Genomic DNA, 113,254 nt, shown 5'->3' with positions numbered 1-113,254 from the left:
ATGGTGTTTTGCAGGTCGTCGCGGGTGACGCGCAGCTCGTCTTCCAGCTGGCGCACCAGCGCGCCTTCGGCGCTGCCGTTGCCCGGCACCATGGCGGGCTGGCGGGCGTGTTCAAACACCACCAGAAACAGGCGCCCCAAGTCGCCGCCGGGGGTGGGTGTGACGGTGAGCTGCACGGCATGGAAGCTGCTGCCGTGTTTCATGCGCGCGTCGAGCACCTGCACCGTGGTTTCCCCCTGCGCGGCTTCGCGCAGCGCGGAGCGCACGTGTGATCGCAGGCCGTCGCGCACCAGGGTCAGCAGGTCCAGCGTGGGTGCGCCGCGCGGGCGGACCAGAAATTCGTCGGTCGGGCCGCAGAAATACAGCACCTCAAAGTGGTTGTTCACCAGTACCGAGGCGGGCGAAAACCGGTCCAGGATCAGTTGTTGCGCAATGCCAGCGGCCTGACTCAGGCGCGGAATGCCGCGCACCGGCGCCGTGGTCGCACCCGTCTCACGCGACTCGCCCAGCACCGCCGGCAAAGCGGGCACGGGGCTGCGCACGCCGCTTTCGCGTCGGTAAATGCGCCACTTGGCCGACACCGGTTTGAACAGGTCTTCGCGCCCGCTGACCGACTCGGCCGTGCCCAGCAGCAGGTGGCCGCCAGGGCGCAGCGCAAAGTGAAACAGCCCAATGATGCGTTGCTGCACCTCGGGCTCCAGGTAAATCATGACGTTGCGGCAGCTGATGAGTTCTACCCGCGCAAACGGCGGGTCGGAAAACAGGTTTTGCACGCCAAACACCACCGCTTCGCGCAGCGCCTGGTTGACCTGGTAGCTCTGCTGCTCGGGCATTTCGGTGAAGTAGCGGCGCAGCCGGGCCGGGGCGATGTGCGTCGCAATGCCGGCCGGGTAGCGCCCGCGGCGGCCCACTTCCAGGGCTTCGGTGCTGGTGTCGGTGGCAAATATTTGCACCGGGCAGGTTTTTCGGGCCAGGCGCAGGCGGTCGAGCACCAGCATGGCCATGGTGTAGGCCTCTTCGCCGGTGGAGCTGCCGGGGACCCAGATGCGGATCGGCTCGTCGCCATGTTTGCTGGCCACCAGCGGTGCAACCACGTCAGCGTCCAGCGCAGCCCAGGCTTCGGGGTCGCGGAAGAACTCGGTCACGCCAATGAGCAGGTCGCGAAACAGGGCGTCCACTTCTTCGGGGTCGCGCTTGAGCAGGGCGGCGTAGTCGGCGTCGCGCAGCATGCCGTGCATGCTCATGCGCCGCTGGATGCGCCGGCGCAGCGTGCCGCGCTTGTAGCCGGCAAAGTCGTAGCCGCGCTGGGCCTTGATGGCCTTGAGCATGTCTTGCAGCGCTTTGTTCGGGACGCCTTCCAGCGCCACTTCCTCGGTGCTGCGGGCATAGGGGTGGCTGGCGTAGCTGGCCAACACGTTGGGCATGCGCTCGACCGGCAGCACGTAGTTGGTCACGCCCGAGGCCAGCGCGCTGTGGGGCATGCCGTCAAACTGGGCGCTGGCGGGGTCTTGCACCAGCACCACGCCGCCGTGGGCGGCAATGGTTTTCAGGCCCAGGGTGCCGTCACTGCCGGTGCCCGAGAGCACGATGCCAATGGCCTTGGCCTTGCGGTCTTCGCCCAGCGAATGGAAGAAGTGGTCGATCGGCAGGTGCAGGTGCTGCTGTTCGTTGCGCGGGGTCAGGCGCAGGTGGCCATTGACCACGGCCACCTCTTTGTCAGACGGCGCGGTGTACACATGGTTGGCTTCAATGCGCGTGCCGTCGGTGGCTTGCACCACCGGCATGCTGGTGCATTTGCCAAACAGCTCGGCGGCCAGACTGGTGTGCGAGGGGTCGAGGTGCTGAACGATGACGAAGCCAATGCCCGTGTCGTTGGGCATGGCCCGAAAGAGGTTGCGAATGGCGTCGTACCCGCCGGCGGACGCGCCGATGCCGGCCACGCAGGGCCCTGGATCGGCGCCGCTGGATGCGGGCTCTTCGGTGCTGGGCAGCGCAGGGGCCGCAGCGGCAGTGCTTTGGTCGGGGTGTTTCGGTGCGGGCTTGTTCGGCAAGGTACCGATCCTCTTGGTTGGGTCTATGCCGGATTGGGTTCAGAGAGCCTAAGCTTCAGCATGCGTTGGTACATATGGACACATTGTGGCGTCTGCGCAGCCGCTGTGGTCTGCGTTGGCTCAATGTGTTGCAGGTTTTGCGTCAGGGGCCGGTTCAGGCGGCGCGGTGGCGCCCCTTCAGGACGGGTTTTTGCGCACCAGCGCACCCTCGGCGGCCTGGGCGCCGTTTTCGTATGCGCCTTCCCCGTGGTCCCCGTTGGACCAGCGAAAACTGCCTTGGCCGTGGTGCTGGCCGCGCACCACATCGCCTTCAAAGCGGTTGCCGTTGGCAAAACCCAGCTGGCACTTGCCTTGCGGTTCGTCGTCCACCCAGCTGCCGTTGTAACCCTGGCCGCTGACCCACACAAACCCGCCCTGGCCCTGGCGGCGGCTGGCATGGTGGTGGTAACCCACGGCGTGCCGCGCTCGCGGGCTTGGGTCTGGTGGCGCAGCGCTGGCGACGGGCGCGGGGGCTGGGCCTGGCCTGCGCCCAGGGGCGACTGGGCGGGTGGCTCGGTGTCGGTGGCGCTGGTTTGGGCCCCGATGGCGGCGCATGCTGGCCAGAGCGGGGCGCCCAGCGCGGTGCGCGTGGCGGAACTCTGCGGGGTGCTGCTGGCGTTGTCAGCGGCCTGTCGGCCATGTCGGCCAGATCGAAGTTCAGCGTGTCGGGCCGTATGCCTTTCAAGATGGCCACGACCTCTTCGCTGTGGCTGTCTTGCGTGGCCAGGGCCTGCACCGAGGCCATGCGCTAGGAGTCTGCGCGGCAGAAGCGCATGGGCTGCAACGGATGGAGAAAAGGCCCACTTCGCCTCGGTTTTTCCGGCTGTGGCGACGGCCACCGTCCTCAAAAGCAGGGCCCAATGGGGCTCTTTTCCCATCCGTCTCGTTCTAAGGCAACACTGAACAAGTGCCTGATGTGTGGAAATGGCTCGCGTAAGTCATCGGTTTACAAAGGCTCAATTTTGGGCGTTTTCGACTGATTCAGCGTAGCCCTAAGGCCTTCTGCCGCGCAGCCTCCTAACTTTTCAGCCTACGGCCCAGGCCAGACGTTTGGTGCGGTGGGCGCGCTCTGCGGCGTGGCACGACCACAACTGAGACAATGCCCCCCGTGCTCAATATCCTGCTCGTCACCTTCCCCTTCTTTGCCCTTGTACTGGCCGGTTTCCTGGCGGCGCGGCGGCGCATGTTGCCGCTGGAGGCCATTCCGGGGCTGAACGGTTTTGTGCTGTTTTTTGCCTTGCCGGCCATGCTGTACCGCTTTGGCTCCACCACGCCCATAGCGCAGCTGCTCGACGCCTCGGTGGCCGGCGTGTATTTGCTGTGTGCGCTGGTGATGGTCGGTTTTGCCATCGCCATGACGATGAACAGCCGCATCCGCTGGAACGACGCTTCGCTGGGTGCGCTGGTGGCGGCGTTCCCCAACACGGGTTTCATGGGTGTGCCGCTGCTGGCCGCGCTGCTGGGGCCGCAGAGCGTGGGCCCGGTGATCGTGTTGATCGTGGTGGACATGGTGATCACGAGTTCGCTGTGCGTGGCGCTCTCGCGGCTGGACGAAGGCGAGGGCCACGGCGCTGCGGCCATGCTGGACGCCGGTAAAAAAGCCCTGCGCGGTGTGGTCACCAACCCCATGCCCTGGGCCATTTTGCTGGGTGCGGCGGCCTCGGCCGCCAGCTTCACGCTGCCGGGGCCGGTGGAAAAAACCGTGTGGCTGCTGGCCGACGCGGCTTCACCGGTGGCGCTGTTCACCATTGGCGCGGTGCTGGCGCGTTCGCAAATGCAGTCCAACCACCCCATGCCGCTGAGCGACTACTTGCCGGTGGCGCTGATGAAACTGCTGCTGCACCCGCTGCTGGTGCTGGTGGTGGGGCTGGCCGCCATTCAGCTCGGGGTGCCGCTGGACCGCTTTGCACTCACAGTGATGGTGCTGGTGTCGGCCCTGCCCAGCGCCAGCAACGTGTCGCTGCTGGCCGAGCGCCTGGGGGCTGACAACGGGCGCATCGCCCGCATCATCCTGGTGACCACTGCCGCCGCGTTTTTCACCTTTTCGGTCGCGGTCGCGCTGACGACCTGATTTCATAGGTTTTGGCTATTGATTGTCTAGTAACAATCGGTTTGTCAAATGCTCGGGGGGCGACTACAGTGAGGACTCGATCACTTGCCGGAGCCCTGCCATGCACACCAACGACACCCTCGCCGCTTTTGTGGCCGACTGCGTGGAACGTTTGGCGGCACTGGCGCTCGCAAGCTGACCGAGTCCGTTCAACCCACTGGAGACCCACCATGAGCAACCCCAACACCGAAGCCAAGTGCCCGTTTCACGCCGCTGCCGGCGCACGCGCCACACAAGGCGCGCAGTCCAACGCCGACTGGTGGCCCAACCAGCTGAACCTGGGTATCCTGCACCAGCACGCCCCGGCTTCCAACCCCATGGACCCGGACTTTGACTACGCCGAAGCCTTCAAAACGCTCGACTACCCCGCGCTCAAAGCCGACCTGGTGGCGCTGATGACCGACAGCCAGGACTGGTGGCCAGCCGACTGGGGTCACTACGGCGGCCTGTTTATTCGCATGGCCTGGCACAGCGCCGGCACCTACCGCACGGCCGACGGCCGAGGCGGCGCCGGCACCGGCAACCAGCGCTTCGCACCCATCAACAGCTGGCCCGACAACGGCAACCTCGACAAAGCGCGCCGCCTGCTCTGGCCCGTCAAGCAAAAATACGGCAACGCGATTTCGTGGGCCGACCTGTACATCCTGGCTGGCAACGTGGCCATGGAGTCCATGGGCTTCAAGACCTTCGGCTTCGCTGGCGGCCGTGCCGACATCTGGCAGCCTGAAGAAGACATTTACTGGGGCGCCGAAGCCGAATGGCTGGCCACCAGCGACAAGGCCAACAGCCGCTACAGCGGCGACCGTGACCTGGAAAACCCGCTGGCGGCTGTGCAGATGGGCCTGATCTACGTGAACCCTGAAGGCCCGGACGGCAACCCCGACCCCGTGCTGTCTGGTCACGACGTGCGCGAAACCTTCGCCCGCATGGCCATGAACGACTATGAGACCGTGGCCTTGGTGGCCGGTGGCCACACGTTTGGCAAGTCGCACGGCGCCGGTGACCCCAAACTGGTGGGCCCTGAGCCAGAGGCTGCACCCATGGAAGCAATGGGCTTTGGCTGGATCAACCAGCACGGCACCGGCCACGGCGCGGACACCACCACCAGCGGCATTGAAGGCGCCTGGAAACCCAACCCCACCACCTGGGACATGGGTTACTTCAAGGTGCTGCTCAAGTACGACTGGGAGCTGGTGAAAAGCCCGGCTGGCGCGCACCAATGGCTGGCCAAAGACGTGGCTGAGGAAGACATGGTGGTGGACGCCCATGACCCGTCGAAAAAGCACCGCCCCATGATGACCACGGCCGACCTGTCGCTCAAGTTCGACCCGGCCTACGAAAAGATCTCGCGCCACTTTGCGGCCAACCCCGACGAGTTCGCCGACGCCTATGCCCGCGCCTGGTTCAAGCTGACCCACCGCGACATGGGCCCGAAGAGCCTGTATCTGGGCCCTGAAGTGCCGGCCGAAGACCTGATTTGGCAAGACCCGGTGCCCGCTGCCGCCCACCCGCTGATCGACGCGCAGGACGTCGCCGCCCTCAAGGCGCAGGTGCTGGCCTCGGGCCTGTCGGTGGGCGAACTCGTGTCCACCGCCTGGGCTTCGGCGTCCAGCTTCCGTGGCAGCGACAAGCGCGGCGGCGCCAACGGCGCCCGCATTCGGCTGGCGCCGCAGAAAGACTGGGAAGCCAACCAGCCCGCGCAGCTCGCCAAGGTGTTGGCGGTGCTGGAAGGCATCCAGAACACCTTCAACGCTGCGCAAGTTGGCGGCAAGCAGGTGTCGCTGGCCGACCTGATCGTGCTGGCCGGTGGTACAGCGGTGGAAGCCGCCGCCCGGGCCGCAGGCCAGTCCGTGGACGTGCCGTTCACCCCGGGCCGCACCGACGCGAGCCAGGAGCAGACCGATGTGGAGTCTTTCAGCGTGATGGCGCCGGTGGCCGATGGTTTCCGCAACTACCGCAAGAAAGCCTACAGCGTGGCGCCTGAAGAAATGCTGCTCGACAAAGCGCAGCTGCTGACCCTGAGCGCACCCGAAATGACGGTGCTCGTGGGGGGCCTGCGTGTGCTGGGTGCCAACGTGGGCGGCTCGCAGCACGGCGTGTTCACCCAGCGTCCCGGCCAGTTGAGCAACGACTTCTTCGTCAACCTGGTGGACATGTCCACCGCCTGGAAGCCCAGCGGCGACAACGCCTACGAAGGCCGCGACCGCCAGACCGGCGCCATGAAGTGGACCGCCACCCGCGTTGATTTGGCCTTCGGCTCCAACTCGCAGCTGCGCGCACTGGCCGAGGTGTACGCCCAGAACGACGGGCAAGCCAAGTTCGTCCGCGACTTTGCCGCCGCCTGGACCAAGGTGATGAACCTGGACCGCTTTGATGTGAAGTAAAGCGAACGCTCCGCGCTGTGCGCGGTGGTCGGCCCGCAAGCCCCCGCAGTTTCGGCTCTGGGGGCTTTTTTTCGTCGTGCGCCGGGGAATACGTTGGCTGCGCCCCAAATGGAACGGCCACCCTTGGGTGGCCGTGGTGTGCCGCCTGTTATCTCGCAGGCGTTGGGCACAGGTGGATTGTGCGGGGCGCCTGTGACTGTGGCGTGACACCTGCGGCCTGAGCCATTTCAAATCGCCAGTGGGTCCACGTCCACGGCAAAGCGGATCAGCCCGCGCGCTTCGGGCAGGCTGCGGCAGTCCAGCAGCACCGCCTGCCAGGCCGACAAAAAGCGCTGCAGCGCGCCGCGCGAAGCGGCTTCCACCAACAGCTGGGCGCGTTCCACATTGGCCACGCGCTGAATGGTGAGCGGCACGGCGGGGTACAGGGTGATCTCGTCGCGGTAGGGCAGGCCCAGGCTCTGCTGGGCGGCGCCGTTCAAAAAAGCCTGCGCGGCCGCCTGCGTGCGGGCGTCGGCGCGCAGCAGGGCCTGAAAGCCGTAGGGCGGCATGCCGGCCTGCTCGCGTTCGGTCAGCTGTTCGGCGGCAAAGGCCGGGTAGTCGTGCTTTTTCAGGGTGGCAAACAGCGGGTGCTGCGGGTACCAGGTTTGCACCCACATTTCGCTGGCGCCGCTGTGTGCGGCATCGCGCCCGGCGCGGCCAGCGGCCTGCATGAGCAACGCAAACAGACGCTCGGGCGCGCGGTAGTCGCTGGCAAACAGGGCGCTGTCGGCGTTCACGCTGGCCACCAGCGTGATGCGGCGAAAGTCGTGTCCCTTGGCAATCATTTGCGTGCCCACCAACACATCCACAGCGCCGCTGTGCATGGTGGCGAGCTGCACTTCCAGGCTGCCTTTGAGCCGGGTGGAATCGGCGTCCATGCGGGCCACGCGGGCGGGGCTGCCGTCGGGGCGTTTGACATCGGCCAGCAGGGTGCTCAGGTGTTCTTCGATTTGCTCGGTACCGCGCCCTACCGGAGAAATGTCGAGGTTGCCGCAGTCGGGGCAGGCGCGGGGCACGCGTTCGGTAAAGCCGCAGTGGTGGCAGCGCAGGGTGCGGTCGAGTTTGTGGAACACGCGGTAGGCGCTGCAGTGGGCGCAGGCGCTTTTCCAGCCGCAGTCGTGGCAGGCCAGCACCGGGGCGTACCCGCGCCGGTTCAGCAGCACCATGCACTGCTCGCCCCGAGCAATGCGCTCGGCCATGGCGGCCACCAGCGGTGGTGCCAGCACGGCGCCTTTGGGCTGGTGGTTCATGTCCACCAGGCGCAGGCGCGGCAGCGCGCCGCCGCCAATGCGCCCTGGCATGGCCAGGCGCACATAGCGGCCTTGGTCGGCGGCGTACCAGCTTTCCAGCGACGGTGTGGCCGAGCCCAGCACCACATGGCAACGGGGTTGTTCTACTTCTCCCGCGGGCAGGAGAGGGCTGGGGTGAGCGGCCTTGGCCAACGCCTCCGTCTCCACCTTCGCCCGGTACACCGCCAGGTCGCGCGCCGAATACCGCGCGCCCTCCTGGCTTTTGTAGCTGGGGTCGTGTTCCTCGTCCACCACGATCAGCCGCAGCCCCGGCAGGCTGGCCAACACGGCCATGCGGGTGCCCAGCACAATGCGCGCGGCGCCGGTGTGTGCGGCCAGCCAGCTGCTCAGGCGCTGTGGGGGCGTCATGCCGCTGTGCAGGCACACCACCGCGTCCGTGCCGTACAGCGGCTCAAAGCGCTCTCGAAAGCGTGCCTCCAGCTGCGGTGTCAGGTTGATCTCGGGCACCATCACCAGCACCTGGGTGGGGCTGTCGCCTTCGGGCGTGGCGGTATCCAGCACCTGGCGGGTGGCGCGCAAATACACCTCGGTCTTGCCACTGCCGGTGGCGCCATACAGCAGCACCGGCGCCTGGGCGCTGTGCAGCGCGGCCAGCGCCTGGTGCTGCTCGTCGCTCAGGTCGTGGCCGTTGGCCGCGGTGCCAGGGGTGGTTGCGCCGGCCTCGGGCGCCGCAGAAGCGCTGGCCTTGGCGCGCCGCTTCAGCCGGCGCGCCAGTTGCTCGTTGCTCAGCTCACGCAGCTGCGGCGGCAGCGCGGCCATGGCCACCTCGCCCAGGCTGCGCTGGTAATACTGGGCCGCAAATTTCACCAGCTGGCGCCAGCGCGGGTTCAGCGGCGGCAGGCCTTCCAGCACGCTTGCCACCGCCTTGGTCTGCGCTTCGGTCAGGCCTTCGGGTGGCTCGGTGCTGCATTCCCACACCACACCCAGCACCTCGCGCTTGCCCAGCGGCACGCGCACCAGCGTGCCCGGCGCGAGCAACAGCTCACTTCGATAACTGAGGCTGGCACCCACACCGCTGTGGGCTGGGGTGGCCACGACCACGTTGGGCCAGAAAGTCATGTTTAGCGGTTCTTCTTCAGTCGAACTGTCGGAAAGCGGCGTAAGTCGTTGATTTGACAGTGCATCCCGACATATCCAGAGATTCTGTGGATAACTTTGTGGATAGCTTGTGTTGGAGCCCCTGGAGGCCTTGCAAATCAAGGGCTTACTTAAATTGCCTTTTTAAAGGGCAGAAAAGCAAAGCCTATATAAATCAACAACTTGTGTCATCTTATACCCCCCGGTGGGTGCGACTGGGGCAGGTACAGGACAAGTCAGAGGGGGTGCAAAAATTTGTGCATAACTGCAGCTTGTCAAGTCCGGGTTTGGCCTTTTTCTGTGCTAAGCGTTCGCCGACGAATGAAGTCCTTGGCATTAAAAACCCTACAGCGGTGCATTTTTACGGGCGGCACGGCGTTGGGCTGGTTCGATTTCACGTCTATGGAATTTTCCCGTGGCGCCAGACACGCCCCAGGGCAGGTGGCGCACCCCGCTTAGCGGCCTTTCCTCAGTCCAACTGTCGGAAAGCGGCGTAAGTCCTTGATTTGACAGTGCATCTGGACATATCCAGAGCTTCTGTGGATAACTTTGTTGATAGATTGTGTTTGGGCCGCTGGAGGCCTTACAAATCAAGGGTTTACTTAAACTGCCCTTTTAAAAAGCAACCTGGCAAACGCTATACGAATCAATGACTTAGCGGTGTGGCCGGGCTTGCCTTGGCGGGCCGTCTGGTACCGGCTGGTATGGCGCACCGCAACCAGAATTTTGTGCATAAGTGCGTCCTGTCAAGCCTGGTTTTTTGCTGATTTTGTGTTAAGCCGCTCTTTTGGGTTGTTTTCCGGTCTGTTGGCGGGTCGGTGTTCAGGGCCGCCAAGGTCTGGCGCAGTGCTGGGCAAGCCTTGCGCCCGCCCGCACCACCGCTCAGACCGCTTCAGCCCTGCACGCGCAGGCGTTTGGAATGGCTGTGCACCGCGTCCACCAGGGCCGACACGTGCTCGGGGGGCGTGAACTGGCTGATGCCGTGGCCGAGGTTGAAGATGTGCGTGGCGCCAACGCCGGGGCCCTGGTGTGGCTTGCCAAAGCTTTCCAGCACGGCGGCCACTTCGGCGTCAATTTGCGCGGGCTGGGCAAACAACACGTTGGGGTCAATGTTGCCCTGCAGCGCCTTGCCGTTGGCGCCTTCGCCCACCTGTGCGCGGGCGCGGGCCAGGTTCACCGTCCAGTCCAGGCCCAGCGCGTTGCAGTCCAGGTCTTTCATGTCGTCCAGCCAAAGGCCACCGCCCTTGGTGAACACAATGCGCGGAATGACCACGCCTGCGTGTTCGCGCTTGAGCTGCGCCAGCACGCGCTTGGTGTAGGCCAGGCTGAACTGCTGGAACTTGCCGTCGGCCAGCACACCGCCCCAGCTGTCAAACACCATCACGGCCTGCGCGCCGGCGTCAATCTGCGCGTTCAGGTAGGCGGCCACGGCGTCGGCGTTGATCGCCAGAATGCGGTGCATCAGGTCGGGGCGGCTGTACATGAGCGTCTTGACGGCGCGGTAGTCGTCCGAGCCGCCGCCTTCGACCATGTAGCAGGCCAGCGTCCAGGGGCTGCCCGAAAAACCGATCAGCGGCACGCGGCCGTTCAGGGCCTTGCGGATGCTGGTCACCGCGTCAAACACGTAGCGCAGCTTCTCCATGTCGGGCACGGCCAGCGCGTCCACGTCGGCTTCGGTGCGCACCGTCTTCTGGAATTTCGGGCCTTCGCCCAGGGCGAACGACAAGCCCAGGCCCATCGCGTCCGGCACGGTCAAGATGTCCGAAAACAAAATGGCGGCGTCCAGCGCATAGCGCTCCAGCGGCTGCAGCGTCACTTCGGTGGCGTAGTCCACGTTGGTCGCCAGCCCCATGAAGCTGCCGGCCTGCGCCCGCGTGGCGCGGTATTCGGGCAGGTAGCGCCCGGCCTGGCGCATCAGCCACACGGGCGTGTAGTCGGTGGCCTGGCGCAGGCAAGCGCGCAAAAAGGTGTCGTTCTGCAGGGGGGCAAAGCTCATGGGGGTATCCGGTTGCGGTCGAGGAGAAGCGCCGATTATCCCGCGAGGGGTCGGGCCTGCGGTTTGATGTGGCGCAGGGCACAGGCTGTGGCGTGGCCCATGGCGCGCGTATCAGAGGGCGGCGTGAGGCCGCCCCGCTTGCGCGCTCAAGACGTTGGCAGCCCAAACGGCTTGACCATGGGCCAGCCTTTCTGGGCCCAGTCGCTCATGCCGCCGTGCACGTAGCGCACGTTGGTCCAGCCGGCGTCTTTCATGGCTTGCACCACTTTGCTGGAACGGTTTTGCGTGTTGCAGATGATGAGCACGGGTTGCGCCGGGTCTTTGGGGATTTCGCCGGCGCGCTGGTTGAGCTGCGACATGGGCAGCAGCCGCGCGCCGTTGGCCACGCCGGTGGCGTGTTCGTCGGGTTCGCGGATGTCGAACATGACGACCTGTTTGCTTTCAAACAGTTGGCGGCCTTCTTCCAGGCTGACGCGCAGGGGGTCTGGGGTGGCTTCAGCCGAGCAGCCGGCGGCCAGGGCCAGCGCGGCCGCGCCCAGCAGGCCCAGGGTGCGGCGGGTGATGAGCGGTGGTTGGGTGGTGTGTTTCATGCAGCGGCGTTTTTGTATTTGATGCTGCAGCCATAGGCCTGGCTGGTGGGGGTGCTGACGGGCTTGCCTGATAGCAGTTCGTTCAGGCCCTGGCGCACGAAGTTGGTGGCTTTCTCAATGTCGGCCACGCGGGCCGACGGGATGCTGTCAATAGCGCCGGCGTACACCAGCAAGCCTTGCGCGTTAACGATATACATGTGCGGCGTGACGCGGGCGGCGTAGGCCTGGCCCACGGTGCCGGCTTCGTCCATCAGGGTGGCGGTGGGGCTGGCTTTTTGCTCGGTCATCCAGCGGGCCAGCTGGGCCGGGCTCATGTGGTCGGCGCTGTCGTCGCGGGTGGAGTTCACGGCGAGCCACACCACGCCTTGAGCGGTGAATGCTTTTTGCAGCGCCTGCATGTTGCCCTGGTAGTGCTTGCGCACAAAGGGGCAGCCGGGGTTGTTCCATTCCAGCACCACGGGCTTGCCCTTGTATTGCGACAGCTTCACGGGTTTGCCGGCGGTGTCGCTGAGCGTGAAGTCGGGCGCGGGCTGGCCCACACTGGCCGCAAGCGCCCGGCGCGGCAGCAGGCTGGCGGGCAGGGCAAGGGCGCCCAGGGCGGTCGCACTCAAGGTGAATTGGCGGCGTTGCAGCATGGTCTGACTCCTTGGAACAGCAGAAGAACGGTGGCTTGGCAAGTGTCCAGTGGGTTGGCGTTACAGCGCTTTCAGGGCCTCTCGGACCTCGTCCACACGCAACACCTCGGACAGCACGCTGGGCGCCCGGCCGTTGTTGTACAGGGCGTAGACCGGCACGCCGTTGCGGCCCAGGCTGGCCAGCGCGGCGGTCACGGTGGGGTCGCGGCGGGTCCAGTCGGCGCGCAGCAGGGCCACGTTTTTCGCGGCCATGTCGGCGAGCACGCTGGCGTCGGCCAGGGTGGTGCGTTTGTTGTACTGGCAGGTCACGCACCAGGCGGCGGTGAAGTCGACAAACACGGGGCGCCCTTCGGCCAGCAGGGCGGCCTGGCGTTCGGGGCTCCAGGCCTGCCAGCTCAGGCCCTCCACAGCGGTGGCCACGGCGGCACCGGGTGCGGCGTCGGCCATGCGGGTCACGTTGGGGCCCACAGCCCAGCCCAGCCAGAGCAGGCCCGCGAGCGACAAGCCCGCCAGCACGCTGCGGCCCTTGCCGCGCAGGCCCAGCGCCCACACCAGCAGCGCCAGCACCACCAGCAGCAGGAGCAGGGCGGCTGCACCGTCAATGCCGCTTTGCTGGCCCAGCACCCACAGCAGCCAGACCACGGTGGCAAACATGGGAAAGGCCATGAGCTGGCGGAAGGTGTTCATCCAGGCACCGGGGCGGGGCAGCGCACGGGCGATGGCCGGCCACCAGCTGGCGGCCAGGTAGGGCAAGGCCATGCCCAGGCCCAGCATGCCGAACACGGCCAGCGCCTGCACCGTGGGCAAGCCAATGGCCAGGCCCAGCGAGGCGCCCATGAACGGCGCGGTGCAGGGCGAGGCGATGGCGGTGGCGAGCACGCCGGTCAGGAACGCATCGGCGGTGGGGTTTTTCGCCTGCAGACTGGCCACGCGGCTGGGCAGCACGCTGCCAAATTCAAACAGGCCGGCGAGGTTCAGGCCGATCAAAGTAAACAGCACCGCCAGCGCGGCCACCACACCGGGGCTTTGCAGCTGAAAGCCCCAGCCCAGCTGCTCGCCAGCCGCGCGCAAGCCCAGCAACAGGCCGCCCAGCGCCAGAAACGACAGCACCACGCCGGCGGTGTACGCCAGGCCGTTGGCGCGGTGGGCAGCGCGGTCGTCGGCATGTTGGGCAAACGCCAGCACCTTGATGGCCAGCACCGGGAACACGCAGGGCATGAGGTTGAGGATGGCGCCGCCAATGAGTGCGCCGAGCAGCGCGGCCCAGATCGTGATGGGTGGGCCGCTGGGCGCTGCCGGCGCGGTGGCGGCGCGGGCGGCGTTGGCGTCGAGCGCCGCTTGCAGGGCGTCGGGCACGGCGGCGGGCAGCGGGGCAGCGGCAGGCCAGGCGCCTTGCACCGGCACATCCAGCCGCACACCGGGGCTGCCAGGGCCTGAGCCCGGCGGGTTGGCCAGCGCCACCACCAGCGGCACCTGGGCCGGGCTGTCGGCACGGTGCGGCGAGAGCGGTACCCGGGCGGTCCAGCGCTCGCCGGTCCAGGCTTGGGTCCAGGCGGCGCCGGGTTCAATGAGACCGGTGGTTTCAGGGAAAAACTCCAGCGGCTGGCCGCGCCAGGCGGCGGGCAGGCCGGCCAGCGACACGTTGAGCCAGCCGGCTTCGGGCGCGAGGGTGCTGCCGGCTGCCGGCTGGCTGGCGGGGGCGGCGGCCCACGCGGCTTCAAAGGCCAAACCGTGCAGCGCGGTGGAGCCCTGCACGGGAATACGCAGCGTGAAGTTGCCTTCTTCGGGAATGCATTCTTGCCGGCAGGCCAGCCAGGCGGCGTAGAGCTTCACGTCGACATGGGTGCCGGCAAAGCCCGGCTCGATGGTGAGGGGCACGGGCAGCAGCACGGTGCCATCAAAGCCGTAGTTGGCCAAGGTGCCGAGCGGGAATTTGCGGGGGGTGGGCCAGGCGATGTCGCCCGCGCGCACGCCGGCGGGCAGTGTCCACTGCAGTTCGGTGGGCAGGCCCGAGTCGCCCGAGTTTTTCCAGTAGGTGTGCCAATGCGGCTGGTGGGTGAGCTGCAGGCCGACCCACACCGTTTGGCCCGGTGCAGCGCCGTCGGGCGCGTGTGCCAGCAACTCGGCGCGCACCTGCTCGGTTTGCACCACCGTGGTGTTTGCCGTGGCCGACAGCAAACCCTGCGCTTGCGCGCTGGGCGCCAGCAGCACCGCCACCGTCCAGGCCAGCAAGCAGGCAGCGAGCCAGCCGCTGAACCGCCCGAATGCTGCGGGGTGGGTGGCGGCGGTTTTGAACGGGGTGGACAACATCACGGGTGGTCGGTTAGTAAGGCGTGGCGGTGTAGGAGCCGCCTGGGGTTGGCGAGTTCCTGTGAGTCCGCTGAATATAAGGCAGCGCTTACATGCTGTGCTGGCAGGGGCACCCATTGCAACCGCGTTGCGCCCGCTCAAGCGAGGCGGCGGCGCTGGGCGGCCCAGGGGTTCACAAACCGGGCGGGTTTCGTTAAAAAAGCGGTTCGTCAGATGCACGAGGAGCGGTACCGATGGGATCGATCTTGGAACATGCCTTGTTGCCCTGGGCCAAACGGGTCAAGACGCGGGTGAACCTGCCGGTGCGGCTGAGCTGGGGTGAGCGCGGTGCGTCTTCGCTGGTGCTCGGCGAGTTTGAACGGCCGCAGGTGGAAATACGGGTGCGTGACCCCGCGGCCCTGCCGCTGCTGATAGACCCCGGGCTGGACACGCTGGGCCAGGCCTATGTGGAGGGCCTGATCGACGTGGACGGCCCGCTGGCCGACATGCTGGCGGTGGCACACCGGCTGGCCGAAACGGCCGAGCCTGAAGGCATGCCCCACAGGCTGATGGGGCGCATCCGGCGCCGCTTTGGCCACACGCGCGAGAGCGACAGCGAGGCCATTCAGTACCACTATGACGTGTCCAACGCGTTTTACGCGCAGTGGCTGGGCGAGGGCATGGTGTATTCGTGCGGGTATTTCGAGCAGGGCGACGAGACGCTGGACGCTGCGCAAGCCAAGAAGATCGACCACATCCTGAACAAGATCCGGCTGCAGCCCGGCCAGCGGCTGCTGGACATTGGCTGCGGCTGGGGTGCGCTGGTGTTGCGCGCTGCGCAGCACTTTGGCGCGCAGTGCGTGGGCGTGACGCTGTCGCAAAACCAGTACGACTTGGCACGCGAGCGCGTGCGCGCCGCTGGGCTGCAAGACCGCATCGACATTCGGCTGCAGGACTACCGCGACGTGAGCGACGCGCCGTTTGACCGCATCACCAGCGTCGGCATGTTTGAACACGTGGGGCTGGACCACCTGACGCCGTACTTTGGGCACATGCGCCAGCTGCTCAAGCCCGACGGCTGGGCCATGAACCACGGCATCACCAGCACCGATGCCCTGGACGGCGAAACCCGCCATGGTGGCGGGCATTTCATTGACCGCTACGTGTTTCCGCGTGGTGAGCTGCCGCACATTGGCACCGTGCTGCGTTGCTTGCAAGAAGGCGGGCTGGAAGCGTTTGACGTGGAAAACCTGCGCCGCCATTACCAGCGCACCACCCAACTGTGGGCCGATGCGTTTGAGGCCCACACCGAGCGCATCAAGCCGCTGGTGGATGAGCGCCGCTGGCGCATCTGGCGCGTGTACCTGGCCGGCTGCGCCTGGGCTTTTGACAACGACGAGGTGTCGATCTACCAGGTGCTGTGCCGCCCGGCGGGTCAGCCGTCGCAAGGCCTGCCGTGGTCGCGGCAGTGGATGTACGCGGGGCGCTGAGCGCCAGCGCGCTCACTCGTGGCGCAGCGCGTCGATCGGGTTCAGCCGCGCCGCGCGCCGCGCCGGAAAGTAGCCAAACAGCACGCCAATGCCGGCTGAAAAAACGAAGCTCAGCAGGTTCACGCCGGGGTTGAACACATAGGGCACGTTCATCACCGCCGACAAGCCGATCGACGCCGCCGTGGCCAGCACGATGCCGATCAGCCCGCCCAGCGCGGCCAGCACCACCGCTTCTATGAGGAACTGCAGCAGCACCTCGCGCTCCAGCGCGCCAATGGCCAGGCGCAGGCCAATTTCTCGGGTGCGCTCGGTCACGCTCACCAGCATGATGTTCATGATGCCGATGCCGCCCACCAGCAGGCTCACGGCGGCCACGGCGCCCAGCAGCGTGGTCAGCACCTTGGTGGTGCCCGAGAGCGTTTCAGCCAGCTGCTTGGTGTCGAGCACGTTGAAGTTGTCTTCGTCGGTGTCGGCCAGTTTGCGGCGTTCGCGCAGCAGCTGGGTGATGCCGGCCTTCACGCGGTTGGCGTCGCTGCCGTCGGCCATGGACACCAGCAGCGTGTTCACGCGGGTGTTGCCGGTCAGGCGGCGCTGCAGGGTTTTCAGGGGCACCAGCACCATGTCGTCCTGGTCGTTGCCAAAAGCGCCTTGGCCTTTGGACGCCAGGATGCCGATGATTTCGCAGGAAATCTGTTTGACGCGCAGCTGGTCGCCCAGGGCGGGGCGCTGGCCATACAGCTCGCGCCGCACGGTTTCACCGACGATGCACACGGCCGAGCCGGCGCGCAGTTCGTCGTCGCTGAAGCCGCGGCCTTCGCTGAGTTTCCAGTTGCCGGTGATCAGCCATTCGTTGGTGCTGCCGATGATGCTGCTGGTCCAGTTGCGGCCGTTGGCCACCACGGTGGAGCCGGTGCGCGCTTCGGGCGCCACCGCCAGAATGCCGCCGATCTGGCTGGCAATGGCGTCGGCGTCGGTGTCTTTGAAGGCGGGCACGCTGGCGCCACTGCCGCCCGGGCCCATGCGCTGCCCGGGGCGCACCTGCAGCAGGTTGGTGCCCAGGCCCGAAATCTGGTTTTGTATGGCCAGCGTGGCGCCGTTGCCCAGCGTCACCATGGTGATCACCGCGCTCACGCCAATGACGATGCCCAGGATGGTGAGGAACGAACGCATGAGGTTGCGCCGAATGGAGCGCAGCGCCAGCAGCAAGGTGTTGAGCCACATGGTCAGTGCACCTCGGCGCTGGTTGGGGTTGTGGCTTCGTGCAGACCGGCGGGGTGCGGGTTGGGCGTGTCGCTGGCCACCACGCCGTCGACAAAACGCACGATGCGCTTGGCGTACGCCGCCATCTCGGCCTCGTGGGTGACCATGAGCACGGTGATGCCGTGGTCGGCGTTGAGGCGCCAGATCAGTTCCATGATTTCTTTGCTGCGCTGCGTGTCCAGGTTGCCGGTGGGCTCGTCCGCCAGCAGCACGGCGGGCTGCGTGACGATGGCGCGGGCAATGGCCACGCGCTGCTGTTGCCCGCCCGAGAGCTCGGCCGGCGTGTGGTGTTCCCAGCCTTTGAGGCCCACCGAGTCGAGCGCGCGGGCAGCGGCCGCGTGGCGTTCGGCGGCCGGCTCACCGCGGTAAATCAGCGGCAGTTCCACGTTTTCTTGGGCTGAGGTGCGCGCCAGCAGGTTGAAGCCCTGGAACACAAAGCCCAGGTAGCGCCGGCGCAGGCGGGCGCGCTGGTCGCGGCTGAGCGACTGCACTTGCACGCCCTGAAACTCGTAGGTGCCGGTGGTGGGCGTGTCCAGGCAGCCCAGCGTGTTCATGGCGGTGGATTTGCCCGAGCCGCTGGGGCCCATGATGGCCACAAAGTCACCGGCCTGAATGTCCAGGTCCACCCCTTTGAGCGCCTGAAACGCGGTGCTGCCTTCGCCGTACACCTTGGTGACGCCGCGCAGCCGGATCAGGGGTCGGTCGGCATCGCTCATGGCCTGACTCCATTGCGCTGGTCGGTGATGATGGCCATGCCTTCGCTCAAGCCCTCGCCGCTCACCTCGGTGTTGCGGCCATCGCTGATGCCGGTCTTCACGGCCTGCGCCACGGCCTGGCCGTCTTTGAGCACCCAGATCTGCCGCAGGCCCGGCGCGCCGCCGTTGGTTTCGGTGGCCCTGCGCGGGGTGGTGCTGCGGGGCATGCGCGGCATCATTTTGGACAAGATGCTGCTGCTCGGCGCCGCCGCGGCGCCGTTGTCCGTGGTGGTGGTGGGCGAGAAGCGCAGCGCCGTGTTGGGCACCAGCAGCACCCCATTGCGTTCGACGGCCACGATGGTGGCCGCTGCCGTCATGCCCGGACGCAGGCTCAGGTCGGTGTTGTCCACGTCGAGCGTGGTCACGTAGGTCACCACGTTGTCGGTCTTGGTGGAGCCAAAAGCCACGCGGTTGATGGTGGCCGGGTAGCGCCGCGACGGGTAGGCGCTCACGGTGAAGCTGGCTTTCTGGCCGGTTTTCACTGAGCCTACGTCGGCCTCGTCCACGTTCACGTCCAGCCGCAGTTGCGACAGGTTTTCGGCCACCGAAAACAGCGTGACGGCCTGCAGCGAAGCCGCCACGGCGTTGCCCGGGTCCACCGAGCGCGAGAGCACCACGCCGTCAATCGGCGAGCGGATCGAGGCTTTGGACCGGTTGGTTTCGTCGGTGGCGAGCGTGGCGCGCGCGCTGGCCACGTTGGCGCGTGCGCTGGCCTCAGAGGCCACGGCGCGTTCCACGGCAGCGCGGGCGGTGTCCAGCTCGGCAGCCGACGGCACCTTGCCGCCTGAGAGGCGCGCCACCTCTTCAAAACGCGCCAGGTTGGACTGGGCTTCTTTCACCGTGGCCTGGGCCTGGGCCAGCTGGGCCTGCGACGCCGCCAGCGCCGCGCTAGAGCGCAGCACCTGGTCGTTGAGCTTGGCGGTGTCCAGCTCCACCAGCACCTGGCCGGTTTTCACGCGGTCGTTGACGTCCACCAGCACGCGCTTGACCGTGCCCGACAGTTCGCTGCCAATGTTCACCGCACGCGTGGGCTGCAGCGTGCCGTTGGCCGACACGGTGAGCGTGAGGTTGCCCTTGCGCAGGGCTTCGGTCACGTAGACCGGTGCGGCGCTGGTCTGCTTTTGCGCCTGCCAGTAGTAGATGCCACCCGCCGCCACCAGCACGGCAGCCACGCCCAGCCAGAGCGACGGGCGTTGCCACCATGGCGCTGGCTTGTCGTCGCCCAGCAAGGTGTTGAGGTTGGCCGCCGCTTTGTTCGGAGCCGCCGGGGTGGGAGTGTTCGGGGTGGTCATGGGCAAGAAACGGTGTGGGGTTGGGCGGACTCAGCGGCTGGCGGCAGGGCGGGCCATGGGGCTGGTGGTGAGACCGTCAGAAGGGCTCGCATCGGCTGCGCGATCGGCCTTGGCGGGGCCGGCCCAGCCGCCGCCCAGGGCCTTGTACAGGCGCACCATGTCGGCGCTCAGGGTGGCCTGGGTGCTGGCCACGCTGTCCTGGGTGGACAGCAGCGTGCGCTGGGTGTCCAGCACGGCGCGGAAGTCGATCAGCCCGCTTTCGTAGCGCTGGCGCGCCAGCAGCTCGGCGTTGACCGCCGCTGCGCTGGCGGCCTGCAGCCGGGCCAGGCGCTCGCGGTTGCCTTGCAGCGAAACCAGCGCGTCTTCCACGTCTTTCAGCGCGGTCAGCACCGTGGTCTGGTAGCCCAGGCGGGCCTGCTCCAGTGCAGCCTCTTGCGAGCGCACCTGGGCGCGGGCCGCGCCACCGTCAAACAGCGGCACCGACACGCTGGCCAGCAACGAGTTGGCCACCGACGCGCCGTTGGTCAGCGCACCCAGCGTGAGCGCGCTCAGGCCCAGCGAGCCGCTGAGCCGAAAGCTGGGGTAGCGCGCCGCGTCGGCCTGCGCCACGCGCGCCAGGGCGGCGCTCACGCGGTACTCGGCGGTGCGCACATCGGGCCGCTGGCGCAGCGTTTCGGCCGGCAGGGCCAGGGCCAGCTCGGTCGGCGCTTGCGGCACCGGGGCGGCGGTGGCCAGCCGGCCTTGCAGTGCGCCCGGAGCCTGGCCGGTCAACACCGCCAGGCTGTTCAGCGCCTGGGTGATGCTGGTTTGCAGCGCCGGAATTTGCGCCGCCGTTTGTTCACTGGCGGCCACGGCCTGTTCCACGTCCAGCGACGACACCAGGCCCGCCTGGCCGCGCCAGCGCGTGATTTGCAGCGTTTCGGTTTGCGCCGCCAGGTTGCGGCGGGCAATGGCCAGCCGCGTCTGCAGGCTGCGCAGTTCAATGGTGGTCACCGCCACCTCGGCCGCCAACGACACCTGCACGTTGGCCAGGCTCGCGGCAGACGCTTGCACCTCGGCCTCGCTCGCGCTCAGCGCGGCGCGGTTGCCGCCAAACACATCGGGCTCCCAGCTGGCGTCAAACCCGGCCTGAAAGCTGTTGGTGGCGTCGTTGCCACCCGACTTGCCGCGCCGCGCCGAGCCCGAGGCCCCCACCGAAGGCCCCATGCCCGCTTGCTGCACATCGCGCTGCGCACGCGCTTGCAGCAGCGCCGCCTGCGCGCTGCGCGCGGTGGTGTTGGCTTGCAGGGCTTCGGTCACCAGCGTGGTGAGTGTGGGGTCGTTGAAGCGCTGCCACCAGAGCGCCAGATCGGTGGCGGCTTGCCCCGGAGCCGCTGGCGTGGCCGCGCCAGACCACGCGGCGGGCGTGGGGGTTTCAGGCAAGGCCGCGTCGGGCCGCGCCAGGCTGGCGCAGCCCGACAGCAGCACACCAGCCAGCAGGGCCACAGCCAGGCCCGGCCGCCGGTTCTGTGAGGGGGGAGTCAATAGGGAGTTCATGTTGTTCATTCAGCATACGTTGTATGCAGCGCCTCCATTGTGCGCAAGCGCACACAACAGAGCGTGAGCGTGGGGTGAAGTTCCGGTAAAGCACCGGGGGCGTCAAGCCGCCAGGGCGGTAGCCGTCTTCAAGGGGTTGCACGCGGTGGGGCCTCGGCATCGGGCCGAGGGTCTGCTGCGCTTCCAGCCAGGTGCAGCGTCTGGGTGGGAAAAGCAATTTCAGCGCCGTGTGCCGCCACGATGTGGCCGATGCGCAGCAGCACGTCTTGCTTGATGGCGTGGAATTCGACCCAGACGGTGGTCTTGGTGAAGCCGTAGATCATGATGTCGAGCGAGCTGGCGCCGAAGCCGTTGAAGTTCACGATCAGCGTTTGCGTGGTGTCGATACCCTCGTGGGCGAGCAGCATGGCCTTGATATCGGCCACCACGCCTTCCACCTGCGCGAAGTCGTCGTAGCGCAGGCCCAGGGTTTCTTTCAGGCGGCGGTGGCTCATGCGCGAGGGGTTTTCCACCACGATGGTGGTGAACACGGCGTTGGGCACGTAAATGGGGTTTTTGTTGAAGGCGCGGATGCGGGTGTGGCGCCAGCTGATGTATTCCACCGTGCCTTCCAGGCTCTTGTCGGGCGAGCGAATCCAGTCGCCCACGCTGAACGGGCGGTCGAGGTAGATGGTGAGGCCGCCGAAGAAATTGGCCAGCAGATCGCGTGCGGCCAGGCCCACGGCAATACCGCCCACACCGCCCAGGGCCAGCAGGCCGCCGATCTGAAAGCCCAGCGTGTGGGCGATGGTCATGACCGTGACCACAAACACCACCAGCCGCACCAGCTTGCTCAGGGCGGTGGCGGTGGTGACGTCGAAGTCGCCACCGTCTCGGGTGCCGCGCTGGATGCTGGTTTGCGTGACCTCGCCCACAAAATGCCAGAGCATCCAGGCCACGCAGACCACGATGCCGATGTTGCGCCATTGCAGTGCGTCGGCCAGCAGCTCGGGGTTGGGCCATTGGGTGTTGAGCACCCGGGCCATCCAGCCCAGGCTGATGAGCCACAAAATCAGCCGCAGCGGTTTGCTGGCGGCGGTCAGCAGCGCTTCGTCCCAGTGGTTGGCGGTGTGCTGGGTCCAGCGGGCGGCGTGCCTGAGCAACAGGCGCACGGCCTGGTTGGCCAGCAGCGTCAAGAAGCCAATGGCCAGCAACGTGACGAGCCAAAGCTCCAGGCCTGTGTCCTGCTGAAGTCGCAGCGCAATGTCGTTCATGGGTCTTCTGCCTTGCGGGGCTTATTGAAACGCGACTTCGGCAAAGCTGCGCAGCTTGCGGCTGTGCAACTGGCCCACGCCGCCTTGGCGCAGCAGTTCCACGGCGCGGATGCCGATGCGCAGGTGCTGGTCCACCCGCTCGCGGTAGAAGTGGTTGGCCATGCCGGGCAGCTTGATCTCGCCGTGCAGCGGTTTGTCGCTCACGCACAGCAGGGTGCCGTAGGGCACGCGAAACCGGAAGCCGTTGGCGGCGATGGTGGCGCTTTCCATGTCGAGCGCCACGGCGCGGCTCTGGCTGAAGCGGCGCTGGGGCTTGTTGTCGGGCAGCAGTTCCCAGTTGCGGTTGTCGGTGCTGGCCACGGTGCCGGTGCGCATGATGCGCTTGAGTTCGGCGGAGGCCACGCCGGTGACGTCGGCCACGGCGGCTTCCAGCGCCACCTGGATTTCGGCCAGCGCCGGAATGGGCACCCACAGCGGCAGTTCTTCGTCGAGCACATGGTCTTCGCGCACGTAGGCGTGGGCCAGCACGTAGTCGCCCAGTTGCTGGCTGTTGCGCAGGCCGGCGCAGTGGCCAAGCATGAGCCAGGCGTGCGGGCGCAGCACGGCGATGTGGTCGGTGATGGTTTTGGCGTTGGCCGGGCCCACGCCGATGTTGACCATGGTGATGCCGCTGCGGTCGGCGCGCATGAGGTGGTAGCCCGGCATTTGCGGCAGGCGTGGGGGTGGGGCGCCCAGGTCGTCGCCTGTTTCCTGGGGCAGATCGACGCGGCGTGTCACCACGTTGCCGGGCTCCACGAAGGCGATGTACTCGCTGTCGGGCTTGGCCATCTCGGCATGGCCGAGGCGGATGAACTCGTCGATGTAGAACTGGTAGTTGGTGAACAGCACGAAATTTTGAAACCACTCGGGCGCGGTGCCGGTGTAGTGGCGCAGGCGCTGCAACGAATAGTCGACCCGCGGCGCGGTGAACAGGGCCAGCGGCTGGGCCTCACCGGGGCGCGGCTCGTGCGTGCCGTTGGCAATGCCGTCGTCCATGGCGGCCAGGTCGGGCAGGTCAAACACGTCGCGCATGAGGGCGCGGCGCTGCGCGCTCAGGCTGCCTTCCACATGGTCGTGTTCGGCAAACGAGAAGTGAATGGGAATGGGCTGGGTGCTGGTGCCCACTTCAAGCTCGCCCCCGTGGTTGGCCAGCAGCAGTTCAAACTGCCTGAGCAGGTAGTGGGCGTACAGGTCGGGCCGGGTGAGGGTGGTTTCAAACCGGCCAGGGCCAGCCACAAAACCGTAGCTCAGGCGACTCTGTGGCCCCGTGCCCTGGTGCGACACGCTGTGGGTGTGCAGCCGCACAAACGGGTAGCAGGCGCGCACGCGCGCACTGCTGAAATCTTCTCCCGCCACAAAGCCGCGCATGGCACTGCGCAGAAATTCGACGTTGTCACGGTAGATGCGTTGCACCTGCGCGAGCGCAGCGGCGGGTTCGCGAAAGAAAACCGGGGCGGTAAAGTCGGGGGTCTTGTGCATGGCGCTATTGTGGCGCCGCCACATGACAACCCGCCTATGAGCGCCCGCAACGGCCCACAACCCGATGTTCAATTCCGAAACCGCCGCCATGGGCTTGCCCGCCGATCCGGCCGGTGCGGTGGCCGTGCTGGCCGCGGCGCTGGGCTGCGGTTTGCTGATCGGCGTTGAGCGGGAACGGCGCAAGGGCAGCGGTCCCCACCGAGCGTTTGCCGGTTTGCGCACCTTTGCGCTGACCTGTGTGGTCGGCGCCCTGGCCGCGCTCACCCAGCTGGCCGGGCTGGTGGTGACGGGTGCGGCGCTGGTGGCAGCTCTGGCGGCCATGGCCTACTGGCGCGACCGCTCGGACGACCCCGGCGCGACCACCGAAGTGGCGCTGCTGCTGACCTACCTGATCGGGGTGCTTTGCGCTTGGAGCCTGCCGCTGGCGGCGGCCACGGCGGTGGGCCTGACGGGTTTGCTGGCGGGCCGCCAGCGGCTGCACCACTTTGCCAGCCAGTGGCTCAGCCCGGGCGAGGTGCGCGACGGCATCATCCTGGCGGCGCTGGTGCTGATGGCGCTGCCGCTGGTGCCCAACCGGCCGCTGTGGGGGCCGGTGCTCAACCCGCAGGGAATAGTGCAGCTGGTGGCCTTGCTGCTGGGTGTGCAGTCGCTGGCCCACCTGAGCCGCCGCTTGCTGCAGGCGCGGCACGCGGTGGCGTTTTCGGCGCTCGCTTCGGGCTTTGTTTCCAGCACGGCCACCATTGCCACGCTGGGACTGGCGGTGCGCGAGCGACCTGCCGACGTGCGGTTGCTGGCCGGTGGTGGCCTGCTGTCTTGTGTGTCCACCCAGCTGCAGGTGCTGCTGGTGGCCGCTGCGGTGCAACCGGCCTGGCTGCCGGTTTTGTGGCTGCCATCGCTGGCCGCCGCTGTGTTGGCGCTGGCCTGGGGCGGGTGGATGGTGCATGGCGCGCCCCGTGCCGCCGACGTCCTGACAGAGCCAGACGAAGACCGCCTGTTCAGCCTCTGGGCAGCGGCAGGCGTGGCCGCGTTGCTCAGTGGCATCCAGGCCGGCGTGTACGCGCTGACGCTTTGGCTGGGCTCGACAGGGCTGTTGTTGGGCTCGGCCCTGGCGTCGCTGGCCGACCTGCACGCTGCGGTGGCGGCGGTGTTCGCGTCGGGCGAGCCGCTGCCGGGTGGTGCCGCAGTGTGGGCGGTGGTGCTGGCGCTGCTGGCGCACGCCGGAGGCAAAAGCGTGTCTGCCGGGCTTGCTGGCGGCTGGCGCTACCTGGCCTGGCTGGCGCCCGGCCTGTGGGGGCACATGGCGTTGGGCGCAGCCGGCATTTACTGGCTGGCGCGCGCTTAGTTCCGGGTCGGTTCGCGCATCGTTACAAACTCTTCGGCCGCGGTGGGGTGGATGCCGATGGTGCTGTCAAACACGGCCTTGGTGGCGCCGGCTTTCAGGGCCACGGCGAAGCCCTGCACGATTTCGCCCGCATCGGCGCCTACCATGTGCAGGCCCACCACGCGGTCGGTCGCGGTGTCCACCACCAGCTTCATGAGCGTGCGCTCGCTGCTGCCCGAGAGCGTGTGCTTGAGCGCCTTGAACTCGCTGCGGAAGATGGTGACCTGGCCAAACTGTTCACGCGCTGCGGCTTCGCTGAAACCCACGGTGCCGATGTTGGGGTGGGTGAACACGGCGGTGGGGATGAAGTCGTAGCTCATGTCGCGCGGGGGCTTGCCTGCAGCGGGGCCAAACAGCTGGTCCACCACCACCATGGCTTCGCCCAGCGCCACCGGGGTGAGCTGCACGCGGTTGGTCACGTCGCCCACGGCGTAGATGCTGGGCACATTGGTCTGGTAGTACGCGTTCACCAGTACCTCGTTTTGGCCGCCTTGGGCCACGCCCACGGTGTCCAGCCCAAGGCCTTGCACGTTGGGCACGCGGCCGGTGGCATACAGCACCGCGTCGGCCATCACCACGTTGCCGTCTTCCAGCTCCACACGCAGGCCTTCGTCCGTCTTCTGGATGTCCACCACGCCGGCGTTCAGACGCAGGTCCACGCCCGACTTCAGCATTTCCGCGGCCACGAAGTGGCGAATCTCGTCGTCAAAACCGCGCAATATCTGTTCGCCCCGGTACAGCTGTGTTACCTGGGCGCCCAGGCCGTTGAAGATGGACGCAAATTCGCAGGCAATGTAGCCGCCGCCCACCACCAGCAGGCGCTGCGGGAAAGGCTCCAGGTCAAAAATCTCGTTGGAGGTGATGACGTGTTCGCGCCCTACAAAGTGCGGCACATGCGGCGTGCCGCCGGTGGCAATCAGGATGTTTTTGGCGGTGAAATGCTGGTGGCCGGGGCTGCCGTCGGCGTGCAGCGTGGCCAGTGTGATGGCGTGCTCGCCGTCAATGCGGGCAAAGCCGTTGAACACGGTCACGCCCGAGCCGCGCAGCAAGTTGCCGTAAACCCCGTTGAGGCGGCTGATCTCTTTGGCGCGGTTGGCTTTGAGGGTGGACCAGTTCAGGCGCGGTGCGCTGTCTTGTTCCCAGCCATAGCCGCGTGCTTCTTCAAAGCCATCGTGGTAGTGCGCTGCGTAGCTGTAGAGCTTTTTCGGGATGCAGCCCACGTTCACACAGGTGCCGCCCAGGCCGTCTTGCCCCAGGGTCTCGGCCAGGGCCACGCGGGCGCCGCGCTGGGCAGCCATGCGGGCAGCGCGCACGCCACCGCTGCCGCCGCCAATCACAAAGAGGTCGAAGTCAAACGTGCTCATCTCAAATCCTTGGCAAAACAGGCCTCACGGCAACCGGTGAGGGGCTTCATGTTAAGCGGCCATCGGTGCCGCTGCATTGAGGCCTGTCATGGCCGGCTGTCGGCAGGGGCCTTGGGTGTGCGGGCCAACGCGCGCTGACGCTGTCTGCCCATAATGCGCCCATGAACCCGACCCCTGCCTCCGCGCCCACCGATCAGGCGACCCCACAACCCGGCCTGAGTGTGGTGCTGGGAGGCACCGGCGGCATTGGTGCGGCCCTGGTGGCGCAGCTGCGCGCGCAGGGCAGCACGGTGCTGGCCTTGGGGCGGCAAACCCAGCCTGCGCTGGACTACGCCGCCGAGGCCACGGTGGCTGCTTGTGCGCAGCATGTGGCGGCGCAGCTGAGCCCAACCGGTTTGGCGCTCACCCGGCTGGTCGTGGCCACCGGGTTTTTGCACGGCACCACCGCCAGCGGCCAGCGCGCCGAGCCCGAGCGTTCGTGGCAGCACCTGAACGCCGACGCCCTGGCGCACAGCTTTGCCGTCAACGCCATCGGACCGGCGCTGGTGATGAAACACTTTTTGCCGTTGCTGCCGCGCCAGGGGCGCTGTGTGGCGGCGTTTTTGTCGGCGCGGGTGGGCAGCATTGGCGACAACGCGCTGGGCGGCTGGTATGCCTACCGAGCATCCAAAGCCGCGCTCAATCAGCTGGTGCACACGGCGGCCATTGAACTGGCGCGGCGCAACCGAGACGCGCTGTGCGTGGCGCTGCACCCGGGCACGGTGGACACGGCGCTGTCTCAACCCTTTGCCAAGTCCGGGCTGCAGGTGCGCCCGCCGGACGTGGCGGCGGTCGAGCTGCTGGGCGTGCTGGACGGCTTGCCGCCGGGCAGCTCGGGCGGGTTTTTTGACCACCGGGGGGTGGAGGTGCCTTGGTGAGCTGAGCGCGCGCGGGTCAGACGGGCAACGGCATGTTTTTGAGTGCCCGGCGTTTGGCCATTTCACGGCCCATGCCCACCGTGTCCAAGCTGGCCAGACGCTGTTTGGCGGCCGGGTAGGCGATCAATTCTTCCAGCACGATGTGGTCGAGGTAAAGGGCTTCAAACACCTCCAGCGCGTGGCGCAGTTCCACGGTGTCAAACCACAGGTTGCCGTGGGTGGCGGCTTCCAGGCTGGGCGCAATCTGAATCCAGTTTTCTTCCAGCCAGCCGTGGTCTTGCACCAGGTGTTCGGTGGCCTGCACCAGCTCGGCGTTTTGGCTGTTCAGCAGTGCGGGAAAGATGTGCTTTTCTTCGTCCAGATGGTGCTGGCGCGCTTCGCCGTTGAAGTAGGCCAGCACGCTGCGGGACTGTTCCCGGTTGGCCTGGTTCAGGCCATTGTTTTCAATCGCGTCCACCAGCGTGTGCAGCTGTTGCAGCTGCTGCTGAATCTCGCGGTGGGTGCTGTCAAGAAACTCAAAAACAGCGAGCGACGGTTGGGTGCGGGCAGCAGCGTTCATGAAAAACCCCTGGGCAGTGAAAGTTGGGTTCATCATAAAAATGCTGCGCCGCAGCAGCTTGATCTGGCGCAAACAAACTGCGCCACCGGCGGCCAGCGCGGGGGCTCTGCGCCAAAGGATGCCGCAGGATGGGCTTCGCCCGGCCGCAGGCATCGCCCCCTGGGGGGTGACGCGAAGCGGCGCGGGGGGAGTCAATAAGTGAACACGCCGCGCCCGGTCTTGCGGCCCAGCCAGCCAGCCGCCACCATTTCTTTCAGCAGCGGGGCCGGGCGGTATTTGCTGTCGTTGTACTCGGCCATGTAAACGTTCATCACCGCCAGGCACACGTCCAGGCCGATCATGTCGGCCAGGGCCAGCGGGCCAATGGGCTGGTTGCAGCCCAGTTTCATGCCGGCGTCGATGTCTTGCGGTGTGGCCAGACCTTCGGCCAGCACAAAGAAAGCCTCGTTGATCATGGGCACCAGAATGCGGTTGACCACGAAGCCGGGCGCGTTCTTCACGGTAATGGGCGTCTTGCCCAGGGCTTCGGCCAGTGCCTTCACGGCGTCGTGCGTGGCGTCGCTGGTTTGCAGGCCGCGAATGATTTCCACCAGCGCCATCATGGGCACGGGGTTGAAGAAGTGCATGCCGATGAAGCGGTCGGGGCGCTGCGTGGCGGCGGCCAGCTTGGTGATGCTGATGGAGCTGGTGTTGGTGGCCACGATCACGTCGGCACCCAGCAAGCCGTCCAGCTGCTGCAAGATTTTGACCTTCAGCGCCTCGTTTTCGGTGGCGGCTTCAATGACCAGTTGGGCGCCCTTGAGGTCTTCGTAATGGGTCGACCCTTTGATGCGGGCCAGCGCCGCGTCTTTTTCGGCGGCGGTCATTTTTTCTTTCTTGATCAGCCGGTCCAGGCTGCTGGCCACGGTGGCCATGGCTTTGTCCACCGCCGCCTGGGCAATGTCGACCAGCACCACCTGAATGCCGCTGGTGGCGCAGGCCTGCGCAATGCCGTTGCCCATGGTGCCCGAGCCAATAATGCCGACGGTCTGGATGCTGCTCATAGGGTTCACTCCTGTGTGTTTCAAAAAAAGAATTGTCCAGCGCGTGTGCGCTGGGGGCTGGCACGCTGGGTCACGCATGCGTCACGCCTAGGCGGGCGCGTCTATCGGCTCGCAGGCCTGCGTGCTAACTTAGCCGTTGATTGTCGCGCCCCATCTTGCAAGGGCATGACAGCGGTTCGATTCGTCCGGTCCGGCGCTTGGTGCGGCACTTCCTGGAGATCTCATGTTTGATTTCATCATCGTTGGCGGCGGCTCGGCGGGCAGCGTGCTCGCGGGGCGTCTGAGCGAAGACCCTGCCGTGCGCGTGGCGCTGCTCGAAGCCGGTCCGGCCGACAGCAGCGTGCTCATTCATTGCCCCGCCGGCCTGGCCCTGATGGCCAAGTTTGAGCTCAACGGCTGGGGCTACAACACCGTGCCGCAGCCGGGGCTGAACGGCCGCCGGGGCTACCAGCCGCGCGGCAAGGTGCTGGGCGGCTCCAGTTCCATCAACGCCATGGTGTACGCCCGCGGCCATGCGCAAGACTACGACCATTGGGCTGCCCAGGGCAATCCCGGCTGGTCGTATGCCGACGTGTTGCCCTATTTCAAGCGCGCCGAGCACAACGAGCGCGGCGCCGACGCGCTGCACGGCCAGGGCGGCCCGCTGAACGTGATGGACCTGCGCAGCCCCAACCCGTTTCTGCCCGCGTTCATCGAAGCCGGCCAGCAAGCCGGCTACGCGCACAACGCCGACTTCAACGGCTCCGATCAGGAAGGCGTGGGCGCCTACCAGGTGACGCACAAAAACGGCGAGCGCTGGAGCGCCGCCAAGGGCTACCTCACGCCCCACCTGGGGCGGCCCAACCTGACGGTGATCACCAGCGCGCTCACTACCCGGGTGCTGGTGGAAACCGTGAACAGCCAGCCCTGCGCCGTGGGGGTGGAATACCGGCCCAACGGCGGGCGGGGCGCACCACAAACGCTGCGCCTGAAACCGGGCGGCGAGGTGCTGCTGAGCGCGGGGGCTTTTGGTTCGCCGCAGTTGCTCATGCTCTCGGGCATTGGCCCGGCTGAGCACCTGCGCGAAATGGCCATTGATGTGCTGCACGACCTGCCCGGCGTGGGCGAGAACCTGCACGATCACCCCGACGTGGTGATGGTGGTGAACGCCCCGAAGTTGACCGACCTGTTTGGCCTGTCGCTGCCGGGCATGGTGACCACGCTCAAGGGCATCGCTGAGTGGCGCCGTGCGCGCAGCGGGCCGCTCACCAGCAACTTTGCCGAGGCGGGGGGGTTCATCAAGAGCGCCTCCGACGAAGCCATACCCGACCTGCAATTGCACTTTGTGGTGGGCAAGCTGGTGGACCATGGCCGCAAAACCGTGTTTGGCCACGGCTATTCGTGCCATGTGTGCCTGCTCCGGCCCAAGAGCCGGGGCAGGCTGCGCCTGGCCAGTGCCGACCCGCAAGTGGCGCCGCTGATTGACCCGGCCTTTTTGAAAGACCCGGACGATGTGGCCCGCCTCGTGCGCGGTTTCAAGCGCGTGCGCGAGTTGATGCAGCAACCCGCTTTGGCTCGCCACGGCGGCCAGGAGTCCGCCGCCTCGCGATCGGCCCAGAGCGATGCGCAAATTGAACAATTCGTGCGCAACCACGCCGACACCATCTACCACCCGGTGGGCACCTGCCGCATGGGCACCGACGCCCTGGCCGTGGTGGACGCCCGCCTGCGCGTGCACGGTGTGGCGGGCCTGCGTGTGGTGGACGCGTCGGTCATGCCGCGCGTGGTGGGCGGCAACACGAATGCCCCGGTGATCATGGTGGCGGAAAAAGCGGTGGATATGATTCGGGAAGACCGTCAAGCCGCGCTGGTCTGACGCTGGCACAACCTCTTTTTTCGGAGCCACCATGATCCTCGAACACGCCGACATCCGCATCGACCCCGCCCGCTCAGCCGAGTTTGAAGCCGCCATCCTGCGCGGCGCGAGCACCGTGATTGCCCAGGCCACCGGTTTCAAGGGCTACAAAGTCAACCGCAGCATCGAGAGCCCGGGGCGCTACATCTTGATGATTTATTGGGACACGCTGGAAGACCACACCGTGGGCTTTCGCCAGTCGCCGTCGTTTGCCGAATGGCGCAGCATCGTGGGGCCGTTCTTTGCGCAGCCGCCGGTGGTCGAACACCTGGAGCTGGTCGGCAAGACTTGATCCCAACCGCATCCGGCGCGCGACACCGAAACCCAGGATGCCGCGGAACTGGCTTTGCCAGGCCGCAAGCATCGCCCCCTGGGGGGTGACGCCGCAGGCGGCGCGGGGGGAACCTATTTCTTCCGCATCAGCGTCGACTTGCCAAACAAACTCTCGATTAAATCCACCGCCAGCAGCGCGGTGCGGTTGCGCACATCCAGCGCCGGGTTGAGCTCCATCACGTCCATGCTGGCCATGCGTCCGGTGTCGGCAATCATTTCCATGCACAGCTGGGCTTCGCGGTAGGTGGGGCCGCCGGGGACGGTGGTGCCCACGCCGGGGGCGATCTCGGGGTCCAGAAAGTCGACGTCGAAACTCACGTGCAGGTGCGTGTTGTCGTCCATGCCCATCAGGGCCTGTTCCATGGTGTGGCGCATGCCCATTTCGTCGATATAGCGCATGTCAAACACCTCCAGCCCGGCTTCGTGCACGAGGCGCTTTTCGCCGGCGTCCACGCTGCGTATGCCGATCTGGCGCACCACGCTGGCTTCGATGGCCGGCGTGTGGCCGCCAATGCCGGTGAGCAGCGCCGGCCCCCGGCCGCACAGCAGCGCCACCGGCATGCCGTGGATGTTGCCGCTGGGCGTGAGTGCGGCCGTGTTGAAGTCGGCGTGGGCGTCGAGCCAGAGCACGCGCAGGGTTTTGCCGGTCTCGCGGCAGTGACGCGCCACGGCGCTGATGGAGCCCAGGCCCAGGCAGTGGTCGCCACCGAGCACGATGGGCATGTGGCCCCGCGCCAGTTCGGCGTGCACCGCCTCGTGCAGGGTCTGGTTCCAGGCCGCTACCTCGGCCAGGTGGCGGTAGCCTTCGGTGGGCGGTTGCCAGGGGTTGGCCGGGCCGCTCAGGTTGCCGCAGTCTGTCACCTGCAGGCCGTGGCTTTCCAGCACCGCCTGGATGCCCGCCACGCGCAGCGCTTCGGGCCCCATGGACGCGCCGCGTGCGCCTGCGCCAATGTCGGTGGGGACGCCAATAAGACTGATGGGGTGTTGCATCGCGCTATTGTGATGCGTGAGGTGTGAAGCACCCAACCCCCTGGGGCGCGCGGTGACTTTGGCCCGCCGCACGCCCGCTGCACGGGTAACGCACAATCGCTCACGTTTTTCAACCGCAGCCTGCACCTTCACATGGCCCTGTTTCCGTCTGCTCTTCCCATCTGGTCTCCCTGTGGCTTTGCGCTGCTGGAACGCACGCCCCGCGGCTGGCTCAGCCCGACCGATGCCTACTGGCGCCTGTGGCTAGGCCGGCCCGAACTGGCTTTGGTAGAAGAGTCTTGCCCGGCCGAGCAGGCCTTGCACGCCGCGCTCATGGCCGACCCCACGCGGCCGGTACCGGCCGCCGAGCTGGACGCGTTGGAAGATGACGACGCGCGCGCCAACCACCGCCTGTTTCTGAGCTTTCGCGATGCGGTGATCGCAGCCGGTTCGCTGGAGGCGGCTTACGCCGGGTTCTTCAAGGCCGGTGCCATTTCGGTGCCGCCTTTGTTCCTGGATCTGATGGTGCAGGCCATTGTGTGCAACCTGCTGCAGGACGAACCCGACGCCTGGCCATGGCGCGCAGCCGAGATGCTGTTTCGCCGCCAACGCGTGAGCGTGCAAGACGGCCGCGTGCTCAGTGGCGACAGCGAGGTGCTGGACATGGCCCACGAGACCGGCGGGCTGGGTTCGGTGGGCCGGCTGCTGATGCAGAGCGGCGCTTCACTGCCCACGGTGCAAATGGAAGTGCTGGGCGAAGACGGCGCCGGGCGCTACATGAACAGCCTGGCCGGCGTGGGGCGGTTCAACTTTTTGCTGGACCTGACGCACGAGATTCAGCGCGAGCTGCCGCACGGCCTGACGCTGACCATGAACCGTGCCCAGTCGGGCCTGAAGGCGCTGGCGCAGGTGCTGGAGAAGTGGGTGCAGCATTTTCTGGGCTTGGGGGTGAAAATTCAGGCCGAATCGCGCATTGAAGACCCCGCCTGGCGCTGGCACCTGGGCTTGGACGTGGAATCCACCCAACTGCTGAACGACTTGTACGCAGGCCAAACCGTGGCGCCCGAGCGCCAGCAGCGGCTGATCAGTTTGTTCAAGCTGCGGTTTGACGACCCGCAACACATGCGCGCCGACGTGCAGGGCAAGCCGGTGTACCTGGGTCTGGCCATGACGGCCGACGGCCTGCTGAAACTGAAGCCGCAAAACCTGCTGCTGAATTTGCCACTGGCCCGGGCCGACTGAGGTCGGGCCGGGCACGTGGGTCACGCGCTCACATATTGCGCCGGTACTGCCCGCCCACCTCAAACAGCGCGCTGGTGATCTGGCCCAGTGAGCAGCAGCGCACCGCGTCCATCAGCACCTCGAACACGTTCTTGTTCTCAATCACCGCCTGCTGCAGGCGCTGGAGCATGGCTGGGGCTTGCGCCGCATGGCGGGTGTGGAAGTCGGCCAGCCGTTCCAGTTGGCTTTGTTTTTCTTCTTCGGTGGAGCGGGCCAGCTCCAGCTTGTCCATCACCGCGTCGCCGTGCGGGTTGCGGAAGGTGTTCACGCCCACGATCGGGTATTCGCCGGTGTGCTTGAGCATTTCGTAGTGCATCGACTCGTCCTGGATCTTGCCGCGCTGGTAACCGGTTTCCATGGCGCCCAGCACGCCACCGCGTTCGGCGATTTTTTCGAACTCGGCCAGCACCGCTTCTTCCACCAGCTCGGTGAGGTCGTCGATGATGAAGGCGCCCTGGTTCGGGTTTTCGTTTTTGGCCAGGCCCCACTCCCGGTTGATGATGAGCTGGATCGCCATGGCCCGGCGCACCGACTCTTCGGTGGGCGTGGTGATGGCTTCGTCAAACGCGTTGGTGTGCAGGCTGTTGCAGTTGTCGTAAATGGCAATCAGCGCCTGCAGCGTGGTGCGGATGTCGTTGAACTGAATTTCTTGCGCGTGCAGGCTGCGCCCGCTGGTCTGCACGTGGTATTTCAGCTTCTGGCTGCGCTCGTTGGCGCCGTAGCGGTCGCGCATGGCCACCGCCCAGATGCGGCGCGCCACGCGGCCCAGCACGGTGTATTCCGGGTCCATGCCGTTGCTGAAGAAGAACGACAAATTGGGCGCGAAGTCGTCGATGTGCATGCCGCGCGCGAGATACGCTTCGACAAACGTGAAGCCGTTGGACAGCGTGAACGCCAGCTGGCTGATCGGGTTGGCGCCGGCTTCGGCGATGTGGTAGCCCGAGATGCTGACCGAGTAGAAGTTGCGCACGTCGTGGTGCACGAAATACTCGGCAATGTCGCCCATCACCTTGAGCGAAAACTCGGTGCTGAAGATGCAGGTGTTCTGGCCCTGGTCTTCTTTCAGGATGTCGGCCTGCACCGTGCCACGCACGTTGGCCAGCACCCATTCGCGGATTTTCTGGGCTTCGGTGTCGGTCGGGTCGCGGCCATTGTCGGCTTTGAATTTCTCCAGGTTCTGGTCGATGGCGGTGTTCATGAACATCGCCAGAATGCTGGGGGCGGGGCCGTTGATCGTCATCGACACGGAGGTGGCCGGGTGGCACAGGTCGAAGCCGCCGTAGAGCACCTTCATGTCGTCTAGCGTGGCAATGCTCACGCCCGAGTTGCCGACCTTGCCGTAAATGTCCGGGCGCGGATCGGGGTCGTTACCGTAGAGCGTGACCGAGTCAAACGCGGTGCTCAGGCGCTTGGCGGGTGTGCCCGCGCTGAGCAGCTTGAAGCGGCGGTTGGTGCGAAACGGATCGCCTTCGCCGGCAAACATGCGGGTCGGGTCTTCGCCCTCGCGCTTGAAGGCGAAGGTGCCGGCGGTGTAGGGGAAGCTGCCGGGCACGTTGTCCAGCATCAGCCACTTCAAGATTTCGCCATGGTCCTCAAACGTGGGCAGCGCCACCTTGCGGATGGTGGTGCCCGAAAGGCTCTTGGTGGTGAGTGCCGTGCGGATTTCCTTGTCGCGGATCTTCACCACGTACTCGTCGCCCGCGTAGGCTTTTTGCATGTCGGGCCATTGCGTCAGCAGCTTGCGGGCAGCCGGGTCCTGGTCGAGTTCGCGCTGTTGGGCCAGGTCGATCACTGCCTCGGCGGCTTTGGCCCGGGTGGGCTTTTCCACCCGAAGCATCTGCGCGCTGGCGTTGAGCTGCTGGATTTCGCGGGCCAGGCGGGCTTGCTCGCGGGCGCGCTTTTTGTAGCCGCGCACGGTGTCAGAAATTTCGGCCAGGTAGCGCGTGCGCGCGCCCGGCACGATGGGGGTCTGGTTGGTGCTGTGGCGCACCGCCACCCGCGGCAGGCGGCCTTCGGTCAGTGGCAGGCCCAGCGCACCCAGGCGCGTTTTGAGCGCCTGGTACAGCGCGGTCACGCCGTCGTCGTTGAAGCGTGCGGCCATGGTGCCAAACACCGGCATCTGCTCGGTGGGCGTGGTCCAGGCTTCCTTGTTGCGCTGCACCTGCTTGGCCACGTCGCGCAGCGCGTCGCTGGCGCCCTTGCGGTCAAACTTGTTGATGGCCACGAACTCGGCGAAGTCGAGCATGTCGATTTTCTCGAGCTGGCTGGCGGCGCCAAACTCGGGCGTCATCACGTACATGGGCACGTCCACATGCGGCACGATGGCCGCGTCGCCCTGGCCAATGCCCGAGGTTTCCACCACGATCACGTCAAAACCCGAGACCTTGCAGGCGGCGATCACGTCGGGCAGGGCGGCGCTGATCTCGCTGCCAAAGTCGCGTGTGGCCAGTGAGCGCATGAAGACACGTTGGCCTTTTTGCCAAGGCGCAATGGCGTTCATGCGGATGCGGTCGCCCAGCAACGCGCCACCGCTCTTGCGGCGGCTGGGGTCGATGGAAATGACCGCCACGCGCAACGCGTCGTCCTGGTCCAGCCGCAGGCGGCGAATGAGTTCGTCCGTCAGGCTGGACTTGCCGGCGCCGCCGGTGCCGGTGATGCCCAGCACGGGCACTTTTTTGGTGGCCGCTTCGGCGCGGATGCGCTGCACCAGGGCGACGTCGGCTTTGTCGTTCTCCAGCGCTGTGATCAGCTGCGCCAGGGCGCGCCAATGCATTTCGGTCTGGCCTTCAATGGCGCAGGTCTCGGTCGGGGCGAAAGCGCTGATGTCTTGGTCGCAACGCATCACCATTTCGCCAATCATGCCGGCCAGGCCCATTTTCTGGCCGTCTTCGGGGCTGTAAATGCGGGCTACGCCGTAGGCCTGCAGCTCGCGGATTTCGTCGGGCACGATCACGCCGCCGCCGCCGCCAAACACCTGGATGTGCTCGCCGCCCCGGCTCTTGAGCAGGTCCACCATGTACTTGAAATACTCCACATGGCCGCCCTGGTAGGAGCTGATGGCAATGCCCTGGGCGTCTTCCTGCAGTGCGGCCGTCACCACCTCGTCCACCGAGCGGTTGTGCCCCAGGTGGATCACCTCGGCGCCCATGCCTTGCAAAATGCGCCGCATGATGTTGATGGCCGCGTCGTGGCCGTCAAACAGGCTGGCTGCGGTGACAAAGCGCACCTTGTTGGTGGGGCGGTAGTTGGCCAAGGCCTGGTATTCGGCGGACAGGTTGCTCATGGTGTCTCTCTCTTTTTGGGGTGGGAATGCGGTGGGGCTGCGGGCGGCTTCAGGTCACCCGCAGGCCGGCGAGGGTCGGGTCTTCGGGCGGGTAGCGCAGGTTCAGTGCTTTGAGGGTGTCGCGCACCAGGGTGGCGATCATCAGGTTGCGGTGGGTTTTGGAGTCGGCAGGCACCACCGTCCAGGGCGCCCACGGCGTGCTGGTTTCGTTCAGCAGCACCTCGTAGGCGCGCTGGTAGTCGTCCCATTGCTTGCGGTCATCCAGGTCGCCCCGGCTGAATTTCCAGTGTTTGTCCGGGTCGTCGATGCGGTCTTGCAGGCGCTGGCGCTGCTCATCTTTGCTGATGTGCAGCATGCACTTGAGGATCACGGTACCGGTCTCGGCCAGCATGCGCTCGAAGTCGTTGATGTGGGCCAGACGCTGGCGGGTTTGCTCGGGGGTGATCCAGCCATTGACCACCGGCACCAGCACGTCTTCGTAGTGACTGCGGTTGAACACCATGATCTCGCCTGCCCCAGGCACTTTCTGGTGAATGCGCCACAGGTAGTCGTGCGCGCGCTCGGATTCGGTCGGGGCTTTCCAGCCCACGGTGTGCACGCCCAGCGGGCTGCAGCGTGAAAAAACGCCGCGCACTGTGCCGTCTTTGCCCGACGTGTCGGTGCCTTGCAGCACCAGCAGCAGCTTGTGGCGCCCGTCGGCATAAAACAGGTTTTGTAACCGGTCCAGTTGCTCGGCGATGGTTTGCACGGCACCTTGATCGGCCGCTTTGCTCCCGCTGGAAAAGGGCTTGGCGCCCGGGTCAAACGAAGTCAGGGGCACGGCCTTGTGACCGTTGCCGTTTTTGTCCGTCCAGGGTGGCACTTGCCAGCTGTGCCACAGGCTGCCTTTGGTCGCCTGAATGGCCGCAGGGGGAAACGGCAGGGCGGGGCGTTGGGCTTCGCTGGTGTTGGACATGCGTTTCGTTGCGGGTGTGTGGCGTCGTGGCCCGAGGGCACATGCCCCCAATAGGGGGTTTTTCGTTGACGTTTACGTAAACGTTAATGGTAACCCGGTTTGGCGAAAAAGGGGACCCAGCGCACGCGCGGCGCAAGGCACCCACTGTGCACCATCCCGCTCGGAAAAACCACCGCATTAAAATATTTGATGGGGTATGTTTGAGTCCAGCAAAAGCCCGTCAGAGCGTGCAAAACCCCGCAACCAGGAACCACCATGACCACCGTACACGACCCCGAACGCAAACGTGCCCTGGTGCTGCGCCTTAAGCGTGTTGAGGGGCAGTTGCGCGGTATCCAGAAGTTGATCGAGACCGATGCCGACTGCGAGAAAGTGGCCCAGCAGCTGGCCGCAGCCCGCAAGGCACTCGACAAAACCTTTTTCACCATGGTGGGCTGCGTCATTGCGCAAGGCGACGTGCCGCCCGATGATGTGGCCGATATGCTCGCCCGCTTTTCCTGAGCCTGCACTGGGCTTTAACCGAGACTTTGACGGAGCCGCCATGAACCCCATCCAGCTTTTCGACCCCGCCTCCAGCACCTACACCTATGTGCTGTTTGACCAGGCCACTCGCGACGCGATCATCATCGACCCGGTGGACGAGCAGCTTGAGCGCGACCTGGCCATGCTGCGCGAATATGGGCTCAAGCTGGTCTGGGCGGTGGAAACGCACGCCCACGCCGACCACATCACCAGCGCGGGCAAGCTGGCCGAGCTGGCGGGTGCCAAAACGGCGGCGCCTGTGGGGTGCGGTATTGGCACGGCGGGTGTGCAGCTGCAACACGGCGACACCTTGCGCTTTGGGGACCAGACGCTGAGCGCCCTGCACACGCCCGGCCACACCGCCGGCAGCATGAGCTTTGTCTGGCAAACCCCCGAAGGGGGCCATGTGTTCACCGGCGACACCTTGCTCATCAACGGTTGCGGCCGCACCGATTTCCAGTCGGGCAGCGCCCACGACCTGTACCAAAGCCTTACGGCGGTGCTGTTTGCGCTGCCGGACGCCACCACGGTCTGGCCAGGGCATGACTACCAGGGCCGCACGCACTCCACCATTGGGCAGGAAAAGGCCAGTAACGCCCGCGTGGCCGGCAAGACCGAGGCCGAGTTTGTGGCCATCATGGACGCGCTGGGTCTGCCCAAGCCCCGCCGCATTGACGAAGCGGTGCCGGCCAACCTCACGTCCGGCATCCGGCACGACGCCGACGGCGCCTTGCTGATGCAGCCGCGCCCGGCGTCTGGCGCCCACGCGGGTTCGTATGCTGGCGATGTGTCGCCCCAGCTGGCCTGGCAATGGAAGCAATCGGGCGAAGCGGTGCTGGTAGATGTGCGAACCGATGCCGAGCGCGAGTGGGTCGGTTTTGTGCCGGGCGCCGTGCCGGTGGCCTGGAAGCAGTGGCCCGGCATGGCCCTGAACCCGCAGTTCGACGACGCGGCGCGCCAAGCCGCCGCCGGCGGGAAAAAGCTGGTGCTGTTGTGCCGCAGTGGGGTGCGGTCTATCGCTGCCGCCAAGCGGGCAACCGAGCTGGGGCTGGAAGCCTACAACATTCTGGAAGGCTTTGAGGGCGACCCCGATGCCAGCGCCCAGCGTGGGCACAAGGGTGGCTGGCGCCACCACGGGCTTCCCTGGCGCCAAAACTGAGGCGCCCCGAAACCGTTCGCTGTTGCTTTTTGGCGCAGCCCGTCGGCAAGGCCGCACCAAACTTGAGAGAAAAGCGTAGCGACCCCTGTCAAGGTTGACAGGGGTCGTGCATTTTTTCACGCATTTCTTTTTTCAATGGGGTTTTCTTTTCCTTAAGGAGAACTCCATGGACCTGCTTGAACTGACCCGCGAAAAAACACCGATCAATCCTGCACTGTCGGCGCATTTGCAAGCGCGTATTCAGCGTGAATTCACGACCCGATGGGACACATTGTGGAGTGGCCGTTCGCTTCTGCATGGCCGCGAAGCCGGGCGTGATGCGGTTCGCCTGAACGGGAATGACTATCTAAGTCTGACCGGGCATCCCCAGATTATTCAAGCGCAGACCAACGCCATCAAGACGGATGCAGAGTTTGTGATCCAGTCCGGCGTGTTTTTGCTTGATGCGCATCCAGCCAGGAGACTTGAACTCAGATTGGCGGGGTTTCTCGGTAAGGAGGATGGGCTTATCTGTCAGTCTGGGTATGCAGCCAACCTGGGTCTGCTGCAGTCTATTGCTGACGACAAGACCACCATCTACATGGACAGTCTGGCTCACACTTCGTTGTGGGAGGGCGCGCGCCGCGCTGGGGCTTGTGCACATCCCTTCCGCCACAACGATTCTCAGCATCTGGATCGTTTGATCAAGCGGCACGGGCCAGGCCTGGTGGTGATCGATTCGGTTTACAGCACCACGGGCGCTGTATGCCCACTGGAAGCCGTTGTGGAGGTGGCGGAGCATCGCAATTGCATGATTCTTGTAGATGAGTCCCATTCTTTGGGCACCCATGGCCCAGAGGGTGCAGGCTTGTGTGCCGCATTGGGTTTGAGTGATCGAGTTCACTTCATCACTGCCAGCCTGGCCAAAGCCTTCGCTGGGCGGGCTGGATTCCTCACGGTGCCAGCGGCCATGCGCAACTATGTGTTGAGCACAAGCTATCCCAATATGTTTAGCTCGTGCCTGCTCCCCCACGAGATCGCCGCTTTGGATGCTACGCTGGATGTCATCAGGAGAAGTGAAGCCGAGCGACAACACCTACATGCACACACCAGCGCGTTGCGCGAGTCCCTCACCAATCTTGGCTATCCCATTCATCAGGGTACCGAACAGATCATTGCCTTGGAGGCAGGGACCGAGCCCGACACCATGGTGTTGCGCGACTTGTTGGAAGAGCGAAATGTTTTTGGTGCAGTGTTTTGTGCACCAGCTACCAGCCGCAACCGCACCATGGTTCGCTTGACCCTTCACGCGGCACTGACAGATGCCGAGCTGGATCACGTCACAGCTGTGGCGCGGGAAATTGCGCCACTGGTGAAACCGTGGGACTGGCCCATTGCGCGGCGCGCCCGGGCCGCAGGGCTCAACTGTCCTGGATGATGCGGGCGTCTTGCGCCGTCAGGAAGTGGCTGTAGGCATAAACGGGCTGCGGCAGATCTGCCGCATCGAGCACGAAGCAGGCAGCGTGCAAGCTGCCGTCGTTCCCCATGGGTAGGGTCGGTGCGATGCGCACCGGCCCTGCCAAGTGCAATTGCTGGTGCAGTTCAATGGCGGCCAGTTGTTGGCCGTTTTCGATCGAGCGCACCAGGTCAAAACCCAGCCCAGCCGAACCGGCGAGCTCAGCGAGATCGCTCAGGCCGCTGGCAGGCTCTAATTGCAGCCAGTGACATTCGCCTGCGGCGGTGAGCCCAAGCAGGCCAAAAGGCTCACCGAGCACCACGTATTCAACCCAGTGTTGCTCTGTGTAGGCTTGCAGCGCCTGCGACACCGATGGCACTTGCAGCAAGGACTGCTGAGCGGGCCGCAGCGCCGCCCGCCACAGCGTGTTGAGCCTCGGGTGTGCGGCTATTGAGAGCTTGCGCAACACGCTGAGTAGGTGGCGGGTGATGTCGGGATCTTGCTTGGGAACAAACTGGTCAATCAGACCGCTGTTGAAGGCCTTGACCGCCACTTGTTCGTCCGCTTGCCCCGTGAGCAAGACCCTTGAGCCCGGCCAGTCGAGCAAGGTGTCCAGCACATGCAAGCCATTGGTGCCGGGCATGGCGTAGTCTATCAAGCAGGTTTTGGCCAGCGCATAGCGCGAGGGCGTGGTGGCCCAATAGTGCAGTATTTGCGGCATGAGTGGCTGGCCCTGGCGCCAGCGATCGATCATGTGCAGCTGGGCAGCGGCATCGGCTTCCCAGCGGGCGGGCTCTTCACGCATGCGCTCGGCAAACCCCGATGGGCGTGAAAACAGCTCAACGCGCCACGTTTCTGGCACCACCATGCCGAGCATGTCCAGGTAGTCCGGGTCGTCGTCCAGAAACAAAATGCTGCCGGGACGTTGAAAAAGAGAAATCGTCAGTGCCATCAGGAAATAAGCCGGGTACGTGGGTTTTCAGAGCGGGGTGGTGGTCAAAATGCGCTCAGCATTCAGGGGCAGATCGATCATGAACACGGCGCCCAAACCCGGTTCGGAATGCACGCTGAGCGTGCCATGGGCCGCTTCGACGGCGTTTTTGCAGAACGTGAGTCCAAGGCCGCTGCCTGCGCCGCGTTGGGTGGAAAAGAAGGGTTCGAAGATCCGGTGTTGTTCCGCATGGGCAATGCCCACGCCGTCGTCAGAGACGGCGATGCGGCCCCTACCATGGTGCAGACCCACTTCCAGCCGCAGGTCGCCTGGGCTGGGTGCGATGCTGGTAGAGGCCAGCGAGTGCAAGGCATTTTTCAGCAGGTTTGTCAGCACCTGGGCAAACAGCGGGCGCGAGCCTACAAAACAGAAGTCTTGCTGTATGTGAATGCGAACACAGTCCCTCTCGCGGGTAGACCGGTAGGGGTAGCCACTAACCACTTCCTGGACCAATTCGGCCGCCATGATGGCGTCCTGTTCGCTGGGCAGGCGCATCAGTTGTGCGTTGGAAATCTGGGTGTCGATCTGGCGGTTCATGCTGCGCACCAGGCTTTGCAGACGGGTGGACAGCTCGTCAATTTTCTTGCGTTTGGTTTCAGGAAGGTCGTGCTTGGCCAGCGTGCGGAGCACATCGCCCATGAGGTTCACTGTGGCCAGGGGCGTGCGCAGTTCGTGTGCCATGACCCCCATGGTGCTGAGTGTGTTCAGAAGGCGGGTTCTTCGAAGGTTGGCGCTGGACGCCCCGAGCAATATCGCCGATACCCAGGCAAATACCAGTACAACCAGTTGGTCCGATCCAGTCGCGGGGCTGTGCGCCGTTGCCACTTCCGGGTTGGCGAGCCAATAGCTTAGGACGATACCGACAACTGCACCCAGTGTCGCCAGTCGCCAGTCGGTCAGGTGGTAATAAATGACCAGCATGCTCGCCATGCTGGCGAACCACACGGCGTTCCCATTGTTCATCCAGTACATCCAGGAAAAGAACAGTGGAAGTTGAAGCCAGCTGGAGGCAACGAAGACACCCGTCGTCAGCCGGGATGTTAGGTCGCGATTGATTGGGTTGAGTAGCAAAGGAATACCTAAGCAGGCAATGCCGCACCGCAACGCAACGTTCTCATAGGGTTGGGGCATGGCAACACCCCAAATCCATGCGAAAGCCAAGTGCCCAAAAAGCGTGAATGTACCCAGCCACTGGAGGCGTTCCCGCGATGGATGCAAAATAGGCTCTAGCGGTGCGTGAACGACTTCGTCCAGCAGCCACCGCCAAAGGCGCGCTTTAGCGCTGTGGAACCTCAACCGGTCCAGGGGCACTATGTTTTCCTTCCATCATTCAATGGCGCCCGTTTGTGCTGTGCACATCGAGCAACTGGGCATTGTCCATACAACCGCACACAGCCGCCATGACTTTGCCTGTCAACTTTGACAGCGTGGGTGTCGACGCTGTCTTGGCCGACTGGGTGAGCGCCCTGAGCGACCAGGGGGTGGAGTCGGTGCTGGTGCTGGGGCCCAACCCGCTGGGCGGTGCAGACGACCGCGAGGTGCTGGCTGTGCATCCGCCGCGTTTGCTGGGGCCCGCCCAGGCGCTGGCCGAGAGCCGCGACTTTGGCGCCAGCTGGCGTGACAGCGATGCGCCGTTGGTGGCCTGGCAGGACATTTCCAAGGCGGCCCTGGACCCGACCAGTCGCTGGCGCCGGCTGTGGCTGGCCCACGGTTACCAAACCCTGGTTCGGGTGGCTTTTACCCTGCCGGCTGGTCGCTCGTTTGAGTGTTTTTTGTTCAGCCCGCGCATGTTTGCAGGGCGCGCCGAAGCGGCTACGCTGGCCTGGTCGGCATTCAATATTTGGCCCATGCTGCGCCGGGCCATTGCCGAGCAGCGTGTGAGCCTGAGCCCGCGCGAGCAGGAAAGCCTCAACCTGGCTTTTGAAGGCCTCACCGCCCGCGAAACGGCGCTGCGTATGGATTGCTCGGAGCGCACCGTGAACTACCACCTGGCCAATGCGATGGCCAAGCTCCAGACCGACAACAAGCTAGCCGCCGTGCAACGGGCCTGCTGGATCGGGCTTATCTGATCTGATCTGGTGAGGGCGCTTGCGGTGTCCATGCTGCACCGCCGCAAGACCGCCCGCCGCGCATGGTGATAATGCGCGCATGACTTTTTTGGCCCTCGACGTTGGCAATACCCGCTTGAAATGGGCTCTGTATGACGCACCCTGCGCTGGCGCAAGGCTGCTGGCACACGGGGCGCAGTTCCTTGAAAATATTGAAAAGCTGGCCGAAGGCGACTGGTGCGACCTGCCCGCACCGCGCTGGGTGGTGGGTTGCGTGGTGGCGGGCGACGCCGTCAAGCGGCGTGTGCAGGAGCAGCTGGAGCTGTGGGACGTTGCGCCGCAGTGGGTGGTGTCCAGCAGTGCCGAAGCGGGGCTGGTCAATGGTTACGACCACCCGGCGCGGCTGGGTTCGGACCGCTGGGTGGCCATGATCGGTGCGCGCCAGCGGGTGCTGGCCGCAGGGCCTTCGCGGCCCTGTGTGGTCGTGATGGTGGGCACCGCGGTCACGGTCGAGGCCATTGACGCCGAAGGCTGCTTTCTGGGTGGCATCATTTTGCCGGGCCACGGCATCATGCTGCGGGCGCTGGAGTCAGGCACGGCCGGGCTGCACGTGCCCACCGGCGAGGTGCGCGACTTCCCCACCAACACCAGCGACGCGCTCACCAGCGGCGGGACCTTTGCCATTGCCGGCGCGGTGCAGCGCATGGTGGAAAACCTGCGCCAGCATTGCGGCGCCGACCCGGTGGTTTACATGACCGGTGGCGCCGGCTGGAAGATGGCGCCCAGCATGTCCACCCAGGTGGAGCTGGTTGACAGCCTTATTTTTGATGGTTTGCTGGAGATCGCGGACCGGCGGCTGCTGGCCATCTGAAACGCCTCAAGCGCGTCAGCCCGGCTCGGCCGCCTCGCCCCAGGGCAGCATCAGCGTCAGGGTGAGCAGCCGGGCAAATTCTGGGTGAAACTGGTCAATGATGCGTTGGGGCTCGGGGCACAGCGTGCTGTCGGCAATGACGCCAAACTGCACACCGCCGCCGTAGCTCAGGATGGACACGCCCAGGCCTACCGTGCCCGTTTGCGGCACCCAGAACATGGTTTGCTCCAGCGTGGAGCCACACAGTTTCATTTTGCCCACCGGCCCGGGCACGTTGGTCATCACGGCCGTGGTCTTGCGGCCGAACAGGCTCAGCAGCGCGTCTTGTGCGGGCTTCACCAGCAGCCCTGCCACCGACAGCAAACCAAACGTCAGCAGGGGTTGCAGGCTGCCCTTGAGGCTGTTCATGCGCGAGCGCACAGCAAACACCCGCTCGACCGGGTTGTCGGTGCCAATGGGCAGCACCAGCGGCACCAGCCCAAACCGGTTGCCCAGCTTCCAGGCATCTTCCATAGGGCGCAGGTTGATCGGCACCATGGCGCGAATTTCTTGCCCGGCGGGGTCGTCGCCCATGGCCCGCAAGTAGTTGCCAAGTGCGCCGGCCACACAGCTCAGCAGCACGTCGTTGACCGAGCAGTTCAACGCCTTGCCGATGGCTTTCACCTCGTCCAGCGGGATCGGCTCGCACCAGGCCACCCGCTTATGTTGGCCGGGCTGACCCTTGAGCCGGGTCGGCGAGTCGTCGGGCATCAGCGCCAGTGCAGCCAGATCGCTGGCGAGCTGGCCGCCCATGCGGGCCAGGTCCATGGCCTGGGCCAGCGTGTCACTCAGGCCTTGCTGCGGCGCGGCCAGCAGCGAAAGCGATTTGGCCGCGCCACCACCGGCCACTTCCAGTGCCCGGGCGGTCAGGTCGCCCAGTGGGCGAATCAGGGTGTCGGCTACCCAGCCTTCGGCGCCTTCCAGCCCCGTGCGGCTGGGCTGTTTTTTCTTGCGTTGCGGGGGCAGGGCGCCGCCGTCCACCAGGCTCATCATGACGCTGATGAGCGCGATGCCATCTGCAATGCAGTGGTGAATGCGCGCGATCAAAGCCGAGCCGCCGCCGTACTGCTCAACCAGCTCAAACCGCCACAGCGGGTGGTTGTGGTCCAGCGGCTGCATGGCGAGTTCGGCCACCCGCGCTTGCAGGGCGTCTTGCTCGCTTTGGTCGCGTTGGCGTGTCAGCGTGTGGCTCACCACATGGCGGCTGAGCTGGAAGGCGGGGTCGTTCAGCCAGTGCGCGCCGGCGGCGTCCTGGCGCGCGATTTGCACAAAGCGGCGGTAAGGCAGCATGCGTTCGCGCACCCGCTCGCTCAAGGCCGCGTGGTCGATGCCGGGCCGCAGAATCCACACCCCCACGATCATCATCAGGTTGGATGGCGAGTCCATGCGCAGCCAGGCGGTGTCGACCTTGCTCATGCGCTCGCCTTCCAGCCCCAGGGTGGCAGCCAGCGCTTGCATGGCACCGGGTAGCGCAGGCGCGCCGGGTTTTGCGCTCGGTGTGGCCAGGCGACCCGATGGGGCCTGGGCTTTGGCTGCTGGGGCAACGCGCTGAACCATGTCATCTCCTGCTGCCAGCCCTGCGCGGCGCCACCGGACGGTGGGCCGGAGCGCGGCGGGTTGTGGGTGTTGGCGTCTATTTTGCCGACAAGGCTGCCCGTAAGATACCGGGCTGGCCCTGATGCGTTGAGCGTTTTTTGTTCACCTGCCCGACGCCCTTTTAACTATCTGGAGAAACCGCATGTCCGACCTTCAAACCCGTTTCGATGCCGCCGTCGCCAACTCCAAGAACCTGACCGAGCGCCCGGACAACGCCACGCTGCTGAAGCTCTACGCGCTCTACAAGCAAGCGAGCACCGGCGACAACGCCGAGAAAAAACCCGGCTTCAGCGACATGGTGGGCCGCGCGAAATGGGACGCCTGGAACAGCCTGAAAGGCACCGCCAGCGAGGCGGCGATGCAGCAGTACGTGGACCTGATCGAATCGTTGAGCTGAACGGCCACGCGCCAGCTTCTGCGTTCAACAGCCCCGTTGTGGGGCTATTTTTTTTTGCGCACGGCGGGCTTTTTGGCCGCCAGCAACTGGTCGAGGTTTTTCACAATCTCACCTTCAATGCGCTCTTTGAACGCGCCCAGCAGAAAGCCCAGCTTGGCGTCCAGTTCAAAGTGGTCGGCTGATACCCGCAGCGTGCCATGGACGCCAGTGCGGGCAAACTGAACCTCGTCTACAGCGTCACCCTCTTCGTAGGTGCAGCTCATGTCGAAGTCGGCTTCGGCCTGTTCGGCCCATTGCCAAGCGACCTTGCGCGCGCCGCTCAGGCCCAGGTGGTGGTCGCGTCGAATGTGAATGTCTGCCATGTCGGGTTCCGTTGAGCTGGGGTTCAGGGGCGAACTGATTGCGTGATGGTGACGGGACTCAACCGCCCCAAGGCCGCATGCCGCGCCGCTTTGGGCTGTGCCGCCAAGGCGTTTACCGCATCATAGAACCGGTTGAATTCCTGGCCCTCGCGTTCAAACAGCGCGGTGAACGCTGGGACCAGTTCGTCGTAAGCCGCCTGGGCGCCAAAGCTGGCGTTGTTGGCCCGCGCCACCCAGGCGTCGTAACCCGCGTAGCCGCCCCAGCGGGTTTTGATCGCTGCGTAGTCGCGCCGGAAAGCGGTCATCACCTCGGCTTTGCGGCGCAGCTTTTCTGCGTCATCCCATTGGCTGTTGCTGTAAATGCCCTGCAGTTGCCCGCGCACCACCCGCGTGAGGGCGCGAAACTGTTGCCGCCGTTCGTCAAATACCCGGTAGGTTTCGCGGGCGTTTTCGCTGGCCTCTTGGGCCAGCCAGCGAGCGCCGCCCAGACGCTCTACCGCCGTGGCAAACGACTCGTTGAACACGGTGTCGTTCTTGGCGTACACCACCTGGTGTGCCAGTTCGTGGAACAGCAGGCGCGCCAGCTCCCCTTCGGGGGAGCCGATGAAGGTGTTGAGCAGCGGGTCGCCTCCGGCCCAGTTCATCCAGCCCAGCGTGGAATAGGCGGGTACCGGGTACACCGTCACCTCCAGTGTGTCGGGCAGGCTGCGTGCAAAAGCCTGTGCGTCGGCCTCGCTGAAATAGCCCTTGTAGCCCACGCATCCCGCCACGGGAAAACACCAGGTTTGCAGCGTCAGCGACAGTGCCGGGGCTGCGACCACGTTGTACACCGCCGCGCGGCGCTGCAGGTCGGCATAGCGGTGGTAGCTGGCGTTGTCGGGCAGGCCTAACGCGTTCACTGCAAAAGCACGCATGCGCTGGGCCCTTTGCAGGCGCTCTTTCAGGGTGTCGGGGGTTTGCGCGTCGTCGATCCAGTCTTGCACCGGCCGGGCGGCCTGCATCAGGCTCAGATGCCCGGTCACCGATTGCCAGTAGTAGCCCACACCCAGTTCGGGGCTGGCGCAGCCCGTCAGGCTGAACGCAAGTACCAGGGCGGCGGTGCGCAGGCGCATCAGGTGCTTTCGGGCAGCCCGGCCACTTCAACCAGGCAGTCGTAAAACACCGGGCCGTTGCCCATGTCGGTCAGCTTCTGGCTGGTGAGTTCGTTCACGTTGGTGCCAGACGGCCCCAGCTTGCGCCACCACACGCCCAGCCCGTTGACCACGCCCGGGCGGGCGCGCGCGCTCACCTTGACCTTGCATCGGTATTCACCGCGGTCGTTGAACACGCGCACCAGGTGCCCGGTCTGGATGCCGCGCGCCAGTGCGTCGTCGGCGTGCATCTCCAGCAGCGGCTCGCCCTCCATGTCGCGCAAGCTTTTCACGTTGACAAAGGTCGAGTTCAGGAAGTTACGCGCCGGGGGCGAGATCATGGCCAATGGAAAGCGGGGGCTGCTGCCTGCGGTTTCAAAGTTGGGCAGGTGGTCGGGCAGACCGTCTTGGCCCTGAGCGGCCAGCCTGGGGCTGAAAAAAGTGCAGCGACCCGAGGGAGTGGGAAAGCCGCCATGGGCAAACGGTGCGTCGGGCAGGGGCAGCGTGGCGTAACCGTGTTCCAACAGCGTCTCAAAGCTCACCGCGTCGCCAAAGGCGGTGCGGCACAACTGCAGGTCATCGTCCGCAAAGCACGGGTCGTCAAAACCCATGCGCGTAGCCAGCGCGCGAAAGATGTCGGTGTTGGTGCGCGCCTGGCCCAGTGGGGCGATGGCAGGGCGGTTGAGCAACACGTCGGTGTGGCCGTAGCTGGCGTGGATGTCCCAGTGCTCCAGCTGGGTGGTGGCCGGCAAGATGTAGTCGGCGTAATCGGCCGTATCGGTCTGAAAATGTTCCAGCACCACGGTGAACAGGTCGTCGCGAGCGAAGCCTTGCACCACCTTGCCCGACTCGGGCGCTACCGCTACCGGGTTGCTGTTGTAGACGATCAGCGCCTCGATGCGCGGGCCGAAATCGGGCGACGCTTCGCGCAGCAGGTCGTTGCCAATGGTCACCATGTTGATGGTTCGCGGTGTGCGGCCAGCCAGCAAATCAGGCCGGTGCAGCGCCGCCCGCTGCACCGGAAAATGCCCCGATGCCGACAGCAGCAAACCACCCGCCCGGTGGCGCCAGGCGCCCACCAGCGCTGGCAGACAGGCCACGGCGCGCACCGCGTTGCCACCGCCGCGCACGCGCTGCATGCCGTAGTTGAGGCGAATGGCCGCCGGTTTTGTGGTGCCGTAGGCGCGCGCCAGGTCGGTGATTTGCTGCACCGGCACACCGCACACGGCGGCCGCGCGCTCAGGGGGCCATTGCAAAGCACGCTCGCGCAGACCTTCCCAGCCCTCGGTGTACTGCGCAATGTAGTCGTGGTCCAGCCAGTCGTGCTGTATCAGTTCGTGCATCAGCGCCAGCGCCAGAGCGGCGTCGGTGCCGGGACGCAGCGCAATGTGTTCGTGGCACTTCTCGGCCGTTTCGCTGCGCCGTGGGTCAATGCACACCAGCCGCGCGCCGTCGCGCTTGGCTTGCTGCGCCAGCCGCCAGAAATGCAGGTTGCTGGCTATGGAGTTGCTACCCCAGATGACGATGAGCTTGGACTCGGCGAAGTGCTCCACCTTCATGCCTACCTTGCCACCCAGGGTGTTCATCAGGCCCTCGGCTCCGGCCGATGCGCAAATGGTGCGTTCCAGGTGCGCAGCCCCCAGGCGGTTGAAAAAGCGCGCAGTCATGCCTTCGCCCTGCACCAGGCCCATGGTGCCCGCGTAGCTGTAGGGCTGGATGGCCTGCGGGTCGCGCGCTGCAATGGCTTTCAGGCGGGCAGCGATGTCGTCCAGCGCAGTGTCCCAGGCCACGGGCTCAAAGCGCCCGCTGCCTTTGGGCCCCACCCGCTTGAGCGGTTGCAGCAGGCGCTCTGGGTGGTAGCTCCGCTCGGTGTACCTGGATACTTTGGTGCACAGCGCGCCATCGGTGTGGCGGTGCGCCGGGTTGCCCTGAACGCGTATGGCCACGCCGTTTTCAACGGTGGTGATGAGCGCGCAGGTGTCTGGACAGTCGTGCGGGCAGGCGCCGCGCACGGTACCGCTCACCGGGCTCGTCGGCTGATGGGTGCCGGAGGTCGGTTCAGACATGGTCAAAACCGGTGGTTGTTGTAGGGTACATAAGTATTCATACCGGGGTCTGCCGCGCAGCAATCGGACAAAGAAAAACAGCATATCAGGAGATACCGTATGCGACGTCGTGAGGTCATTTCAAACGCGAGCACGCTTCTGGGCGCTGCGGCCATTGGGGCTTGGAGCAGCACCGCGCAGGCTCAAGGTGCCGGGGTGAGCGACACACGCATTGTGCTGGGCCAGTCGGCGCCGTTCAGCGGCTCGGCCACGCAGCTGGGCTTGCAATTTCACCTGGGCGCACAGTTGTATTTTGAAGATCTGAACGCCAAGGGCGGCGTGAACGGCCGCCGCATCGAGATCAGGCGGCTGGACGATGGTTACGAGCCCGAGCGCTGCGCGGCCAACACGAGACAACTCATCAGCGGCGATGTGTTTGCCCTGTTTGGCTACATCGGCACACCCACCAGCCTGGCAGCGCTGCCACTGGCAACGGCGGCCAAGGTGCCCTTTTTTGCACCCTTCACGGGCGCAGAGGCCTTGCGTGAGCCCTTCAACCGCTACGCCATTCATGTGCGGGCATCGTATTTCGATGAGACAGCGGCCATCGTGCGCCAGGTGACGGCGGTGGGCATCAAAAAAATGGCGGTTTTCTACCAAAACGACGCGTACGGCAAGACGGGTCTGGAGGGCGTGGCCCGGGCCTTGAAAGGCGTTGGTCTGGAGCCCGCTGCCCTGGGCACGGTGGAGCGCAACACCTCCGACGTGGAGCAGGCGCTCAAAACCATCATGGCGGTGAAGCCCGAGGCGATTGTGCAGATTGGCGCCTACAAGGCCTGCGCCACCTTCATCCGGCTTGCGCGCCGGCAAGGCTTCATCGGCAATTTTTACAACGTGTCCTTCGTGGGTACGCAGGCGCTCATGGACGAGCTGGGTGCCGAGGCCCGTGGCGTGGTCGTGAGCCAGGTGATGCCCTTTCCCTACGCCCCCGTGACCCGTTTGTCGGGTGACTACCTGGCCGCTTTGAAAGACAAGCGCGGTGTGGTGCCCAACTATTCGGGCATGGAAGGTTTCGTGGCGGCCAAGGTGTTTGCGGAAGCGGTGAAGCGGGCCGGGCGCGCGCTCACGCGCGAGGCTTTCATTGCCGCCATTCAGGGCATGCAAAACGTCAACCTGGGCGGCTTTCCGGTGGACTTCGGCCCCAATAAGCACACCGGCTCCAAGTTTGTGGAGCTGACCTTGCTGACCGAGGACGGCCGCATCCGCCGCTGAGCCTCATGCAGCCACCCGGCTGCTGTTGGGGGTGTCGCCCGCGGGGCGCAGGTATCTGCCGGGTCTTCGGTACCATGATTGTTTTTTCAACCTGGTGCCGGTCTGCGGCATTGAGAGGTGTCTATGCAACTGATCGACTCCATCCTGACCCAGGCGGCGGGCATTGCTGCTGTGCGGCGTGACATTCACGCCCACCCCGAACTCTGTTTTCAAGAAGTGCGCACCGCCGATGTGGTGGCCCAGAAGCTGGCCGAATGGGGCATTGAGGTGCGCCGCGGTCTGGGCACCACCGGCCTGGTGGGCATCGTGCACGGGCGCGATGGCGGCGCCTGCGGCCGCGCCATTGGCCTACGCGCCGACATGGACGCCCTGCCCATGCAGGAGCACAACACCTTTGCACACGCCAGCCAGCACGCAGGCAAGATGCACGCCTGCGGCCACGACGGCCACACCGCCATGCTGCTGGCGGCGGCACAGCACTTTGCCAAGCACCGCCATTTTGACGGCACGGTGTACCTTATTTTTCAGCCCGCTGAAGAGGGCGGTGGTGGCGCTCGCGAGATGATCAAGGACGGCCTGTTTGAGCAGTTTCCGATGGAAGCGGTGTTTGGCATGCACAACTGGCCCGGCTTGCGGGTGGGCACGTTTGCAGCCAGCACCGGGCCGGTGATGGCGTCGAGCAACGAGTTTCACATCGTCATACGTGGCAAGGGCGCGCACGCCGCGCTGCCGCACAACGGCATCGACCCGGTGCCGGTGGCCTGCCAGATGGTGCAGGCCTTTCAGACCATCATCACCCGCAACAAAAAGCCGGTGGACGCGGGCGTGATCTCGGTCACCATGATCCACACCGGCGAGGCCACCAACGTGGTGCCCGACAGCTGCGAGATCCAGGGCACGGTGCGCACCTTCACCTACGAGGTGCTGGACCTGATCGAGCGCCGTATGGGCGAGATCGCCCAGCATACTTGCGCCGCCTTTGGCGCCACCTGCGAATTCCAGTTCAAGCGCAACTACCCACCCACCATCAACCACCCGGTGGAAACCGCTTTTGCGCGGGCCGTGATGGCCGAGATTGTGGGTGCAGAGCAGGTGCTGGACCAGGAACCTACCATGGGTGCCGAAGACTTTGCCTACATGCTGCAAGAGCGTCCCGGCTGCTACGCCTTCATTGCCAATGGCGACGGCGCGCACCGCGAGATGGGCCACGGCGGTGGCCCCTGCATGCTTCACAACCCGAGCTACGACTTCAACGACGACCTGATTCCGCTGGGTGCCACTTTCTGGGTGCGCCTGGCTGAAAAATGGCTGGCCCAGCCCCGCAACGGGGCAAGCGCATGATCAGCCCGCAAGCCGCGTTTTCGCCGTCCTACGCCCGCGCCCGGGTGCAGTTTCTGGAAGGTGCGGCCACTGCGGGCATGTCGATCACCAGCCACAACCACCCGCTGCCCGGCCGCGACGGCGAAACCCTTGCCATGGATGTGGCGCTGGACGGTGCGCCCGATGCGGAGCGTTTGCTGATCGTCAGCAGCGCCTGCCATGGCGCTGAAGGCTATTGCGGTTCCGGCGTGCAGGTGTTTGCCGCGCACGACGCCGAATGGCGCGCGCACGCCCGCGCCGCCGGGGTGGCTGTGTTGTACATCCACGCGCTCAACCCACATGGTTTTTCATTTGTGCGCCGGGTCACCCACGAAAACGTGGACCTGAATCGCAACTTCCAGGATTTCAGCCAGCCGCTGCCCGAGAATCCGGCCTACGCCGAATTGCATGCCTTGCTGTTGCCCGCCGATTGGCCACCCGGGCCCGACAACCAGGCCGCCATTGACGCCTACGTGGCCACCCACGGCCTGTTGCGTTACCAGGCGGCGGTGTCGCAGGGGCAGCATGCGTTTGCCGACGGCCTGTTTTTCGGCGGCACTGCGCCCACCTGGAGCAACCTGACCCTGCGCCAGGTGCTGCGAAGCCAGGCGCAAAAGGCCCGCCGGTTGGCCTGGATCGACTTGCACACCGGCCTTGGCCCGAGCGGGGTGGGCGAGCGCATTTGTGCCTGCCGCGACGACCCCGCTGCACTGGCGCGTGCACGCCGCTGGTGGGACGGCCGCGGCCAGACGCCGGTCACCTCCATCTACGACGGCAGCTCCACCTCGGCGCGCCTGACCGGGCTCATGTGGGGTGCTGCCTACGAAGAATGCCCGCAAGCCGAGTACACCGGCATGGCTCTGGAATATGGGACCTTGCCAATCGATGAGGTGATCAACGCCCTGCGTGGCGACCACTGGTTGCACCAGCACCCGGATGCGCCGGCGGCGCTGCATCAGGCCATCAAGCAGCGCATGCTGGACACGTTTTATGTGAACACCGACACCTGGCGTGCGCAGGTGGTGGCGCAGGCCCGGCAGGCGCTGTTTCAGGCGGTGGATGGCTTGAGCGCGCCCTGACCAGCGAAACACCGCGCTACGTTTGCAGCGCCTGGCGCGCGGCTTCCACATACAGCCGCTCCATCGCATCCAGCGGCTCAAAGGCGGCGCAGCGTTCTTGCAGGCTCAGCGCCTGCGGGGCCGCACTCTCACCTTCCAACATCAGCAGCCCGTTGGCGTATTCGCCCAGCGTGGTGGGTGCGTCCGGGTTGAGCGCCATGGCCTGCTGGTAAAGGGCCAGCCCGGTGTCTTTTCGCGCGCCGTAGGTCATGCTGCCAATGAGACTGCCCACCTTGTCGATCACCTCGGCATGGAACGTGGCCAGCGCCAGATGGCCGTCTGCGTGGTGGGGCGCCAGCTGCAAGGTGGTTTCGAGCGCGGTCTTGACGCGCACGCCCAGCCCTTGTGCCAATGCCTTGGCCACGCTGATGCCCTGGCTGTAGCGGCCCAGTGCATAGGCCTGCCAATACCAGGCGCCGGCCAGTGCGGGGGCCTGCTGTTGCTGGGCCTCTGCCCGGCTGGCTGCGGTTTTCAGCAACAGCAGGCGCGCTTCTTCGCGGGGTTCGAGGTAGTTGGCGTAGATGCAGGTGGCCTTGTTGGCCACGGTGGTGCCCGCCGCGCCCAAGGCCAGGCCCGCCTCGTTGGCTTGCTGGAAGTCGCCGTTGTGAAACAGCGCCCAGGCCTGCAGCACGTCGGGCTCGGTCGGCAGGGGTTCCGCGTCGCCGCGGTGCAGGCGTGCCCAGTGGTCGGGCAGGCTCGCGGTATCGAAGCGGTAAGCGCCCGGATAGGGGAAAGGGGTCCAGAGGTGCATGGTGTGTGGCGCGGACCGGTTCAGGTGGGGGTGTTGTAAGCGCCCGTGAGCTGCAGCAGGTGCTGGCGCTGGCTGGTCTCCAGGTAGGGGGCCAACAGGTTGAGCACATGGTAAGCGCCGCGCATCAGCGCTTGCTGCGCGTTGTCGGTTTCCAGCGCGTTGCGGGGGTCGCGCACATATTCAAAGCTCAGCCAGTAGGTCAGCACCACCACCATGCAATGGGCTGTGGGCTCCACTTCGCGTGCGTCAACGTCTACCGCACCGCTGCGGCTCATGCCGGCCAGCAGGGCGCGGATGGCCCGGGTTTTGTTTTTCAGCACCGCCTGAAAGTGGGTTTCCAGCATCCGGTTTTTGGACAGCAGGTCGTTCAGGTCGCGGTACAAAAAGCGGTACGCCCAAATGGTTTCAAACAGCGAGTGCATGAAAAACCAGGCGTCTTCCACGTTGCGCACACCATCGCTGGCATTGAGCAGCTCGTTCAGTGAGCGTTCGTAGCGCTCAAACAGGGCGTTGATGAGCTCGTCTTTGGCCGGGTAGTGGTAGTACAGATTGCCGGGGCTGATGCCGAGTTCGGCCGAAATCAGCGTGGTCGACACGTTGGGTTCACCGAAGCGGTTGAACAGCTCGAGCGTCACCTCCAAGATGCGCTCGGCGGTGCGGCGAGGGGCTTTTTTGACCATGTGTCGTGTGTCCTTTGGCTCGCTCAGTGGCTGCGCGTTGGCTGTTTGCGCAGCCCGAGCTGGTGCTGCAGGGTGTCCAGTGTGTCGTGCAGCCGCAGGGTGGCCGATGCGCCTCGCCGCTTCTGCGCCTGGGCTCTGCGTGGCGCCGGCGGCAGCAGGTGCCGTGCGGGGTCGTGCAGCGCCACAGCGTCTATTTGCACGCCGTGTCGGGCCAGCTTCGGTGCCAGTTCGGCCTGGCGTTCGCTCAGCAGCTGCCGGGTTTGCTGGTACGCGTGTTCGGCCATTTCGCGGCGCTGGCGGTAGCTGAAGGTGTTGGCAAAAAACAGCTCCGCGTCGCGCTGGTCGGGTTCGATCAGCACGATGTCGCTCTCGGGGTAGGCGCGTTCGTAGTGCTTCAGCCCCAGCGCCAGCCGCGAATGGATCATGGAGCGAAAGGTCTGGCTCATCACCGCAGGCAAGCCGCCGTCGACCAGCGAGGGGATGCGTTTGGCGCTGCGCGGGTGCTCGCTGGCGTGAAACGGCACCAGCGGATTCAGGCACAGCAGCAGGCCCACACCCTCGTCCAGCGCCACGGTGGCGTGCAGGGTTTTCTTGAGTGCGCCGTCCACATAGTGTTTGCCGTCAATGGCAACCGGCGGGAACAGCCCGGGCAAAGCGGCGCTGGCCTGTATGGCCCGCGAAATGGGCACATGGTCCCAGCCGGGGCGGCCAAACGGCGCGGCGTCGCCGGTGTCAAGCTGGGTGGCCACCAGCGTCAGGCGCGCTCGCAACCGACGGAAATCGTTGCTGCGGCCCTCGCGGCTGAACAGGCGCTCAATGTGTTGGTGAATGCCCTCGTTGTCGAGCAGGCCGGTGGGCAAGGCCGCGCCCAGCCGCTCAAAGGCGGTGGTCAGCGGCTTGCCTTGCACGCCCCAGGCCCAAAGGGCGCTGCCCAACAGCCCTGGCACGCGTTGCAGGCGGTGGCCGAACTCGGCCCAGGCGGGCTTGAGCAACCACGAGGGGTCGAAATTTTCTTCATTGGGCCGGTCTTCAATGAACAGGGCGCAAAGTTGGCGCGGCGCCATGCCGTTGGCCAGCCCCGCAGCAATGAAGCCCCCGGCCGATACGCCCACGTAGTGGTCGCAGGCGTTGAAGTCCAGGCCTTGCAGGCAGTCGTCCAGGGCGCACAGCGCACCGATTTCGTAAATGGCACCCAGCGGCCCGCCGCCCGCCAGGGCCACCGCAATGCGGGGGCGCGCACGCCGTGTGGTGCGCTGGCGCGCAGCAGGCGCGTTGGAGCGGGCGGGGGCTTGGCGGGGTTGCATCATGCTTTCGAGTGTAGACCTCGGGTGTTCATAAAAGTGCTGCGGTGCAGCATGTTGAACGGGCGAAAAAAAGGGGCGTCAAGCGCCCCTGTTTGCATCCTGCGGCAAGCCGCTACGGGTTGGCTCAGGCAGCTTCCACCACCGGCTCAGCGGCTTTGCGGGGTGCGGCCTTGCGGGCCACTTTGGCTGCGGCTTTCACTGGCGCCTTCGCGGCCGGTTTCGCAGGGGTTTTTGCGGCCGTTTTGGCGGGGGCTTTCACGGCAACCTTGCGTGCAGCGGGTTTGGTCGTCGCCTTGACGGGTGCCTTGGCTACCGTTTTGGCCGGGGCCTTTGCGCCCATGCGGTGCACGGCCTCACTTAGGGTGTCGATCCGCTCCATCAGCGACTCAATATCGCGCGCTGAGGGCACGCCGAGCTTGTTCAGCGCCTTGGCCACACGGTCTTCAAAAATATTTTCCAGCTTGTCCCACTGGCCGGCGGCTTTGCTGGAGATGTCGGTGGCCATGTTGCTCACGCGGTTGGTGGCTTCGGAAATGCGTTCTTCGGCCACGGCCTGTGTCTTGCGCTGAATCGACAGACCCTCTTTCACCAGCGAGTCAAATGCCTTGCCGCCTTCTTCCTGGGCCTTGGAAAAAGCGCCCAGACCCGCCAGCCAGATCTGCTGTGCCGAATCTTTGATGGCGCCCGACAGGGGCGAGTTGAAGCTGGCTGCAGCGGCTTTTTTGTCGGTGCCAGATTTCTGAATTTTCTTGACCATGGTGAACTCCGAGGGATGCGTTGATGACGGGTGAGCAGGGCTGTTGGCCCTTGACGTGTTGTCAATGTAAGTCGGCAGCGGCCAGCCTGTGTAGGGGTGCGCAACTAAAGCCGCGATCCGGCGGTGCGCTTTGGGCGCGCGTCGGTGTACGGCCGAAAACGGTGGGGTGCGGGGGCGCACGCGGGTTATTGCGGAATCGCTCCGCCGCCTTCATGGTCAAGAATGTTGGGTCGAATGGCCGTTGTTTTTCAGTACCGCGAACGCCAAAAACCGAAATCAGGAGCCTTTATGCATTACTTCGTCACCGGAGCCACCGGCTTCATTGGCAAGCGCCTCGTCAAAAAACTGCTGGAGCGCAAGGGCTCGGTGGTGCACTTTCTGATTCGCCAGGCGAGCGAAGGCAAGGTGCCCGCGCTGCGGGAATACTGGGGCGTGAGCGCCGCGCGGGCCGTGCCCGTGTTTGGTGACCTCACGAGCAAAAAGCTGGGTGTGAGCGCCGACGGTGTGAAGGCGCTCAAGGGGCAGATCGATCACTTCTACCACCTCGCGGCCATGTACGACCTGGAGGCGGATGCCGAAAGCCAGATCGCTGTCAACATCGACGGCACGCGCAGCACCGTGGAACTGGCCAAGGCTATTGGCGCGAAACATTTTCACCATGTGTCGTCCATCGCTGCAGCCGGCCTGTACGAAGGCGTGTTCCGCGAAGACATGTTCGATGAGGCCGAGAACATCGACCACCCGTATTTCATGACCAAGCACGAGAGCGAAAAGATCGTGCGCACCGAGTGCAAGGTGCCGTGGAGCGTGTACCGGCCGGCGCTGGTGGTGGGCGACAGCCGCACCGGCGAGATGGACAAGATCGACGGGCCGTACTACTTCTTCAAGCTGATCCAGCGCATGCGCCAGATTTTGCCGCCGTGGATGCCCAGCGTGGGGCTGGAGGGCGGGCGTATCAATATCGTGCCGGTGGACTTCGTGGTGGACGCGCTCAACCACATCAGCCACCACAAGCGCGCCAGCGGCCAGTGCTTCCACCTGGTCGACCCGATGGGGTACCGCGTGGGCGATGTGCTCGACATCCTGAGCAAGGCCGCGCACGCGCCCAAGATGAACCTGTTCATCAACGCCGCGCTGATGGGTTTCATTCCCAAGAGTGTGAAGAAGGGCCTGATGGCGCTGGCGCCGGTGCGCCGCGTCTACCGCGCCATCATGCAGGACCTCGGCTTGCCCGAGGACATGATGAATTTCGTCAACTACCCGACGCGCTTCGACTGCCGTGAAACGCTGGCCGCGCTCAAGGGCAGCGGCATTGAATGCCCCAACCTCAAGGACTACGCCTGGCGTCTGTGGGACTATTGGGAGCGCCACCTCGACCCCGACCTGCACATCGACCGCAGCTTGAAGGGCACCGTGGCGGGCAAGGTGGTGCTGGTCACCGGCGGCAGTTCGGGCATTGGCCTGGCCGCAGCGCACAAGTTCGCCGAGGCCGGCGCCATCACCCTCATCTGCGGGCGCGACCAGGACAAGCTGGACGAAGCCTGCAAGGAAGCCAAGGACAAGGGCTACCAGTTCATCGCTTATCCGGCCGACATCGCCGACATGGCCGACGCCGACCGTTTCGTGCAGCTGCTGATCGCCAACCACGGTGGGGTCGATTTCCTGATCAACAACGCGGGCCGCTCCATCCGCCGCGCGATCGAAGGCAGCTACGACCGCTTCCACGATTACGAGCGCACCATGCAGCTCAACTACTTCGGTTGTCTGCGTGTGACCATGGGCCTGCTGCCGGGCATGGTGGCCAAGCGCAAGGGGCATGTGGTCAACATCAGCTCCATCGGCGTGTTGACCAACGCACCGCGCTTCAGCGCCTACGTGGCCAGCAAGGCGGCGCTGGATGCCTGGACCCGTTGTGCGAGCAGCGAGTTCGCCGACCAGGGCATTTCGTTCACCACCATCAACATGCCATTGGTGCGCACCCCCATGATCGCGCCCACGCAGATCTACAAAAACGTGCCCACGCTGGCGCCCGAAGAAGCGGCCGACATGATTGCGCAAGCCTGTATTTTCAAGCCGGTGCGCATTGCGACGCGGCTGGGTGTGACGGGGCAGGTGTTGCACGCCTTTGTGCCGCGCGTGGCGCAGATCGTGATGAACACCAGCTTTCGCATGTTCCCGGATTCTTCGGCGGCCAAGGGCGAGAAGGGTGCGAAGCCGCAGTTGTCGCCGGAGGCGGTGGCTATGCAGCAGATGATGCGGGGGATTCACTTCTAGGATTTGTGGTTTTCTGAGGCTTGGTTTGGCCGAGACCCGGCAAGCCACAGGAGAAGAAACGCTCCACCGGCGCCTACAATTTGCCAAACGTCAACCCGCCGGAAAGCAAAGAATGACCACCCACACACCCGCCGACCTCTCCCACATCCAGCCCCGAGAAAAAGCCGAAATCCTCGCCCAGGCCTTGCCCTACATCCGCAAGTACCACGGCAAAACCATGGTCATCAAGTACGGCGGCAACGCCATGACCGACCCAGCCCTCCAGCAAGACTTTGCCGAAGACGTGGTGCTCTTGAAGCTGGTCGGTATCAACCCGGTGGTGGTGCACGGCGGTGGCCCGCAGATTGAAACGCTGTTGCAGCGTCTGGGCAAAAAAGGCGAGTTCATTCAGGGCATGCGCGTGACCGACGCCGAAACCATGGAGGTGGTGGAGTGGGTGCTGGCCGGTCAGGTGCAGCAAGACATTGTGGGCCTGATCAACGCCGCCGGTGGCAAGGCGGTGGGCTTGACCGGGCGCGACGGAGCCATGATTCGCGCCCAGAAGCTGCGCCTGGCCGATCAGCAAGACCCCAGCCGGGAGCACGACGTGGGCCAGGTGGGTGACATCGTCAGCATCGACCCGAGCGTGGTCAAGGCCTTGCAGGACGACCAGTTCATTCCTGTGGTCAGCCCGATTGGTTTTGGCGAGCACAACGAGAGCTACAACATCAACGCCGATGTGGTGGCGGCCAAGCTCGCTACCGTGTTGCAGGCCGAAAAGCTCCTCATGCTCACCAACATCCGCGGCGTGCTCGACAAAGAAGGCCAACTCTTCACCGAGTTGACGCCGCGCCGCATCGACGAACTCTGCGAAGACGGCACCATCAGCGGCGGCATGATTCCCAAGATCGCCGGGGCGCTGGATGCGGCCAAGAGCGGCGTGAACGCGGTGCACATCATTGATGGCCGCGTTCCCCACGCGCTGCTGTTGGAGGTGCTGGGCAACGAGCCTTTCGGCACCATGATCCGCTCACACTGAGCGCTGTTGTTTTCAGCGTGCGGCCCGCAGCCAGGGGCCGTAAACCCCTGTGCGAAAATCAAAACGCAAGCAGGGGATGACAACCACCGGGCCGGGAACGCAGCCCGCCAGCCGAACACGAACGGACCGACTGCCCATGACACCCAACGGCTCAGAGCCCATGCCCACCGCCGCATCTGACGACACCCAGCGCCACGAGCCCGCCGAGCCCGCCGAAGGCGCAGCGGGGCGCAAACGCCCCAAGCCAGGTGAGCGCCGGGTGCAAATTCTGCAAGCCCTGGCCAGCATGCTGGAGCAGCCGGGTGCCGAACGCGTCACCACGGCCGCGCTGGCTGCGCGGCTCGATGTGAGCGAGGCGGCCCTGTACCGCCACTTCGCCAGCAAGGCGCAAATGTTTGAAGGCTTGATCGAATTCATCGAGCAAGCGGTGTTTGGCCTGATCAACCAGCTGGGCGAGCGCGAACCCGACCCGCTGCTGCGCGCGCGCCGCTTGGTCACGCTGTTGCTGCAATTTGGCGAGAAGAACCCTGGTATGGCGCGTGTCATGGTGGGCGATGCGCTGGTGTTTGAAAACGAGCGCCTGCAGCAGCGTATGAATTTGTTCTTTGACAAGATCGAAGCTGCCCTGCGGCAGAACCTGCGCGAGGCAGCGGTGCTGGTGGGCACGTCAACGCCCACCGTAGACGCGCAGGCAGACGCTTCGGTCATCACCGCGTTCTGCGCCGGGCGGTTGCAACGGTTTGCTCGCAGCGGCTTCAAGCGCTTGCCCACCGAAAGTCTGGAGCACAGCCTGTCGTTGCTGCTGCCCGCTGGCCGGCTCTGAACGTCAGCCTTTACCGCCGTCCTGGGTGGGCTTTGACTCGGGGGTTAACCCTTGGTTTGCGGTTTTCCAAGCGGTTATAGGGCTGGCGCTCTACGCAATTCCCCATAAAAAATGCCCTGTTTTGCACCGCAGGGCTTTTTTTGCGGTAAAAATAGCACGACCGTTCGATTTATCGCGCGGTTTGCTTTTTTTGCCACCCAACGCGGCCTTGCCGCTCACACCGCATGCGTGTCACTTCCCCTGCCCGCCGTTCGCTCAGCGCCAGCGCTGCCAGCAAACCCATGCAAAAAGGCCAGCAAACCAAGGCCGCCATCGTCGAGGCTGCGCTGGGCCTGGCCACGCAGATCGGTCTGGAGGGGCTGTCCATCGGTGCGTTGGCTGACGTCATGCAAATGAGCAAGTCGGGCGTGTTTGCCCACTTTGGCTCGCGTGAAGAGCTGCAGATTTCGGTGGTGCGCGAATACCACGCGCGCTTTGAAGAGGAGGTTTTTTACCCCGCCATGGCCGCACCGCGCGGGCTGCCGCGCCTGCGGGCCATGTTTGACAACTGGATGAAGCGCACCTCGGTCGAGATTGACTCGGGCTGCATCTACATCAGTGGTGCGGTGGAGTTTGACGACCGCCCGGGCCCTGTGCGCGACGCGCTGGCCAGCTCGGTCAACACCTGGTTGTCGGCCATGCGCCGGGCGGTGGAACTAGCCGTGGCCGAAGGCCACCTGAACCCCGACACCGACGCCGACCAGATGGCTTTTGAAATCCACGCTCTCATTTTGGCGCTGCACTACGAGGCCCGCTTTTTGCGCAGCCCCGACTCGTTGCGCCGTGCCGTTAAAGCCTTCGAAGGCATTGTGGGGCGCTTCAGCGCACCCGCCGCCATGACCAGCACCCCTCGAACTCCTCGTACCGCTCGCACACCCCAACCAGGCGCCGCCTGATCTTTTTTCTCTCACAAACCCACTTCAGGAGATTTTCCATGCCCGTCTACAACCCACCCCTGCGTGACATGCAGTTTGTGATGCACGAGGTGCTGCACGTCACCGACGAACTGAAGTCGATGCCGCAGCACGCCGACACCGATGTGGACACCATCAACGCGGTGCTGGAAGAGGCGGGCAAGTTTGCTTCGCAGGTTATTTTCCCGCTCAACATCAGCGGCGACACCGAGGGCTGCAAGCTCAACCGCGACACCCACGAGGTGACAACGCCCACGGGTTTCAAGGAAGCTTACAAAATTTACGTGGACGGTGGTTGGGCGGCCCTGAGCTGCGACCCCGCCTATGGCGGCCAAGGCTTGCCGCTGGTGGTGAACCAGTGCCTGTACGAGATGATGAACTCGGCCAACCAGGCCTGGACCATGTACCCCGGCCTGACGCACGGTGCCTACGCTTCCCTGCACACGCACGGCACCGACGAGCAGAAAGCGACCTACCTGCACAAGATGACCAGCGGTGAATGGACCGGCACCATGTGCCTGACCGAACCGCATTGCGGCACCGACCTGGGTCTGATGCGCACCAAGGCCGAGCCCCAACCCGACGGCACCTACAAACTCACCGGCAACAAGATATTCATCAGCGCCGGTGAACACGACATGGCCGACAACATCATCCACCTGGTGCTGGCTCGCCTGCCCGATGCGCCGCCCGGCATCAAGGGCGTGAGCCTGTTCATCGTGCCCAAATTCAACGTGAACAAGGACGGCACGCTGGGCGAGCGCAATGGCATTTATTGCGGTGGCCTGGAACACAAGATGGGCATCCATGGCAACGCCACCGCGCAGATTGTGCTGGACGGCGCAGTGGGCACCCTGGTGGGCCAGCCCAACAAGGGCATGCAAGGCATGTTTGTGATGATGAACGCCGCCCGTCTGGGCGTGGGCAACCAGTCGCTGGGCCTGACCGAAGTGGCCTACCAAAACGCCCTGGCCTATGCCAAAGACCGCATCCAGATGCGCAGCCTCACCGGCCCCAAGGCCAAAGACAAACCGGCCGACCCGATCATCGTGCACCCCGACGTGCGCCGCATGCTGCTCACCGCCAAGGCCTACGCCGAAGGTGGCCGCGCGCTGGCCATCTACAGCTCGGTGTTGCTGGAAAAAGCGCACAACCACCCCGATGAAAAGGTGCGCAAAGACAGCGACGAAATGCTGTCGCTGCTGACGCCCATCGTCAAAGCCTTCCTGACCGACAACGGTTACAACGCCGCCACCCAGTGCCAGCAGGTGTTTGGTGGCCATGGCTACATCAAGGAATGGGGCATGGAGCAGCATGTGCGCGACGCCCGCATCAACATGATTTACGAAGGCACCAACACCATCCAGAGCCTGGACCTGCTGGGCCGCAAGGTGCTGGGCAACAACGGCGCCACGCTGAAGAAATTTGGCAAGCTGGTGGGCGCGCTGGTGCAAGAAGAAGGCGTGAACGAAAAGATGGCCGAGTTCATCAACCCCATTGCGGTGCTGGGTGAACAGATCACCAAGTTCACCATGGAACTGGGCTTCAAGGGCATGCAAAACGCTGACGAAGTGGGCGCTGCTGCGGTGGACTACCTGCGCGTGGCAGGTCACCTGGTGTTTGGCTATTTCTGGGCCCGCATGGCACAGGTGGCGCTGCGTGAAATGGCGGCCGCTGCATCAAGGGGCGAGCCGACCGACCCGTTTTACTTGGCCAAGCTGCAAACCGCGCGTTTTTACTTTGCCAAGTTGTTCCCCGAAACCGCCACGCTGATGCGCACGGCACGTGCGGGCAGCAAGGTGCTGATGGATACCGACGCAGCCTTGGCTTGAGCCGGTTGTTCCCTTTTTCACATCCAACTATCACAGGTGTCTACATGATCAAGACTTTCCTCAGTGCCGTTGCTCTGGCGTTGTTTGCGACCGGTGCCTGGGCCCAGAACACCCCGGTGGGTACCTGGCATTCGATCGACGACAAGACCAAAGAGATCAAGTCCGAGATCGTCATTGCTGACAACGGTGGCGTGCTTTTTGGCAAGGTGGCCAAGCTCTTGCGCAAAGACGCCAAGCAGGATGTGGTGTGCGATCAGTGCACCGACGACCGCAAAGACAAACCCGTTCTGGGCATGGAAATCATCCGTGATGCCAAGAAAACCGAGGGTAAGGACGTGTGGGAAGGCGGCAAGATTCTGGACCCCGAAAACGGCAAGGCCTACACCCTGCGGCTGACACCGATCGAAGCTGGCAAAAAACTGGAAGTGCGCGGCTCGGTGTTTGGCATTGGGCGCACGCAAACCTGGGTTCGGGTGACCAACTGACCCCCCCGCTGCGGGGTGTGACCTACCCCCGCGGCGCTTCGCGCGAGCCCCTCAAGGGGGTGGCGCCAGCAGCCCGGCAAGGCCGGTTCTGCGGTGCCTCTTGACCGAATCCCCCTCCAGCGCTGCCCAGTGAGCGGCGCTTAAAGGAAACCAACTGATGAACCGATTTCAAGTCAAAAAAGTCGCCGTGCTCGGCGCAGGCGTGATGGGTGCGCAAATTGCTGCGCACCTCGTCAACGTCAAGGTGCCGGTGGTGCTGTTCGATCTTCCTGCGAAGGAAGGCCCGAAGAACGGCATCGTCACCCGCGCCATCGACAACCTGAAAAAGCTCAAACCCTCGCCGCTGGGCGTGGCCGCTGACGCCGACCTGATTGGCCAGGCCAACTACGAAGAGCACATAGAGCTGCTGCGCGACTGCGACCTCATCATCGAGGCCATCGCCGAGCGCATGGACTGGAAGCTCGATCTCTACAAAAAGATCGCGCCCTTCGTCGCCGAGCACGCCATCGTCGCGTCCAATACCTCGGGCTTGTCGATCACCCAGCTGAGCGAAGGGCTGCCCGAGGCGATCAAGCCGCGCTTTTGCGGTATCCACTTCTTCAACCCGCCGCGTTACATGACGCTGGTGGAGCTGATCAACACCCCGACCACCGAAGCCCAGATCCTCGACGACCTGGAAGCCTTCGTCACCAGCGGCCTGGGCAAGGGCGTGGTGCGCGCCAAAGACACCCCCAACTTCATCGCCAACCGCATCGGCATCGCCGGCATGCTGGCGACCATGAAGGAAGTGGAAAACTTCGGCTTGACGTATGACGTGGTGGACGACCTGACGGGCAAGCGCCTGGGCCGCGCCAGCAGCGGCACCTTCCGCACCGCCGACGTGGTGGGGCTGGACACCATGGCCCATGTGGTCAAGACGCTGCAGGACAACCTGACTCTGGAGACAGACCCTTTCTATGAGAGCTTCGGCACGCCGCCGGTGCTGAAGGCGCTGATCGATGCGGGCCATCTGGGCCAGAAGGCCAAGGCGGGCTTCTTTAAGAAGGTGGGCCGCGACATCTTGCGCTTTGAGCTGGAGAGCGGTGAATACGTACCCGCCGGCGCCAAGGCCGACGAGGTGTATGGCCGCATGCTCAAGCGCCCCGCCGCCGAGCGCCTGCAGTTGCTGCGCAACAGCGAAGGGCCGCAGGGCCAGTTCCTCTGGGCCATTTTGCGCAACAGCTTTCATTACGCTGCCGTGCATCTGGCCAGCATTGCAGACACCGCCCGCGACGTGGACCAGGCCATGCGCTGGGGCTTCGGCATGAAGCAGGGGCCGTTTGAACTCTGGCAAGAAGCCGGCTGGCTCGACGTGGCGAAGATGATCCAGGAAGACATCGACGCCGGCAAGGCGCTGTGCCAGGCGCCGCTGCCCGATTGGGTGTTCAAGGGCCCGGTGGCCGAGGCCGGTGGCGTGCACACCGCCCAGGGTTCGTGGAACCCGAGCAAAGGTGTGTTTGAAGCGCGCCGCAGCTTGCCGGTCTACGCCAGGCAACACTTCCCCGAGCTGCTGCTGGGCGAAGCCGGTGCGAAGTTCGAGACCGCAGGCACCACCATCGAAGAGAACGACGGCTTGCGCATCTGGACGCTCGACGGTGAGGTGCTGATCGCCAGCATAAAAACCAAGATGCACGCCATCAGCCCCGATGTGTGCGAAGGCCTGATGGCCGCCGTGGACCTGGCCGAAAAAGAGTACCAGGGCCTGGTGGTCTGGTCGGGCGACGAGCCCTTCAGCGCCGGCGCCGATTTGCAAGCCATGTTGCCCGCCTTCATGGCGGTGGGCGTGAGCGCGATTGAAGACGCCGAAGGCTTCATGCAACAGACCATGCTGCGCCTGCGGTATGCCAACGTGCCGGTGGTGTCCGCCGTGCGCGGCCTGGCTCTGGGCGGAGGTTGCGAGCTGGCCGTGTACAGCGCGCGCCGCGTGGTGCACATGGAGAGCTACATCGGTCTGGTGGAGGTGGGCGTGGGCCTGGTGCCGGGTGCCGGCGGCCTGACCTACATTGCCCGTCGCGCGGCCGAGAATGCCGAGACCTCGACCGGCAAGGATCTGCTGCCGTTCCTGACCGAAGGCTTCACCGCCGCCGCCATGGCCAAGGTGGGCACCAGCGCGTTGGAGTCGCGCCAGCTGGGCTACGTGTTGCATTCCGATGTGATCGTGCCGCACAAGGACGAGCTGCTGTTTGTGGCCATCAACGAAGCCAAGGCCTTGTTTGTGGGCGGCTACCATGCGCCGCACAAGCGCCTGTTCCCGGTGGCTGGCCGCTCGGGCAAGGCGACCATTCTGGGCAGCCTGGTCAACATGCGCGACGGCGGTTTCATCAGCCAGCACGACTTCCACATCGCCTCGCTGATCGCGAACGTGGTGACCGGCGGCGACGTGGAGCCGGGCACGCTGGTGAGTGAGGATTATTTAATGACGCTGGAGCGCCGCGCCTTCTGTTCGCTGATCGTGCACCCGAAGACGCAGGCGCGGATTTTGGGGATGCTGAACACTGGCCGGCCTGTGCGGAACTGATCGTTTGCTGCCAAGCATGAGCAGACCCTCACTCCCGCCCTCTCCCGCAAGCGGGAGAGAGAGAAATCGCAGAAACAACACCCAAAAGTTTTGCCCATGAAACCCTCTGAGGCTGAGATGTCTTACCCCCTCTCCCGCTTGCGGGAGAGGGTTGGGGTGAGGGCGGGCGCCAAGGACAAAGCGCGTGAACTGCGTGAGTGCATGACAGAGGCGGAAAAACTGCTGTGGCAGCAACTGCGCAGTCGTCGCTTCCAGAGCTTCAAGTTCCGTCGACAACGTGCGCTGGGTCCTTACATCCTCGATTTCGTCTGTCTTGAAGCGGGCCTGGTCATTGAAGTCGATGGCGGTCAGCACGCCGAACAACAAGCCTACGATCAGGCGCGAACCATGTTGGTTGAAAGCCAGGGTCTGACTGTGATCAGGTTCTGGAATCACGAAGTGATGAATGAAACCCCTGCCGTGCTGGAGAAGATCTGCCAGACGTTGCAGGCCCTCACCCCAACCCTCTCCCGCGTGCGGGAGAGGGGGTAATACCGAAAGCACCTCGCTATGAAAAAAACCCAAGACGCCTACATCGTCGCCGCCACCCGCACTCCCATTGGCCGTTCGCACAAGGGCTCTTTCAAGCACCTGCGCCCGGACGACCTGCTGGCCATTGCGCTGCGCTCGGCGCTGGCCCAGGCCCCTGGGCTGGACCCCAAAGCCATTGAAGACATCATTTGTGGTTGCGCCATCCCCGAGGCGCAGCAGGGGCTGAACGTGGCACGCATTGGCGCTATCTTGGCCGGGCTGCCCAACACCGTGGGCGGTATCACGGTCAACCGTTTTTGTGCTTCGGGCCTGTCTGCGGTGCAGATGGCGGCCGACCGCATCCGTGTGGGCGAGGCCGACGTGATGATCGCCGCCGGCGTGGAGAGCATGAGCATGGTGCCCATGATGGGCAATTCTCCCAGCCTGTCGCCCGCCATTTTCAGCAACACAGACGACGTGGAAAGCTACGGCATTGCCTACGGCATGGGCCTTACGGCCGAGAAGGTGGCGCAGCAGTGGAAGGTGTCGCGCGACGCTCAAGATGCGTTTGCGGTGCAGTCACACGCCCGCGCCGTGGCGGCCATGCAGGCCGGCGAGTTCACCGACGAGATGACGCCGGTGGAAGTGACCGAGCGCCAGGTGAACCTGGAGACCGCCGAGGTCACCACCACCACCCGCACCGTGAGCCTGGACGAAGGCGCACGCCCCGACACCACGGCCGAGAGCCTGGCGCGCTTGCGCACGGTGTTTGCAGCACGCGGCTCGGTCACGGCGGGCAACAGCTCGCAAACCAGCGACGGCGCGGGTGCGCTGATCCTGGCCAGCGAGGCGGCCATCCAGCGCTACAACCTCACACCGTTGGCGCGCTTTGTCAGCTACGCCAGCCGTGGTGTGCCGCCGCACATCATGGGCATTGGTCCGGTCGAAGCCATTCCAGCCGCGCTCAAATACGCCGGCCTGCACCAGAACGATATTGACTGGTTTGAACTCAACGAAGCCTTTGCCGCGCAGTCGCTGGCGGTTATGAACACGCTGGGCCTGGACCCTGCCAAGGTCAACCCCATGGGCGGCGCCATTGCGCTCGGCCATCCGCTGGGGGCTACCGGGGCCATCCGTGCGGCCACCGTGGTGCATGCGCTGCGCCGCCACCAAAAAAAGTACGGCATGGTCACGATGTGCGTGGGCATGGGGCAGGGCGCTGCCGGCATCTTCGAACGCGTGTAGCCAGGTTCCCCCCGCGCCGCTTCGGGTCCGCCTCCGGGTGGCACTGGCGGCCCGGCAAAGGCGGTTCCGCGGTGCCCTTGTTGAAGGCACCTCGTCGCGCAAACGACTCGGAATTGAGGGCGTCTTCTGCACACTGTCGTCCATGAATCCACACGTTTTTGACCAAGCCATTGCGCTCATCGCCACCGCCGATGGCGAGTACACAGGTGCCACCTCACCCGCCTACGCCAACATGGTGGGGCCGTTTGGTGGTATCACGGCGGCCACCGTGCTGAATGCGGTGCTGCAGCATCCCGCCTTGCTGGGGGAGCCCCTGTCGCTCACGGTGAACTTTTGCGCGGCCCTGGCCGACGGGCCTTTCACGGTGTCTGCGCAGCCGGTGCGCACCAACCGCTCGACCCAGCACTGGGTGATGGCGCTCACGCAGACCGCACCGTCGGGCGAGGCTGAGACTGTGGTGACTGCATCGGCGGTGACGGCCGCGCGCCGCGAAACCTGGAGTGTGGACGACGAGCCCATGCCCGCTGTTCCGACCCCGGCCGAGGTGCCGCCGTACACCGTGCCTTCCCCGGTCGAGTGGATCAGGCGCTACGAGATGCGCCCCATCGAAGGGGCGATCCCGCACAGCTGGGACGGCACGGGGAGCGACAGTCTCTCGCTCCTCTGGATGCGTGAGGCCCATCCACGCGCTTTGGACCTGTGCGGTCTCGCAGCGTTGGCCGATGTGTTTTTTCCACGCGTCTGGCTGCGCCGCGCCACACGCGTGCCTGCGGGCACGGTGTCGATGACGGTGTATTTCCATGCAGGTTCGGCGCAGCTGGCCGAAGTGGGCCAGGGCTGGGTGCTGGGCCAAGCGCGCGCTCAGGCGTTTCGCAATGGGTTTTTTGACCAGACGGCCCAGCTATGGAACGAAGCCGGGCACCTGCTGGCCACCACCCACCAGGTGGTGTATTACAAAAACTGAGTCCGATGCCGTGGCCCCATGGCTCACGGCCGGCCCAGGAACAGGTACAGCCCGGTGTAGCCGCGAGGGGCGCTGACCAGGCTCAGGTACAGCGGGCCAATGCCGGTGTCTGCGCCCACAAACAGGCTACCGCCCGCGCGCAGACCGTCAAAGCTGATGTCGCGCCTTTGCGCCCAGGCGTTGCCCGCTTCCAGCGATCCACCCGCAAACAGAGCCCGTGCCACACCGATGCGAACGGGCAGGCGCTGGTAGTAGGTGAGGCGCCCGAACAGCAGGTAGTTGCCCGCCACCTGGCCCACGCGGTAGCCCGAGAGTTGCTGGAAGCCGCCGAGCGAATATTCGTCGATGGCACCCGGTGGGATCTGGCTGGCGCGGGCAAAGCGCGCACCCAGGTTGAAGGTGTGCACGCCCCAGGTTTTGACCCCGGTGGCGCTGCCTTCCATGCGGGTGAAGCTGGTGCTGCTGTTGCCCTCGAAGCTGCGCCTTCCTGCGACCAACTCGCCTTTCAAGCGGTAGCCGTCCGACGGGAAGTTGGCGAAGTCGAGCTGGTCTGATATGACGGCCGCGCGCAGGCCCAGCTCGCGCCACCCGAGCGACTGCACCACGTCCTTGGGTACCAGTCCTGCCACCAGCTCGGGCGTGGTGCGCCGCTGCGAGGCCACCACGCCCACGCGCATGTCGCCCAGGTTGCCCAGCAGGCCCATGGGCCAGCCCAGGTCGGCACCCACCTGAATACCTTGGCGCTGCACCAGCGCGAGCGCATCGCCGTTGGCATTGAACAGCTCCACTTTGCGAAGGCTGGCATCCACATACGCTGCAGCAAAGCGTTCGCTGGCGGTGTCCAGCGGCTGATAAATTTCAGAATACAAGCCCACCGTTTCGCCCAGTTGCACGCGGTTGCGCCACTCTGCACCGCGCTCGTTGAGCCAGTGGCGGTTGTGGCTGATGCGCAGGTTGAACGCCCCCTGGCCCTGGAAATCGGTGCGCAAGTCCAGCCCCACGCGCAGGTAGTTGGGCCCCCAGTCGTTGGGTCGCAGTTGTATCGTCAGGTCCTCTTCGCCGCTGTTTTCACGCCGGCTCAGGCGGTAGTCCACCCGCTCGTAGTCGCCGGTGGCGGCCAGTTTTTGCAGGTCGCCTTCAATCAGTGGCACGTCCACGCGCAAGCCCGCTGCGGTGTCCAGGGCCACAGCTAGGCGCTGGGCGCGTTCCTCGCTGACCCCTTCAAAACGCACGCTCGCCAGGCGCCCGATGCGCTGGGTATTGGCCTCCAGCTGCGTGCGCCGCGCGGCGGTCCATTGCTGGTAGCGTGGCGCCTCGGCCGCAAAGCGCACCAGGGCCTCGCTGATGCTCTCGGCGTAATCGTTCCCAATCTTCACCAGCTCGGCCGCCCGGTTGAAATCGGCCGACGTGAGCTGACCCAGTGGCGGCAGCAGCAGCAGGTCTTCTTTGGTCAGTGTGGCGATGCTGGCCTGCACGTTTTGCTCGGTCAGGATGTTGACCATTTGCGCCGTGATGCCCAGCACGCTGCCCAGGGTCTCGCGCCCAGCCAGCGGCGTCCCTATGTTCACCGCAATCACCACGTCGGCACCCATGCGCCGGGCCACGTCCACCGGCAGGTTGTTCACCAGCCCGCCGTCGCCCAGCAACCGGCCATCCACTTCCAGCGGTGCAAACACGCCCGGCACCGACATGCTGGCACGCAGGGCAGCGGCCAGGTCGCCGTGCTCCATCACCACCGGTCGGCCGGTTTCCATGTCGGTGGCCACCGCGCGAAAGGGTGTGGGCAGTCCGTCAAACGTGGCCAGGTGGCGGGTCGACAAGGTGTAGCGCCGCAGCAGCATTTCCAGCGAGCGGGTCGACACAGCGCCGCTGGGCAGCCGAAACTCGCCGTCCCGAAAACCCAGCTGCAATGCCGGCGAGAGCTCGAAGTCTTCTTCCTTGCGGCGTTGCGAGAGCAGCTGGCGTGGCTCCCGGCGGTCGAACAGATCGCCCCACTCCACCGCCAGAATTTCGCGCTCCAGCTCGTCGGCGCTCATGCCGCTGGCATAGAGCCCGCCAATGATGGCGCCCATGGACGTGCCCACGATCAGGTCCACCGGCACTTGCGCAGCCTCCAGCGCTTTGAGCACGCCCACATGCGCAAACCCGCGCGCTCCGCCACCCGAAAGCACCAGCCCCACCACCGGGCGGCTGGCGGTTTGGGCGGAAGGCCCAGGCTCGGCAGCCCACAACGGGCCGGCCAGCACAAGCATGGCAGCGGCCAGGCACCAGCACATCAGGCGGTGCAGCGGGTGCTGGATGGGGTGGGTGTTGGGCATGGGTGCGGCGCGCAGAATGAGCGGGGTCGGTCAATCGGTGCCAAGGGCCAGTCCCTTGGCAGCAGCGCAAAGTGTAGGGGGCGTGTCCCGCATTGGGCATGCCGACCCAGACGGCGCGCGCCTTTCGTGGTAATTTGGCCACCCGTTCGTTCCCGACGGCCCGGCTCCATGCACCGCACTGGAGCACTGCGGGCCGTTCACACCCTACCCATTTCACCCACCATGAGCGACATACTCGTCCATACCGAAGCCGGCGTTTGCACCCTCACGTTCAACCGCCCCGACAAGAAGAATTCCATCACCGCCGCCATGTACGGCGCCCTGGCCGACGCACTGCAGGCCGCTGAGGCCGATGCCAGCGTGCGATGCGTGGTTTTCCAGGGTGTCGAGACGGTGTTCACCGCCGGCAACGACATTGGCGATTTCCTGAACAACCCGCCCGCCTCACACGACTCGCCGGTGTTTCGCTTCTTGCGCGGCATCGCGCAGTTTCCCAAGCCCGTCATTGCTGCCGTGTGTGGCCCGGCGGTGGGTATTGGCACCACGCTGCTGTTCCATTGCGACCTGGTCTACGCCGGCGACAACGCAGCGTTTTCCATGCCTTTCGTGAACCTGGGCCTGTGCCCGGAAGCCGCCTCTAGCCTGCTGGTGCCCCAGATGTTGGGCTACCACCGCGCGGCAGAAGCGCTGCTGCTGGGCGAACCCTTCATGGCCGAGGCGGCGCTGGAGGTGGGCCTGGTCAACCGCGTGCTGCCGCCCACCGAAGCCGCAGGCTATGCGCAGAGCGTTGCCCGCAAGCTGGCGGCCAAGCCCATCAGCTCGCTCATCGAGACCAAGCGGCTAATGAAAAAGGGCCAGTCACAGCAGGTCATGGCCACCATGGCCGAAGAAGGCCAGAGCTTTGGCCGCATGCTCAGCGAGCCGGCCGCGCGCGAAGCCTTTACCGCGTTCATGGAGCGCCGCAAGCCCGACTTTTCGCAGCTCTGAGCGTTTGGCCTGGTGCCGCCAAGGGCCGTTGGCTGACAGGTCTTTGCGACCCGCGTAAGCTGGCGGCCAACGCAGCGCACGTGTAGCCGCTGCACCCTTCATATCAGGACCACCTCCATGGATGACGACCGTTGCTGCGGCACAGGCACTTGCATCATCAACGACGAAGGCCTCTGCTGGTGCGGCCAGCAGTGGAACGGTGAGCGCATGTGTTTTCCCGAAAAGACACCGTCATCGCCCGCTGACGAGCCTGCGATAGACGCCGCCGAAGACGGCGGAGATTGACGCGCTAGCCAGGAAAACGCTGCGGCCCATCGCCAGGCTGCCACACCGGGTATTTGTGCATGCAGGCGGCAAACAAGGCGCTGTCCAGCCAGCGGGTCAGCCAGCCCTGGGTGGCGGGCCAGGGCGCTTGCGCCCACCATGCGGCGTCCACCGCCGCGAATTGCCGCACAAACGGAAACACAGCCGCATCGCCCCAGCACGGGCCACCCCCACCCAGGTGCCCGCTGGCCAGCAGGGCGGCTTCCAGCGGTTCGATCAGGCAACGCACCGCTTCGTCCCGGTAGGCCGCTTGTGCGCGATCGGGATGGCGCTCCGGGTATTTGTAGCGGTCCAGCCAGTGTTTGAAGTCGCCGTCGTTGGCGTTCACCAGCTGGCGCGTGGTGGCGCCGTCGCCCCGTTGCAGCCAGTCTGTGTTGCTGGCCTGAACCAGTGCCCAGTGCATGATGTCCAGGCTCTGCGTGAGCACGTCGCCGGTTTCGGTCACCAGCACCGGCACCGTGGCCCGGGGCGACACCGCCAGCAGCTCGGCCGGTTTGCGTTTCAGGTCCACCTCGCGCAGCGCCACGGCCACGCCGGCATGGCTCAGCGCCAGCCGCGCCCTGATGGCATACGGGCAGCGGCGGAACGAATACAGAATCGGCAGCGCAGCCAAGGTGCCACCCGGGTCTTCAAACCGCGCCCACCAGCGCGGTGTAGGCCTGGCGCGTCTGGGGCGACACGGCGGCCAGCACCTGTGCGTGGGCGGTTTTTTGCCGCGCCATCAGGCGGGCCGAGGCCACTGCCTTGGAACGGCAAAACCAGTGGCAGGTGTGCTGGAACAAAAACAACTCGGCCGACAGCGTGTACGCCTGTTCTTTGCGGCCCAAGCCGGCGGTGTTGTGCACGGCGCTGGCGAAACCTTTGGCGTGAATCGCCATGAGCTGGCGCAGATCGAAGGTGGCGGCGGGCAGCCAGCGTGTGGCCAGGGGCACCGCCAGTGGCCAGCGCAGCACGCGGGCCTGTTCTTCACCCATGTGGGCCATGTCGGCAGCCAGGCGACCCATCTGGTCGGCCACCGATTGCTCGGTGCTCACCAGCATGCGCCAGATCGGTTCGCTGCGCTGCGGGTCGCTTTCACCCAGCGCCCGCAGGTAGCCTTCGGTCAGGTTTTCCATCAGCTTTTCCAGCTGGTACTTGCGCAGGTAGCCGCTGAGCAAGCCAATGCGCTGGCGCTGTTCGACGTTTTTCATGACGTAGGCGCCCACGCCCAAGGCCAGCATGATGAGGTAAGTGTCCATGCGGCTATTGTCGGGCCCCGCGCAGCGTGCCACGCGTGACTCGACCGCAGACTTTCAGCCGCTCAATGGCTGCGCAGCAGATGGTCGCGCAGGCCGAGCAGCAGTTTCTTGCCGGTGGCGTCGCTGCCGTGGGTAAAAAGCTCCTGGGCGCTCAGCAGCGCGTAGCCCTCGGCGGGTGCCAGCGCCAGCGGGTGGTCGGTCACAAAAGCCATGGACCAGTCTGAAAAGCTGCGGGCTCTCAGCGGGGCATCCCAGATTTTTTCTATCGACTGGTGCCGGCTGTCTTGGGCAATGGCGTTGTACAGGTCGGCGATGACCGCCTGCTCGCCTTCGATCAGCTGCAAAAATTTGCCGGCGTGGTAGACCAGCATGCCAGTGACGCCAAGCGCCGTGTTGTCCCTCCGCGACTGGGAGAGCAACGCGCACAGCTCGCTGTCCTGCAGGGGCTTGCTGGCGAGACTGACATAAACGATTTCTTGCAGGGCCATGGTTAACGGCTTTTTTTCAGGTGGGTGGGGTATGCGTTATTGCATCAATATACGCCTTAAGAATTAATTAAAGCGGCGTGGCCTCCCGTTCGAGCCCGTCGCCGTGTGGCCGCAAGGCTTTCGCCGGCCAAACCGGCGCAGCCCATCAGCAAAAAAAAAGCCCCGGCGCTGGTGCGCGGGGGCTTGTGAAACCACCGTGCCTGGCGCTGTGGCCAGGCGCGGAAAGGGTTTACTGCATTTGCTGAATGCCGGCGAGCAGCCAGCCGCCCGAGCCATGGCGGGGCTTGCTCAGGTGCCAGATCTCGTCAAACGCTTCGGTCTCGGCGCCGTCACCTTCACGGGTTTCGCCCGTGAACCGCACGCTCACCACGTAGCCGTCGGCGTTCTCTTCCACGTCGATCACGTCGCCGTCGATACGCACCACGTCGGTGTGTTGCTCGGCAGCACCGCGGTCGGCGAGGTCCATTTTCAGTTCGGCAAACATTTCAGGCGTGGTGAACTGGCGCAGGTCGTCCAGGTTGCCGGCGTCGTTCGCGGCTTGCAGGCGGATGAAGTTGACCTTGGCGTTGCGCACGAAGCCAGCTACGTCAAAGTCGGCAGGGATGCGGTTGCCGGTGGGCGCGTTGGCCCCAATGCCGGCGCCGATCATGGAGCCACCCGAAGCGGTTGGCGGCATGGCTGCTTTGAAGGCAGGCATGGGCTGCGAGCCACCTGCGGCGCCAGCGCCAGCGTAGGCCATGCCACCGCTAGAGCCCGCCTGGGCGGCCGCGCGCTTGCGCATCACCATGCCCACCACCGCCAGCACGGCCATGATCATCAGGCCGATCATGAGCATGTTGGCCAGGCCTTCACCAAAGCCGAGGTGCGAGGCCAATGCCATCAGGCCGATACCCGCCGCCAGGCCAGCGATGGGACCCAGCCATTTGCTGCGGTTGGAAGCGGCAGCGGCAGCCGGAGCGGCAGCCGCTGCACCGGGCGCAGCCGACGGCGTTTGTGCAGGGGTTGCTGTGGGCGCTTTGGGCGGGGTGGCATCGCGTTGCATGCCCAACGACTTGCCACCGCCCATGCGGCGAGCCGCCTCGGCATCCATGGCCACGGTGGACAGGCCCAAGGCAAACACCATGGCCAGCAGCGAAAGGGACTTCTTCATCAAGGTCTCCGTTAGAAAGGGAATAGAACGGATCTCAGGTTAGAGCATTCATAACCCTTTAAAAAGCAGACAAATATGGATGATTTCTTCGTTAAAACAGGATGTTGCAGTTGTGAAGTTGAGGGTAAACCCGATGAGCGCAGGCGTGGCATGGTTCGCGGTTTCTGGTCGCGGGCCTGGCGCCTAGCGCGGCCTCGGTTTGCCGGTTGCTTATGCGGCGGTTTGGGCGTGCAACCGGGTGCGTGCCTTGAGGGCTTGCTGCACGGCGCGCCTCAGGGCGCTGTAGCGGCCCAGCAAGGTTTCCATGTCGGCCAGCGGCACCATGCCCGCAGCGGCCTGAGCCAGCACCGCCGCCTTCAGCGCCTGGTAGTGTTGCTCCATGGCTTGCGGGTCCAGCGCCGTATCGGCTGGCGTGGGTTCGTCGTGGGCGCTCAGCAGTGCCTGTGTGGCGGCCACAAAGGCCTGGTGGCGCTCCATCAAAACGGCGTTGGCGGCTGCGGGTGGTTGCAGCGGGGCAGCGGCCAGCGCTTGGCGGGCGCAGGTTTCGTAATAGCGCTGTATGCGCAGCAGCTCGGCCAGCCGTTCGCTGCCCTGTGCCGTCAGTGCGGAGCGGCTCATGCGTTCAACAAAAGCCTCCACGGCGGCGTCGAGCTGGGTCATGACGGTCTGGTCGCTCACCATCGCAGCCGGGGTGGCGCCGCTCAGCGCGGCATGCGCCATGCGCACACACAGCTGGCCGAAGCGGGTGACCTCACGCTCCAGCGCGTCCAGCGCCAGGGTGGGTACGGCCAACACGTTGTCGTCCAGAAAGCGGGGCTGGGCTTCGTCCTCTTCGCGCTCCCGAAAGCGCTGCAGCAGCCAGCGCGTGAGGTGGTCGGCCAGCGGCCACATGAGCACCACGCCCAGCAGGTTGAAGGTGGTGTGAAACAGTGCCAGCTTGGTGGCGGGGTCTGGAGGCAGTTCCAGCGCCTCGCGCGCGGTGGAGAGGGCACCCATGAGCCAGGGCAACAGCATCAGCGCCACCGTGCCCGTGAGCAGGTTGAAGATCACATGGGCCGCTGCGGTGCGCCGGGCGTTGGGTGTCGCGCCAATGCCGGCCAGGGCGGTGGTCACCGCGCTGCCAATGTTGGCGCCAATCACCACCGCGGCGGCGCCTTGCGGGCCAATCAGCCCGCTCTGGGCGGCCGCCAGGGTGATCGTCATGGCCGCACTGGACGACTGCATGAGCACCGTCATCATCAGGCCGATGCCCAGCTGGGCCAGCACCGAAACGGCGTCGGTTCCCTGCGGCAGGTGGATCTGGTCGGCCAGCCCCACAAAAGCCTGTTGCAGCAGCCCGATGCCCATGAAAAGCAAGCCAAAGCCAGCCAGCGCCGTGCCCAGCGCGCCGCGTCGCTGGTGTTCGCCGGTCATTCGCATCAGCGCGCCCAGGCCCACCAGCGGCAGCGCCAGCGCTTCCACTTTGAATTTCAGGCCCACCAGGGCCACGACCCAGCTGGTCATCGTGGTGCCCACGTTGGCGCCAAACACCACCCACACCGCCGGGGCCAGCCCCAGCAGGCCCGCGTTGACAAAGCCAATGGCGGCCACGCCCACCGCCGTGGACGATTGCACCATGGCCGTGACGAGGGCGCCCGAACCCAGTGCGTGCCAGCGGGTGCGGGTGGCATTGCTCAAGATGTTGTGCAAGGCCGGGCCGGCGGCAAGCTTGAGGCCGTCGGTCATCATGGACATGCCCATGAGAAACAGGCCCAGGCCGCCGACCAGCAGGCTGCTGGATTGCCATAGGTTGTTCAAAATACCACCTCGGCCACCAAGGCAATGGCGCCAATGCACACCACGTTGAGCACCAGGCCGCAGCGCATCATGGTGGCTTGCGGCACCAGGCTGGTGGCAAACACCATGGCGTTGGGCGGTGTGGCCACGGGCAGCATGAAGGCACAGGAAGCCGCCACGGCAATGGCCGCAGCCAGCAGCGGACCCGACAAGCCCAGGGCGGGCCCCACACCCATGAAGATCGGGATCAACAGCGCGGCGCTGGCGGTGTTGCTCACCAGCTCGGTGAGAAACACCACAAAGGCCACCACCCCCAGCAGCAGCCACAGCGCCGGTGCGTCTTGTACCGCGCTCACCAGCGCACCCGCCATGAAGGCACTGGCGCCACTGACCTGCATCACCTGGCTCAGCGCCAGCCCGCCGCCAAACAGCAGCAGCACGCCCCAGTGCGTTTGGTGCTCAATGGTGTTCCAGTCCAGGGCACGGGTTGCGACCAGGGCCACCAATGCCGCGATGGCAACCCAGCTGTCGAGGTCGGCGGAGATGCCGAGTGCCTGGCCGAGTGGTGCGGAGCCGACCCAGCCCGCTGCCGTCAGAACAAAGATGAGCAGCGTGGTGCGCCGGGCGGGGGTCCATGCAAAGGCCTGCGGTGCAAGCTCGATGCGGCCACCCAGGGTCGGACGCAGCATCAGGTACAGCACCCCCAACATCAACGGCATGAGCAGCGCCACCATGGGCAAACCCAGGCGCATCCAGTCGGCAAAGCCCATGCCCGCCTGCGCGGCCGCGATGGCGTTGGGCGGGCTGCCCACCAGCGTGCCAATGCCGCCAATGCTGGCGCTGTAGGCCACGCCCAGCAGCACGAAGATGCGCTCGCGCTGGCCGATGGCGCTCGGTGTTTCGGGTTCGTTTTCATCGCCGTCGTGCAGCAGACCCAGCGCCATGGGCAGCACCATGGCGGCGGTGGCGGTGTTGCTGATCCACATGGAGAGCAGGGCGGTCAGTCCAAACAGCAGCGCCACCGCGCGTGTGCGCTGCCCTGAGGCCAGGCGCAGCACGGCATGGGCCAGGGCGCGGTCCAGACCTTGCTGCTGCAAGGCGGCGGCCAGCGCAAAGCCGCCCATGAACAGAAAAATGATGGGGTGCGCAAACGACGCCAGAGCCTCCCGCATGCCCATGAGCCCGGCGGCCACCGCCAGCAGCGGCACCAGCAGGGCGGTCACGGTCAGGTGCAGTGCCTGGGTCATCCACAGCGCGCCGATGAGTGTGAACAAGGCCAGCCCGGCGCGCAAGGCCTCGGGCCCGGCCACGGCCTGGTGCACGGCAGCGGCCAGCGCACCGCAAGCCAGCGCGCGCAGCCAAGGGGCAGGCATGGGCAGTGCCATGTCAGCTGGCGTGGGCGGTGGACACCAAGACGTCGGCGCTGCCCTCGGCCAGCATGTGCTTGGTCACGCTGCCCAGCAGCAGGTCTTCGGTGGCCGACTGGCCGTGTTTGCCCAGCACCACCAGGTCGCAGTCGAGCGCCAGCTCTTGTTGGGCCATCCGTTGCGACGGGTCGCCCTCCACAATGCAAGGCTCCCACTGGCTGGCCTTGAGCCCAGCGCTCTCAGCCAGCGCATGCACCTGCTGCACAGCCTGGGTGCGGGCTTGTTGGCGGTAGTGCTCAATGGTGTTGGCGTCCACCCCGGCAAAGTGCAGTTTTTCCTCAAAAGGCACCTGAAACGCGTTGAACAGCACCAGGTGCGCGTGGGGCGCCACCCGGCGCGCCACCGCCAGCGCCTGCAGCGACCAGGGCGAAAAATCCAGCGCCACCAGCGCGCGCCGGTAGGCGGTGTGCGGCGTCTGGCGCACCACCAGCAAGGGGCGGGTGGTGCGGCTCAGCAGCCGTTCTGACGTGGAGCCCAGCACCTGGCGCCGCAAGAAGCCCTCACCGCGCGCGCCCAACACCAGCAGCGCGGCGTTCAGTTCGTCGGCTTTTTGGCCAATCTCGTCCAGCACCGAGCCGCTGGCCAGTGCGGTGTGCGCGCTCACGTGCCGCGCGGCGTGCAGATCGGCCGCCAGATGGTCGAGCTGTTGTTGGGCGTCGGCCTGCAGCTGGGCGGCCAGCGGGTGGCTGGCGCCCAGCCACTCCCGCAGGCTGTGCAGGGCGCCGCCCGACAGCACATGCATCAGCGTGAGCGGTGCGCCGGTTTCATGGGCCAGACGGGCCGCGCGCTCGGCGGCGTGGCGGGCCAGAGGCGAAAAATCGGTCACCGCCAGGATTGGCTGCGTCGGGTTCATGGGGCGTGCTCCTTGTGGCGAATGTCGTGGGCCAGGCGTTCGGCGGCGTGGTCGGCCGCATCGTCAAACGGGTTGAAGATGCGCTGTATGCCCGCTTCGGCCATGGCGCGGCCGTGCGCCGCATCGCGCACCACGCCTGCCACCTCACCACTGTAGCGGGCTGTCTGCAAGGCATGCAGCAGTGCGCGGTTGGACTCCCATTGCGGAAAGCTCGTGATCACCCATCGGGCGTGCTTGAGCGGCAGGCTTTCCAGAAAGTCGGCGTCTTCGCCGTCGCCAAAATACACCGGCAAGCCCCGTGCCTGCAGTTTGCGCACGGCTTCGGGGTCGAAGTCCACGCCCACAGCTTCAATGCCGGCCGCGCGCAGTTGCACCAGCAGGCGGCTGCCGTAGCGGCCCAGGCCAAACACGACCACCTCGGCCGGGTGGCTCAGCGCCGGCTGCTGCTCGGCGGCCAATTCTCTGAACGGGTTTTTGCGCTCAAACACGCCGAGCCACGGTGCCAGGCGTTCGTACAGCGGTTGCGAATACAGAATCATGTAGGTCGACAGGGTGATGGTGATCAGCCCCACCAGCGTGGTGAGGCCCAGCGCCTGCACGCCGATGTGGCCCAGCGTGATGCCCATGGCCACAAACACAATGGAAAATTCGCTGATTTGCGCCACCGTGAGCCCGGCCATGAAGCCGGTGCGCTTGCGGTAGCCCATGTAACCCATGATGGCCATCACGATCAGCGGGTTGCCGATCAGCACGAACACCGACAGCACGATGGCTGGCACCACCTCGGCGCCCAGCGTCGAGAAGTCGAGCTTGGCCCCCAGGTCGATGAAAAAGAACAGCAGCAGAAAGTCGCGGATGCCGGTGAGCCGGGCGTTCATGGCTTCGCGGTAGGGCGTGGAAGCCAGCGAAAAGCCCGCTATGAAGGCGCCCGCCTCTTTGCTGAAACTGGCCCATTCGCCCAGGGCCGCCAGTGCCACGCCCCAGGCAATGGCAAACACCAGCAGCAGCTCTTGCGAGCGTGCCATCGACGCCACCACCGCTGGCAGCAGCCAGCGCATCAGCACATACATCACCGCCGCTGCCAGGGTCAGCCGCCAGCCCAGCGACAGCGCCACGTCCAGCAGCGCGGTTTCCCCGCCGCCCTCGCCGGCTCCCCGCAGCGCGCTCATGGCCATCATGGCAATCACCACGGCCAGGTCTTGCACGATCAAAAAGCCCACCGCAATGCGTCCGTGCAGGCTGTCCAGTTCGCGCTTGTCCGAGAGCAGCTTGACGATGATGATGGTGCTGGAAAAGGTGAGCGCCACGGCCACATAAATGGCGTCCATCACGTCCCGGCCCAGCGCCAAAATAATGGCAAAGCCGATCACGATGGTGAACGCCAGCTGCCCCAGTCCGGTGGCCAGCGCCACCGGCCCGATGTGGCGGATGTGGTGCAAATCCAGCTTCAGGCCCACCGCAAACAGCAGCACCGCCACGCCCACCTGGGCCAGCAGGTCGATCTGGTCGTGCGCTGTGACCAGGCCCAGCACCGCCGGACCCACCACCACACCGACCACGATGTAGGCGATCAGCACCGGCTGGCGCAGCCGCACAAACACGGCGCCGGCCAAGGCGCAGATCAACAAAAGAATGGCAAATTCGGCAAAGGGTCCGTGCATACGTGGGATCCTATTCGCTGGGTTTCGGTGTCGGGCAGGGGTATTCCATGGAGGTCATTGACAGGCCGTTTTCACCCTTTCTTTTGACCTTCGTTTTGATTATGTTGGGCACGGGATACTTTTGCCTGGCTGTCGGTCGGTGCTTTGAGCGAGGTCAATGTTGGGGCCGCTTGTCCACACCGTGACAACCGGCTTTATTTATACAAAGCAAACGCTTGTTGAAAATGGGGCGGGCTGCTATGGTGCTTGTCCATGAGCCACGGTGTCACCGAATTACCTGCCCTGGATGCCCAGCGCCGAGCGCGCGGGCGCCCGCGCAAAACCGCCGACGAGCGCGACGACGGCAACCGCCGCCAGGCGGTGCTGCACGCCGCCGCGCGCCTGTTTCGCCAGCAGGGCTTTGCCGCTACCAGCACGCGCGACATTGCCGCCGCTGCGGGCATGCGCTCGGGCTCGCCGTTCTACCACTTCGAGAACAAGGCCGCGCTGCTGGGCGCGGTGATGCAAGAAGGCATGCGCAGCGCGTTGCAGCGCCAGGCCGAAGCGGTGGGCGCAGCCGCCGAAAGCGGTGCCGACGACCCGCTGCCTTTGACCTCGCGCGAGTGCCTGCGGGTGCTGGTGCGCAACCATTTTGAGGTGTTGCTGGGCCCGGACAGCGACTTCATCCCGGTCATGCTCTACGAATGGCGCTCGCTGAGCGAAGCGCAACGTTCTGAGGTGAACGGTCTGAAAGCCGAATACGAAGCGGCCTGGGTGCCGGTGCTGCACGCGCTGCACGCCAGCGGCGAGCTGCAGGGCGACCCGGGGCTGGCGCGCTTGATGATCTTTGGCGCGCTGAACTGGTCGGTGCAGTGGTACGACGCGGCGCGCCAGGCCACGCTGGACGACCTGACCGAGACCGCGCTGCTGCTCTTTTTGAAGGACCCCAAATGAAGACCAACGACTCGGCGGGCGGGGCATACCGCTCGGTTTTTGCACCCGGCCTGCTGGCGCACCGGGTGGTGGTGGTCACGGGCGGTGGCTCGGGCATTGGCCGCTGCACCGCACACGAACTGGCCAGCCTGGGTGCCCATGTGGTGCTGATGGGGCGCAACCTGGCCAAGCTTCAAGACACGGCCGGCGAGATCGTGGCCGACGGTGGTCGCGCGAGTTTCCACGCCTGCGACATCCGCCAGGAAGACGCGGTGCGCACCGTGGTCACCGCCATCGTTGGGGCGCACGGCCGCATCGATGGGCTGGTGAACAACGCGGGCGGGCAATACATCGCTCCGCTGGAAAACATCAGCGCCAAGGGCTGGCAGGCGGTGATTGACACCAACCTCACTGGCGGCTTTCTGGTGGCGCGCGAGTGTTATGTGCAGAGCATGCAGGCGCATGGGGGATCAATAGTCAACATCGTGGCCGACATGTGGGGCTCCATGCCGGGCATGGGCCACAGCGGCGCAGCGCGTGCGGGCATGGTGAGCTTCACCGAAACGGCGGCGGTCGAGTGGGCGCGCAGCGGCGTGCGGGTGAACGCGGTGGCACCGGGTTACATCGCGTCCAGCGGTATGGACCACTACCCTGCAGAGGCCGGCCCCATGCTGCGCGAGATGCGCAGCACGGTGCCCGCAGGCCGCTTTGGCAACGAGGCCGAAACCTCGGCGGCCATTGTGTTTTTGCTCAGCCCGGCGGCCAGTTTCATCAGCGGCAGCGTGCTGCGCGTGGACGGCGCGCGCCCGCAGGTGCGCATGGGCTGGGGCCAGGTGGCCGCGCCCGTTGCGGTGCAGACCCGTGACGCGGTGAAACCTTTCGATGGCTTCCACCGCAGCGTCACACCCCAGGTGTTCCAGGATGTTTGAGTCCAGTTTCAACCCCCAGAGCCCGCAGGCCCAGCAGCGCCGCGAAGCCATGCTGGCCCGCGTGGCTCAATTGCGCGCGCTGGAAGACCGCGCCGCGCAAGCCTCGGCGAAATCGAAACCGGTGTTTGACAAGCGCGGCCAGCTGCTGCCGCGCGAACGCGTGGCGCTGCTGCTCGACCCCGGGGCGCCGTATTTGCCGCTGTGCTCGTTGGCCGGGTATCTGCAAGACACCTCCAACCCCGACAAGTCCGTGCCCGGCGGCGGCATGGTGGCCGGTATCGGTTTCATTGCGGGCGTGCGCTGCATGGTGGTGGCCAGCGACTCGGGCATCGAGGCCGGCGCCATCCAGCCGCGTGGGCTGGAAAAGATTTTGCGCGTGCAAGACATGGCGTTGGAAAACAAGCTGCCCTTCATCCACTTGGTGGAAAGCGCGGGCGCCAACCTCATGAAATACCAGGTCGAGGGCTTCGTGCTCGGCGGCGGCCTGTTTCGCAACCTGGCGCGCCACTCGGCCGCGGGTTTGCCGGTCATCACCGTGCAGCACGGCTCGGGCACGGCCGGTGGGGCTTACATGCCGGGGCTGAGCGACGTGGTGGTCATGGTGCGCGGCCGCTCGCGGGCGTTTCTGGCCGGGCCGCCGCTGCTCATGGCCGCCACCGGCGAGGTGGCCACCGAAGAAGAGCTGGGTGGTGCCGAAATGCACACCGGTGTGTCGGGGCTGGGCGAGTATCTGGCGGAGGACGACCGGGAGGCGCTGGGTTTGGCGCGGGCGGTGGTGGGGCAGTTGGGATCGCACGCGCAGACCTTCACCCCGGTCCCCGAACCCATGTTCCCGGCCGAAGACCTGCTGGCCCTCATGCCTACCCACCACCGCGAGCCGGTGGACATGCGCGAGGTCATGCTGCGCCTCACCGACGCCTCCGAACTGCTCGAATTCAAACCGCTTTACGGCGCTGCCACGGTGTGCGTGCAGGCACGCATTGGCGGCCATGCGGTCGGTCTCATCAGCAACAACGGCCCCATCGACGTGGCCGGCGCCAACAAGGCCACGCACTTCATTCAGTGGATGTGCCAGCTCGGCCACCCGCTCGTTTACCTGCAAAACACCACCGGCTACATGGTGGGCAAAGACAGCGAGCAGGGCGGCATGATCAAGCACGGCAGCAAGATGATCCAGGCCGTGACCAACGCCACCGTGCCGCAAATCACCCTGCAGTGCGGGGCGTCGTTTGGCGCGGGCAACTACGGCATGTGCGGGCGGGGCTACGCGCCCCGGTTCCTGTTCAGCTGGCCCAACGCACGCACGGCGGTGATGGGCGGCGAGCAGGCCGCGCGCACCATGCAGATCGTGGCTGAAGCTGGCATGGCGCGCAAAGGCATCACGCCCGACCCGGTGCAGATGCAGGCGCAGTTTGAGCAGATCGTGAACGTGTTTGAAAGCCAGGCCGACGCGTTCTACACCAGCGGCCTGGTGCTGGACGACGGCGTGATCGACCCGCGCGACAGCCGTGCCGTGTTGCGTTTTTGCCTGGACACCTGCGCCGAAGCCGCCACGCGCCAGCCCCGCCCCATGCAGTTTGGCGTGGCCCGCATGTGACCCGCTCTTTTTTTAAAAATACCGGAGACAAGCCATGCAATTCACCCACGAACACCGCGAAATACAGAACACGCTCAAGCGCTTCATTGAAGACGAGATCAACCCGCATGTGGACGAATGGGAGGCGGCTGAAATCTTCCCGGCACACGAGGTGTTTAAAGGGCTGGGCCAGCTGGGCTTGCTGGGCCTGACCAAGCCCGAAGCCTTTGGCGGCGCCGGGCTGGACTACAGCTACAGCCTGGCCATGGCCGAGGCGCTGGGCCACATTGACTGCGGTGGCGTGCCCATGGCCATTGGCGTGCAGACCGACATGGCCACCCCCGCGCTGGCGCGTTTTGGCAGCGATGAACTGCGCGCCCAGTTTCTCGCCCCCGCCATTGCCGGCGACATGGTGGGTTGCATTGGCGTGAGCGAGCCCGCAGCGGGCAGCGACGTGGCCGGCATCAAAACCTTTGCCCGAAAAGACGGTGACGACTACGTCATCAGCGGGCAAAAAATGTGGATCACCAACAGCCTGCAAGCCGACTGGATGTGCATGCTGGTGAACACCAGCGAAGGCCCCGCGCACAAAAACAAAAGCCTGGTGATGGTGCCCATGCGCGAAAACGGCCAGCTGCTGCCCGGCATTGACGTGGGCAAAAAGATCAAAAAAATCGGCATGAACAGCAGCGACACCGGATTGATTTATTTTGACGAGGTGCGCGTGCCGCAGCGCTACCGCATTGGGCAAGAGGGCGCGGGCTTCATCTACCAGATGCAGCAGTTTCAGGAAGAGCGCCTGTGGTGCGCCGCCAGCACGCTGCAGAGCCTGAGCAACTGCATCCAGTGGACGGTGGACTGGGCGCACGAGCGCAAGCTGTTTGGCGCCACGCTGGCCGACCAGCAGTGGGTGCAGTTCAAGCTGGCCGAACTCAAGGCCGATGTGGAGAGCCTGCGAGCGCTCACCTACATGGCCTGCGAACACTACGTGGCCGGCGAAGACGTGACCGAATGGGCCACCATGGCCAAGCTCAAGGCCGGCCGCCTCAACCGCGTGGTGCCCGACACCTGCCTGCAGTTTTGGGGTGGCATGGGCTTTACCTGGGAAAACAAGGTGTCGCGTATGTACCGCGACGGGCGCCTGGCCTCCATTGGCGGCGGAGCCGACGAAGTGATGCTCGGCATTTTGGCCAAGAGCATGGGTTTACAGAAGGCACCCCTGCGCCGCTGAAAGGGGGACCGCGCCCTTGGACCGGCAGAGCCGGATCTTCGGCGCCTCTGGTGAATGCACTTCTATCTAACGGGTGATCCCTATGAGCAATTTTCTGGTGGTGCGGCATGGCGATGTGGAGCGCTGGACGCTGAACGATCCGGCAACCCGCAACGCCCTGAGCGACGGCATGGTGGTGGCGCTGTTTGAGGCCTGCCTGCGCGCCAAGCACGACGACACGCTGCGCGTGGTGGTGCTCACTGGCGCGGCCGGTGCGTTTTGTGCCGGGGGCAGCCTGGGCGGTTTCGCCAGCGCCATCGGCCAGCCTTTGCCGTTCGGCGAAACCGACCCGCTGCTGGCCATGAACCGCAGCTTTGGCGACGTGTTGCACGCGCTCGCCGAGCTGCCGCAGCTGCTGGTGTGCGCGGTGGACGGCCCGGCCATGGGCGGCGGCTTCGGCCTGGTGTGCTGTGCCGACCATGTCATCGCCACCGAGCGTTCGGTGTTTGCCACACCCGAGGTCACGCTGGGCCTGCCCCCCGCGCAGATTGCGCCCTTTGTGTGGATGCGCCTGGGCGATGCCGCAGCACGCCAGTGCCTGCTGCAAGGGCGCCGCTGGCTCGCCGCCGAAGCCCAGGCCCTGGGTCTGGTGAACGACCTGGCCGCCGATGGCGAACTGGAGGTGGCGCTGCACGACACCCTGCAGCGCCTGAACGCTGCAGCACCCGGCGCCGTGGCCAGCACCAAGCGCTTGCTGCAGCGCTTGCGCGGCCGCGTGCCCGACCTGCGCGACGAAGCTGCGCTGGCCTTTGCCGCCGCCCTGCGCGGGCCCGAGGCCGAAGCCGGCCTGCTGGCGTTTGCCCGCAAGCAGCCCGCGCCATGGCTCAAAACCGACCAGGACCGCGCATGAAGCGGCTGCAGAAACTTCTGGTTGCCAACCGCGGCGAAATCGCCCGCCGCATCATCCGCACCGCCCACGCCATGGGCATGGCCACCGTGGCGGTGTATTCCGATGCCGACCGCGATGCGCTGCATGTGCGCGAAGCCACCACCGCCGTGGCCCTGGGCGGCCTGAGCTCGGCCGATTCTTATTTGCGCGTGGACGCGCTGCTGGCCGCCGCACACGCCAGCGGCGCCGACGCTGTGCACCCCGGCTACGGCTTTCTGAGCGAAAGCGCCGGCTTTGCCCAGGCCGTGCTCGACGCCGGCCTGATCTGGGTCGGGCCACCGCCCGCCGCCATTCGTGCGCTGGGCAGCAAGTCGGGCGCCAAAGCCCTGGCGCAGGCCCATGGCGTGCCCTGCTTGCCGGGTTACGCCGGTGCCGACCAAAGCCCTGAGGTGTTTGAGACCGAGGCCACGCGCCTGGGCTTTCCGCTCATGGTGAAAGCCGTGGCTGGCGGCGGCGGGCGCGGCATGCGCCTGGTGAACGGCATGGCCCAGCTGCGGCCCGCGCTGCACAGCGCCCGCTCGGAAGCCCTGGCCGGTTTCGGCAACGGCGACCTGCTGATGGAACGCGCCCTGCTGCAGCCGCGCCATGTGGAGGTGCAGGTGTTTGCTGACGCGCACGGCCACTGCATTCACCTGGGTGAACGGGATTGCTCGGTGCAACGCCGCCACCAGAAAATCATTGAAGAGGCCCCCAGCCCGGCGGTGTCGCCCGCGCTGCGCGCCGAGCTGGGCCGCTGCGCCGTGGCGCTGGCGCAGGCAGCGGGCTATGTGGGCGCGGGCACGGTGGAATTTTTGCTGGACGAAGACCCTCACCCCAGCCCTCTCCCGCACGCGGGAGAGGGGGTAGGGCAGGGTTTCGCCGCCGGGCCGCCCCAAGGCGAAACAGCCCCCGTGGGGGGCAGCGACCCGCGCAGCGGCGGAGCGTGGGGGCCTACTTTTTACTTGATGGAGATGAACACCCGCCTGCAGGTCGAACACCCCGTCACGGAAATGCTCACCGGGCTCGATTTGGTCGAATGGCAACTGCGCATTGCCCGCGGTGAACCACTGCCGCTCACGCAAGACCAGGTGCGATGGCAAGGCCACGCCATCGAAGTGCGCCTGTGCGCCGAAGACGACGACCACACGCCCCACACCGGCCGCGTGCGCCATTTCAGCGCACCCGCTGCGTCCCCTGGCCTGCGGTTTGACCACGCGCTGGAAACCGGCAGCACCGTCACCCCGTTTTACGACGCCATGCTGGGCAAGCTGATCGCCCACGCGGCCACCCGCGCCGAGGCCATTGACCGCCTGGGCCACGCGCTGGCGCACACCCAGGTGCTGGGTTTGCCCACCAACCGCGCCTTTTTGGCGAGTTGCTTGCAGCACCCGGTGTTTCGTGCGGGCGCTGCACGCATTCCCTTTCTGGCCGAACACGGCGCCGCCGTGCGCGCGGCCCTGCAGGGCACGCCGGCCACCCAGGTGGTGGCCGCGCTCGCCATGCTGTATACCGCCGCTGCGCCGGCTGCCGCACTGCCCAGCCCTTACCCGCGCAGCCTGCGCCTGCGGGTGGGTGCCACGCCGCTGGCGCTCAGCGTGCAAGAAACGGGCGGCGGGTGCCTGCAGGTGACCGTGGACGACCGCACCCACGCGGCCCAGGTGCAGCCCGGTGCCGCCGGCGGCCTGCGCATCACGCTCGACGGCGTGTGTTGGCAGGCCCACGCCGTGGCCGTGGTGCCGGCGGGTGTCGTGCCGCGCTGGCATGTGCAGGTCAGCGGCGGCTCTTTGCCCGCAGGGCAGGCCAGCCAAGACCTGTGGCTGGACGACCTGAGCTTTGCCCCGCGCGCAGCCACAGGCGGTGCCGCCGCCGGGCTCGAACTGCGCGCGCCGTTCAACGGCAAGCTGCTGGCCCTGCATGCCCAGGTGGGCGACGCCGTGGTGCGCGGCGCCCCGTTGCTGGTGATCGAGTCCATGAAGCTCGAACACACCTTGGCCGCTCCGCGCGACGGCACCCTGGAAAGCCTGAACGCGGCCGTGGGCCAGCAAGTCACACCCGGCCAGTTGCTGGCCACTTTCGCGGCCTGAACGGCTTGCCCTTCAAGGTGTTGTCCATCCAGCCGCCGTGTCTGGCCCCTCCCCACGCTGGGGAAAGGCTGGCATGGAGCCGGCGCAAGACAGCATGGGCTCACCGCACAACACTTCGCCTTGGCTTGTGCCGCAGCGCCGGTAGAGCCCCCAACCCTTCCCAGCGGGGGGAGGAAGGCACCGCACAGCCCTGCACCCTTTCACCCAACCGCTCAAACCTGAAGCCCAAGTCATGACCCAACCCGGCTCCGACGACTTCACCACCGAAGACCGCAGCGCCCTCATCGACACCGTGCGCCGCTTCGCCACCCAGGCCATTGCGCCCCATGTGAGCGCCTGGGACGACGCGGGTGAAATCCCCCGCACGCTTTACGGCGATGCCGCCCGGCTTGGCCTGCTCGGCCTGGGCTACCCCGAGGCCTTGGGCGGCACGCCCGCGCCGTGGTCGGTGCGCAACGCCATGTCGCAAACGCTGGCCCGCCATGGCGGCAGCGGTGGCGTCATGGCCAGCCTGTTTTCACACAACATTGGCCTGCCCCCGGTGCTTGCCCACGGCACGCCCGAGCAGCAAGCCGAGATCATCCCGCCCGTGCTGCGAGGCGAAAAAATCGCCGCACTCGGTATCACCGAGCCCGGTGGTGGGTCTGACGTGGCGAGCCTGCGCACCACCGCCAGGCTCGACGGCGCCGACTACGTGATCGACGGCGAAAAAGTGTTCATCACCTCTGGCGTGCGCGCCGACTGGATCACCCTTGCCGTGCGCACCGACCTGCAAAGCCAAGGCGCCAGCGGCCTCTCCATGATCGCCGTGCCCTGCGATCGGCCCGGCATCTCGCGCAGCCCGCTGCGCAAAATGGGCTGGCACTGTTCAGACACCGCCTTGCTGCGGTTTGACGGCGTGCGCGTACCCACGCGCTACCGCCTGGGCAAAGAGGGTGCGGGCTTTCGCATCATCATGAGCAACTTCAATGGCGAGCGCCTGGCGCTGGCCACTATGGCGCTCGGGTTTGCCGAAGCCTGCTACGACGAAGTCCTGGTCTGGGCACGCCAGCGCCACACCTTTGGCGCCCCGCTCATCGAGCGCCAGGTGATCCGCCACAAGCTCATGGACATGCAGATGCGCATCGCCAGCACCCAGGCCTGGGTGGACGCCTTGGGTGCCCGCGCCGATGCCGGCGACCAGGGAACAGATTGGATTGCCAACGTCTGCCTGCTCAAAAACCACGCCACCCAGACCATGCAGTTTTGCGCCGACGCCGCCGTGCAAATGCTCGGCGGCATGGGCTACATGCACGGCACCGTCACCGAACGCATTTACCGCGAAGTCAAGGTCATGATGATCGGCGGCGGCGCCGAAGAAATCATGAAAGAACTCGCCGCCCGGCAGCTGGGCCTCTGAAGCCTGCCCTCCATCCCACACAATCTCCGCATGACCAAAACCATCACCCTTCCTACCGAATTCGAGCCCGAGTTCATTGCCGGTCTCAAAGCCATCTTTGAAGAAAAAATCGTTTTCAACCAGGTACTCGGCCTCAAGATCACCAGCCTGCTGCCCGAACGCGTCACCGCCCGCATCGACATGAAGCCCCAGCTGGTGGGGCACTACAGCTACAACCGCATCCACGGCGGCGTCATCAGCGCCGGGCTCGACGCCATGGGCGGCCTCGCCTGCATGGCCGCCATTGGCGCCCGCCACATGGACGAAACGCCCGAACAGCGCCTGCACCGCTTCGGCAAGCTCGGCACCATCGACCTGCGCATCGACTACCTGCGCCCCGGCATCGGCACCCATTTCGAACTGCGCGCCGAAGTCATGCGCCTGGGCTCGCGCGTGGCCTCCACCCGCATGGAGTTTTTGGGGCCAGACGGCAAACTGCTGTCCTGCGGCTCGGGCGCCTACATCGTGTCGTGAGACCCCAGCCTCCCCTTGGGCCGAGCCCTTCGACGGCCTCAGGACAGGCTCGGTCAAAGCCTCAGCGCATCCCGCGCCTGCAACGCTGGGCCCGCGTGCTTTGGGCTTCGCCCAACACCCTCATCGGCCTGGCGCTGGGCCTGCTGCTGGTCCCGCTGGGTGCGCGCATGCGGCGGGTGGACGGCGTGCTCGAAATCGCCGCCCAGCGCCAGCGGCCCCGCCGCCGCTGGCCCTTCACCGCCATCACGTTCGGCCATGTCATCGTGGGCACCCACGCACAAGAGCTGGAGCGCCTGCGCGCCCACGAGCGCGTTCATGTGCGCCAGTGCGAGCGCTGGGGCCCGCTGTTTCTGCCAGCCTATCTGCTGGCCGGGGCCTGGCAGTGGGTGCGCGGGCGGCGCGCCTATTGGGACAACCCGTATGAGGTGGAGGCACGGCGGGTTGGCGGGTGTTGAGGGGCTGTTGTCGACATATTCCTGTCGTCCGGTGACTCAAGGTCAAAGTCTCGTGTGCAGCGTGAGGAGCCTGTCGGTGCGGGCAGGTCAACTCGCTGTGACCGCCATGATGCTGACCTTCGGTGCGGCCGCCATCCCTGGCCCGAGTGACAGCTACGTGAGGTACAGCTGACGTTGGATCGCGGATGGGCTCGGTCGCTGCTTCGGCGACTGCATGCCTGTCGTGCGAAATGGTGGAATCGACCCGGAGCGGTCCTGCAAAGCCCCAAAGCGAAGCGGTCACTGGGTACCAGTAGATGCCGGGTTGCGTGGTTTACTTATACCTGTATAGAAATCAGGTCTTGGCGTCCAACCCTTTGTTCCGATTACATTCCCGGGAGAATGAGATGACCAGAGTATCCCGCACTGTCCAGAATATCCTGCAGGATCTGCGAGATACATTGCGTTAGGCCACCCACTATGTCTATTACGATTTCCATGCGTCATTATTTGTCGATAGGCCATCTATCGGCAGCTGCCTTGTTTGCGAGTCAGTGCAAAGAAATTGAGTCCACAACTCAAGCCACCCCGATTGACAGCCCCCAGCGCAGACAACACAACGCTTGCGCCATCTCGTCGGTGATTGTCTCTGCGGCCTTTCTCGAAGCAAAAATCAATGAGATATTCTCAGACTGCTCCGATAACCACAGCACCGAACGGATTGCCTCCTTGCCGGCCAGAAATTTAATGGCGAATCTATGGAAGAAAGGAATCCCCAGAACAGCAGCCTACCCGATTTTTGAGAAGTACGAAATCGCACTGGAGTTAAACGGGAAACCAGCCTTCAATGCGGGAGCAAGCACTTAACAAGATGTAAAACTCCTGATTGAATTGCGCAATGCATTAATTCACTACGAGCCTGAAACAATAGTTGGATACAGCGGGCAAGCAAATCCACAACCACACAAGTTTGAAAAGCGACTCAAAGGAAAATTTCCTATCAACACGATAACAGGATTGAGTAATACGTTTTATCCGGATAAGGTCCTCGGTGCAGGTTGCGCCCAATGGGCGGTAAGCGCTGCTGTTGCGTTTACTGATGAATTTTTTCAAAAGCTCGGCATCACTCCGACTTATGAGCACATTCGCACAACATATCTATGAGCCATTTATCCGTGTGTGGCCTAAAATTACGGTCAAGCGGACGCCAACAAAGCCCATGGCTTCGCCATTTTCATGGGCTTTGTTGGTTCCCTCCAATCGCTGCGCTCCTTCCGGCGCTGCTTACCTTGGGCTTTAGGCTTCCTTCTCGCGAGAGCCCCTTCATCTCCAGCAAACGTACACAAATCGATGCGCCATCAACTAATACTCAGCATTGCTTCTGCGGCAGTTCTCTTCGGCTGTTCAAACGAACCAGAAGTGAACATCGCTATAGCACCGGAAACACCTGCACCCATCAAATCAATTGTAGAACAGGCATGGCCCAAGATATTAGCCAGTTGCCCAGGGGTGCAAAAGTATTGGTCAGACATTCAGTTCGCGGGCATTGAAGACAATCTTTCCTACGCGCCTGAGAATGCGAAGCGCATCGAGATCAATTTCAGCGTGTCTGAAAGACCTGCGAAAATCCCAGGCAGCTACCGTGCTGCTGGGCATACATGTTTCTTCTCAGTGAGCCCAAACGGGAAGAAACTTAGCATCTCAAAAAGCCCGTGTGCCTCGCTATGCACCGACACCGAGCAGTCCAGCGAATACTCAAAGGACCTGTGAGTTGACATCAGACCTCGCATTTGGCACCAGCTTAACTGGGCGTTGCAGGGCGCGCGCATATTTCGCATCGCTGCGGCAAGGCCTTATGGGCACCCCTGAACTTGGGCTTTAGGCTTCACAATCGGGCAGTGCTAATCATCCATCAACAAGCTCAAGTACCTGGCGATCCACAGCGTCCATTCAACGAAGGGAAATCATGGCCAACGAGAAAGTGACAAGAATCCTGAAGGCGAAGAGTCCTTTCTCCGCGGATCAGATCGCAGCCATGACCGACGCGGTAGGCTGGGACTGGATATATGCGAACGCGAAGCCGAAGAAGGAGAAGCTGACGCAAGTCTGTTTTACGGGTTTTGCGGCCTCCGAGAAGGCGGAACTCTCAGCGCTTGCGCAGGCAGCAAGCCTGGAAATAGTCGGGTCAGTCACGAAGAATTTGGCCTTCTTGTGTGTAGGAGAGAACGCAGGACCAGCGAAGCTTGAAAAAGCACGTGAGCAAGGGAACCACATCCTCACCAAGGAGCAATTCCTTCATTTGTTGGAAACAGGCGAGTTAACACAGTGATGCCTAACTAACCTTCGTTGCACCCGACGGCCTACAGCGGGTGAACTCAAACGGTGAACGTCAGCTTCAATCACTCCTGACGGCCCCGCTTCTGTCCGAAAGCACCGCTCTTGACGGTCACCACATAGCTGCCATTGAAGGCGGCCGCCCCAGTGCCGGAACAAGGGCCGCCTCCGATGACCATCTCAGATTTCCGTCTGTTCGGAGATTTCAAGAGCGTCGTCGACCTCGATACCCAGGTACCTCTCGGTCGACTTCAGCTTGGAGTGGCCGAGCAAAAGCTGCACAGCGCGGAGGTTCTTGGTGCGTCGATAGATCAGTGTCGCCTTGGTTCTGCGCATCGAATGGGTTCCATACTCGGTACGGTCAAGACCCAGTTCATCCACCCAGTGCCCGAGAATCCGGGCGTACTGCCGAGTTCCCAGGTGGGGCGAATCGTGGAGCCTGCTTGGGAAGTGGAGGTCATCTGATTTCAATGCCGCCGGCTTGATCCAGGCCTGCAAGGCCTCCCTGGTGACTGCCGTGATCTCGAACTGCACTGGGCGCTTGGTCTTGTGCTGCATAACGATGGCTCTGGTGGCCACCTGGTCACCATGGGACACATCACGCACCTTGAGTGCAACGAGGTCACATCCGCGAAGCTTGCTGTCGATGCCGAGGTTGAAGAGTGCGAGTTCGCGGACCCGGCCTTCCATCTGGAGACGTACGCGCAAGGCCCAGATGTCCTTCACCTTGAAGGGAGCCTTTTGCCCAACGATCTTGCCTTTGTTCCACGGCTCGTAATGAACAGTATTGCCTGAGGTTTCCATGATGGTCTCCCATCGAGTTGCGGGTCCCAGAGCATGCGCCTGTGAGGCACCAGCATATTGCGCTGCGTCAAGTCAGGAAAGCGCACTCGAAGGGTACGGGCGACTGCAAACGAGTGGGGCGGCCAACCAGCGCTTTCGGCCATCAGCAGGCGGGGCGCGAGGGCAATGGCGGAGTCCAGCTTGCGGGAAACATGGAAGTACGGGCTTCAAGCTTTTGCGAAACAGTGACTTCGTCCGCCGGCTGCTCAACGGCGACGAACCAAGGCATAAACCCCCATGCCCAGCAGCAAAACACCCACCAACAGGCCCGACAGATCGGTGGCCAACTGGCTCAGCACTTCCCAGCTGTCGGCGAACAACAGCCCCAGTGCACCGTACAGCAACACCCAGATCACCTCCCCCGCTACCACAGCGACCAGGAACCGGTGCCAAGGAAACATACTCGAGCCGGCCATCAAATTCACAGGCAGGGCAATCGGCGTGAACAAGAACCGGCTCAGGAATACGCTCCAGATACCCCAGCGCTGAAACTGTTGGTCGGCTGATCGCCAAGCCTTCGAGCTCTTCCAGCGCGATGTGAGCCGCTCGCCCAACAACCGGCCCAACAAATAGCTGCAGCCATCGCCCGCCACAGCCGCCACCACGGCAACGCTCGCAGCTACCTGCAAGCTCATCACACCTTGCCTGCTGAAGGCGCCGGTGGCCACCACCAACATTGTGGCGGGCAAAGGCACGCCCAAAGCCGCCAAGAACAAGGTGCCTCCCAAAACAAGCGCTCCGTGGTTGAGCAGACTGGTGAGCAGGAAATCGGTGATATCCGTCACTTCACCGCTCCCGAAGGCGGTTCGTGTTCCAAGATCAGTTTCTCGATGACGTGTCGCACTGCCTCAGGGTCTAGGTTTTCCTCCTTGATCCAGTCGCGAACACTTCTGTCATCAAAGCCGGTGGCGGGCAAGCCCAAAGCCTGGCGCAACTCGACCTGAGGTACACCATACACACGCTCGATGTACGCAAGCGTCATCCAGCCCCGAAAAGTCTCCACCTGCACTTCGCCGCGAGCAACCCGCTGGCTGAACTGAATCTGCTTCCACGCCCGCCAGCCAAAACCCACCAACAGGGCCATGCCCACAAGCACTGCCACCACCGCCAACCAGCGTCGGACTCTCCCCTGCAGGGAGTTTTTTGAAGGCAGTGATTTCATGGACTTTCGATCTGATTCGGTTCAGGACTGGTTCGAAGCCAAAGTCTACGGTGCAGCTGATTAAGTTCGAGCCTCTTCGGATCTTCCGGCCTGCAAGGTCAAGAGCAGAAGCGAAGCCCAATCGGACGATCTCTGACGTGATTTTCCTTCTTCAACCTTACCAGTCGAGAGCAGGACCTCTGTTGACAGGGCAAGGGTGCCGCGCAACGGGCACAAGTGCTTCCGAAGCATTTGCGCACCCATGCGCGCACCGGCGGAGCGATCGGTATGACAGACCGCTTTGCGGAACGTGCGGGATCGTCTGCCTAGGCTCGCGAAGAGCCGGTGGCCGCGGCGGGCAAGAGTCGCTCGGCTCCTCGTGTGGCTCATCGCTATTGATTGGCCACTGCTGGAAGTGCACCGGTCAGTCGCCTCGCAAACGAGGAACGGCAGGTTCCGCTGGCGGATGTGATTGGGCTCTGAAAACCTGACCGGCTGCAGTCAGCCTCAAGCGGTTGCTCGGGTCGTACCTGCGAATGTCAGCAGGTGGCCGAAAACAGCCGCTCCGCTGCAACCGCCCTTCATGGCACGCAGTTCCTCTATGCGGTTTCCAGATGGCGAGCGCTCGCTCAGAACCTGATCCCTACTCAACCCTCAAGGATCACACCCAGGGCCTTCAATTTTTTTGCAAACGCGTCCCTGCGTTTTTCCGCCCTTGCTGCGGTATCCACGGCCGCCTGAATGGCTTTGGGACCTTTTTGGGCCACCTTGTTGATCAGCCTGAGCTTGTGCGCAGCATCTGCTTCCGCACGCTTGTAAGTGGCAATCAACTCGGCATGGGCAAGGGGGCGGTTCATATGCGCTTGATTGTATGGAACACCGTTTTCTGCACGGTTTGGGTCCGCCGTTGTACGAGGCGACTTGACCTGTCAGTCCGCACGTCGGCCACTCGGCCTCACCCACCACCACGCGCCCACCACCAGCGCCGCAAAGCCGGTGTAGGCCGCCACAAACATCCACCATGGCAAGTCCCAGTAGAGCAGGCGGGCCAGCCAGTGTTCGATGAAGCTTTCGGTGTAGCCGCCTTGCCCGGCCAGGTGGCGCAGTTCTTGTTCCCACACGGTCAGTGGGCACAGTTGCCCCAGCCAGGCTTGGGCGGCAATGAACACCGTGAGGGCCATGTGGGTGGCGCGCAGACCAAAGTGGCGCACCCAGCGCCAGCCGCGTGCGCCCCCCAGCAACACCAGCGGCAGCAGGCCCATCACAAACACCACCAGGCTCAGGTGGAGCGCGAGCAGTGCGTCGGCCAGCAGGGCGGCCCAGGCGGGGTTGCTGTGCATGGTGCGTTGGTTTGTGTGAACGCTGGCCCGGCGTGCATGGCGCTTGGTGCGGGGAGCGCTCAGTCGAACATGTCGGGCTGGGTGCGCAGCAAGTCATTCCAGATGGTCTGGAAGTGCAGCCAGCCAATGTATTCACTGCCCACATGCTCCCGGCTGTAGCGCGCTTTTTCGGGGGGCACCAGACGGGGTTTGATGCCGCTGGCGTAAACCAGCATCTGTTGCTGGCAGCAGCGTTCCAGCGCTATGAACCAGAATGCCGCGGCCTCAATGCTGTGGCGGCTGGCGGTGAGCAGTCCGTGGTTTTGGTGAATGGCGGCTTTCACGCCCTTGAACCAGTCAGCGACTTTCAAGCCGGCTTTCACTTCAACCGCGACCTGGCCAGCCTCGTCGCTGATGACCACATGGTCTTCAAAAAACGCGGCGGCGTCTTGCGAGATGGGCGCCAGCGGTTGTGCCAATGCCGCAAACGCTGTGCCATAAAGGGTGTGCGCGTGGCACATGGCCACGATATCTGGGTGCGCTTCGTGCACGGCAGCGTGCAGCACAAACCCAGCGCGGTTGATCGCGTGTTCGCCTTCCACGACATGGCCCTGGTGGTCTGCCAAGATGAGGTTGGAGACTTTCACCTGGGCAAAGTGCACCGCCATCGGGTTGGTCCAATACAGGTGCGGATGCTCGGGGTCGCGCACCGTCAAATGTCCGGCAAAACCGTAGTCAAAGCCCTGGAGCGCAAAGGCCCGGCAGGCGCCCACCAGCCGCTCTTTCAGGTGGCGCCGGTGTTCGGCGTGGGTGCTGAAGTGGGGTATGCCGGGGAATATGCGTCCAGGCTGCTCGGGTTGGTAGATGGAGACTTTGGGATCGGTGAGGGGGTTAAAGCGCGGCTCGCGCTGAGGGGGGATGTGCATCTCGGGTCCTGGTGCCGCAGGTTGCGTGCGGGCGTTGAATAAAAAAGCCGTCAGCGTTTGCACACTGACGGCCGGGCAAGAAACGGGTCGGGTTCAGTTGACCTTGAAGTACTCAGACACCACTTTCCAGCGGTTGTCTTGCAGTTGCGACAGGCGGGTGGCGTCGCTGCCGAGGCGCTTGGTGGGGCTGAAGGTCATCTCGGAGCTGCCGAAAATGTCCGGTGGGATCACCATCGTGTCCATAGCCTTGATGAAGCTTTCGGTGGTCAGGTTGGTGCCTGCTTTGCCGGCAGCACGCAAGAACGAGTCAACCAGCGAATAGCCGTACACCGAGAACACGGTCGGGTCTTCGTTGAACTTGGTCTTGTACTTGTTGGCCCAGAACCGGATCGGCTGCGAAGCTTCGTCGGTGTAGGGGTTTTGCACGGTCATGGTGGCGTAGAAGCCGTTCATGGCGGGGCCGCCGAGCTTGTGGATCAGGTCGGTGTAGGCGGCGCTGGAGCCGATGAAGGTGGGGTTGAAGCCCAGCCGGCGAGCGGTGGCAATGCCGCCAATGGTTTCACGGATGATGGTGCCCATGACGACCAGGTCGCACTGCGACGAGGCCAGCTTCTGCATTTGCGACGAGAAGTCGGTGGCACCGCGTTTGTAGGTGGTGACTTCGGCAAACTGCATGCCTGCGGCCTTCAGGCCAGCCTCGGCACCGCGGAACACTTCCAGGCCGAACTCGTCGTCCTGGTACATGGTGCACACTTTCTTGGCGTTCTTCTCTTTGACCAGTTTGGGCACGGCCACGCGCATCTGGTCGTAGTAAGTGGCGGCAAACGAGTACTTGAGCTTGTGGAAGGGCTCGTACATTTCCCGCGCTGCCGTGACCGGGAAGAAGTTGATCACGTTCTTCTGAAACTGCACCGGCATGGCGGCCATGTTTTGCGCCGTGCCAATGTGGCCCACCATGGCAAAAATCTTGTCCTGGTTCACCAGCTTCTGTGCAGCCAGCACGGCGCGGCGGGGCTCGTAGCCCGAGTCTTCGACCAGCAGCTTGATCTTGCGGCCATTGATGCCGCCTTGCTCATTGGCTTCGTCTACGCGCAGCATCATGCCAAAACGCACCTGCTTGCCAAAGCCGGCCAGGGGGCCGGACAGGTCTTGAATGGAGCCCAGCACCAGCTCGTTTTTGCTGACGCCTTGCGATTGCGCCAAGGCCGCGGTGCTGGCCAGGGCCAGGCTGGCGGCGATCAAAGTCAGGGTGGTCTTCATGTGTCGTGTCTCCTTCGTTGTAAATGGGGTGGTGGGAAAAATAGGCGCTGGCAGGGCGTTAGCGGTACATGGCTTCAATTTGCGGGGTGTATTTCTTTTCCACCAGCTTGCGCTTGAGCTTCATGGTGGGCGTGAGTTCTTCGTCTTCGGCGCTGAGCTGTGTGTCGAGCAGGAAAAACTTTTTGATCTGTTCCACCCGGGCAAATTTCTTGTTGACGCGGTCGATCTCGTCTTGAATGAGCTGCTGCACTTCGGGTGCACGCGTGAGACTGGCGTAGTTGGAAAACGGCACGTCGTTGTCCTGCGCATATTTCTCCACATTCTCCTGGTCGATCATGATGATGACGGTGAGGTAAGGGCGCTTGTCGCCGATCACCACCGCGTCGGTCAAGTAGGGCGAGAACTTCAGTTCGTTTTCCAGTTCGCTGGGGGTGATGTTCTTGCCGCCTGCGGTGATGATGATGTCTTTCATGCGGTCGGTGATGCGGAAAAACCCTTCCTCATCCTCTACGCCCACATCGCCGGTGTGCAGCCAGCCATCGGGGTCGATGGTCTCGGCCGTCTTCTCGGGCTGGTTCAGGTAGCCCATGAACACGTTGGGGCCGCGCACCAGAATCTCGCTGGTGGCCGGGTCGAGCCGCACCTCGTTGTAGCTCGCGGCCGGCCCAATGGAGCCGGGCTTGATGCGCTCGGCCGGTACGCCGGTGGACGCGCCGCAGGTTTCCGTCATGCCCCACACCTCCAGCATGGGCACGCCCAGCGCCATGTACCAGCGCACCAGCTCGGGTGAAATGGGCGCCGCGCCAGTGACCAGAAAACGCGCTTTGTGGATGCCGATGAGCTTGCGCACGTTGTTGAGCACCAGCACCCGTGCCAGATGAAATTGCAGCTTGAGCGAGGCGGGCACCGGCTTTTGCGCCATCACCAGATCGGCCACGCGCTGGCCCACGCCAATGGCCCAGGCGTAAGCGCCTTGCTGCAGCTTGCCGGCTTCTTTCAGTGTGATCATGACGCCGGAGTAAAACTTTTCCCACACCCGGGGCACAGCGGTGAACACCGTGGGCGCGATCTCGCGCACGTTTTCGGGCACGGTCTCGGGGTTCTCAACGAAGTTGAGTTTGGCGCCGGTGTAGAGCGAAAAATACTCGCCGCCCATGCGCTCGGCAATGTGGCACAGCGGCAAGAAGCACATGCATTCGTCGGCCTCGCTGCGGGCAATGAGCGTGTTGTAGCCGCGCACGGTGTACACCAGCCCGTGGTGGCTGTGCATGGCGCCTTTGGGCTTGCCGGTGGTGCCCGAGGTGTAGACCAAAATGGCGAGGTCGCTGGTTTTGCACGCGGCCACGCGGGCCTGCAGAGCCTCGGCGTGTTGCTTGGCGTGCTCGCGGCCCAAGGCGCGCAGGGCGTCCAGGCTCATCACCTGCGGGTCGTGCAGGTCGCGCAGGCCTTCCATGTCAAACACCACAATTTTCCGCAGCTTCGGCAGTTGCTCGCGCACGGCCAGTGCTTTGTCCAGTTGCTCGTCGTCTTCCACAAACAGCACCGTGGTGCTGGAGTCTTCACACAGGTACTGCACCTGCTCGGCGGCGTCGGTGGGGTAGATGCCGTTGGACACGCCACCCGCGCTCAGCACCGCAATGTCGGCCAGCACCCAGTCGATGTTGGTGTTGGACAGGATGGACGCGGTCTCTCCCGGCGCGAAACCCAGCGCCAGCAGGCCGTTGCCGATTTCGCGCACGGCTTCGGCGGTCTGGTTCCAGGTCCAGCTGTGCCAGATGCCCAAGTCTTTCTGACGCATCCAGACGTTGGGGCCGCGCGCTTTCACCGCGTTCCAGAACATCGCGGGAATGGTGTCGCCGGGCAGCACCACGGCGGTCTGCGGCTGGATGGCGGAAAGGTCCCAGAGGTTGCTCATTTGATAGTTTCCGTAGTCCACATGTCGATCGCAGCGCAGGAGGTTTTCCAACCCAGGGCACAGCCGGGCCGGCTTTGCCGGACGGCCAGTGCCGCCCCCTGGGGGGTAGCGCGAAGCGCTGCGGGGGGAGCCACACCTAGCGCCAATTTTTTTTCTTCTTCCAGCGCCGGTCGGCGCGCACGCCTTCTTCCTTCATGCCCAGGTAGAACTCCTTGATGTCGTCCTTCTCGCGCAGGTGGGCGCAGGTGTCTTCCATCACGATGCGGCCGTTTTCCAGCACGTAACCGTAGTCCGATGCGTTCAGCGCCATGTTGGCGTTTTGCTCCACCAGCAAGATGGTGGTGCCGCGCTCTCGGTTGATGCGCACCACGATCTCGAAGATCTCCTTGGTGAGCTTGGGGCTCAGGCCCAGGCTCGGTTCGTCGAGCAAGATCAGGTCGGGGTTGGCCATGAGCGCCCGGCTGATGGCCAACATCTGCTGCTGCCCGCCCGAGAGCAGGCCGGCGTCTTGCAGCGCGCGCTCACGCAAAATGGGAAAGTAGTTGAACACCACCTCCATGTCGCGCGCCACGCCGTCGCGGTCTTTGCGGGTGTAGGCGCCCATGAGCAGGTTGTCGCGCACCGAGAGCAGCGGAAACACCTCGCGCCCTTCGGGCACGTGCATCAGGCCCTGCTGCACGATGTGGGCCGGGTCTTGGGCGGTGATGTTTTCACCTTTGAACTCGATGCTGCCCTTGCGCGGGTCGATGATGCCGCTGATGGTTTTCAGGATGGTGGTTTTGCCCGCGCCGTTGCTGCCCAGCACGGTGGCAATTTCACCGCGGCGCACCTGCAGGCTCACGCCACGAATGGCTTTGATGGGGCCGTAGGCGCTCTCGACGTTGAGCAGCTTTAACACGGCGTTGTCGGTCACGGGTGCGGTCATGATGATGTTGCCCCCACGCTAGTCGCTGCGCGTACTGCGCTGCCCCCCAGGGGGACTTGTGAACCTTGGGGCGGCCCTGCGGTTCTCATGCCTTCTCCTTCACATGGTTCTCACGCCGCAGGCTGGACACGTCGTCCACCGAGCCCAGGTAGGCCTCGATCACGCCGGGGTCGCGCTGCACTTCGGCGGGTGTGCCGGTGGCCAGCTCGGCGCCCATGCTCATGGCCAGCACGCGGTCGGACACCTTGGACACCAGGGTCATGTCGTGTTCCACCATCAGCACCGTGATGCCCAGCTCGTCCTTGATGTCGGTGATCCAGAACGCCATGTCTTCGGTTTCTTCCACGTTCAGGCCCGAAGAGGGTTCGTCCAGCAGCAGCAGCTTGGGCTCGGTGCACAGGGCGCGCGCCAGCTCGACCACCTTGCGCACGCCATAAGGCAGGCCGGCCACCATCGATTCGCGGTGGTGTTGCAGGTCCAGCAGCTCAATGACCTGCTCCACTTTTTCACGCGCCTCAATTTCGGCCGCACGGGTTTTTCCGGTGAAGAAGATTTCGCTCCAGAGCCCGGTTTTGCGGTGCGTGTGGCGGCCAATGAGCAGGTTTTGCAGCACGGTGGCGTGTTCAAACAGCTCGATGTTTTGAAACGTGCGTGCAATGCCCAGCCCGGCAATTTTGTGCGGCGGCTGCTCGGTGAGCTTGAGCATGCCCTGCGGCCCGGCGTAGTCGATGGTGCCGGTGGTGGGCGTGTAGATGCGGCTGATGAGGTTGAACACCGTGGTCTTGCCAGCGCCGTTGGGCCCGATCAGGGTGAACACCTCGCCGCGCTTCACATCGAAGCTCACGTTGTTGACCGCCAGCACGCCGCCGAAGCGCACGCTGAGGTTTTTGGCTGAGAGCAAGATACCCCCCGAGCCGCCTGCGGCGTCACCCCCCAGGGGGCGGCGCTGGTGGCCTGGCAAAGCCGGTTCCACGGCGCCCTGGGTTGGAACCCCGCTCTCCGGCACGATGTTGGAATGGTTCGTCATTTCAATCTGTCTGATTTCTGGAAGCTCTTCTGCCGCTTGAACATACCCTTGCGGTAGAACGGAAAGAGCTGGAAGTAGGTGCGGATCTTGAGCCAGCGGCCGTACAGACCCATGGGTTCAAACAACACAATGGCGATCAGCACCATGCCGTAGACCACGCCCTTGATGCCAGCGGCTTCACCAATCACGGCGGGTAAAAAGTCTTTGCCAATGGCGATCAGCTGCGGCATGACGATGATGAAAATGGCGCCCAGAAATGCGCCGTGAATGGAGCCCAGACCGCCAATCACCACCATCAGCAGCAGGTCGACCGACTGCAGCAGGCTGAACTGGTCGGGTGACAAAAACTGGATCTTGTGGGCATACAGCGCACCACCAATGCCCGCCAGCGCGGCCGACAGCGCAAAGCTCATGGTTTTGTAGCGCGCCAGGTGAATGCCCATGCTCTGCGCAGAAATTTCCGAGTCGCGGATGGCGACAAACGCCCGGCCGGTGCTGGAGCGCATGAGGTTGACGATGCCCAGCGTGGACGCCACGGTGATCAGCAGGCACAAGAAGTAAAACTCGTTGGACGAGTCCAGTTCCCAGCCAAACAGGCTGGGTTGGTTCACCATCAGGCCCGAGTTGCCGCCGGTCATGCTCTCCCAGCGCGCCATGCCTTCTTCCACAATGAAGCCAAATGCCAGCGTGGCCATGCCCAGGTAAATGCCTTTCACCCGCAGCGCCGGCAGGCCCACCACCATGCCCACGGCGGCTGACAGCAAACCCGCGCAGGCCAGTGCAATAGGGAACGGCACGCCCGCGTTGACCATGATGGCCTGCGTGTAGGCACCGACGCCCAGAAACGCCGCATGGCCCAGCGAAAACAGCCCGGTGAAGCCAGCCAGCAGCATCAGCCCCAGGCCCACGATGGCGTAGATCAGCACAAAGGTGAGCTGCGCCAGCCAGTATTCCTGAACGAGCCAGGGCGCCGCCACCAGCAGCACGCCCAGCAGGCTGTACCAGAACGTGTGGCCACCGTGCTTGGCCAGCCGGATGTCCTGGTTGTAGTCGGTCTTGAAGAGGAATCGCATGGGTGTTCAATCAGCGGCGCCAGAGGTGGCAGGGAGGCAGACCAGGAGCGCCGTGGAACCGGCTTTGCCGGGCCACAGGCGTTGCCCCTTGAGGGGCTGAGCGGCTGCGCGAATCGAGCAAGCGATGGGGGTGCTCATACTTTCTTCCGCAGTTTTTCGCCAAACAGTCCGTTGGGCTTGAGCACCAACATGATCAGCACAACGATGTAAGGCGCAATGTCCTTGAAGCCTTCGGCCATGTAGAAGCCCGCCAGGGCTTCCACAATGCCAATGATCAGCCCGCCCACAATGGCCCCGGGCAGGCTGCCAAAGCCACCCACCACCGCGGCCGGGAATGCCTTGAGGCCAATGAAACCCATGTTGGCGTGCACAAACGTGATGGGCGCGAGCAGCAGGCCAGCAATGGCCGCCACCGCGGCCGCCAGGCCCCACACCAGGCCGTTGAGCCGTTTCACCGGAATGCCCATGTAATAAGCGGCCAGCTGGTTTTGCGACGAAGCCTGCATGGCGATGCCCAGCTTGGTGTAGCGGAACATGGCAAACAGGCCAGCGCACAAGACGGCGGTGGCGCCGATCACCACCACCTGCTCGGCCGACACCACCAGCGTGCCCAGGCGCAGCACCTCGCCGGCGTAGGGCACTGGCAGGGTGTGGGTGTCGGTGCCAATGTCGGGAATCATGGTGATGAGCCCGCGCAACACATAGCCCACGCCGATGGTCAGCATGACGATGGAAAACGCCGGCTGGCCCAGGATGGGGCGGATCACCACCCGCTCCAGCAGCACGCCAAACACGCCCATGCCCACAATGGCTGCCGGTACCGACAGCCAGAAAGGGAAGCCCAGCACCGTCATGGCGGCCAGGCCGCCAAAGGCGCCCACCATCATCAGGTCGCCCTGGGCAAAGCTCACCGTTTCGGTGGCTTTGTAAATCAGCACGAAACCCAGGGCAATGAGTCCGTAAATACAGCCCTGGGCCACACCGCTGATGAGCAGTTGCAGCAATTGCACGCTTGTCTCCTAAATGGTTCTCTTGGGTGCCGGTTGCGCACCCGCTGTGCCACTGCAGCGTTTTCGAACGCCCGTGCTTTTGCGGAGCTTAGTCGGGGACGCAAAGGCTTGCCCATGGGGGTTTCCCGCAGAGAAAGTGCCGCAGGCGACAAACTGGCTTCTTTTTGCCAAGCAGACGCTTGGTGAAACCAAAGCGCAGCGCTATGCTGAAAATTTCACTGTTGTGCCCATGCCATGAAGTCCATACGAATCAGTGCCGGTCTCGGCTTTTACGGCGACAACTGGGAGCCCGTGGTGGCTACCCTGGAACGTGGCGATGTGCAGTTCATTGCCAGCGATCACCTGGCCGAACTCACGCTGGCCATTTTGCAAAAGGACCGCCAGCGCGACCCGGCGCTGGGTTACGCCCGCGACGTGGTGCCTATGCTGCTGCGGCTGTGGCCGTTGATGGCTGAGCGTGGCGTGCGATTTGTGTGCAACGCCGGCGGGCTCAACCCGCACGGTGCCGCGCAGGCGGTGCTGGCGGCTTTTGCCGCCAAAGGTATGACGGCGCGGGTGGCGGTGGTCACCGGCGACGACGTGTTGCCGCAGTTGCTCGACGCCTCAAAGCCCGCCGACGGTTGGGCGCACCTGTTCACCGGCGAGCCATTGGCGGGTGTGCGCGAGCGCCTGGTGTTTGGCAACGCCTACCTGGGCGCGCAGCCCATCGTGCAGGCGCTGGACGCAGGGGCCGACATCGTCATCACCGGGCGCGTGGCCGACGCGGCGCTGTTTCTGGGCCCGCTGGTCCACAGCCTGGGCTGGACGCTCAGCGGCGCGACGGCCGAGGCCGACCTGAACCGCCTGGCGCAAGGGCTCACCGTGGGGCACTTGCTCGAATGCTCGGGCCAGGGCAGCGGCGGCAACTTTGGCAGCCAGGGCGCCTGGCAGGCCGTACCCGACCTAACCCACATTGGCTACCCCATTGCCGAGGTGTGGGAAGACGGCACCGCGCTCATCACCAAGGCGCCGGGCACGGGCGGGCGCGTCAACTTCGACACCGTGCGCCAGCAGTTGCTGTACGAAGTGCACAACCCGCACGCCTACCACTCGCCCGACGTGGTGCTGGACATGGGCGGTATCACCCTGCACGATGAAGGTCACGACCGGGTGCGTCTCACGGGTGCACGCGGGCACGCGCCGAGCGACCAGCTGAAGGTGGTGGCGGGCTACCGCGACGGCTACAAGGCCGAAGTGACCTGGGGCTTTTCGTGGCCCGATGCCTGGGACAAGGCGCAAGCCGCGCAGGCCGCCATCCTCACCCAGTTGCTGGAAAAGCGCATACCGCACGACGAGCTGTACATTGAGCACCCCGGCCTGAATTCGGCCCATGGCGCGCTGGCGCCGTTGCCCGATGCCGAGGCCCTCAACCAGCTCAACGAGGTGTGGACCCGCCTGGTGCTGCGCACCCCCGTGAAGGCCGCCGCTGACGGCTTTGGGCGGCTGTTTCCCTGGCTGGCCCTGAGTGGGCCGGCCTACACCTGCGGCTTCCACGGCCTGCACAACACCAGCGAACTGTTGGGTATCTGGCCCACGCTGGTTCCCCGTGCAGCGGTGGAAGCTGGCGTGTGCGTGGAGCTGTTGCAAACCCAGGGAGTGGCGCCATGAACGCAACGGTTGACACCAAGGACAAGGTTCGCGTGCCATTGGTGCGCATCGCCCATGCCCGCAGCGGCGACAAGGCCGACTGGGTGGACTTTGGCCTGTTTGCCTGGAACGCGGAGGGCTACGCGCTGCTGGCCCGCGAGGTGACGGCCGAGCGGGTGCGCGCCCACTTCATGCCCTGGCTGGGCAGCGACATGACCGGCGAGGTGGACGCCTGGCTGTTGCCCAATCTGCTGGCCATCAAGCTGGTGCTGCGCGGTGCGCTGCAAGGCGGTGGCGCGCGCAACCTGCGGCTCGACAACCTGGGCAAGTCCATGGCCGGCGCGCTGCTGCGCATGGAAATTGAGGTGACGCCCGCCGAGCTGGCCGGGGCATTGGCCGCCCCGCGCGTGGGCTGGTGGGGCGAGGCTGCACCATGAATCCGGCGCTCATCGGCCACAAGCCGGAGGCAGCCAGGGCGCGTGCTGACACAGATGAAGCTGCGGTGCGCGCTGCCCTCGATGCCTGGATTGGTGCCTTCAACCGCGCCGATGCGGCTGCCGTGGCCGCGCTCTACGACCCGCAAGCGGTGCTCTGGGGCACAACCGCCACCCAGCTCATCACCACGCCACAAGGCATTGCCGCGTATTTCGACGCTGTGTTTGCCCTGCAACCGGTGCCTTGCATGGCGCTGGTCGAGGCGCTGCCCAGGGTGTTTGGCGACGTGGCGGTGAGTTCGGGCCGCTACACGCTGACGCTGTCTCCGGCGCCGCACCTGCGCGAGGTGCCCGCCCGCTTCAGCTTCACCTACCGCCGCACCGCTGGCGTATCTGCCCCATGGCGCATCGTGGACCACCACTCTTCGGCCATGCCCGCACCTTTGGCCGCGCTGGCCGCAGCCGGCTGACGTTTTTCTATGATGGGGCCATGACACCCACCGATTTCTCCGCCCCTGCCGATGTGCTGGTGTTGCAGCACCTGAATGAAGACGGCCCCGGCTACCTGGGCCAATGGCTCGACGAACAGGGCGTTGCCTGGCAGCTGCGCTGCACCGAAGCCGGTGACCCATACCCCGACTCGGTGCGCGGTTACCGCGGCCTGGCCGTGCTGGGCGGTGCCTGGAGCGCCAACGACGAGCGCCCGTCGTTGCGCCAGGCCGAGGCGCTGATTCGGGAAGCCGATGCGATGGGTATTCCCGTCATCGGCCATTGCCTGGGTGGCCAGCTCATGGCGCGGGCTTTCGGTGGCCGCGTGCAACAGCTGCCGCAGCCCGAGGTGGGCTGGTTGCCCATGCAAATCGGCCGCAGCGCTTCGGCGCGCCACTGGTTGGGTGACGCGACGGTGGCCACGGTGTTTCAGTGGCACCAGGACAGTTTTGTGCAGTTGCCGCCCAACGCCGAGCTGATCGCCAGCTCACCGGCCTGCGTGCACCAGGCGTTCGCCATTCGGCAGCACCTGGCCATGCAGTTTCACATCGAGATCACGCCGGCCAAGATCGCCGCCTGGCTGGCCCACCCGGGTCAAGCCTACCCGCTGCATGTGTTGTTGCACCCGGACAGTGTGCAAGACCCGGCCCGTATGCTCGCCGCCACCACGCAGCATCTGGCCGCCAGCCAGGCACTGGCCAGCCATATTTACCGCAGCTGGCGTTCGCGCTGGCCGGGTTGAGCGCAGATCAACCCGCCAAGCCCGGAATGTTCAGCCCCTCTTTGGGAATGGCGCGCGGCTTGCCTTCCATGTCAATCGCCACATAGGTCAGGCTGGCTTCGGTCACTTTCACGTATTGCCCCTGGGCCGAAAAGCGTTCGGCAAACACCTCGACCTGCACCGTGATGGACGTGTTGCCCACGCGCGTGACGTGTGAGAAGAAGCTCAGGATGTCGCCCACCCGCACCGGCTGCTTGAAGATGAACTGGTTAACCGCCACCGTGGCCATGCGCCCGCGCACGTAGCGCGCGGGCAGCACCGAGCCGGCCAGATCGACCTGGGCCATGACCCAGCCGCCGAAGATGTCGCCGTTGCCGTTGGTGTCGGCCGGCATGGGGATGACCTTGAGCACCAGCTCGCGGTCTTGCGGCAGGGCGGTCTCAGGGCGGGGGCTTGATTCGTTGGACATGGGCACAATCTGGTTTCAACAGATCAACATTCTCACGCATGCGACCCAACTCTCCCAGTCCAGCCACCGTGGCCTTGTCCACCAGCCCGCCCGCCGGCGGCACACCGGCAGCCAAGCGCTCCGACTGGGTCACGCTCTCGCGCCTGTTTCCCTACCTGTGGCAATACAAATGGCGCGTGCTGATCGCGCTGGGTTTCATGGTGGCGGCCAAAGTGGCCAACGTGAGCGTGCCGCTGCTGCTCAAAGAACTGGTGGACGCCATGACCATTCCCCCGGGCAGCCCGCAGGCGCTGCTGGTGGTGCCGCTGGGGCTGTTGCTGGCTTATGGTGGCCTGCGTTTGTCCACCACCTTGTTTACCGAGCTGCGTGAGCTGGTGTTTGCCAAAGCCACCGAGGGTGCCACGCGCAGCATTGCGCTGCAGGTGTTTGGCCACCTGCACGCGCTGAGCCTGCGCTTTCACCTGGAACGCCAGACTGGCGGCATGACGCGCGACATCGAGCGCGGTACGCGCGGCGTGCAGTCGCTCATTTCGTATTCGCTCTACAGCATCTTTCCCACGCTCGTTGAAGTGACCATGGTGCTGGCTGTGCTGGGCACCAAGTTCGACATGGGCTATGTGTGGATCACGCTCACGGCGCTGGTGCTGTACATCACTTTTACCGTGACGGTGACCGAATGGCGCACCAAGTTTCGGCGCGAGATGAACGAACTGGAGTCCTCCAGCCAGACCCGGGCGGTGGACTCGTTGCTGAATTTTGAGACCGTCAAATACTTCAACAACGAAGCCTTTGAAGCGCGCCGCTACGACGAGGCGCTGGAAAAACTGCGCCGCGCCCGCATCAAGAGCCAGACCACACTGTCCATGCTCAACGCCGGGCAGCAGCTGGTGATTGCCATTGCGCTGGTGCTCATGCTGTGGCGCGCCACACAGGGCGTGGCCAGCGGCGACATGACGCTGGGCGATCTGGTGATGGTCAACGCGTTCATGATCCAGCTCTACATTCCGCTGGGTTTTCTGGGTGTGCTGTACCGCGAGATCAAGCAAAGCCTGACCGACCTGGACAAGATGTTTGTGCTGCTTGAGAAAGAGCGCGAAATTGCCGACCACCCCAGCGCCCAGCCACTGGCGCTGGCCGGCGCGCCGGCGGTGCGCTTTGACAATGTGCGCTTCTCTTACGAGCCTGCGCGCGAAATTCTGCACGGCATCAGCTTCGAGATTCCGGCCGGCAAGACGGTGGCGGTGGTCGGGCCGTCGGGCTCGGGCAAGTCCACGCTGGCGCGGCTGCTGTACCGTTTCTACGACGTGACGAACCACGACGACACCGGCCCGCATGGGGGTGGCCGCATCCTCATCAACGGCCAGGACATTCGCGAGGTGACGCAGTCCAGCGTGCGCCAGGCCATCGGCATCGTGCCGCAGGACACGGTGCTGTTCAACGACACCATCGAATACAACATCCTTTACGGTCGGCCAGACGCCGGCCACGAAGCCGCCGTAGCCGCCGCGCAGGCGGCGCACATTCACAGCTTCATTGAAAAGCTGCCGCTGGGCTACCGCACCATGGTGGGCGAGCGGGGCTTGAAGCTCTCAGGCGGTGAAAAGCAGCGCGTGGCCATCGCGCGCACGCTGCTGAAGAACCCCCCGATTGTCATTTTTGACGAGGCGACGTCGGCGCTGGATTCGGCGAATGAGCGCGCGATTCAGGCTGAGTTGAAGAGCGCAGCGCGCAACAAGACTTCACTGGTGATTGCGCACCGGCTGTCTACCGTTGTGGATGCGCATGAGATTCTTGTGCTCGTGAATGGTGAGATTGTGGAGCGGGGCACGCACGCGCAGCTGGTGTCGGCTGGTGGCGTCTACGCTGGGATGTGGGCTTTGCAGCAGTCTGGGACGGACTGACCGCTTTATGTTTTGGTGGCTTTTGTGGGCCGGGTCTCGGCCCGGCGGCCGACTCACTTTCTTTTGCTTCGCCAAAAGAAAGTAAGCAAAGAAAAGGCGAGCCGAAGTCCGGGCCGCTTCGCGGTGCCTTGCGCTGCTCGGTTCGAGCGGGGTCGGGCTGAACTCGCCTTTGGCTCAAACAACGCCCGCCCTGATCCGCTCGCCCCTGCGCTGCTCAGCCCGGCCACACGGCAAAGCATGGATGCGGGAACGGACTTCCCTTCCGGCGAGCGTGGATTGCCCCCTCTCCCTCTGGGAGAGGGCAGGGGTGAGGGCCACGCCAGCCAAACATCTGTTCGGCAGCCGTGCCTTTACGCCACCCGCATCGTCCCCGTCCGCTCATACCGGCTGTGCCAGCTCAGCGCATCGTCCAGCAAATGCGGTGTGTGCATGCCGGCATGCCCCGCACGCGCATTGGCTTCCGAGCGCTCCACATAGTCCAGCAGCGCCGGTTTGAAGTCCGGGTGGGCGCAGCGTTCGATGATGCGGCGCGAGCGCTGGCGCGGTGACAGGCCGCGCAGGTCGGCCAGGCCTTGTTCGGTCACGATGATCTGCACGTCGTGTTCGGTGTGGTCCACGTGGCTGACCATGGGCACGATGCAGCTGATACTGCCGCCTTTGGCGGTGGACGGCGTCATGAAGACCGAGAGGTAGGCGTTGCGCGCGAAGTCGCCCGAACCGCCGATGCCGTTCATGATCCGCGTGCCCATCACATGCGTGGAGTTCACGTTGCCATACAGGTCGGCCTCGATCATGCCGTTCATGGCGATGATGCCGAGCCGGCGGATCACCTCGGGGTGGTTGCTGATTTCCTGCGGGCGCAGCACGATGCGTTCGCGGTAAAAGTCCAGATGGGCCAGAAACTCTTCCATCACCGGCGCCGAGAACGACAGCGCGGTGGAAGAGGCCATGGCCATCTTGCCCGACTTGAGCATGGCGAGCATGCCGTCCTGCAGCACCTCGGTGTAGCCCTGCAGATCGTTGAAAGGGCCGTCGTTCAGGCTTTCCATCACAGCGTTGGCGATGTTGCCCACGCCCGACTGCAGCGGCAGCAGCTCGGGCGGCAGGCGGCCTTGCGCCACCTCTTCTTGCAGAAAGGCCATCAGGTGGCCGGCAATGCGCTTCGACGCTTCGTCGGGCGCCGAAAAGCGGGTGTCGCGGTCGGGCAGGTTCGTCTCGACGATGGCGATCACCTTGGCCGGGTCGCAGCGCAGGTAGGGCTCGCCGATGCGGTCGCCCGCGTGCGTCATCGGGATCGGCTTGCGGTGCGGTGGGCGCTCGGTGCCGTAGTAGATGTCGTGCATGCCTTCCAGCCCCAGGCTGTGGCCGTGGTTGACTTCCAGGATCACCTTGTCGGCCTGGTCCAGCCAGGTCTTGTTGTTGCCCACCGACGTGGCCGGGATCAGACGGCCGTCTTCTATAGATAAGGCCTGATAAAGTCTGAACTTTGTCTGGTTTTCGTGATCAGAGAATCATGGAAAAAGAAAGCGCAAGA

98 protein-coding genes and 1 pseudogene (1 of these 99 cut by a window edge) are annotated in these 113,254 nt (G+C 64.8%); 47 read left to right on the top strand and 52 right to left on the bottom strand.

From position 1 onward, the window contains the following. Together ACTG4K_RS13550 and ACTG4K_RS13545 are read right to left on the bottom strand one after the other, a co-directional pair. A protein-coding gene (locus ACTG4K_RS13550; RefSeq protein ID WP_439114744.1) for a chemotaxis protein CheB crosses the window boundary here: on the bottom strand, window positions 1–2,051 show its 5' portion. 1,309 nt of this gene lie to the left of the window's left edge; 2,051 of the gene's 3,360 nt are visible here — the first part of the coding sequence; it begins with the start codon at window positions 2,049–2,051; its stop codon lies beyond the left edge, outside the window. Between the two features lie 177 nt (window positions 2,052–2,228). After that, window positions 2,229–2,504, bottom strand: a complete 276-nt coding sequence (locus ACTG4K_RS13545; RefSeq protein WP_439114743.1) for a hypothetical protein — start codon at window positions 2,502–2,504, stop codon at window positions 2,229–2,231. Between the two features lie 694 nt (window positions 2,505–3,198). Here ACTG4K_RS13545 and ACTG4K_RS13540 point away from each other — a divergent pair. Next, window positions 3,199–4,161, top strand: a complete 963-nt coding sequence (locus ACTG4K_RS13540) for an AEC family transporter (protein ID WP_439114742.1) — start codon at window positions 3,199–3,201, stop codon at window positions 4,159–4,161. Between the two features lie 209 nt (window positions 4,162–4,370). Beyond that, window positions 4,371–6,584, top strand: a complete 2,214-nt coding sequence (katG, locus tag ACTG4K_RS13535) for a catalase/peroxidase HPI (RefSeq protein WP_439114741.1) — start codon at window positions 4,371–4,373, stop codon at window positions 6,582–6,584. A gap of 227 nt (window positions 6,585–6,811) precedes the next feature. On the opposite strand, the gene priA is transcribed toward katG, so the two are convergent. The 5 genes from priA to ACTG4K_RS13510 form a co-directional block, all read right to left on the bottom strand. Then, window positions 6,812–8,992 carry a replication restart helicase PriA gene (gene priA / locus ACTG4K_RS13530; RefSeq protein WP_439114740.1) on the bottom strand — a complete coding sequence of 727 codons (2,181 nt, stop codon included), beginning with the start codon at window positions 8,990–8,992 and terminating at the stop codon, window positions 6,812–6,814. A gap of 910 nt (window positions 8,993–9,902) precedes the next feature. Then, complete coding sequence (gene hemE / locus ACTG4K_RS13525) at window positions 9,903–11,006, bottom strand: uroporphyrinogen decarboxylase (protein ID WP_439114739.1); 1,104 nt, start codon at window positions 11,004–11,006, stop codon at window positions 9,903–9,905. A gap of 146 nt (window positions 11,007–11,152) precedes the next feature. Continuing rightward, complete coding sequence (locus tag ACTG4K_RS13520) at window positions 11,153–11,596, bottom strand: rhodanese-like domain-containing protein (protein WP_439114738.1); 444 nt, start codon at window positions 11,594–11,596, stop codon at window positions 11,153–11,155. Further along, window positions 11,593–12,231 (bottom strand): thioredoxin family protein, encoded by a 639-nt coding sequence (locus ACTG4K_RS13515; protein WP_439114737.1) that lies wholly within the window; start codon window positions 12,229–12,231, stop codon window positions 11,593–11,595. The genes ACTG4K_RS13520 and ACTG4K_RS13515 overlap by 4 nt, the downstream gene beginning before the upstream one ends. A 60-nt stretch (window positions 12,232–12,291) precedes the next feature. Continuing rightward, on the bottom strand, window positions 12,292–14,541 hold the full coding sequence (locus ACTG4K_RS13510; RefSeq protein WP_439114879.1) for a protein-disulfide reductase DsbD family protein: 2,250 nt from the start codon (window positions 14,539–14,541) through the stop codon (window positions 12,292–12,294). Window positions 14,542–14,774: 233 nt separating this feature from the next. Between ACTG4K_RS13510 and ACTG4K_RS13505 the strand changes: the two genes are divergently transcribed. Then, the gene (locus ACTG4K_RS13505; protein WP_439114736.1) at window positions 14,775–16,010 is read left to right on the top strand and encodes a class I SAM-dependent methyltransferase; all 1,236 of its coding nucleotides are present in this window, start codon (window positions 14,775–14,777) and stop codon (window positions 16,008–16,010) included. A gap of 12 nt (window positions 16,011–16,022) precedes the next feature. Here ACTG4K_RS13505 and ACTG4K_RS13500 read toward each other — a convergent pair whose 3' ends face one another. From ACTG4K_RS13500 to ACTG4K_RS13475, 6 genes are all read right to left on the bottom strand, one after another. Then, window positions 16,023–17,231, bottom strand: coding sequence for an ABC transporter permease (locus tag ACTG4K_RS13500; RefSeq protein WP_439114735.1), 1,209 nt, complete (start codon window positions 17,229–17,231; stop codon window positions 16,023–16,025). 2 nt (window positions 17,232–17,233) lie between these two features. Then, window positions 17,234–17,986, bottom strand: a complete 753-nt coding sequence (locus ACTG4K_RS13495) for an ABC transporter ATP-binding protein (protein WP_439114734.1) — start codon at window positions 17,984–17,986, stop codon at window positions 17,234–17,236. Beyond that, on the bottom strand, window positions 17,983–19,317 hold the full coding sequence (locus ACTG4K_RS13490; protein ID WP_439114733.1) for an efflux RND transporter periplasmic adaptor subunit: 1,335 nt from the start codon (window positions 19,315–19,317) through the stop codon (window positions 17,983–17,985). Before ACTG4K_RS13490 ends, ACTG4K_RS13495 begins: the two co-directional genes overlap by 4 nt. 30 nt (window positions 19,318–19,347) lie before the next feature. Continuing rightward, window positions 19,348–20,853: an efflux transporter outer membrane subunit gene (locus ACTG4K_RS13485; protein WP_439114732.1), complete on the bottom strand. Its 1,506-nt coding sequence runs from the start codon at window positions 20,851–20,853 to the stop codon at window positions 19,348–19,350. Window positions 20,854–20,981: 128 nt separating this feature from the next. Then, the gene (locus ACTG4K_RS13480) at window positions 20,982–22,106 is read right to left on the bottom strand and encodes a mechanosensitive ion channel family protein (RefSeq protein ID WP_439114731.1); all 1,125 of its coding nucleotides are present in this window, start codon (window positions 22,104–22,106) and stop codon (window positions 20,982–20,984) included. 21 nt (window positions 22,107–22,127) lie between these two features. After that, a complete protein-coding gene (locus tag ACTG4K_RS13475) occupies window positions 22,128–23,624 on the bottom strand; it encodes an AMP nucleosidase (protein ID WP_439114730.1) in 1,497 nt (498 codons plus the stop codon). Window positions 23,625–23,688: 64 nt separating this feature from the next. On the opposite strand from ACTG4K_RS13475, the gene ACTG4K_RS13470 reads away from it, so the two are divergent. Beyond that, window positions 23,689–24,966, top strand: coding sequence for an MgtC/SapB family protein (locus tag ACTG4K_RS13470; protein WP_439114729.1), 1,278 nt, complete (start codon window positions 23,689–23,691; stop codon window positions 24,964–24,966). Here the strand turns inward: ACTG4K_RS13470 and gorA are convergent. Next, a complete protein-coding gene (gene gorA / locus ACTG4K_RS13465) occupies window positions 24,963–26,369 on the bottom strand; it encodes a glutathione-disulfide reductase (protein WP_439114728.1) in 1,407 nt (468 codons plus the stop codon). The genes ACTG4K_RS13470 and gorA overlap by 4 nt on opposite strands. A gap of 161 nt (window positions 26,370–26,530) precedes the next feature. On the opposite strand from gorA, the gene ACTG4K_RS13460 reads away from it, so the two are divergent. Then, the gene (locus tag ACTG4K_RS13460; protein ID WP_439114727.1) at window positions 26,531–27,286 is read left to right on the top strand and encodes an SDR family NAD(P)-dependent oxidoreductase; all 756 of its coding nucleotides are present in this window, start codon (window positions 26,531–26,533) and stop codon (window positions 27,284–27,286) included. 16 nt (window positions 27,287–27,302) lie between these two features. On the opposite strand, the gene ACTG4K_RS13455 is transcribed toward ACTG4K_RS13460, so the two are convergent. Together ACTG4K_RS13455 and ACTG4K_RS13450 are read right to left on the bottom strand one after the other, a co-directional pair. After that, entirely contained in the window at window positions 27,303–27,845 is a 543-nt protein-coding gene (locus ACTG4K_RS13455) for a hemerythrin domain-containing protein (protein ID WP_439114726.1), read from the bottom strand. Between the two features lie 191 nt (window positions 27,846–28,036). Further along, window positions 28,037–28,888: a 3-hydroxybutyryl-CoA dehydrogenase gene (locus tag ACTG4K_RS13450; protein WP_439114725.1), complete on the bottom strand. Its 852-nt coding sequence runs from the start codon at window positions 28,886–28,888 to the stop codon at window positions 28,037–28,039. A gap of 223 nt (window positions 28,889–29,111) precedes the next feature. Here ACTG4K_RS13450 and ACTG4K_RS13445 point away from each other — a divergent pair, with 223 nt between their 5' ends. Both ACTG4K_RS13445 and ACTG4K_RS13440 read left to right on the top strand, forming a co-directional pair. Next, entirely contained in the window at window positions 29,112–30,743 is a 1,632-nt protein-coding gene (locus ACTG4K_RS13445) for a GMC family oxidoreductase (protein WP_439114724.1), read from the top strand. A 31-nt stretch (window positions 30,744–30,774) separates the two neighbouring features. Continuing rightward, window positions 30,775–31,074, top strand: coding sequence for an antibiotic biosynthesis monooxygenase family protein (locus ACTG4K_RS13440; RefSeq protein WP_439114723.1), 300 nt, complete (start codon window positions 30,775–30,777; stop codon window positions 31,072–31,074). 113 nt (window positions 31,075–31,187) lie between these two features. On the opposite strand, the gene rocF is transcribed toward ACTG4K_RS13440, so the two are convergent. Next, entirely contained in the window at window positions 31,188–32,105 is a 918-nt protein-coding gene (rocF, locus tag ACTG4K_RS13435) for an arginase (protein ID WP_439114722.1), read from the bottom strand. Between the two features lie 132 nt (window positions 32,106–32,237). On the opposite strand from rocF, the gene ACTG4K_RS13430 reads away from it, so the two are divergent. Further along, the gene (locus tag ACTG4K_RS13430) at window positions 32,238–33,326 is read left to right on the top strand and encodes a DUF6352 family protein (RefSeq protein ID WP_439114721.1); all 1,089 of its coding nucleotides are present in this window, start codon (window positions 32,238–32,240) and stop codon (window positions 33,324–33,326) included. Between the two features lie 28 nt (window positions 33,327–33,354). On the opposite strand, the gene icmF is transcribed toward ACTG4K_RS13430, so the two are convergent. Both icmF and ACTG4K_RS13420 read right to left on the bottom strand, forming a co-directional pair. Next, window positions 33,355–36,648, bottom strand: coding sequence for a fused isobutyryl-CoA mutase/GTPase IcmF (icmF, locus tag ACTG4K_RS13425; protein ID WP_439114720.1), 3,294 nt, complete (start codon window positions 36,646–36,648; stop codon window positions 33,355–33,357). A 49-nt stretch (window positions 36,649–36,697) separates the two neighbouring features. Then, a complete protein-coding gene (locus ACTG4K_RS13420) occupies window positions 36,698–37,603 on the bottom strand; it encodes a PPK2 family polyphosphate kinase (RefSeq protein ID WP_439114719.1) in 906 nt (301 codons plus the stop codon). Between the two features lie 255 nt (window positions 37,604–37,858). Here ACTG4K_RS13420 and ACTG4K_RS13415 point away from each other — a divergent pair, with 255 nt between their 5' ends. The 3 genes from ACTG4K_RS13415 to cqsA all read left to right on the top strand — a co-directional run bounded on the left by ACTG4K_RS13415 (window position 37,859) and on the right by cqsA (window position 40,701). Further along, window positions 37,859–38,104 carry a metal-sensitive transcriptional regulator gene (locus ACTG4K_RS13415; protein ID WP_304823040.1) on the top strand — a complete coding sequence of 82 codons (246 nt, stop codon included), beginning with the start codon at window positions 37,859–37,861 and terminating at the stop codon, window positions 38,102–38,104. A gap of 40 nt (window positions 38,105–38,144) precedes the next feature. Further along, complete coding sequence (locus tag ACTG4K_RS13410) at window positions 38,145–39,284, top strand: MBL fold metallo-hydrolase (protein WP_439114718.1); 1,140 nt, start codon at window positions 38,145–38,147, stop codon at window positions 39,282–39,284. A 166-nt stretch (window positions 39,285–39,450) separates the two neighbouring features. Then, window positions 39,451–40,701, top strand: coding sequence for an alpha-hydroxyketone-type quorum-sensing autoinducer synthase (gene cqsA / locus ACTG4K_RS13405; RefSeq protein ID WP_439114717.1), 1,251 nt, complete (start codon window positions 39,451–39,453; stop codon window positions 40,699–40,701). On the opposite strand, the gene ACTG4K_RS13400 is transcribed toward cqsA, so the two are convergent. Then, on the bottom strand, window positions 40,685–41,671 hold the full coding sequence (locus ACTG4K_RS13400) for a response regulator (RefSeq protein WP_439114716.1): 987 nt from the start codon (window positions 41,669–41,671) through the stop codon (window positions 40,685–40,687). The two genes, cqsA and ACTG4K_RS13400, sit on opposite strands and share 17 nt — an antisense overlap. A 27-nt stretch (window positions 41,672–41,698) precedes the next feature. Then, the gene (locus ACTG4K_RS13395) at window positions 41,699–43,021 is read right to left on the bottom strand and encodes a sensor histidine kinase (protein WP_439114715.1); all 1,323 of its coding nucleotides are present in this window, start codon (window positions 43,019–43,021) and stop codon (window positions 41,699–41,701) included. An 89-nt stretch (window positions 43,022–43,110) separates the two neighbouring features. Between ACTG4K_RS13395 and ACTG4K_RS13390 the strand changes: the two genes are divergently transcribed. Beyond that, window positions 43,111–43,779: a LuxR C-terminal-related transcriptional regulator gene (locus ACTG4K_RS13390; protein WP_439114714.1), complete on the top strand. Its 669-nt coding sequence runs from the start codon at window positions 43,111–43,113 to the stop codon at window positions 43,777–43,779. A 79-nt stretch (window positions 43,780–43,858) separates the two neighbouring features. Next, window positions 43,859–44,629, top strand: a complete 771-nt coding sequence (locus ACTG4K_RS13385; protein WP_439114713.1) for a type III pantothenate kinase — start codon at window positions 43,859–43,861, stop codon at window positions 44,627–44,629. Window positions 44,630–44,644: 15 nt separating this feature from the next. Here the strand turns inward: ACTG4K_RS13385 and ACTG4K_RS13380 are convergent, their stop codons facing one another. Further along, window positions 44,645–46,225: a wax ester/triacylglycerol synthase family O-acyltransferase gene (locus ACTG4K_RS13380; protein ID WP_439114712.1), complete on the bottom strand. Its 1,581-nt coding sequence runs from the start codon at window positions 46,223–46,225 to the stop codon at window positions 44,645–44,647. Between the two features lie 181 nt (window positions 46,226–46,406). Here ACTG4K_RS13380 and ACTG4K_RS13375 point away from each other — a divergent pair, with 181 nt between their 5' ends. Further along, a complete protein-coding gene (locus tag ACTG4K_RS13375; protein ID WP_439114711.1) occupies window positions 46,407–46,661 on the top strand; it encodes an acyl-CoA-binding protein in 255 nt (84 codons plus the stop codon). Between the two features lie 44 nt (window positions 46,662–46,705). Here ACTG4K_RS13375 and ACTG4K_RS13370 read toward each other — a convergent pair whose 3' ends face one another. From ACTG4K_RS13370 to ACTG4K_RS13360, 3 genes are read right to left on the bottom strand one after another with little or no spacing between them, the layout of a single operon-like run. Beyond that, window positions 46,706–47,023 (bottom strand): polyhydroxyalkanoic acid system family protein, encoded by a 318-nt coding sequence (locus ACTG4K_RS13370; RefSeq protein WP_439114710.1) that lies wholly within the window; start codon window positions 47,021–47,023, stop codon window positions 46,706–46,708. 23 nt (window positions 47,024–47,046) lie between these two features. Further along, window positions 47,047–48,135 carry an aminopeptidase gene (locus ACTG4K_RS13365; protein WP_439114709.1) on the bottom strand — a complete coding sequence of 363 codons (1,089 nt, stop codon included), beginning with the start codon at window positions 48,133–48,135 and terminating at the stop codon, window positions 47,047–47,049. Then, complete coding sequence (locus tag ACTG4K_RS13360; protein WP_439114708.1) at window positions 48,135–50,219, bottom strand: molybdopterin-containing oxidoreductase family protein; 2,085 nt, start codon at window positions 50,217–50,219, stop codon at window positions 48,135–48,137. The genes ACTG4K_RS13365 and ACTG4K_RS13360 overlap by 1 nt, the downstream gene beginning before the upstream one ends. A gap of 99 nt (window positions 50,220–50,318) precedes the next feature. Here ACTG4K_RS13360 and ACTG4K_RS13355 point away from each other — a divergent pair, with 99 nt between their 5' ends. The 3 genes from ACTG4K_RS13355 to ACTG4K_RS13345 all read left to right on the top strand — a co-directional run bounded on the left by ACTG4K_RS13355 (window position 50,319) and on the right by ACTG4K_RS13345 (window position 53,908). Then, on the top strand, window positions 50,319–51,470 hold the full coding sequence (locus ACTG4K_RS13355; protein WP_439114707.1) for an ABC transporter substrate-binding protein: 1,152 nt from the start codon (window positions 50,319–50,321) through the stop codon (window positions 51,468–51,470). Window positions 51,471–51,593: 123 nt separating this feature from the next. After that, on the top strand, window positions 51,594–52,811 hold the full coding sequence (locus ACTG4K_RS13350) for a M20 aminoacylase family protein (protein ID WP_439114706.1): 1,218 nt from the start codon (window positions 51,594–51,596) through the stop codon (window positions 52,809–52,811). Next, a complete protein-coding gene (locus tag ACTG4K_RS13345) occupies window positions 52,808–53,908 on the top strand; it encodes a M14 family metallopeptidase (protein WP_439114705.1) in 1,101 nt (366 codons plus the stop codon). The genes ACTG4K_RS13350 and ACTG4K_RS13345 overlap by 4 nt, the downstream gene beginning before the upstream one ends. A 16-nt stretch (window positions 53,909–53,924) precedes the next feature. On the opposite strand, the gene ACTG4K_RS13340 is transcribed toward ACTG4K_RS13345, so the two are convergent. The 4 genes from ACTG4K_RS13340 to ACTG4K_RS13325 form a co-directional block, all read right to left on the bottom strand. Next, window positions 53,925–54,698 (bottom strand): hypothetical protein, encoded by a 774-nt coding sequence (locus ACTG4K_RS13340; RefSeq protein ID WP_439114704.1) that lies wholly within the window; start codon window positions 54,696–54,698, stop codon window positions 53,925–53,927. 20 nt (window positions 54,699–54,718) lie between these two features. After that, complete coding sequence (locus ACTG4K_RS13335; RefSeq protein WP_439114703.1) at window positions 54,719–55,378, bottom strand: TetR/AcrR family transcriptional regulator; 660 nt, start codon at window positions 55,376–55,378, stop codon at window positions 54,719–54,721. A 23-nt stretch (window positions 55,379–55,401) separates the two neighbouring features. Next, complete coding sequence (locus ACTG4K_RS13330) at window positions 55,402–56,685, bottom strand: patatin-like phospholipase family protein (protein ID WP_439114702.1); 1,284 nt, start codon at window positions 56,683–56,685, stop codon at window positions 55,402–55,404. A 121-nt stretch (window positions 56,686–56,806) separates the two neighbouring features. After that, on the bottom strand, window positions 56,807–57,439 hold the full coding sequence (locus ACTG4K_RS13325; protein ID WP_439114701.1) for a phasin family protein: 633 nt from the start codon (window positions 57,437–57,439) through the stop codon (window positions 56,807–56,809). Between the two features lie 288 nt (window positions 57,440–57,727). On the opposite strand from ACTG4K_RS13325, the gene ACTG4K_RS13320 reads away from it, so the two are divergent. From ACTG4K_RS13320 to ACTG4K_RS13275, 10 genes are all read left to right on the top strand, one after another. Continuing rightward, window positions 57,728–59,713: an SDR family oxidoreductase gene (locus ACTG4K_RS13320; protein WP_439114700.1), complete on the top strand. Its 1,986-nt coding sequence runs from the start codon at window positions 57,728–57,730 to the stop codon at window positions 59,711–59,713. Window positions 59,714–59,825: 112 nt separating this feature from the next. Then, window positions 59,826–60,731: an acetylglutamate kinase gene (gene argB, locus ACTG4K_RS13315; protein WP_439114699.1), complete on the top strand. Its 906-nt coding sequence runs from the start codon at window positions 59,826–59,828 to the stop codon at window positions 60,729–60,731. Window positions 60,732–60,867: 136 nt separating this feature from the next. Beyond that, window positions 60,868–61,554: a nucleoid occlusion factor SlmA gene (slmA, locus tag ACTG4K_RS13310; protein WP_439114698.1), complete on the top strand. Its 687-nt coding sequence runs from the start codon at window positions 60,868–60,870 to the stop codon at window positions 61,552–61,554. Window positions 61,555–61,778: 224 nt separating this feature from the next. Then, window positions 61,779–62,489 (top strand): TetR/AcrR family transcriptional regulator, encoded by a 711-nt coding sequence (locus tag ACTG4K_RS13305; protein ID WP_439114697.1) that lies wholly within the window; start codon window positions 61,779–61,781, stop codon window positions 62,487–62,489. 38 nt (window positions 62,490–62,527) lie between these two features. Further along, window positions 62,528–64,339, top strand: coding sequence for an acyl-CoA dehydrogenase C-terminal domain-containing protein (locus ACTG4K_RS13300; RefSeq protein WP_439114696.1), 1,812 nt, complete (start codon window positions 62,528–62,530; stop codon window positions 64,337–64,339). 44 nt (window positions 64,340–64,383) lie between these two features. Then, the gene (locus tag ACTG4K_RS13295; RefSeq protein ID WP_439114695.1) at window positions 64,384–64,824 is read left to right on the top strand and encodes a DUF2147 domain-containing protein; all 441 of its coding nucleotides are present in this window, start codon (window positions 64,384–64,386) and stop codon (window positions 64,822–64,824) included. Window positions 64,825–64,981: 157 nt separating this feature from the next. Further along, window positions 64,982–67,381: a 3-hydroxyacyl-CoA dehydrogenase NAD-binding domain-containing protein gene (locus ACTG4K_RS13290; protein WP_439114694.1), complete on the top strand. Its 2,400-nt coding sequence runs from the start codon at window positions 64,982–64,984 to the stop codon at window positions 67,379–67,381. 117 nt (window positions 67,382–67,498) lie between these two features. Beyond that, window positions 67,499–67,912: an endonuclease domain-containing protein gene (locus ACTG4K_RS13285; RefSeq protein ID WP_439114693.1), complete on the top strand. Its 414-nt coding sequence runs from the start codon at window positions 67,499–67,501 to the stop codon at window positions 67,910–67,912. Window positions 67,913–67,930: 18 nt separating this feature from the next. Then, on the top strand, window positions 67,931–69,136 hold the full coding sequence (locus ACTG4K_RS13280; RefSeq protein ID WP_439114692.1) for an acetyl-CoA C-acyltransferase: 1,206 nt from the start codon (window positions 67,931–67,933) through the stop codon (window positions 69,134–69,136). Between the two features lie 142 nt (window positions 69,137–69,278). After that, window positions 69,279–70,100: an acyl-CoA thioesterase gene (locus ACTG4K_RS13275; protein ID WP_439114691.1), complete on the top strand. Its 822-nt coding sequence runs from the start codon at window positions 69,279–69,281 to the stop codon at window positions 70,098–70,100. A 23-nt stretch (window positions 70,101–70,123) separates the two neighbouring features. Here ACTG4K_RS13275 and ACTG4K_RS13270 read toward each other — a convergent pair whose 3' ends face one another. Continuing rightward, on the bottom strand, window positions 70,124–72,418 hold the full coding sequence (locus ACTG4K_RS13270; protein WP_439114690.1) for a patatin-like phospholipase family protein: 2,295 nt from the start codon (window positions 72,416–72,418) through the stop codon (window positions 70,124–70,126). A 222-nt stretch (window positions 72,419–72,640) separates the two neighbouring features. Here ACTG4K_RS13270 and ACTG4K_RS13265 point away from each other — a divergent pair, with 222 nt between their 5' ends. Beyond that, window positions 72,641–73,405, top strand: a complete 765-nt coding sequence (locus tag ACTG4K_RS13265) for an enoyl-CoA hydratase (RefSeq protein WP_439114689.1) — start codon at window positions 72,641–72,643, stop codon at window positions 73,403–73,405. Window positions 73,406–73,522: 117 nt separating this feature from the next. Next, a complete protein-coding gene (locus ACTG4K_RS13260) occupies window positions 73,523–73,690 on the top strand; it encodes a hypothetical protein (protein WP_439114688.1) in 168 nt (55 codons plus the stop codon). Window positions 73,691–73,694: 4 nt separating this feature from the next. On the opposite strand, the gene ACTG4K_RS13255 is transcribed toward ACTG4K_RS13260, so the two are convergent. The 8 genes from ACTG4K_RS13255 to ACTG4K_RS13220 form a co-directional block, all read right to left on the bottom strand. Beyond that, window positions 73,695–74,342: a glutathione S-transferase gene (locus ACTG4K_RS13255; protein ID WP_439114687.1), complete on the bottom strand. Its 648-nt coding sequence runs from the start codon at window positions 74,340–74,342 to the stop codon at window positions 73,695–73,697. Window positions 74,343–74,358: 16 nt separating this feature from the next. Beyond that, entirely contained in the window at window positions 74,359–74,967 is a 609-nt protein-coding gene (locus tag ACTG4K_RS13250; RefSeq protein WP_439114686.1) for a hypothetical protein, read from the bottom strand. Between the two features lie 62 nt (window positions 74,968–75,029). After that, window positions 75,030–75,455, bottom strand: coding sequence for a BLUF domain-containing protein (locus ACTG4K_RS13245; protein ID WP_439114685.1), 426 nt, complete (start codon window positions 75,453–75,455; stop codon window positions 75,030–75,032). 229 nt (window positions 75,456–75,684) lie between these two features. Continuing rightward, complete coding sequence (locus tag ACTG4K_RS13240; protein WP_439114684.1) at window positions 75,685–76,605, bottom strand: Tim44 domain-containing protein; 921 nt, start codon at window positions 76,603–76,605, stop codon at window positions 75,685–75,687. A 210-nt stretch (window positions 76,606–76,815) separates the two neighbouring features. Continuing rightward, window positions 76,816–78,402 (bottom strand): Na/Pi cotransporter family protein, encoded by a 1,587-nt coding sequence (locus ACTG4K_RS13235; RefSeq protein WP_439114683.1) that lies wholly within the window; start codon window positions 78,400–78,402, stop codon window positions 76,816–76,818. After that, window positions 78,399–79,766 carry an SLC13 family permease gene (locus tag ACTG4K_RS13230; RefSeq protein ID WP_439114682.1) on the bottom strand — a complete coding sequence of 456 codons (1,368 nt, stop codon included), beginning with the start codon at window positions 79,764–79,766 and terminating at the stop codon, window positions 78,399–78,401. Before ACTG4K_RS13230 ends, ACTG4K_RS13235 begins: the two co-directional genes overlap by 4 nt. 1 nt (window position 79,767) lies before the next feature. Beyond that, complete coding sequence (locus ACTG4K_RS13225; protein ID WP_439114681.1) at window positions 79,768–80,661, bottom strand: universal stress protein; 894 nt, start codon at window positions 80,659–80,661, stop codon at window positions 79,768–79,770. Next, window positions 80,658–82,322, bottom strand: a complete 1,665-nt coding sequence (locus tag ACTG4K_RS13220; RefSeq protein ID WP_439114680.1) for a cation:proton antiporter — start codon at window positions 82,320–82,322, stop codon at window positions 80,658–80,660. Before ACTG4K_RS13220 ends, ACTG4K_RS13225 begins: the two co-directional genes overlap by 4 nt. A gap of 252 nt (window positions 82,323–82,574) precedes the next feature. Between ACTG4K_RS13220 and ACTG4K_RS13215 the strand changes: the two genes are divergently transcribed. The 13 genes from ACTG4K_RS13215 to ACTG4K_RS13155 all read left to right on the top strand — a co-directional run bounded on the left by ACTG4K_RS13215 (window position 82,575) and on the right by ACTG4K_RS13155 (window position 94,636). Beyond that, window positions 82,575–83,255 (top strand): TetR/AcrR family transcriptional regulator, encoded by a 681-nt coding sequence (locus ACTG4K_RS13215; protein WP_439114679.1) that lies wholly within the window; start codon window positions 82,575–82,577, stop codon window positions 83,253–83,255. Continuing rightward, complete coding sequence (locus tag ACTG4K_RS13210) at window positions 83,252–84,163, top strand: SDR family oxidoreductase (protein WP_439114678.1); 912 nt, start codon at window positions 83,252–83,254, stop codon at window positions 84,161–84,163. The genes ACTG4K_RS13215 and ACTG4K_RS13210 overlap by 4 nt, the downstream gene beginning before the upstream one ends. Beyond that, window positions 84,156–85,760: an acyl-CoA carboxylase subunit beta gene (locus tag ACTG4K_RS13205; protein WP_439114677.1), complete on the top strand. Its 1,605-nt coding sequence runs from the start codon at window positions 84,156–84,158 to the stop codon at window positions 85,758–85,760. Before ACTG4K_RS13210 ends, ACTG4K_RS13205 begins: the two co-directional genes overlap by 8 nt. 34 nt (window positions 85,761–85,794) lie before the next feature. Continuing rightward, complete coding sequence (locus ACTG4K_RS13200) at window positions 85,795–86,970, top strand: acyl-CoA dehydrogenase family protein (protein ID WP_439114676.1); 1,176 nt, start codon at window positions 85,795–85,797, stop codon at window positions 86,968–86,970. Window positions 86,971–87,052: 82 nt separating this feature from the next. After that, entirely contained in the window at window positions 87,053–87,859 is an 807-nt protein-coding gene (locus tag ACTG4K_RS13195; protein WP_439114675.1) for an enoyl-CoA hydratase/isomerase family protein, read from the top strand. Continuing rightward, window positions 87,856–89,961 (top strand): biotin carboxylase N-terminal domain-containing protein, encoded by a 2,106-nt coding sequence (locus ACTG4K_RS13190; RefSeq protein WP_439114674.1) that lies wholly within the window; start codon window positions 87,856–87,858, stop codon window positions 89,959–89,961. Before ACTG4K_RS13195 ends, ACTG4K_RS13190 begins: the two co-directional genes overlap by 4 nt. A gap of 232 nt (window positions 89,962–90,193) precedes the next feature. Further along, a complete protein-coding gene (locus ACTG4K_RS13185; RefSeq protein WP_439114673.1) occupies window positions 90,194–91,360 on the top strand; it encodes an acyl-CoA dehydrogenase family protein in 1,167 nt (388 codons plus the stop codon). A gap of 30 nt (window positions 91,361–91,390) precedes the next feature. Next, window positions 91,391–91,873, top strand: a complete 483-nt coding sequence (locus tag ACTG4K_RS13180) for a thioesterase family protein (protein ID WP_439114672.1) — start codon at window positions 91,391–91,393, stop codon at window positions 91,871–91,873. Between the two features lie 95 nt (window positions 91,874–91,968). Beyond that, window positions 91,969–92,328: a signal peptide prediction gene (locus ACTG4K_RS13175; protein ID WP_439114671.1), complete on the top strand. Its 360-nt coding sequence runs from the start codon at window positions 91,969–91,971 to the stop codon at window positions 92,326–92,328. A gap of 459 nt (window positions 92,329–92,787) precedes the next feature. Further along, window positions 92,788–93,174 (top strand): hypothetical protein, encoded by a 387-nt coding sequence (locus ACTG4K_RS13170; protein WP_439114670.1) that lies wholly within the window; start codon window positions 92,788–92,790, stop codon window positions 93,172–93,174. Window positions 93,175–93,198: 24 nt separating this feature from the next. After that, complete coding sequence (locus tag ACTG4K_RS13165; protein WP_439114669.1) at window positions 93,199–93,471, top strand: hypothetical protein; 273 nt, start codon at window positions 93,199–93,201, stop codon at window positions 93,469–93,471. Between the two features lie 72 nt (window positions 93,472–93,543). Then, the gene (locus ACTG4K_RS13160; RefSeq protein WP_439114668.1) at window positions 93,544–94,077 is read left to right on the top strand and encodes a hypothetical protein; all 534 of its coding nucleotides are present in this window, start codon (window positions 93,544–93,546) and stop codon (window positions 94,075–94,077) included. Window positions 94,078–94,273: 196 nt separating this feature from the next. Then, window positions 94,274–94,636, top strand: coding sequence for a BRCT domain-containing protein (locus ACTG4K_RS13155; protein WP_439114667.1), 363 nt, complete (start codon window positions 94,274–94,276; stop codon window positions 94,634–94,636). Window positions 94,637–94,821: 185 nt separating this feature from the next. Here ACTG4K_RS13155 and ACTG4K_RS13150 read toward each other — a convergent pair whose 3' ends face one another. From ACTG4K_RS13150 to ACTG4K_RS13095, 12 genes are all read right to left on the bottom strand, one after another. Continuing rightward, the gene (locus ACTG4K_RS13150) at window positions 94,822–95,445 is read right to left on the bottom strand and encodes a tyrosine-type recombinase/integrase (protein WP_439114666.1); all 624 of its coding nucleotides are present in this window, start codon (window positions 95,443–95,445) and stop codon (window positions 94,822–94,824) included. A 245-nt stretch (window positions 95,446–95,690) separates the two neighbouring features. Then, window positions 95,691–96,269 (bottom strand): DedA family protein, encoded by a 579-nt coding sequence (locus ACTG4K_RS13145; RefSeq protein WP_439114665.1) that lies wholly within the window; start codon window positions 96,267–96,269, stop codon window positions 95,691–95,693. Beyond that, the gene (locus ACTG4K_RS13140; protein ID WP_439114664.1) at window positions 96,266–96,646 is read right to left on the bottom strand and encodes a hypothetical protein; all 381 of its coding nucleotides are present in this window, start codon (window positions 96,644–96,646) and stop codon (window positions 96,266–96,268) included. Before ACTG4K_RS13140 ends, ACTG4K_RS13145 begins: the two co-directional genes overlap by 4 nt. Window positions 96,647–97,272: 626 nt before the next feature. Continuing rightward, complete coding sequence (locus ACTG4K_RS13135; protein WP_439114663.1) at window positions 97,273–97,482, bottom strand: hypothetical protein; 210 nt, start codon at window positions 97,480–97,482, stop codon at window positions 97,273–97,275. Between the two features lie 72 nt (window positions 97,483–97,554). After that, a complete protein-coding gene (locus ACTG4K_RS13130) occupies window positions 97,555–97,965 on the bottom strand; it encodes a DUF2784 domain-containing protein (protein WP_439114662.1) in 411 nt (136 codons plus the stop codon). A 59-nt stretch (window positions 97,966–98,024) separates the two neighbouring features. Further along, entirely contained in the window at window positions 98,025–98,870 is an 846-nt protein-coding gene (locus tag ACTG4K_RS13125; RefSeq protein ID WP_439114661.1) for a class II aldolase/adducin family protein, read from the bottom strand. Between the two features lie 93 nt (window positions 98,871–98,963). After that, window positions 98,964–100,130: an ABC transporter substrate-binding protein gene (locus ACTG4K_RS13120; protein ID WP_439114660.1), complete on the bottom strand. Its 1,167-nt coding sequence runs from the start codon at window positions 100,128–100,130 to the stop codon at window positions 98,964–98,966. A gap of 58 nt (window positions 100,131–100,188) precedes the next feature. After that, window positions 100,189–102,045 (bottom strand): AMP-dependent synthetase/ligase, encoded by a 1,857-nt coding sequence (locus ACTG4K_RS13115; protein WP_439114659.1) that lies wholly within the window; start codon window positions 102,043–102,045, stop codon window positions 100,189–100,191. Window positions 102,046–102,181: 136 nt separating this feature from the next. Beyond that, entirely contained in the window at window positions 102,182–102,970 is a 789-nt protein-coding gene (locus ACTG4K_RS13110; protein ID WP_439114658.1) for an ABC transporter ATP-binding protein, read from the bottom strand. An 85-nt stretch (window positions 102,971–103,055) separates the two neighbouring features. After that, entirely contained in the window at window positions 103,056–103,997 is a 942-nt protein-coding gene (locus ACTG4K_RS13105; RefSeq protein WP_439114657.1) for an ABC transporter ATP-binding protein, read from the bottom strand. Continuing rightward, window positions 103,994–105,070 (bottom strand): branched-chain amino acid ABC transporter permease, encoded by a 1,077-nt coding sequence (locus tag ACTG4K_RS13100; RefSeq protein WP_439114656.1) that lies wholly within the window; start codon window positions 105,068–105,070, stop codon window positions 103,994–103,996. Before ACTG4K_RS13100 ends, ACTG4K_RS13105 begins: the two co-directional genes overlap by 4 nt. Window positions 105,071–105,204: 134 nt before the next feature. After that, on the bottom strand, window positions 105,205–106,080 hold the full coding sequence (locus ACTG4K_RS13095) for a branched-chain amino acid ABC transporter permease (RefSeq protein WP_439114655.1): 876 nt from the start codon (window positions 106,078–106,080) through the stop codon (window positions 105,205–105,207). A gap of 234 nt (window positions 106,081–106,314) precedes the next feature. Here ACTG4K_RS13095 and ACTG4K_RS13090 point away from each other — a divergent pair, with 234 nt between their 5' ends. Genes ACTG4K_RS13090 through ACTG4K_RS13075 form a run of 4 tightly spaced genes read left to right on the top strand, consistent with a single transcriptional unit; the run spans window position 106,315 to window position 109,371 of the window. After that, window positions 106,315–107,727, top strand: a complete 1,413-nt coding sequence (locus ACTG4K_RS13090) for an acyclic terpene utilization AtuA family protein (protein WP_439114654.1) — start codon at window positions 106,315–106,317, stop codon at window positions 107,725–107,727. After that, a complete protein-coding gene (locus ACTG4K_RS13085; protein ID WP_439114653.1) occupies window positions 107,724–108,143 on the top strand; it encodes an AtuA-related protein in 420 nt (139 codons plus the stop codon). Before ACTG4K_RS13090 ends, ACTG4K_RS13085 begins: the two co-directional genes overlap by 4 nt. Continuing rightward, a complete protein-coding gene (locus ACTG4K_RS13080) occupies window positions 108,140–108,610 on the top strand; it encodes an SgcJ/EcaC family oxidoreductase (RefSeq protein ID WP_439114652.1) in 471 nt (156 codons plus the stop codon). The genes ACTG4K_RS13085 and ACTG4K_RS13080 overlap by 4 nt, the downstream gene beginning before the upstream one ends. A 20-nt stretch (window positions 108,611–108,630) precedes the next feature. Next, window positions 108,631–109,371 carry a type 1 glutamine amidotransferase gene (locus ACTG4K_RS13075; protein WP_439114651.1) on the top strand — a complete coding sequence of 247 codons (741 nt, stop codon included), beginning with the start codon at window positions 108,631–108,633 and terminating at the stop codon, window positions 109,369–109,371. Window positions 109,372–109,378: 7 nt separating this feature from the next. Here ACTG4K_RS13075 and ACTG4K_RS13070 read toward each other — a convergent pair whose 3' ends face one another. Then, a complete protein-coding gene (locus tag ACTG4K_RS13070; RefSeq protein WP_439114650.1) occupies window positions 109,379–109,819 on the bottom strand; it encodes an acyl-CoA thioesterase in 441 nt (146 codons plus the stop codon). Between the two features lie 38 nt (window positions 109,820–109,857). Here ACTG4K_RS13070 and ACTG4K_RS13065 point away from each other — a divergent pair, with 38 nt between their 5' ends. Beyond that, window positions 109,858–111,720: an ABCB family ABC transporter ATP-binding protein/permease gene (locus tag ACTG4K_RS13065; RefSeq protein WP_439114649.1), complete on the top strand. Its 1,863-nt coding sequence runs from the start codon at window positions 109,858–109,860 to the stop codon at window positions 111,718–111,720. A gap of 350 nt (window positions 111,721–112,070) precedes the next feature. Here the strand turns inward: ACTG4K_RS13065 and ACTG4K_RS13060 are convergent. Continuing rightward, a pseudogene (locus ACTG4K_RS13060) lies at window positions 112,071–113,180 on the bottom strand (acetyl-CoA hydrolase/transferase C-terminal domain-containing protein); the annotation flags it as partial. Between the last annotated feature and the right edge of the window lie 74 nt (window positions 113,181–113,254).

It is taken from the genome of Hydrogenophaga sp. (assembly GCF_965657535.1).
GTDB lineage: Bacteria > Pseudomonadota > Gammaproteobacteria > Burkholderiales > Burkholderiaceae_C > Hydrogenophaga.
This window is presented reverse-complemented; position numbering and strand designations above follow the sequence as displayed.

Bases quoted from the DNA above. Each gene is read 5' to 3' on its own strand.
- katG (WP_439114741.1), top strand. From the start codon at position 4,371: ATGAGCAACCCCAACACCGAAGCCAAGTGCCCGTTTCACGCCGCTGCC.
- slmA (WP_439114698.1), top strand. From the start codon at position 60,868: ATGACACCCAACGGCTCAGAGCCCATGCCCACCGCCGCATCTGACGAC.
- ACTG4K_RS13345 (WP_439114705.1), top strand. From the start codon at position 52,808: ATGATCAGCCCGCAAGCCGCGTTTTCGCCGTCCTACGCCCGCGCCCGG.
- ACTG4K_RS13280 (WP_439114692.1), top strand. From the start codon at position 67,931: ATGAAAAAAACCCAAGACGCCTACATCGTCGCCGCCACCCGCACTCCC.
- ACTG4K_RS13440 (WP_439114723.1), top strand. From the start codon at position 30,775: ATGATCCTCGAACACGCCGACATCCGCATCGACCCCGCCCGCTCAGCC.
- ACTG4K_RS13295 (WP_439114695.1), top strand. From the start codon at position 64,384: ATGATCAAGACTTTCCTCAGTGCCGTTGCTCTGGCGTTGTTTGCGACC.
- ACTG4K_RS13400 (WP_439114716.1), bottom strand. From the start codon at position 41,671: ATGGCACTGACGATTTCTCTTTTTCAACGTCCCGGCAGCATTTTGTTT.
- ACTG4K_RS13365 (WP_439114709.1), bottom strand. From the start codon at position 48,135: ATGCGCCTGCGCACCGCCGCCCTGGTACTTGCGTTCAGCCTGACGGGC.
- ACTG4K_RS13485 (WP_439114732.1), bottom strand. From the start codon at position 20,853: ATGAACTCCCTATTGACTCCCCCCTCACAGAACCGGCGGCCGGGCCTG.
- ACTG4K_RS13220 (WP_439114680.1), bottom strand. From the start codon at position 82,322: ATGCACGGACCCTTTGCCGAATTTGCCATTCTTTTGTTGATCTGCGCC.
- ACTG4K_RS13140 (WP_439114664.1), bottom strand. From the start codon at position 96,646: ATGAAATCACTGCCTTCAAAAAACTCCCTGCAGGGGAGAGTCCGACGC.
- ACTG4K_RS13200 (WP_439114676.1), top strand. From the start codon at position 85,795: ATGCAATTCACCCACGAACACCGCGAAATACAGAACACGCTCAAGCGC.
- ACTG4K_RS13455 (WP_439114726.1), bottom strand. From the start codon at position 27,845: ATGAACGCTGCTGCCCGCACCCAACCGTCGCTCGCTGTTTTTGAGTTT.
- ACTG4K_RS13065 (WP_439114649.1), top strand. From the start codon at position 109,858: ATGCGACCCAACTCTCCCAGTCCAGCCACCGTGGCCTTGTCCACCAGC.
- ACTG4K_RS13330 (WP_439114702.1), bottom strand. From the start codon at position 56,685: ATGATGCAACCCCGCCAAGCCCCCGCCCGCTCCAACGCGCCTGCTGCG.
- ACTG4K_RS13075 (WP_439114651.1), top strand. From the start codon at position 108,631: ATGACACCCACCGATTTCTCCGCCCCTGCCGATGTGCTGGTGTTGCAG.
- ACTG4K_RS13210 (WP_439114678.1), top strand. From the start codon at position 83,252: ATGAAGACCAACGACTCGGCGGGCGGGGCATACCGCTCGGTTTTTGCA.
- ACTG4K_RS13300 (WP_439114696.1), top strand. From the start codon at position 62,528: ATGCCCGTCTACAACCCACCCCTGCGTGACATGCAGTTTGTGATGCAC.
- ACTG4K_RS13225 (WP_439114681.1), bottom strand. From the start codon at position 80,661: ATGAACCCGACGCAGCCAATCCTGGCGGTGACCGATTTTTCGCCTCTG.
- ACTG4K_RS13160 (WP_439114668.1), top strand. From the start codon at position 93,544: ATGGGCTTTGTTGGTTCCCTCCAATCGCTGCGCTCCTTCCGGCGCTGC.
- ACTG4K_RS13475 (WP_439114730.1), bottom strand. From the start codon at position 23,624: ATGCACAAGACCCCCGACTTTACCGCCCCGGTTTTCTTTCGCGAACCC.
- ACTG4K_RS13080 (WP_439114652.1), top strand. From the start codon at position 108,140: ATGAATCCGGCGCTCATCGGCCACAAGCCGGAGGCAGCCAGGGCGCGT.
- ACTG4K_RS13320 (WP_439114700.1), top strand. From the start codon at position 57,728: ATGCATTACTTCGTCACCGGAGCCACCGGCTTCATTGGCAAGCGCCTC.
- ACTG4K_RS13275 (WP_439114691.1), top strand. From the start codon at position 69,279: ATGAATCCACACGTTTTTGACCAAGCCATTGCGCTCATCGCCACCGCC.
- ACTG4K_RS13305 (WP_439114697.1), top strand. From the start codon at position 61,779: ATGCGTGTCACTTCCCCTGCCCGCCGTTCGCTCAGCGCCAGCGCTGCC.
- ACTG4K_RS13150 (WP_439114666.1), bottom strand. From the start codon at position 95,445: ATGGAAACCTCAGGCAATACTGTTCATTACGAGCCGTGGAACAAAGGC.
- ACTG4K_RS13070 (WP_439114650.1), bottom strand. From the start codon at position 109,819: ATGTCCAACGAATCAAGCCCCCGCCCTGAGACCGCCCTGCCGCAAGAC.
- ACTG4K_RS13415 (WP_304823040.1), top strand. From the start codon at position 37,859: ATGACCACCGTACACGACCCCGAACGCAAACGTGCCCTGGTGCTGCGC.
- ACTG4K_RS13205 (WP_439114677.1), top strand. From the start codon at position 84,156: ATGTTTGAGTCCAGTTTCAACCCCCAGAGCCCGCAGGCCCAGCAGCGC.
- ACTG4K_RS13130 (WP_439114662.1), bottom strand. From the start codon at position 97,965: ATGCACAGCAACCCCGCCTGGGCCGCCCTGCTGGCCGACGCACTGCTC.
- ACTG4K_RS13170 (WP_439114670.1), top strand. From the start codon at position 92,788: ATGTCTATTACGATTTCCATGCGTCATTATTTGTCGATAGGCCATCTA.
- ACTG4K_RS13215 (WP_439114679.1), top strand. From the start codon at position 82,575: ATGAGCCACGGTGTCACCGAATTACCTGCCCTGGATGCCCAGCGCCGA.
- ACTG4K_RS13240 (WP_439114684.1), bottom strand. From the start codon at position 76,605: ATGAAGAAGTCCCTTTCGCTGCTGGCCATGGTGTTTGCCTTGGGCCTG.
- ACTG4K_RS13385 (WP_439114713.1), top strand. From the start codon at position 43,859: ATGACTTTTTTGGCCCTCGACGTTGGCAATACCCGCTTGAAATGGGCT.
- ACTG4K_RS13390 (WP_439114714.1), top strand. From the start codon at position 43,111: ATGACTTTGCCTGTCAACTTTGACAGCGTGGGTGTCGACGCTGTCTTG.
- ACTG4K_RS13290 (WP_439114694.1), top strand. From the start codon at position 64,982: ATGAACCGATTTCAAGTCAAAAAAGTCGCCGTGCTCGGCGCAGGCGTG.
- ACTG4K_RS13285 (WP_439114693.1), top strand. From the start codon at position 67,499: ATGTCTTACCCCCTCTCCCGCTTGCGGGAGAGGGTTGGGGTGAGGGCG.
- ACTG4K_RS13245 (WP_439114685.1), bottom strand. From the start codon at position 75,455: ATGGCCCTGCAAGAAATCGTTTATGTCAGTCTCGCCAGCAAGCCCCTG.
- ACTG4K_RS13120 (WP_439114660.1), bottom strand. From the start codon at position 100,130: ATGAAGACCACCCTGACTTTGATCGCCGCCAGCCTGGCCCTGGCCAGC.
- rocF (WP_439114722.1), bottom strand. From the start codon at position 32,105: ATGCAACACCCCATCAGTCTTATTGGCGTCCCCACCGACATTGGCGCA.
- ACTG4K_RS13450 (WP_439114725.1), bottom strand. From the start codon at position 28,888: ATGAGCAGCATCCAGACCGTCGGCATTATTGGCTCGGGCACCATGGGC.
- ACTG4K_RS13480 (WP_439114731.1), bottom strand. From the start codon at position 22,106: ATGAACGACATTGCGCTGCGACTTCAGCAGGACACAGGCCTGGAGCTT.
- ACTG4K_RS13325 (WP_439114701.1), bottom strand. From the start codon at position 57,439: ATGGTCAAGAAAATTCAGAAATCTGGCACCGACAAAAAAGCCGCTGCA.
- ACTG4K_RS13085 (WP_439114653.1), top strand. From the start codon at position 107,724: ATGAACGCAACGGTTGACACCAAGGACAAGGTTCGCGTGCCATTGGTG.
- hemE (WP_439114739.1), bottom strand. From the start codon at position 11,006: ATGAGCTTTGCCCCCCTGCAGAACGACACCTTTTTGCGCGCTTGCCTG.
- ACTG4K_RS13195 (WP_439114675.1), top strand. From the start codon at position 87,053: ATGAGCAATTTTCTGGTGGTGCGGCATGGCGATGTGGAGCGCTGGACG.
- ACTG4K_RS13190 (WP_439114674.1), top strand. From the start codon at position 87,856: ATGAAGCGGCTGCAGAAACTTCTGGTTGCCAACCGCGGCGAAATCGCC.
- ACTG4K_RS13420 (WP_439114719.1), bottom strand. From the start codon at position 37,603: ATGTCCAACACCAGCGAAGCCCAACGCCCCGCCCTGCCGTTTCCCCCT.
- ACTG4K_RS13520 (WP_439114738.1), bottom strand. From the start codon at position 11,596: ATGAAACACACCACCCAACCACCGCTCATCACCCGCCGCACCCTGGGC.
- argB (WP_439114699.1), top strand. From the start codon at position 59,826: ATGACCACCCACACACCCGCCGACCTCTCCCACATCCAGCCCCGAGAA.
- ACTG4K_RS13470 (WP_439114729.1), top strand. From the start codon at position 23,689: ATGTTCAATTCCGAAACCGCCGCCATGGGCTTGCCCGCCGATCCGGCC.
- icmF (WP_439114720.1), bottom strand. From the start codon at position 36,648: ATGAGCAACCTGTCCGCCGAATACCAGGCCTTGGCCAACTACCGCCCC.
- ACTG4K_RS13135 (WP_439114663.1), bottom strand. From the start codon at position 97,482: ATGAACCGCCCCCTTGCCCATGCCGAGTTGATTGCCACTTACAAGCGT.
- ACTG4K_RS13500 (WP_439114735.1), bottom strand. From the start codon at position 17,231: ATGTGGCTCAACACCTTGCTGCTGGCGCTGCGCTCCATTCGGCGCAAC.
- ACTG4K_RS13090 (WP_439114654.1), top strand. From the start codon at position 106,315: ATGAAGTCCATACGAATCAGTGCCGGTCTCGGCTTTTACGGCGACAAC.
- ACTG4K_RS13380 (WP_439114712.1), bottom strand. From the start codon at position 46,225: ATGGTTCAGCGCGTTGCCCCAGCAGCCAAAGCCCAGGCCCCATCGGGT.
- ACTG4K_RS13350 (WP_439114706.1), top strand. From the start codon at position 51,594: ATGCAACTGATCGACTCCATCCTGACCCAGGCGGCGGGCATTGCTGCT.
- cqsA (WP_439114717.1), top strand. From the start codon at position 39,451: ATGGACCTGCTTGAACTGACCCGCGAAAAAACACCGATCAATCCTGCA.
- ACTG4K_RS13125 (WP_439114661.1), bottom strand. From the start codon at position 98,870: ATGCACATCCCCCCTCAGCGCGAGCCGCGCTTTAACCCCCTCACCGAT.
- ACTG4K_RS13445 (WP_439114724.1), top strand. From the start codon at position 29,112: ATGTTTGATTTCATCATCGTTGGCGGCGGCTCGGCGGGCAGCGTGCTC.
- ACTG4K_RS13230 (WP_439114682.1), bottom strand. From the start codon at position 79,766: ATGGCACTGCCCATGCCTGCCCCTTGGCTGCGCGCGCTGGCTTGCGGT.
- ACTG4K_RS13335 (WP_439114703.1), bottom strand. From the start codon at position 55,378: ATGGTCAAAAAAGCCCCTCGCCGCACCGCCGAGCGCATCTTGGAGGTG.
- ACTG4K_RS13185 (WP_439114673.1), top strand. From the start codon at position 90,194: ATGACCCAACCCGGCTCCGACGACTTCACCACCGAAGACCGCAGCGCC.
- ACTG4K_RS13360 (WP_439114708.1), bottom strand. From the start codon at position 50,219: ATGTCTGAACCGACCTCCGGCACCCATCAGCCGACGAGCCCGGTGAGC.
- gorA (WP_439114728.1), bottom strand. From the start codon at position 26,369: ATGAGCACGTTTGACTTCGACCTCTTTGTGATTGGCGGCGGCAGCGGT.
- ACTG4K_RS13430 (WP_439114721.1), top strand. From the start codon at position 32,238: ATGGCCCTGTTTCCGTCTGCTCTTCCCATCTGGTCTCCCTGTGGCTTT.
- ACTG4K_RS13115 (WP_439114659.1), bottom strand. From the start codon at position 102,045: ATGAGCAACCTCTGGGACCTTTCCGCCATCCAGCCGCAGACCGCCGTG.
- ACTG4K_RS13110 (WP_439114658.1), bottom strand. From the start codon at position 102,970: ATGACCGCACCCGTGACCGACAACGCCGTGTTAAAGCTGCTCAACGTC.
- ACTG4K_RS13265 (WP_439114689.1), top strand. From the start codon at position 72,641: ATGAGCGACATACTCGTCCATACCGAAGCCGGCGTTTGCACCCTCACG.
- ACTG4K_RS13270 (WP_439114690.1), bottom strand. From the start codon at position 72,418: ATGCCCAACACCCACCCCATCCAGCACCCGCTGCACCGCCTGATGTGC.
- ACTG4K_RS13490 (WP_439114733.1), bottom strand. From the start codon at position 19,317: ATGACCACCCCGAACACTCCCACCCCGGCGGCTCCGAACAAAGCGGCG.
- ACTG4K_RS13100 (WP_439114656.1), bottom strand. From the start codon at position 105,070: ATGCGATTCCTCTTCAAGACCGACTACAACCAGGACATCCGGCTGGCC.
- priA (WP_439114740.1), bottom strand. From the start codon at position 8,992: ATGACTTTCTGGCCCAACGTGGTCGTGGCCACCCCAGCCCACAGCGGT.
- ACTG4K_RS13180 (WP_439114672.1), top strand. From the start codon at position 91,391: ATGACCAAAACCATCACCCTTCCTACCGAATTCGAGCCCGAGTTCATT.
- ACTG4K_RS13495 (WP_439114734.1), bottom strand. From the start codon at position 17,986: ATGAGCGATGCCGACCGACCCCTGATCCGGCTGCGCGGCGTCACCAAG.
- ACTG4K_RS13505 (WP_439114736.1), top strand. From the start codon at position 14,775: ATGGGATCGATCTTGGAACATGCCTTGTTGCCCTGGGCCAAACGGGTC.
- ACTG4K_RS13155 (WP_439114667.1), top strand. From the start codon at position 94,274: ATGGCCAACGAGAAAGTGACAAGAATCCTGAAGGCGAAGAGTCCTTTC.
- ACTG4K_RS13340 (WP_439114704.1), bottom strand. From the start codon at position 54,698: ATGCACCTCTGGACCCCTTTCCCCTATCCGGGCGCTTACCGCTTCGAT.
- ACTG4K_RS13410 (WP_439114718.1), top strand. From the start codon at position 38,145: ATGAACCCCATCCAGCTTTTCGACCCCGCCTCCAGCACCTACACCTAT.
- ACTG4K_RS13105 (WP_439114657.1), bottom strand. From the start codon at position 103,997: ATGACGAACCATTCCAACATCGTGCCGGAGAGCGGGGTTCCAACCCAG.
- ACTG4K_RS13460 (WP_439114727.1), top strand. From the start codon at position 26,531: ATGAACCCGACCCCTGCCTCCGCGCCCACCGATCAGGCGACCCCACAA.
- ACTG4K_RS13260 (WP_439114688.1), top strand. From the start codon at position 73,523: ATGGATGACGACCGTTGCTGCGGCACAGGCACTTGCATCATCAACGAC.
- ACTG4K_RS13250 (WP_439114686.1), bottom strand. From the start codon at position 74,967: ATGGACACTTACCTCATCATGCTGGCCTTGGGCGTGGGCGCCTACGTC.
- ACTG4K_RS13510 (WP_439114879.1), bottom strand. From the start codon at position 14,541: ATGTTGTCCACCCCGTTCAAAACCGCCGCCACCCACCCCGCAGCATTC.
- ACTG4K_RS13355 (WP_439114707.1), top strand. From the start codon at position 50,319: ATGCGACGTCGTGAGGTCATTTCAAACGCGAGCACGCTTCTGGGCGCT.
- ACTG4K_RS13375 (WP_439114711.1), top strand. From the start codon at position 46,407: ATGTCCGACCTTCAAACCCGTTTCGATGCCGCCGTCGCCAACTCCAAG.
- ACTG4K_RS13515 (WP_439114737.1), bottom strand. From the start codon at position 12,231: ATGCTGCAACGCCGCCAATTCACCTTGAGTGCGACCGCCCTGGGCGCC.
- ACTG4K_RS13370 (WP_439114710.1), bottom strand. From the start codon at position 47,023: ATGGCAGACATTCACATTCGACGCGACCACCACCTGGGCCTGAGCGGC.